Origin of the sequence: Streptomyces sp. NPDC059718 (genome assembly GCF_042733315.1) — a bacterium.
Taxonomy (GTDB): Bacteria; Actinomycetota; Actinomycetes; order Streptomycetales; family Streptomycetaceae; genus Actinacidiphila.
The window spans coordinates 53,787-165,175 of the sequence record NZ_JBHWGA010000006.1; the positions used below are offsets into that span (position 1 = coordinate 53,787).

Sequence of the window (111,389 nt, forward strand, 5' to 3'; positions counted from 1 at the left end):
CAGGCGCAAACAACCCGCACACAACCACAGGCCGCCCGGCGCAGCCGCCCGCAGGCGCAAACAACCCGCACACAACCACAGGCCGCCCGGCGCAGACGCCCGCGGGCGCAAACAACCCGCACACAACCACCAACCCGCACACAACAACCCGCCCCAAGGGGCACCCCCCGCAGAACATCTACGCTGCACGCATGAGCGACCTCCACTTCCGCCCCGTCACCCGCCACGACATCCCCGCCGTCGTGGCGATGTTCGCCGACGACGGCCTCGGCCGCGGCCGCGAGACCCCGGACGACCTGGAGCCCTACTACGCGGCGTACGAACGCGTCGTCGCCGACCCCGGGCAGCACGTGGTCGTCGCGGAGCGGGACGGCACGCTCGTCGGGGTGCTGCAGCTGTCGGTGATACCGGGGCTGTCACGGCGCGGCACGACGCGCTCCGTCATCGAGGCGGTCCGCGTGCACCGCGACGCCCGCGGCGGCGGCCTGGGGACGCTGATGATCGAGTGGGCGGTCGAGGAGTCCCGCCGCCTGGGGTGCACGCTGGTGCAGCTGACCTCGGACCGGGCCCGCGCCGACGCGCACCGCTTCTACGAGCGCCTCGGCTTCACCGCCTCGCACGTCGGCTTCAAGCTGCAGCTCTGACCGCTTCAAGCTGCAGCTGTGACCGCCGCGGCGACCAGCGCCCGCATCACCCGCTCGTCCTCGTCCATCTCGGGGTGCCACTGCACCCCCAGCACGAAGCGGTCGCCCGGCAGCTCCACGGCCTCCGGCGTGCCGTCCTCGGCGTGGGCGCCGACCACCAGCCCCCGGCCCAGGGCGTCCACCGCCTGGTGGTGGTACGTGGGCACCGTCATGGCCTCCGGCACCGCCTCCGCGTAGCGCGTGCCGGGGACGGGCTTGACGGTGTGGCCGCCGAACGCGCCCACCCGGGGGCCGCCGCGGTGACCGTCGATGTGCTGCACGAGCGTGCCGCCGAGGGCGACGTTGAGCAGTTGCATGCCCCGGCAGATGCCCAGCAGGGGCACCCCGGCGGCGAGGGCGGCGTCGAGGAGGGCGAGCTCCCAGGCGTCACGCTCCCGCGCGGGCGGGTCGGTGCGCGGGTCGGGCTCGGCGCCGTACCGCGCGGGCTCGACGTCCGGGCCGCCCGCGATCACCAGCCCGTCCAGCCGGGCCACGGCGTCCGCGGCGTGGGCGGGGTCGTCCGGCGGGAGCAGCGCGGCGAGGCCGCCGGAACGCCGTACGAGCAGCGGGTACCCGGCGGGGAGCAGGGCGGCGGGCAGGTCCCAGCCGCCCCAGCGGGCCGAGTCGACCCAGTAGGTGCTGACACCGATCAGCGGACGGGCCACGGGAGCCTCCCTGCGACGCGCGGATTTCTTCTTGCACCGTACCCAACTGGGCCCCGGGCCCGTACTTTTGGATCACCTGTCGGCCGGTAGGAGAGGTGATCACCCGTGGTGCACCGAACAGCCCCGCTCAGCACCGACGACCTGCGACGACGTGTCGACTCCGGAGAGATCGACACGGTGGTCGTCGCCTTCACCGACATGCAGGGCCGGCTGCAGGGCAAGAGGTTCGCCGCACGGCACTTCCTCGACGACGTCCTGGAGCACGGCACCGAGGGGTGCAACTACCTGCTGGCCGTCGACGCCGACATGAACACCGTGGACGGCTACGCCCTGTCCTCCTGGGAACGGGGCTACGGCGACTTCGCCATGCACCCCGACCTCGGCACCCTGCGGATCACCCCCTGGGACGCCGCCACCGCGCTCGTCATCGCCGACCTGCGGCTGCTGGACCACGGCTCCACGCCGGTGGCCCCCTCGCCCCGGCAGATCCTGCACCGCCAGACCGAGCGGCTCGCCGAGCGCGGCTGGTCCGCGTACGCGGGCACCGAGCTGGAGTTCATCGTCTTCAAGGACACCTACGAGCAGGCCTGGACGAACGGCTACCGCGACCTGACCCCCGCCAACCAGTACAACGTCGACTACTCCCTGCTCGGCACCGGCCGCGTGGAGCCGCTGCTGCGCCGCATCCGCAACGAGATGGGCGCCGCCGGGATGCGCGTGGAGTCCGCCAAGGGCGAGTGCAACCTCGGCCAGCACGAGATCGCCTTCCGCTACGACGAGGCCCTGGTCACCTGCGACCAGCACAGCGTCTACAAGACCGGAGCCAAGTCGATCGCCGCGCAGGAGGGGTACTCCCTCACCTTCATGGCGAAGTACAACGAACGCGAGGGCAACTCCTGCCACATCCACCTCTCGCTGCGCGACGAGGACGGGCGGCCGGTCTTCGCGGGCGACGAGCCGGGCGGCATGTCGGAGACGATGCGGCACTTCCTGGCCGGGCAGCTCGCCGCGCTGCGCGACTTCTCCCTGCTGTACGCGCCCAACATCAACTCCTACAAGCGGTTCCGGCCCGGCTCCTTCGCCCCCACCGCCGTCGCCTGGGGCCCGGACAACCGCACCTGCGCCCTGCGCGTGGTCGGGCACTCCCCGTCCGCGCTGCGCCTGGAGAACCGCGTGCCGGGCGGCGACGTCAACCCCTACCTCGCCGTCGCCGGGATGATCGCCGCCGGCCTGCACGGCGTGGAGCAGAAGCTCACCCTTCCCGAGCCCGTCACGGGCAACGCCTACGCCAGCGACGGCGTGGCGCACGTGCCGGCCACGCTGCGCGAGGCCGCCGAGCTGTGGGAGGCCAGCCCGATCGCCCGGGCGGCCTTCGGCGACGAGGTCGTCGAGCACTACCTGAACATGGCCCGCGTCGAACAGGACGCGTACGACACCGCCGTGACCGACTGGGAGCGCTACCGCTCCTTCGAACGCATGTGAGGCAGCGAGTGCCCGAAGCACCCGAACCGCTCGAAGCGCTGGACGTGCTGAACCCGGCCACCGAGGAGGTGATCGCCACCGTCCCCGCGGGCCGCCGGGAGGACGTCGACGCCGCCGTCACCCGCGCGGCCCGCGCCCAGACCGCCTGGGCGGCCCTGGCCCCGGCCGACCGCGCGCGGCTGCTGCGGCGTTTCGCGGCCGTGGTCGACGCGCACGTGGAGGAACTGGCCGCCCTGGAGGTGCGAGAGGCGGGCCACACGGTGGGCAACGCCCGCTGGGAGGCCGGCAACGTCCGCGACCTGCTCGACTACGCGGCGGGTGGCGTCGAACGGCTCAGCGGCCGGCAGATCCCGGTGCCCGGCGGCATCGACGTCACGTTCCTGGAACCGCTCGGCGTCGTCGGCGTCATCGCGCCCTGGAACTTCCCCCTGCCCATCGCCGCCTGGGGGACCGCCCCGGCGCTCGCGGCGGGCAACGCGGTGATCCTCAAGCCCGCCGAGACCACCCCGCTGACCGCGCTGCGCCTGGCGGACCTGGCACTGGAGGCGGGACTGCCCGAGCACCTCTTCCAGGTGCTGCCCGGCCGGGGCCCGGTCGCGGGGGCGGCCCTGGTCGAGCACCCGGGCGTCGCGAAGATCGTCTTCACCGGGTCGACCCGTGTCGGCAAGCAGATCATGGCCTCGTGCGCCGGCACGCTCAAGCGGGTCACCCTGGAGCTCGGCGGCAAGTCGCCGAACATCGTCTTCGCCGACGCGGACCTCGACAAGGCCGCGGCGACCGCCCCGATGGCCTTCCTCGACAACGCCGGGCAGGACTGCTGCGCCCGCACCCGGATCCTGGTCCAGCGCCAGGTGTACGACCGCTTCATGGAACTGCTGGAGCCCGCCGTCCTGGCCGTCGGCGTCGGCGACCCCGCCGACCCCGCGACCGGCATGGGCCCGCTCATCTCCGCCGTGCAGCGCGACCGGGTCCGCGCCCACGTGGCCCCCGACGCGCCCGTCGCGATCCGCGGCACGGCCCCGGAGGGCAAGGGCTTCTGGTACCCGCCGACCGTGCTGACCCCCGCCGACCCTGCCGAGCGCGTCGCGGTGGAGGAGGTCTTCGGCCCGGTGGCCGTCGTGCTGCCCTTCGAGGACGAGGCCGACGCGCTGCGCCTTGCCAACGGCACCCCGTACGGCCTGTCGGGCTCGATCTGGACCCGGGACGTCGGCCGCGCCCTGCGGCTGGCCCGGGGCACCGCCGCCGGCAACCTGTCGGTGAACTCCCACAGCTCGGTGCGCTACTGGACACCGTTCGGCGGGTTCAAGCAGTCGGGGCTCGGGCGCGAGCTCGGCCCGGACGCGCTGGCCGCCTTCACCGAGACCAAGAACGTCTTCATCAGCACGGAGGAGTGATCCCGGCAATGACGGAAGCAGAAGCAGTGGTGTGCCGCCGCCTGGTGGGCCGGACGGCGGTGGTCACCGGCGCCGGGAGCGGCATCGGGCTCGCCTCGGCGCGCCGGCTGGCCTCCGAGGGCGCGCACGTGGTGTGCGCCGACATCGACGAGGCCGCGGGCAAGGCGGCCGCCGAGGAGGTCGGCGGGCTGTTCGTCGAGGTCGACGTGACCGACGCCGGGCAGGTGGAGGCGCTGTTCAAGGCGGCGTACGACACCTACGGCTCGGTCGACGTCGCCTTCAACAACGCGGGCATCTCGCCCCCCGACGACGACTCGATCCTCACCACCGGCATCGACGCCTGGCGCCGCGTCCAGGAGGTCAACCTCACGTCGGTGTACCTGTGCTGCAAGGCGGCGCTGCCGTACATGCAGCGCCAGGGCAAGGGCTCGATCATCAACACCGCGAGCTTCGTGGCCGTCATGGGTGCGGCGACCTCGCAGATCTCGTACACCGCCTCCAAGGGCGGCGTGCTGGCGATGTCCCGCGAGCTGGGCGTGCAGTTCGCCCGGGAGGGCATCCGGGTCAACGCACTGTGCCCGGGGCCGGTCAACACCCCGCTGCTGCGGGAGCTGTTCGCCAAGGACCCGGAGCGCGCCGCGCGCCGCCTGGTGCACATCCCGGTGGGCCGCTTCGCGGAGGCGGAGGAGATCGCCGCCGCCGTGGCCTTCCTCGCCAGCGACGACGCGTCCTTCATCACCGGAGCGGAGTTCCTGGTGGACGGGGGCATCGCGGGGGCGTACGTGACCCCTCTGTGACCGGGTGACTGACGGGAATCTTAAGGCCCGGGCCTTAGGGTGACGCCGTGACCATGACGACCCCGCCCGGCTGGTACCCAGAGCCCGGGCAGACAGGCAACGGGCCCGCTCTGGAGCGCTGGTGGGACGGGACCGCGTGGACCGAGTACACCCGCACCGCCCCGCCCCCCGCCCCGGCGTTCGGCGCCGGGGCGCCGGGCTACCCGCAGTACCCCGGCGCGTTCCCCGCCGCTCCCCGCAAGCGGCGCGGCGGTCTGATAGCGATCGCCGTCGTCGCCGCGGTCGTGGTGGCCGGCGCGGTGATCGGAGGCGTCGTCGCCCTCGGCAGGGGCGGCGGCGACAGCGCGGACTCCGCCCGGCCGGCCCCCTCCCTCACGGCGCCCGGGCAGGGCCCGGAGGGCGACGACGGCGGCCCGGGCGGTGGGGGTCCGGACGGCGGCGGCCCGCAGGACGTGCCCAAGAGCGAGCCCGGCGTCGCCCTGGACGCCGTCGACGGCGTCAGCCTGCCCGTGCCCGACGGCTGGACCGGCTCCACCAGCCGGTACGGGCTCGCGGAACTCAGCGTGGGCGAGTACGCCTGCCCCGGCGACACCTCGAACACCTGCCTGCGCGGCGGCGTCTTCTCCATGCCCGCCTCGTCGGTGAAGCTGAAGTCCACCACCGCCGAGGCCGCGGCCAAGGAGGACATCGCCGGCAACGCCGAAGGGGCCTACGGCGGCAAGGTCTACGGCGACATCACCTCGCACACGCAGCTGCTGTCCAAGAAGGTCACGGTCGCCGGCGAGCAGGGCTACCTGGTGCGCTGGAAGGTCGTGACCGAAAGGGGCGACGACGGCTACGTCCAGTCGCTGGTGTTCCCCTCGCCGTCGGACCCCGACAGGCTCGTCCTGGTCCGCTACGGCTTCGACATCAACCCCAAGGCGCCCGGCCTCGCCGTGATGGACGAGATCACCAAGGGCATCAAGGCCTCGGGCTCCGGCGGCGGCACCGGCGTCTGACCGCCGCCCCCACGCGCGGGCGCCCCGGTCCGGTCCGTCCGGCCGGGGCGTCCGGGCGTCCGGGCGTCACAGGAACGTCTTGCCCTCGCCGCGGTACGTCGGCACCGCCCGCGCCACCCGGTCGCCCTCGACCAGCTGCAGCGTGTCGAAGCGCTCGCAGAGCTCGCCCGCCTTGGCGTGCCGGAACCACACCTTGTCACCGATGAGCAGGTCGTCGGCGGCCGTCCCGATCAGCGGCGTCTGCACCTCGCCCGGCCCCTCCTGATGGTCGTAGCGCAGCCCCTCCGGCAGGTGCGGCACCGGCAGCCGGTCCCGGCCCGCCGCGCCCGAGGCCGGGTAGCCGCCGCCGAGGACGGTGACGACGCCCACACCCGGGCGGCGCACCACGGGCTGCGCGAACAGCGCCGCCGGACGGCCCCGGAAGGAGGTGTAGTTGTCGAACAGCCGCGGCACGTACAGGCCCGACCCGGCGGCGATCTCCGTCACCGCGTCCTCGGCGGCCGTGCTCTGCACACTGCCCGTCCCGCCGCCGTTGACGAACTCCAGCCCGGGTGCCACCTCCCGCACCACCCGTACGACCTCCGCGCGCCGCGCCGCCAGCTCCCGGCGTGCCGTCGCCTGCATCAGCCGCACGGCGCGCGAGCGCAGCGGCCGGCCGGTGACCGAGTCGCCGACGCCGGCCACATGGCCCTCGTACGCCATGATCCCCACCAGCCTGAACCCGGGCCGCCGGGACACCTCGCGGGCCAGCGCGGCCATCTGCTCGGGCTGGTGGAGCGGGGAGCGCAGCGCCCCGATGCGGAGCCGGCCCCCCAGCATCTTCAGCGAGGTGTCCAGTTCCAGGCAGACCCGGACGATCTCGGAGCCGCCCGCGCGCGAGGAGTCGATGAGGTCGAGCTGCGCCGCGTCGTCGACCATGACGGTCACCGCGGCCGCCAGCTTCGGGTCCGCGGCCAGCTCCGCGTAGCCGGAACGATCCGCCGACGGGTACGCCAGCAGGACGTCGTCGAAGCCCGACCGCGCCAGCCACAGCGACTCGGCGAGGGTGAACGACATGATCCCCTCGAAGCCGTCCCGCTCCAGCACCCGCTCCAGGAGCGCGCGGCAGCGGACCGACTTGGACGCCACCCGGATCGGCTTGCCGCCCGCCCTGCGGACCAGGTCGTCCGCGTTGGCGTCGAACGCCTCCAGGTCCACGATCGCCACCGGTGCGTCGAGGTGGGCGGTGGCCCGGTCGTACCGGGCGCGAGCTGCTCCGCGATCAGACATGCGCGAAGCTTGCCAGAATGCCCCTACCGAGCGGTAGGGGCAAGTGATCCGTACTGACGCGTCGTGACGTCGCCGCGCCCAGTAGAGTGACGCCGCAGTCCATCGTGTGAACGGGCCGACCGCCGTGCGGCCGTGAGGGGGCACCGGGTGAGCGCCGGTTTCGACAGCGGGGGAGCGACCCCCCGGCCGAGCTGGTCCCCTCCGCACCCCATACCGCCGCCCCCGGGCACCGCCCCGCACACCTCCGCCCCGGCCCACTGGGCCGCCACCGCCGCCCCCGGCCGGGCGTCCGCGCCCTGGGCCGCCGCGGGCCCCGCCGCGTCCGGCGAGCCGGAGGGCGGGCTGCCCCAGGAGCTGTACGGCACGACCCCCGCGCCGGCGCCCCCGTACCCGTGGCCCGCAGGCGAGCGGGGCCCCGTCGGCGTCGCCTACCCGGCCGGCCCCGTACCGCCCCCGCCGCCCTCGGCCGTGCCCGGCGTGCCGCCCGTGCCCGGGCATCCCCCGGCCGCGGCCTGGTCCTCGCCCGTCCCGCCCTCCGCGCCGCCGCCGCACCCTCCCCGGCCGTCGCACGCGCCCTCGCACGCCGGCCGGGCACGGCCGCGTACGGCCGCCGCCGCCCTGTGCCTGGTGCTGGGCCTCGGCCTCCTCGGCGGCGCCGGCGCCGGGATGTGGATCAACCACGACCCGGCCGCGCCCACGCCCACGGCGGCGGAGGCGAGCAGGCGCGACTTCGCCCTCGCGCGCGGCCTGTGGCACAGCACGCCCGTCGACAGGCTCTTCCCGCCCACCCTGCACGGCAAGGGCCTCGGCCCGGGCGGCGCCGAACGCACCTGGACGCGGATCGGCGTGGCGCCGGCCGGGGACTGCCAGGAGGCCTTCGACCCGCAGCTGGCCAAGGTGCTGCGCCCCGCGGGCTGCGTGAAGCTGCTGCGCGCCACGTACACCGACGCCACGTCGAGCGCCGTGACCACGGTCGGACTGCTCGTCACGAAGGCGGACGCCCCCGTGATGCGGAAACTGCGCGACCGCTGGTCCGCCGAACGCCTCGGATCCCGGGCGGATCTGATGCCCCGTCCGGTCGCCTTCCCGGGCACCGTCTCGGCCGGCTTCGGCGACCGCCAGCGCGCCAGCTGGACGGTCACGGTCGCCGCCGACCTCCCCGTCGTCGTGTACGCGGTGAGCGGCTTCGCCGACGACCGCGAGATCGCCGCTCCGCAGCCCGCCGCCTCGGCTGTCACCGCGGGTGCCACGGCCGCGCCCGCCCAGGCCGGACTCGGCCACGAGGCCGATGCCCTGGCCGACGCCGTCGACAGCCGGGCCCGCCGTGCCGCGCGCTCGCTGACCGCCACCCCGACGGGAGGTTCCGGATGAGGCGACTGGCCACCGGGATGGCCGCCGCCGCGGCCCTCGCCCTGCTGCCCGTCGTCCCGGCCCACGCCGACGCCGTACGCGACGCGGACTGGGCGCTGGACGCGCTGCACGCACAGGAGGCCTGGCAGCGGACGAAGGGCGCGGGCGTCACCGTCGCCGTCCTCGACACGGGCGTGGACGGCACCCACCCGGACCTGACCGGGCAGGTCCTCAAGGGCAAGGACATGGTCGGCTTCGGGGCGCGCCGCGGCGACAGCGCCTGGGCCCGGCACGGCACCGGCATGGCCGGGATCATCGCCGGCCACGGCCACGGCCCCGGCGGTTCGGACGGCGTGCTGGGCATCGCCCCGGAGGCCAGGATCCTGCCGGTGCGGGTGATCCTGGAGGACAAGGACCCGCAGCGGAAGAAGGCCCGCACCACGCGCGGCAGCGCCCTCGCCGACGGCATCCGGTGGGCCGCCGACCACGGCGCCGACGTCATCAACCTCTCCCTCGGCGACGACAGCCGCACCGCCCATCCCGAGGCGCAGGAGGACGACGCGATCCAGTACGCCCTCCGCAAGGGCGTGGTCGTCGTCGCCTCCTCGGGGAACGGCGGCGAGCAGGGCAACCGGGCCTCCTACCCCGCGGCGTACCCGGGCGTCATCGCGGTGGCCGCCGTCGACCGCTACGGCTCCCGCGCCTCCTTCTCCACCCGCCGCTGGTACGCGACGGTCGCCGCGCCCGGTGTCGACGTCGTGATCGCCGACCCCAACCGCCGCTACTACGAGGGCTGGGGCACCAGCACCGCCTCCGCCTACGTGTCGGGCACCGCCGCACTCGTCCGCTCCGCCTACCCCCGGCTCAGCCCCGCCCAGGTGAAGCGGCTGCTGGAGGACTCGGCGCGCAACACCCCGGCGGAAGGCCGCGACGACGCCGTCGGGTACGGACTGGTCGACCCCGCGGCGGCGCTGAAGGCGGCGGCGAAGCTCAAGCCCGAGGGCGCCGTGCCGAGCGCCGCCCCCTACGCGCGCAAGTACTTCGGCGCCGGTCCCGACGCGGCGAAGGCGGCCGCGGCCGCCGAGGGGGACGCCCTGGGCGACGGCATCGCCGTGGCCTTCGCGGTCGCCGGCACCGGACTGGTCGCGGCGGCCGCCCTGTTGTGGCTGCGGCCCCGGCTCACGACGCCCCGGAACGGCCGGCGGCGCGGCTGAACGCGTCCACCGCCGCCCGTGCGGCCCGTTCCACCAGCGTGATGCCCGCGGCCTGGGTCGTACTGCCGCGGGAGACCACGGCGACCAGGTAGGTCCGGCCGCCCGCCCGGACCCGCCCGATGCTGTTGATGTCCCACAGCCCGGTCGTACTCCGTTGCAGCCAGCCGTTCTTGACCTCGAACGAGCCGTCCGCCGCGGTCGGCACGCCCCAGGTCTGCGCGGCCGAGACGCGGCCCATCAGCCGCCGCACGTACGCGCGGGACGTCGCGTCGAGGGCGCCGTCGGTGCCGAACACCCGCTGCAGCAGGGTGAGCTGGTCGGCCGCCGTGGTCTGGGTCAGTCCCCACAGCAGCCCGCTGCCCGCCGTGGTCGAGGTGAGCCCGAGGCGGCGGTTGGCGGCGTCCAGCCCGGGGCCCTGGCCTATCGCCCGCCACAGCGCGGTGGCCGCGGCGTTGTCGCTGTTCTCGATCATCACCTCGGCCCGGGCCTCCTCCTGGGCCGTCAGGTCCCGTCCCGCGTCCTGCGCCTGGAGCAGCAACGCCGCCAGGATGTCGACCTTGACGATGCTCGCCGTGTCGTACAGCCCGTCCCCGTGCACCGCCCGGGCGCCCGAGGCGGTGTCCAGGACCGCCACGGAGCAGTGCGCCCTCGGGTCCCCCGACACGTCCCGCAGCGCCGTCTCCAGCACCTCGCTCCACACCACCTGGGGCTCCCTGCTCGCCTTCACGATCGCCACGTTCGCCGCCGCCCCGCCGGTCCCGGCCGCGGTGAGCGCCGCCGTGCGCGGCGGCGACGCCGACCCGTACGTCACCGTGCCGAGCACGGCGCACGCCAGGAAGGCGGTCGCGGTCACACCGCGCACGATGCCGCGCGGGGCGCGGGGGACACGGGCAGCTGCGCCCGCACGGCCGGGACGCCGTGCGGCGGGTTTCTCGGAAGCCATGCCCACGGAAGCTAGGGACGGAAACTGCGCGGTCCGTGAGAGGCGGATGAAGGGGGCGTAAGAAATCTCCGCCCGGTACCCCGGATACCCTCGGCAGGTGGCTCTCAAGAACATCCCCGACCCCGGTTTCTCCGACGACGACGGCACCGCCGACCCCCGGCTCGCGGCGGCGCTCGCCGCCTACGACGCCGACCCGTCGGCCGAACCGGAGGTGCTCGCCGCCCTCCCGGGCGCGCGCTTCCTGGTGCCGGTGGTGGCGCTGCTCGGGGAGGTCGAGGAGGGCCCCGGAGGGCTGCGCCGCGAGAAGAGCAGCGACATGGCGGTGCCCACCATCCAGGCGGCCGACGGACGCAGGGCGCTGCCGGCCTTCACCTCCACCGAGGCCCTCGCGCGCTGGCGGCCGGACGCGCGGCCGGTGGCCGTACCGCTGGGCCAGGCGTTGCAGGCGCTGGCGCACGAGAAGGCCGACACCCTGCTGATCGACATGGCCGGGCCCGTGCCGTACGCGCTGACCGGTGCCGCGCTGCGTGCCGTCGCCTCGGGCCGCGCGGGCGCGGACCCGCTGGCCGACCCGGCGGTCCGTGCGGCGCTGCGGGCCGCGGTGGGGGCGGCGCCGGAGGTGGTCCGCGCGCACCTGGTCCCCTCCGCCGGTTCCGACGGCACGCTGGGACTGGTCCTGGACCCGGGCGCCGACGTGCGTCAGGTCGCCCAACGCGTCTCGACGACGCTCGCGGCGGACGAGGTGCTCCGCGGCGCGCTCGTGCGCGGCATCGAACTGGCGCTGCTCCCCGCCGACACCAGGCTGCCCGGCGAACCGCTCTTCACGCGCTGACGGCGCCGCCCCACCAGGGGGCGGCGCCGTCAGGAGCGCGGGGTGCGGGTGCGGGGTGCGGGTGCGGGGACTAGCCGTGGACCGGGCCGGTGAACTTCTCGCCCGGGCCCTCGCCCGGCGCGTCGGGGACGACGGACTCCTCGCGGAAGGCGAGCTGCAGCGACTTCAGGCCGTCCCGCAGCGGAGCGGCGTGGTAGGAGCCGATCTCGGTCGCGCCGGCGGTGACCAGGCCGGCCAGCGCGGTGATCAGCTTGCGTGCCTCGTCGAGGTCCTTGTGCCGCTCGCCGTCCTCCGCGAGGCCGAGGTTCACCGCCGCCGCGCTCATCAGGTGCACCGCGACCGTGGTGATCACCTCGACCGCCGGGACGTCCGCGATGTCGCGGGTCAGCGTGTCGAAGTCGGGGCGGTCCGCGGAGGGGGACTCGTGCTGGGGGCTGGCGTCACTCATGCCTCACACGATAGGGCCACGTCGGCCGATTACGGTCTGCGGTCGGACGCTGGTATGCTTGACGATCGACCGGCTGGACACCCCGTGGACGTCATGGAAACGGAGCGTTCCAGCCCACAAGTGGAGGCTCCGATCTCCCACCTTGCCGACTCTTCAAGGGCGGCGGGTCACCGGTCAGGTGCCGTGTCCCCGAGGACAGGGCGCCCGATGCGCCCCGCGGGGAATTCCGCGGCGGTGCTCCCGGTTGTTGGAGCATCCGCCTGTGACCCGTATGGGGCGTTTTTTGACGTCTCCTCACGGGCCGGACCAAGTTTCAGACGTTACGCGGCTGTCAATCCAGTCAGACGCGTGGTGCTACCGAGGAGGCCCCATCAGCGCCGAGCCCCGCATCAACGACCGGATTCGCGTCCCCGAGGTGCGACTCGTCGGTCCCAGTGGCGAGCAGGTCGGCATCGTGCCGCTTGCCAAGGCACTGGAGCTTGCGCAGGAGTACGACCTCGACCTGGTCGAGGTGGCGGCGACCGCGCGCCCGCCGGTCTGCAAGCTCATGGACTACGGCAAGTTCAAGTACGAGTCGGCCATGAAGGCCCGTGAAGCGCGCAAGAACCAGGCGCACACGGTCATCAAGGAGATGAAGCTCCGGCCGAAGATCGATCCGCACGACTATGACACCAAGAAGGGTCATGTCGTCCGGTTCCTCAAGCAGGGCGACAAGGTCAAGATCACGATCATGTTCCGCGGTCGTGAGCAGTCGCGCCCGGAACTGGGCTTCCGACTGCTGCAGCGGCTCGCCGACGACGTCCAGGACCTGGGCTTCGTGGAGTCCTCGCCGAAGCAGGACGGCCGCAACATGATCATGGTCCTCGGTCCGCACAAGAAGAAGACCGAGGCGATGGCCGAAGCCCGCGAGGCGCAGGCCGCCCGCAAGGCCGGTCGCCTGCCGAGGGACCCCGATGATCAGGAGCAGGAGTCGGAGGAGCAGGAGCACGTGCAGGACGCTCCCGCCGACGCCAGCTGACGCCGTCCGACGGCGTTTGCCAGGACCCGGAGTTCCGCTCCGGGTAACGCAATGAAGGACTGACGCTCTCCGTCCGCTCCAGGGCGGACGGGAGGGCCAGCGACGAGGAGACTACGGCGCATGCCGAAGAACAAGACCCACAGCGGTGCGAGCAAGCGATTCAAGATCACCGGCTCCGGCAAGGTGATCCGCGAGCGCGCCGGCAAGCGCCACCTGCTTGAGCACAAGCCGTCGACGAAGACCCGTGCCCTCACCGGCACTGTCGTCCTGGCCAAGCCCGACGCCAAGAAGATCAAGAAGCTTCTCGGCAAGTGACGGCACGCCCCCTTCGACCAGGGGGCGCGATGCTGGACCGGGACCCATTCGTTTTCGGGCCGTGTGAGCACCCCCACGGTCCCTTAGAAGGAGTTATCTAGTGGCACGCGTCAAGCGGGCAGTCAACGCCCAGAAGAAGCGCCGGGCGATCCTCGAGCAGGCCAGCGGTTACCGCGGCCAGCGTTCCCGCCTGTACCGCAAGGCGAAGGAGCAGGTCACCCACTCCCTCGTCTACAACTACAACGACCGCAAGAAGCGCAAGGGCGACTTCCGTCAGCTGTGGATCCAGCGCATCAACGCCGCTGCCCGCGCCAACGGCATCACCTACAACCGCTTCATCCAGGGTCTGAAGGCCGCCAACGTCGAGGTCGACCGCAAGATCCTCGCCGAGCTGGCCGTGAACGACGCCAACGCGTTCGCCGCGCTGGTCGAGGTGGCCCAGAAGGCCCTGCCGAGTGACGTCAACGCCCCCAAGGCGGCCTGACCCACGCTCTTCCGGACCCGCAGGCCGTGTGCCTGCGGGTCCGTGCTGCGTCCCGGAGCGCCGCGCCGCGCGTCCGGCCGGACCCGACCGAAGTGAGTGCACCCCCATGCCCGGCCCCGAGCTGACCTCTCTGCGATCTCCCCGCGTCGTCGCCGCGCGGCGGCTGGCCAAGCGCAGCTTCCGCGGCAAGGAGCGGCGCTTCCTCGCCGAGGGTCCGCAAGCCGTGCGCGAGGCCATGGCGCACCTGGTCGAGGTCTACGTCACGCCCGAGGCCGCCGCCCGGCACGAGGGGATCGTCGCCGCGGCCCACGCCGCCCGGGTGCCCGTGTTCACCGCGACCGACGAGGTCGTCGCGGAGATGTCGGACACCGTCACCCCGCAGGGGATCATCGGCCTGTGCCGCTTCCTGGACACCCCGTTCGAGGAGGTGCTGCGCGGCCGGCCGAAGCTCGTCGCCGTCCTGGCGCACGTGCGCGACCCCGGCAACGCCGGCACCGTGCTGCGCTGCGCGGACGCCGCCGGGGCGGAGGCGGTCGTCCTCACCGACGCCTCCGTCGACCTGTACAACCCCAAGGCCGTACGGGCCTCCGTCGGCAGCCTCTTCCACCTGCCGGTCGCCGTCGGCGTCCCCATGGAGACGGTGGTCGACGGCCTGCGCGGGGCGGGCGTCCGGCTGCTCGCCGCCGACGGCGCGGGGGAGCGCGACCTGGACGCGGAACTGGACGAGGGCACGATGGGCGGCCCCACGGCCTGGATCTTCGGCAATGAGGCCTGGGGTCTGCCGGAGGATACCCGCGCACTCGCGGACGAAGTGGTGCGCGTGCCCATCCACGGCCGCGCCGAGAGCCTCAACCTCGCCACGGCCGCCGCCGTGTGCCTCTACGCCTCCGCCCGCGCGCAGCGTGCTCCCGGAGGGTGCCGCTCCGTAACGATGAGCTAGTAGTGTGACGCCCTCGGGGACCGCCTTGGAGAGGGGGTTACGGGGATGGACGTCAGGACGACCGGCGGCACGCCGCCGAGCGCGCCGGAGGGCTGGCCGACTGTCCTGACCGAACTCGGCATCACGCCCGACGAGCTCCCGGACGGCCTCGTCGTCGCCGACGAGCACGGACTCGTCCTCTGCTTCAACGCCGCCGCCGCCCGGATCACCGCGCTCGACCCCGCCGACGTCCTCGGCCGCCCCCTCGAGCAGGCGCTGCCCCTGGAGGACCTGGACGGACGCCGCTGGTGGCAGCTCACCGACCCGTACGCGGGCCTGGCCACCCGCACCGGGCAGCCCGAGCGCAACCTGCTGCTCCCCGGCGGACGCGAGGTGCTGGTCTCCGCCAGGTACGTCCGCGACCACCCCACCGGCCCGGTGCGCCGGCTGGTCGTCGCGCTGCGCGGCACCGAGGCGCGGCGGCGCACCGAGCGCAGCCACGCCGAACTGATCGCCACCGTCGCGCACGAGCTGCGCTCCCCGCTCACCTCCGTCAAGGGCTTCACCGCCACCCTGCTGGCGAAGTGGGAACGCTTCACCGAGGACCAGAAGAAGCTCATGCTGGAGACCGTGCACGCCGACGCCAACCGCGTCACCCGGCTGATCGCCGAGCTGCTCGACATCTCCCGCATCGACTCCGGCCGCCTTGAGGTGCGCCGCCAGCCGGTCGACATCGCCGCCGCGGTGCGGCGCCACGTGGACGCCCTCGTCGCCGCCGGACAGCCCCCGGACCGCTTCGCCGTCCGGGTGACCACGTCGCTGCCGTCGCTGTGGGCCGACCCCGACAAGGTCGACCAGATCCTGGGGAACCTGCTGGAAAACGCCGTGCGCCACGGCGAGGGAACTGTCACCATTGACGTAGCACCTTCGTCGTCACCGCGCGAGCGCGGATGGTCCGGAACGGCAGTGACCGTGAGCGACGAGGGCCCCGGCATCCCGGAGGAGTCCATGAACCGCGTCTTCACCCGCTTCTGGCGGGGCAGCAAACGCGGTGGCACGGGCCTGGGCCTCTACATCGTCAAGGGCATCGTCGAGGCCCACGGCGGAACGATCACGGTGGGTCGCGCGCCCGGGAAGGGCGCCCAGTTCCGATTTATTCTGCCCGTCGGGGCGCCGGCCTTCACGGTCTGAGCATCGCGTGGTGATCCACCGGCCCCGACGGGCGTGACCAGCCTTTCCCCGTGGCCCCGATAGACTCGACCCTTGGCATTCAGCGGTCGGGCAGGCAGGTCGGCCACGCCATCACCCACATCGGAACGGGAAGAAATGTCGGCACCGAACAAGTCGTACGACCCTGTCGAGGTCGAGGCACTGAAACCGGAAGAGATCGAGCGCCGGCGCGACGAGGCGCTCGCCGCGATCGCGGAGGCCGCCGACCTTGACGCGCTGCGCGAGGTCAAGGTCGCCCACACCGGGGACCGCTCGCCGCTCGCCCTCGCCAACCGTGAGATCGGCGCACTGCCGCCGCACGCCAAGGCGGACGCGGGCAAGCGCGTCGGCCAGGCCCGCGGCACGGTCAACCAGGCGCTCAAGGCCCGGCAGGAGGTGCTGGAGAGCGAGCGCGACGAGCGTGTGCTGGTCGAGGAGGCGGTGGACGTCACCCTGCCGTACGACCGTGTCCCGCGCGGTGCCCGGCACCCGCTGACCACGCTCTCCGAGCGCATCGAGGACGTCTTCGTGGCCATGGGCTACGAGGTGGCCGAGGGCCCCGAGGTCGAGGCCGAGTGGTTCAACTTCGACGCCCTCAACATCTGGGCGGACCACCCGGCCCGCACCATGCAGGACACCTTCTTCGTCGAGGGCGACAAGCCCGCGGGCTCCGGCCCGGAGGAGAGCGGCGTCGTGCTGCGCACCCACACCTCCCCGGTGCAGATCCGCTCCCTGCTCGACCGCGAGCCGCCGGTCTACGTGATCTGCCCCGGCCGGGTCTACCGCTCCGACGAGCTGGACGCCACCCACACCCCGGTGTTCAACCAGGTCGAGCTGCTCGCCGTCGACGAGGGCCTGACCATGGCCGACCTCAAGGGCACCCTGGACCACATGGTCCAGTCGCTCTTCGGCGAGGACATCACGACCCGGCTCCGCCCGAACTACTTCCCCTTCACCGAGCCGTCCGCCGAGATGGACATGGTCTGCTACGTCTGCCGCGGCGAGTCCGTCGGCAACCCGGACCGTCCCTGCCGCACCTGCGGCAGCGAGGGCTGGATCGAGCTCGGCGGCTGCGGCATGGTCAACCCCCGGGTGCTCACCGCCTGCGGTGTCGACCCGGAGAGGTACAGCGGCTTCGCCTTCGGCTTCGGCATCGAGCGCATGCTGATGTTCCGTCACAACGTCGAGGACATGCGAGACATCGTCGAGGGTGACGTGCGCTTCACCCTTCCGTTCGGGATGGAGATCTGATGCGGGTCCCGCTTTCTTGGCTGCGGGAGTACGTCGACCTGCCCGCCGGCGAGTCCGGCCGCGACGTCCAGGCCAAGCTCATTTCCGCCGGCCTCGAGGTCGAGACCGTCGAGCAGCTCGGCGCCGGGCTCAAGGGCCCGCTGGTCGTCGGCAAGGTGCTCACCATCGAGGAGCTGAGCGGCTTCAAGAAGCCGATCCGCTTCTGCACCGTCGACGTCGGCACCGCGAACGGCACCGGCGAGCCGCAGGAGATCGTCTGCGGCGCGAGCAACTTCGCCGTCGGCGACAAGGTCGTCGTCATCCTCCCCGGTGGCGTGCTGCCCGGTAACTTCGAGATCTCCGCGCGCAAGACCTACGGCCGCAACTCGCACGGCATGATCTGCTCCGCCCGCGAGCTCGGCATGGGCGACGACCACGACGGCATCATCGTGCTCCCGCCGGAGCACGAGGCCGGCACCGACGCCATAGAGCTCCTGGAGCTCGTCGACGAGGTGCTGGACATCGCGGTCACCCCGGATCGCGGCTACTGCCTGTCCCTGCGCGGCGTCGCCCGCGAGGCCGCCATCGCCTACGGCCTGCCGCTGCGCGACCCGGCGCTGCTCGACGTGCCCGGCCCGAACTCCTACGGCTACGAGGTGCGGGTCGCCGACCCGGTCGGCTGCGACCGCTTCACCGCGCGCACCGTCACCGGCCTGGACCCGGAGGCCGGCTCGCCGATCTGGCTGCAGCGCAGGCTGCAGAAGGCCGGCATGCGCCCGATCTCGCTCGCCGTGGACGTCACCAACTACGTGATGCTGGAGCTGGGCCAGCCCCTGCACGCGTACGACCGGCACCGCATCGAGGGCGCCATCGGCGTCCGCAGGGCCCAGCCGGGCGAGAAGCTGACCACGCTCGACGGCCAGGTCCGCGTCCTGGACCCCGAGGACCTGGTGATCACCGACAACCGCGGGCCGATCGGCCTGGCCGGGGTCATGGGCGGCGCCAACACCGAGATCGACGACACCGGCGCCTCGACGACCGACGTCGTCATCGAGGCGGCGCACTTCGACCCGGTCGCCATCGCCCGCACCGCGCGCCGCCACAAGCTGTCCTCCGAGGCGTCCAAGCGCTTCGAGCGCGGCGTGGACCCGCAGGCCGCGGCCGCCGCCGCGCAGCGCACCGTCGACCTGCTGGTGCTCCTCGCGGGCGGCACCGCCGAGGCGGGCGTCACCGAGGTCATCGCGCCCTCGGCGCCGCACACGCTCACCATCCCCGCCGACCACCCGGACAAGGTGGCGGGCATGGCGTACGGCCGCGAGACCGTGGTGCGCCGGCTGCAGCAGGTCGGCTGCGACGTCTACGGCGCCGACGAGCTGATCGTCACCGTGCCGTCGTGGCGGCCCGACCTGCGCGACCCCAACGACCTCGCCGAGGAGGTCATCCGGCTGGAGGGCTACGAGAACCTGCCCTCCACCCTGCCGAACCTGCCCTCCGGCCGCGGTCTGACCGAGTCGCAGAAGCTGCGCCGCCGGGTCGGCCGGGCGCTCGCCGGGGCCGGCTACGTCGAGGTGCAGAACTACCCGTTCCTCGGCGAGGCCGTCTTCGACCAGCTCGGTCTCGACGCGGACGACCCGCGCCGCATCACCGTCAAGCTGGCCAACCCGCTGTCGGACGAGGAGCCCGCTCTCCGCACGTCCATGCTCCCCGGCCTGCTCGGCGCCCTGCGCCGCAACGCCGGGCGCGGCGCGCACGACCTCGCGCTCTTCGAGACCGGACTGGTCTTCCGCCCCAGCGGCGAGGAGCCCGCGCCGCCGCGGCTGCCGGTCGACCGGCGACCGACCGACGCCGAGATCGCCGCGCTGGACGCCGCCCTGCCGCGGCAGCCGCGGCGCGTCGCCGTCGTCCTGGCCGGAGCCCGTGAGCAGGCCGGCTGGTGGGGCGCGGGCCGTCCCACGGGGTCGGCCGACGCGATCGAGGCGGGCCGGATCGTCGCCCGCGAGGCCGGGGTCGAGCTGATCGTCCGCCAGGACCAGCAGGCGCCCTTCCACCCGGGCCGCTGCGCCGCACTCCTCGCGGTCGTCGACGGCGAGGAGGTGCTGGTCGGCAACGCCGGCGAGCTGCACCCCCGGGTGATCAAGGCGCTGCACCTGCCGGAGCGCACCTCCGCCATGGAGCTCGACCTCGACCGCCTGGAGCGCGCCGCCGGCGGACCGGTCGTCGCGCCCCGTGTGTCCACCTTCCCGGTGGCCACCCAGGACGTCGCCCTGGTCGTGGACGCCTCCGTCCCGGCCGCCGAGGTGGAGGGCGCCCTGCGCTCCGGCGCCGGCGAACTGCTCGAATCGCTGCGGCTGTTCGACATCTTCACCGGTGAGCAGATCGGCGCGGGCAAGAAGTCGCTGGCCTACAGCCTGCGCTTCCGCGCCCCGGACCGTACGCTCACCGCGGAGGAGGCCTCCGCGGCCCGTGACGCCGCCGTCGCCGCCGCGGCGGAGAGCACGGGAGCGGCCCTGCGCGGCGCCTGAGGCGCACGCATGCGGGTCCCTGTGGGGCGCCCCCGGTCCGCCGGGTGCGCCCCACCGGCGTTCCCACCGGTCACGTAGCCCGATCGGGTGAAATGGCTCCACTGCGCATCCGGTTCGTCGCGCCGAGTCGCCACAATCGATCGCGAACCAGGGCCCACTCGACGCGGGGGCTGTGTCGTCGCCGACCGCGTCAACGGCTTCAGGGGGAGCCCCGAGGCATGATCCGACCCAGGGCAGTGGGCCGCCCGAGCGGCAACAGGGCACGGGGGTTGGCGCTCCTGTCGCTGCCGGGGCTCTGGGTGGCCGCGGTGCTGGGCCTGGTCTACGCGGTGCCCGGGGGAGTCCAGTGGGTGCCCGCCGTGGTCGCGGCCCCCGTGATCGCCTGCGCCGGGACGGGACGCCGCCGCTGCGTCCTGGCCAGCGGCGGGCTCGCCGTGGCGGCCGTCGCGGTGCCGGACACGGGGCAACGGCTCGGCACCGAGGTCGCCGTCCTCGCCGTCCTGGCCGTCTGCTTCCTGCTCGTCGACCGCAGGGCCCGGCTCGCCGCCGAGCTCGACCGCACCCGGGAGATCGCCCTCGCGGCCCAGCAGGTGCTGCTGCCCCCGCTGCCGCGACGCGTCGACGGCCTCGTGGTGGCCGGCGACTACCTCTCGGCCAGCCGAGGCGCCCGCGTCGGCGGCGACCTGTACGAAGTGCTCGCCACGCCCCATGGGGTGCGCGCGGTCATCGGCGACGTGCGCGGCCACGGTCTCGAGGCCATCGGCACCGTCGCCGCGCTGCTGGGCAGCTTCCGCGAGGCCGCGCACGACGAACCGGAGCTCGGCGGCGTGCTCCGGCGCCTGGACCGGGCGCTCCACCGCCACCTGCGGGGGCGTTCGCACGCCGCCGAGGAGTTCGTGACCCTGATGCTGCTCGAACTGGGCGAGGACCGCGACGTCCAGGTCATCAACTGCGGCCATCCGCAGCCGTACCTGCTCTGCCCCGGCCGCCCCGGGCACCTGCGCGCCCACCCGCTGGAGGCCGGCGAACCGTTCCCGCCGCTCGGTCTGTTCGACCCCGGTCCCGGCACGAAGGCCGTCCCGTGCGGCGAACTCCTGCCCGGCCAGGCGCTGTTCCTGCACACCGACGGCGTGATGGACGCCCGGGACGCCGCCGGGGAGTTCTTCCCCCTGCTGCCGTCCCTGGAGGGGGCCGCCCAGGCGACCACCCGCGGCGGCGCGTTGTGCGCGCGGTCCCTGGTCGACGGGGTGCGGGCATCGTTCCTGCGGCACACGCGGGGGCGGCTCACCGACGACATGGCGCTGCTCGTGCTCCATCGGGACGCCCCCGCGGTGCCCGCCCAGACGGCCGCCGCCCGCACCGCAACCGGGGTTCCCGGAGTGCCGCGCCCTTGATCCGGCCCGATCCTTGGTAAACCTGGGTCGATCCCCCGAGCGAAACGCCCATTGCTCGTATACCGGCCAGAACGAGGAGAGGGGCAGGCATGGCAACCTCCACCGTCACCGGAGCCGAACTGTCCACGCCCACGGGAGAACTGATCGCCGTGGTCGGCCCGCCCGGGCCGCAGCGCTCGGCGCTGCAGCTCGCCCTCAACAGCGCACCCTGGAGCCGGGGTCCCTCCGTCACGACGACCGTCATCAGCCGCGGCGCGTGGAGCGAGCTGCGGCGCGTGGCGGCCGCGGGGATCACGGTCGTCGCGGCGTGCGACAGCACGGTGGCCGCGGATGCGGGGGCGCACCGTGTGGTGCTGCTGCCTCATCCCGATGGGGTTGCCTGACCCGGTGTCGCCGTGTGCGGGCCGTTCGCGCCCCGGGGTGCCCCTTGCGGCCTGTGGTTGTGTGCGGGTTGTTTGCGCCTGCGGGCGGCTGCGCCGGGCTGCCCGTGTGTTTGTGTGCGGGTTGTTTGCGCCTGCGGCGGGCATCCCCCGCCCTCCCGCCCGATTGCCCAGCACGATTGGTGCGGGCTTCGCGCAGTTGGTGGTGGGCCGGGGTCGGGGCCTCCGGGGCTGGGCATTCTGGACCGCATATTTATGTGCATGGCGGGCACCTGCTCTTGCTGCCCCGGATGCCGCACAACAAATACACGTCAGCGTCCAGAACGCCCACCCCTACAACCCCGCCCCCTCCCTATCGTCAGGCGACCAACGGCCGGTGGGGGGTCAGAAAGCGGTCCGGGGTGGGCGCAGGTGCCTTACTCACCCCCCACCGGCGTTCATGCGCTCCAACCGAACAGGAGGGGGTGTGGCGGGGTGCACCCATGGGGGTCCCCCCGGCCGAAGGCTGGGGGAGACGTGCGCCGGCGCGGCCCCGACCCCGCAACGACCGCGCGAGGCGGTCACTGACCGCGCCGGGCAATCGGGAGGGCGAGTGGGGGACGCCCGCCGCAGGCGCACACAACCCGCACACGACAACCGGCCGCAAGGGACGACATGGGGCAACCCGGAGGGCGACGTGACTGCGGCCATTGACAAGGCAGTTGGGCAAACGTTGTCATGAGCATATGCCGTCCCTGATCGGGCGTCGGGAGATCCTCGACCATGCCCGGACACAGCTGACCGCCGGTCCGGGTGTACTGCTCCACGGAGCGGCCGGGATCGGCAAGTCCGCCCTGCTCGCGGCGCTGACCGACGAGGTCCCGCCGGGAGGCTCCGTGCTGCGGGCGGTGCCCGTCGAGGAGGACGCCAAGCTGCCCTTCGTGGCGCTGATGGACCTCTTCGCCCGGGTGCCGGAGGAGTACGTCGACGGGCTGACCGTAGGGCCCCGGGCCGCGCTGCGGGCGGCGCTGCTGCGGGGGCACGAGCCCGTCACGACGCAGAGCCGGCTGGCCGTGCGCGACGCGGCCGTCGAGCTGCTGCGGGCGCTCGCGGCGGCCGGCCCCGTGCTGATCGTCGTCGACGACCTGCAGTGGCTCGACGTGTCCAGCGCGGAGGTCCTGTCGCTTGCGCTGCGGCGGCTCCCGCCGGGCGAGGGCGTGCGCTTCCTGGCCGCCGAGCGGGTCGCTGAGGGCGAGGAGCCGCCCGGGTTGCGGTGCTGCCCGCCGGGCACCACGGCGCTGCTCGTGCCTGGGCTGTCCGACGGCGACGTGGCCGAGCTGCTGCTGGACGACTCCGGGGCGGAGCTGCCCGAGCGCGCCGTGCGGGCCGTCCAGGACACGGCCGCGGGCAATCCGCTGTACGCCCTCGAACTCGGCCGCGCCCTGCTGCGGGAGGGCACGCCCTTCGAGGCCGGGGACGTGCTGTCCGTACCGCCGCGGCTGCGCGACCTGCTGCTGGACCGGGTGCGGCTGCTGCCCGCCTCCGCCCGGCAGACGCTGCTGGTCGCCAGCGCCGCGGCCCGCCCCACGCTGCCGCTGCTCGGCGCCGCGGGGATCCCGGACCCGGAGGGCGACCTGGGCACCGCGGAGAGCCTGGGGGTCGCCGCGGCCGACACCGAAGGAACGATTCGCTTCCAGCACCCGCTGATCCGGGCCGCCGTGTACACCGACGCTCCCGAGCACGGCCGGCGCACCGCGCACAAGCTGCTGTCCCGGGTGGTCCCCGAGCCCGTGGAACAGGCGCGGCACCTGGCCCTGGCCCACCCGAACGCCGACGAGGCCACCGCGGCCACGCTCACCGCCGCCGCCGGGTCCGCGCGCCGCCGCGGCGCCCCCGCCACCGCCGCGGAACTGGCCGCCCTGGCCGTCCGCCGTACCCCCGAGGACCGCCCGGCCGAGCGCGCCGACCGGCTGCTGGCCGCGGCCGAGTACGCCAGCGACGCCGGGCTGCGGGGCGACGCCGACCGGGCCGCGGAGACCGTGCTCGCCGAGGCCGCCTCCGCCCGGCAGCGGGTACTGGCCCGGCTGATCATGCTCGGCAACGCCGGCCAGGCGCTCGGCGCCGCGGGCCGCCTCATCTCGGACGGCCTGGTGGAGGCCGAGGGACATCCCGAGCTGGAGGCCCGGCTGCACCACTGGGCCGCCCTGCGGCACCTCATCGGCGGGCGGCCCGCGCAGGCCTCCGCCCACGCCCGCCGGGCCGCCGACATCGCGGTCCAGGCCGACGCCGTCGACACCCGCGTGGCCGCCCTGGCGCTGCTCGCCCGGCTGCACGCGCTGCACGGCGAGGCCGGGGCCGCCGAGTCGGCGCTGGGCGAGGCGTTCGGCCTCCCGGTGCCGCCCGACGGGCCCGGCGCCCGCGAACTGGTGCGCACCCGCGCGATCCTGGCCGCCGACGCCGACCGCATCACCGAGGCGGAGGGCGAGGTGGCCGGTCTCCTCGGCAGGACCGGCGAGTACGCCTCGGTCGAGGAGACCGCCGCCACGCTGGTGGCGCTGATCCGCATCCAGGTGCGGTCCGGACGCTGCCGCGAGGCCCTGGACAACGTCGCCCGCTGCGCCGTGCTCCCCGTCAGGGCCGGCAGCGACTCACCGCCGGTGCTGTACGCCGCCGCGCTCGCCGAGACCGCCGGGGGGCGCCTGGAGCGCGCGTTGGAGCTCGCCGACCGCACCATCCGGGCCTGCATGACCGACGGGGACCAGCTCTTCCTGCTGCGGGCCCTGGGCGTCCGCGGCCGGGCGCAACTGCTGGCCGGGGGGCGGGAGAACACCGCGGCGGCCGTCGAGACCCTGCGGCAGGTGCGCAGGCTGGGGGAGACGATGGGCATCGCCGACCCGGTGATGCTGCGCTGGTACGGGGACCTGGCCGAGGCGACCGTCATCCTCGGCGACACGGACTCCGCCGCCGAGATCCTGCGCGCGGCGCGCCGCCGCGCCGGGGCCCGGCCCTCCGCCAGCGTGCAGTCCGCCCTGGACCGCGCCGAGGGGCTCCGCGACTGCGTGCTGGGCCGTTCCAAGCGGGGCGTCACCCGCATCCAGGCCGCCGCCGACCGGTTGCGCGGCCGTTCGCTCCCCATCGACCTCGCCCGCACGCTGATCGTGCTGGGCGCCGCCGAGCGCCGTCCGCGGCGGGCATCGGCGGCCCGGGGCGCCCTGGTCGAGGCCGTGGAGATCAGCTCCGCGGTCGGCGCCGCCCCGGTCGAGGCCCGGGCCAGGGCGGAACTGGCCCGGCTCGACGCGCGGCGGGAGCCGACGGCGCGGACGCCGAACTACACGTAGTCGTAGAAGCCGTGGCCGCTCTTGCGGCCGAGCCGGCCCGCGTCGACCATGCGCTGGAGCAGCGGGGGAGCGGCGTAGAGCGGCTCCTTGAACTCCTCGTACATCGAGTCGGCGACCGAGGCCACGGTGTCCAGCCCGATCAGGTCGGAGAGCTTGAGCGGGCCCATCGGGTGGGCGCAGCCCATCTCCATGCCGTTGTCGATGTCCTCGCGGCTGGCGATGCCGGTCTCGAACATCCGGATCGACGACAGCAGGTACGGGATGAGCAGCGCGTTGACCACGAAGCCCGCGCGGTCCTGGGCCCGGATCGGGTGCTTGCCCAGCACGTCGGTGACGAGCTTCTCGGCGCGCACCAGCGTCTGGCCGTCGGTGGTGAGGGCGGGGATCAGCTCGACGAGCTTCTGCACCGGCGCCGGGTTGAAGAAGTGGATGCCGATCACCTGCTCCGGGCGGGAGGTCGCCACGGCGAGCTTCACCAGCGGGATGGAGGAGGTGTTCGAGGCCAGGATCGCGTCGCGGCGGGTCACCACCTGGTCGAGCACCTGGAAGATCTCGGTCTTGACCTGCTCGTTCTCGACGACGGCCTCGATGACGAGGTCGCGGTCGGCGAAGTCGCCCAGGTCGGTGGTGAAGGAGAGGCGCTCGAGCGCGGCGTCGCGCTCCTCCTCGGTGATCTTGCCGCGTTCCGCAGCCTTCTGCAGCGAGCTCGTCAGCCGCGTCCGGCCCAGTTCCAGGGCCTCGCCGGTGGTCTCCGCCACCCGGACGTCCAGTCCGGCCCGGGCGCACACCTCGGCGATACCCGCGCCCATCTGGCCACAGCCCACCACACCGACATAACGGATGTCGTCGTTCAACGCCCAGCCTCTCCCTGATCGCGAGATGGAGACCCGGACCGTCGTGAGGTCCGGACCAGCCCGCTCGACATTACACCCGGCCGGCGTACCGGTCCGGGTCCCGGTGCGGCCCGCTCCGACGGGCCCGGCCGCCCCGTTGACCGGCCCCGACATCGCCGGTGACGCCCGCGCGCCGGGGGCGACGCGGGCGCCGCACGGGGCGGGCGGGGCCCGGGGGCGCCCCGGACACGCCGGGGTCCTGGGAGGTTGCCGGACGGACCGATTCGGCCCAGTATCAGCGAAATATGAATATGACGGGCGATCAGGGGACAGCCATGCGCCGACTCTCACGCAGGAGCTTCGCCGCGGGCGCCGCCGGGGCACTCGGCACCGTCCTCGCCGCGGGCGAGGTCGCGAGGGCGGCGGAGGGGACGGCCGGGGCGGTGACGGGCGGACCCGGCGCGCCGGGGCAGTTCCGCGGCATGTGGCTGGCGACGGTCGCCAACCGCGACTGGCCCTCGGCCCGCGGGCTGTCGGCCCGTCAGCAGCACGACGAACTCCTCGGATACCTGGACCTCGCCGTCGAGCGGCGCCTCAACGCGGTCGTCATGCAGGTCCGGCCGACCGCCGACGCGCTGTGGCCGTCCCCGTACGAGCCCTGGTCGGAGTTCCTGACCGGGGTCCAGGGGCGGGACCCCGGCTGGGACCCGCTCGGCACGGCCGTGGCGGAGGCGCACGCGCGCGGGCTGGAACTGCACGCCTGGTTCAACCCGTTCCGCGTCGCCACCCACGACGACCCGGAACGGCTCGCCCCGGACCACCCGGCCCGGGTCAACCCCGACTGGGTCGTCGCGTACGGCGGCAAGCTCTACTACAACCCGGGGCTTCCCCAGGTGCGGCGCTTCGTGCAGGACGCCATGCTCGACGCCGTCCGCCGCTACCCCGTCGACGGGGTGCACTGGGACGACTACTTCTACCCCTATCCGGTCGTCGGTCGGCACTTCGCCGACGACGACGCCTTCGCCCGGTACGGGGAGGGCTTCGACGACCTCGCCTCCTGGCGGCGCGACAACATCGACCTGCTCGTCAGCGAGACCGCCGCCCGCATCCGGGCGCTGCGCCCCGGCACCCGCTTCGGCGTCAGCCCCTTCGCCGTCTGGCGCAACCGCCGCACGGACCCGCGCGGCTCCGACACCCGCGGCGGGGTCCAGACGTACGACGACCTCTACGCCGACACACGCGGCTGGGTCCGCAAGGGCTGGATCGACTACATCGTGCCGCAGGTGTACTGGCACATCGGCTTCGACGTCGCCGACTACGCCACGCTCGTGCCCTGGTGGGCGCAGGTCGTCGACGGCACCCGCGTCCATCTCTACATCGGCGAGGCCCTGTACCGCGCGGGCGCCGCGGGCGAGGCCAAGGCCTGGCAGGACCCGGCCGAACTCTCCCGCCACCTCGCACTGGACCGGAACCATCCCCAGGTGCTCGGCAACGTCTTCTTCTCCGCCAAGGAGGTCGCTGCCGACCCCATCGGGGCGATGTCCCGGGTCGTCGCCGACCACTACACGACGCGGGTCCGCACGCCCCGTTCCTGACCGGGGCGTGCGGAACCACGTCGAGCGGGACCGCGGCCGCTTGGTGCGACGGCCGCGGTCCGGCACGATCCGGCACGGAACGGTTCAGCGGGTGGGGGTCGCGCCCCGCCCGTGCTCCACCGTCGAGTCCGGTCCGGGGGACAGGATGCACTCGTGCCCGTCGTCGTACCGGACGCGGTACGGCGGCTCGCCCTCCTGCCCCATGACCTCGACGATCTCGGCCACCTTGTCGTGCTGGCCGACTACCCGCCCGTGCTGCCTGACCCGGTCACCCTTGTTCGCGTGCATCGGTAGACCTCCTGAGAACTCGGCGGTCCGCAGCCTTGCCCCTCCAGTCTAGGTTCGGGCGTCCGCTCCGCACCCCCTGGAACCGGGCCCGGGGCTCAGTCCGGCCGCAGGCCGAGTTCCGCCGGCATGCGCGGGTCCGGGCTGCGCCGGTGCCCCGCCCACAGCGGGCCGCCGCAGGCGTGCAGCACCGCGTCGACCGCCGCGGCGAAGGGCTCGCGCGGGCCGCCGCGGACGAGATCCCGGTAACCGCCGAGCAGGAGCCCCGCGAGCTCGGGGTCGGCCTCGCGCAGCCGGCGGGGCAGCCACTTGCCGTCACCGCGCCAGTGGCCGCGCGTACCGAGCAGCAGGGTGGCGGCGCGGTCCAGCAGGGCAGCGGCCACGGCGAGGAGTTCCTCCTCGTCCCGGGCGCCGAGGAGGTCGTCGCGCAGTTCGGTGACGGCGTAGCGCCGGTGGTCGCGCTCGGCGTCCGGGACGGCGGGCGGGCCGGCGGCGAGGATGCGCTCCGCCGTGTCGCGCAGCCGGGCGGCGGTGCCGTCGCGGTCGAGCAGGACGACGCCCCGCGCGCACATGAACGCCATCGTGCCGCTGCCGCGATCGCGGTCCCACCCCATGAAGGCGCGCGCCGACTCGGGGGTGTGCACGAAGAGCTCGACCGGCCAGGAGCCCCAGATGAGTGATTCCGCGTGGCACCCGGCGGGCGGATCGAGGACGACGACCACGTCCAGGTCGGACGTCGCCGTCCCCTCACCGCGGGCCGTGGACCCGCCCAGGAAGCCCCGAGGGCGTCGGGGAAGCGTTCTGCGAGCAGGGCACGGGCCGCGCCGACCGGATCGTCCATGGCCGGACCCTACGCCCCGCTCGCCACGGGGTTCAGAACGGGTAGTGCGCCTGCTGCGTGGCCAGGGTGACCCAGCGGGTGTTGGAGAACGCCTCCAGGCCCCAGCGGCCGCCGAAGCGGCCGTAGCCGGAGGCCTTGAAGCCGCCGAACGGCGCCTGCGGCTCGTCCGCCACGGACTGGTCGTTGACGTGCACGATGCCGGTGCGCAGCCGACGGGCGACGGCGAGGCCGTGGGTGCCGTTCTCGGTGATGACGCCCGCGGTCAGACCGTGGTCGGTGTCGTTGGCCAGGGCCACGGCCTCGTCGTCGTCGGCGAAGGAGGCCACGGTGACGACGGGGCCGAAGGCCTCCCCGTAGTAGACCTCCGCGTCCTTGGGCACGTCCCGCAGCACGGTGGCCGGGTGCACCGCGCCGTCCGGCTCACCGCCGCCGGTCAGCACGGTGGCGCCCTTGGCGACCGCGTCCCGCACCAGCTCCGCGACGCGCCGCGCGGAGGCGGAGCTCACCAGCGGGCCGATCACGGTGTGCGGGTGCGAGGGGTCGCCCGAGGGCAGCGTGCCGACCTTGGCGGCGAACTTGGCCGTGAACTCCTCGGCGAGGCTCTCGTGGACGAGGATCCGGTCGCCGGACATGCAGATCTGCCCGGAGTTGAGGAAGACGCCGAAGACGGCGGCGTCGACGGCGTAGTCCACGTCGGCGTCGTCCAGCACGACGATCGCGTTCTTGCCGCCGAGCTCCAGCACGGCGGGCTTGAGGTGGCGCGCGGCATGGGTGCCGATGATCCGCCCGACCTCGGTCGACCCGGTGAAGTTGACGATGCGGACCCTCGGGTCGGCGATGAGGGCCTCGGCGACCGCCGCCGCGTCCTCACGGGCGTTGGTCACCACGTTCAGCACGCCGTCGGGCAGCCCGGCCTCGCGCAGCACGTCCGCGACGAACAGGCCGCAGGCCACCGGGGCGTCCTCGCTCGGCTTCACCACCACCGTGTTGCCCGCCGCCAGCGGCGCGGCGACCGCGCGGACACCCAGGATGACCGGGGCGTTCCACGGCGCGAAGGCGCCCACGACGCCGACCGGCTCGCGCACCGCCATGCCGAGGACGCCCTCCTCCTGCGCGCTCAGCACCTCACCGCGCGGCGCCGTGATGGCGGCGGCCACCTCGCGCAGGATGTTGGCGGCCAGCCCGACGTTGAAGTACGCCCAGGGGCGCGTGCCGCCGGCCTCGTGCGCCATGATCTCGGCGGCCTGCTCGGTGCGGGCCTCCAGCAGGTCGGCCGCGGTCAGGAAGATCTTGCGCCGCGCGAACGGGCTGAGCGCCGCCCACTCCGGGAACGCGGCCTCGGCCGCGTCCACCGCCCGGGTGATGTCCTCGACACCCCCGGCGGCCACGGTCGCGTACACCTCCCCGGTGAAGGGGCTCACGTCCTCGGCCGTGCGTCCGGAGACGGCCGGGACGTCCTTGCCGCCGATCAGCAGTTCGCGGGTGATGGTCATGGCAGCCCCTGTCTGGCACGCGAACGCCCTCGTTCGCACAGTGAACTATCGTTCATTGAACGTTTGAGCACTGAGTCTGCGACGCGCCCACCGCGCTGTCAACGGACCGGAACGCGCTTTGTGGGGGTGGCGGGAGCCGCCCTGTGCCCACGGTGCAGCGCCGTGGGCGTGGAAACGACGCCGCCCCGCGCGGTGGGCGCGGGGCGGCGTACGGCGGCGAGGGTGGGGGCGTCAGGCGTCGGCGCCGTCGGCGCGCTCCGCGTCGCGCTCCTTGAGGCGGGCGGCCTCCTTGCGGACCTCGGCCTGGGTGGCGCGCTCCTTCTGCAGCCACTCGGGCTCTTCCTGCTTCAGGGCCTCGATCTGCTCCGTGGTGAGCGCCTCGGTGACCCCGCCGCGGGCGAGGCCGGAGTTGGAGATGCCCAGCTTCGCCGCCACCACCGGGCGCGGGTGCGGGCCGTTGCGGCGCAGCTCCCGGAGCCACTCGGGCGGGTCGGCCTGCAGCGCGTTCAGCTCGTCGCGCGACACGACGCCCTCCCGGAACTCGGCGGGGGTGGCCTCGAGGTACACACCCAGCTTCTTCGCCGCCGTGGCGGGCTTCATGGTCTGGGCGGATTGGTGCGACGTCATGCCTCAAGGATATCGATCGCGGGAGCGGTCCCCGACCGGCGCCGGGGTAGCCTGGCCGGATGACCGGCTCGGAAGCTCCCCCCTCGTTCCGCCTCGCCTACGTCCCGGGCGTGACCCCCGCCAAATGGGTGCGGATCTGGCAGGAGCGGCTGCCGGACGTCCCGCTCGAGCTCGTCATGGTCACGGCCGCCGAGGTTCCCGGGATGCTCCGCGGCCTCGACGCGGACGCGGGCTTCGTACGGCTGCCGATCGACCGGACGGACCTCAGCGCCATCCCCCTCTACACGGAGACGACGGTCGTCGTCGTCCCCAAGGACCACCTCGTGGCGGCCGCCGAGGAGGTGTCGCTGGCGGACCTGGCCGACGACGTGGTGTTCCACCCCCTCGACGACACCCTGGACTGGGGGGAGCTCCCCGGGCGGCCCGCGATCGAGCGCCCGGCCACGACCGCGGACGCCGTCGAGCTCGTCGCGGCGGGCGTGGGGGTGCTGGTCGTGCCGCAGTCGCTGGCGCGTCTGCACCACCGGCGCGACCTCACCTACCGCACGGTCGTCGACGCCCCGCAGTCGCGGGTGGCCCTGTCGTGGCGCGAGGACACCACGACCGACCGGGTCGAGGACTTCATCGGCATCGTGCGCGGCCGCACCGTCAACAGCACCCGCGGCCGTACCCAGACCCAGGCCCAGCCGCAGCCGAAGAAGCAGCGCCCCGAGGAGGGGGCGGCGCGGCGCAAGCCCGCCGCGGGCAGGTCGTCCGGCCGTACGTCCGCCAAGACCCCCCGCCCGGCGAAGCGCGGCAAGCCCCGCCGCCGTTCGTAGACGGGGTGAGGACGGGCACGGACGATACGGCCCGGATCCGGCCGGAGCGGGGAGGCGCCGGGCCGGGCTCCGTCGTCCCGCCGGGCTGACCTGCGGAGAGTTCGCCCAGTGTTCGCCGGTCGGCGCGCGGCCGCCACCGGGCGGAAGTCCGGACGCCAACCGGGGCGCCGAGACTCGCCGGACTCCGGGGCGCCCCACCGCGCCCCAGGGCGGCGGGGCCGGAAACGGGCCGGAAAGCTTTGCATAAAAGTTCCGAGCGCCGTATAGTCATGCCATCGAAGAGGAGGGTCCATGGCATTCCGGGCAGCGGTGGCGGGAGCGAGCGGGTACGCGGGCGGGGAGATCCTGCGCTTGTTGCTGAACCACCCCGAGATCGAGATCGGCGCGCTCACCGGGAACACCAACGCCGGGCAGCGCCTCGGCGGCCTGCAGCCGCATCTGCTGCCGCTGGCCGACCGCGTGCTGGAGGCGACCGACGTGGAGGCGCTGGCCGGACACGACGTCGTCTTCCTCGCGCTGCCGCACGGGCAGTCGGCCGCCGTCGCCGAGCAGCTCGGTGACACGGCCCTCGTCGTCGACTGCGGCGCCGACTTCCGGCTCGAGGACGCCGCGGACTGGGAGCGGTTCTACGGCTCCCCGCACGCGGGCACGTGGCCGTACGGCCTTCCGGAGCTGCCGGGGGCGCGCGCCGCGCTGGCGGGCTCCAGGCGCATCGCGGTGCCCGGTTGCTACCCCACCGCGGTCACGCTCGCGCTCTTCCCCGCGTACGCGGCGGGCCTGGTGGAGCCCGAGGCCGTCGTCGTCGCCGCGTCCGGCACCTCCGGTGCGGGCAAGGCCGCCAAGCCGCACCTGCTGGGCAGCGAGGTCATGGGCAACATGACCCCGTACGGCGTCGGCGGTACGCACCGGCACACCCCCGAGATGATCCAGAACCTCTCCGGCGTGGCCGGGGAGCGGGTCTCCGTCTCCTTCACCCCGACGCTGGCGCCGATGCCCCGCGGCATCCTCGCCACCTGCAGCGCCAAGGCCAGGCCCGGCACGACCGCCGACGCCGTACGGGCCGCCTACGAGAAGGCGCTGGCCGACGAACCGTTCGCGCACCTGCTGCCGGAGGGCCAGTGGCCCGCCACCGCCGCCGTGTACGGCTCGAACGCCGCGCTGATCCAGGTCGCGTACGACGAGGCCGCCGGCCGGGTCGTCGTCGTCAGCGCCATCGACAACCTCACCAAGGGGACCGCCGGCGGCGCCGTGCAGAGCATGAACATCGCGCTCGGCCTCCCCGAGGGACTGGGCCTGAGCACCGCGGGGGTCGCACCATGACCCCCCGCCCCGCCGCCCGCGCCCGCCGCGCCGTCGCCGAGCTGCTCACCCGGGCCGCGCCCTGCGGCGCGGGGGCCGACGCGCACGGCACCGCCCCGGTGACCGGGCCGTACACCGACATCACGGCGAAGGCCGCGCCCCTGCGGTGCGTCGGCCCACAAGCGGACAAGGAGACGACACAGTGAGCGTCACGGCAGCACGGGGATTCACGGCGGCGGGCATCGCCGCCGGGATCAAGGAGAACGGCAACCCGGACCTCGCCCTCGTGGTGAACAACGGTCCGCGGCTCGCCGCGGCCGGCGTCTTCACCTCCAACCGCGTCAAGGCCGCCCCCGTCCTGTGGTCGGAGCAGGTCCTCAAGGGAGGCCAGGTCTCCGCCGTCGTCCTCAACTCCGGTGGCGCCAACGCCTGTACGGGCCCCCTGGGCTTCCAGGACACCCACGCCACCGCCGAGGCGGTCGCCGACGCCCTCGGGCAGAGCGCGGGGGAGGTCGCCGTCTGCTCCACCGGGCTGATCGGCGTCCGGCTGCCGATGGACAAGCTCCTGCCGGGCGTCGCCAAGGCGGCGGCCGAGCTCTCCGCCCACGGCGGCGAGAAGGCCGCCATCGCCATCAAGACCACCGACACCGTCCACAAGACCGCCGTGTACGAGGGCGAGGGCTGGACGGTCGGCGGCATGGCCAAGGGCGCGGGCATGCTCGCACCGGGCCTGGCCACCATGCTGGTCGTCCTCACCACCGACGCCGACCTGGACTCCGCCGCCCTCGACGGGGCGCTGCGCGCCGCCACCCGCACCACCTTCGACCGGGCCGACTCCGACGGCTGCATGTCGACCAACGACACGGTGCTGCTGCTCGGCTCCGGCGCCTCCGGCGTCACCCCCGCACCGGAGCCCTTCGCCGCCGCCGTCGAACAGGTCTGCGCCGACCTCGCCCGCCAGCTGATCCGCGACGCCGAAGGCGCCTCCAAGGACATCAAGATCGAGGTCGTCAACGCCGCGACCGAGGACGACGCCGTCGAGGTGGGCCGCTCCATCGCCCGCAACAACCTCCTCAAGTGCGCGATCCACGGCGAGGACCCCAACTGGGGACGGGTGCTCTCGGCGATCGGCACCACCTCCGCCGCCTTCGAGCCGGACCGCCTCAACGTCGCGATCAACGGCGTGTGGGTCTGCAAGTCCGGCTCCGTCGGCGAGGACCGCGAGCTGGTCGACATGCGCTACCGCGAGGTCCACATCACCGCCGACCTCGCCGCCGGCACCGAGACCGCGACCATCTGGACCAACGACCTGACCGCCGAGTACGTCCACGAGAACAGCGCCTACAGCTCATGAGCGCCCGCAAGCACACCGCCCTGCCCAAGGCGCAGATCCTGATCGAGGCGCTGCCCTGGCTGACCCGGCACCACGGCAAGACGGTCGTCATCAAGTTCGGCGGCAACGCCATGGTCGACGAGGCGCTGAAGGCGGCCTTCGCCCAGGACGTCGTCTTCCTGCGGCACGCCGGCCTCAAGCCGGTCGTGGTGCACGGCGGCGGCCCGCAGATCAGCGCGCAGCTCGACAAGCAGGGCCTGGTCAGCGAGTTCAAGGCGGGGCTGCGGGTCACCACCCCGGAGGCCATGGACGTCGTCCGCATGGTGCTCGCCGGGCAGGTGCAGCGCGAGCTGGTCAACCTGCTCAACCAGCACGGCCCGCTCGCCGTCGGCCTGACCGGCGAGGACGCCCACACCATCAGCGCGACCCGGCACCGCCCGATGATCGACGGCGAGGCCGTCGACATCGGCCGGGTCGGGCAGATCACCGAGATCGACACCGGCGCCATCCGGGCCCTGCTGGACGACGGCCGCATCCCGGTCGTCTCCTCCATCGCCCGCAGCGCCGACGACGGCCACATCTACAACGTCAACGCCGACACCGCCGCGGCGGCGCTCGCGGCCGCGCTCGGCGCGGAGACCCTGATGGTCCTCACGGACGTCGAGGGCCTGTACGAGGACTGGCCGAACAGCGACGAGGTGATCAGCCGGCTCACCGCGAGCGAGCTGGAGAAACTGCTGCCCGAGCTGTCCAGCGGCATGGTGCCCAAGATGGAGGGGTGCCTGCACGCGGTGCGCAACGGCGTCCACACCGCCCGGGTCATCGACGGGCGGGTCCAGCACTCGATCCTGCTGGAGATCTTCACCGACGAGGGAATCGGCACGATGGTGGTACCCGACGGCGTCGAAGCGGCGGGCGGCACATCGCGACACGAAGGGGGACGGGCATGACCGGGACCGGCGACCAGGGGAACGAGGCGCTCACACGGCGCTGGCGGGGCTCCCTGATGGACAACTACGGCACCCCGCGGCTGCCCCTGGTCCGCGGCGAGGGCGCCCGGTACTGGGACGCCGACGGCAACGAGTACCTGGACTTCCTCGGCGGCATCGCGGTCAACGCCCTCGGCACCGCCCACCCCGCCGTCGTCCGCGCGGTCTCGGAGCAGATCGCGACCCTCGGCCACGTCTCCAACTTCTTCATCGCCGAGCCCACGGTCGCCCTCGCCGAGCGGCTGCTCCAGCTGTCCGGCCGGCCCGGCCGCGTGCTGTTCTGCAACTCCGGCGCCGAGGCCAACGAAGCCGCCTTCAAGATCGGCCGGCTGACGGGCCGTACGCACATGGTGGCCACCGACGGCGGCTTCCACGGCCGCACCATGGGCGCGCTCGCGCTCACCGGGCAGCCGGGGAAGCAGGAGTCCTTCCGCCCGCTGCCCGGTGACGTCACCCATGTGCCGTACGGCGACGCCGACGCGTTGCGCGCCGCCGTCACCGAGCGGACCGCGCTGGTGATGCTCGAGCCCGTCCAGGGCGAGAACGGTGTCATCGTGCCCCCGGCCGGATACCTGGCCGCCGCACGGGAGATCACCCGCGCCACCGGCACCCTGCTCGTCATGGACGAGGTGCAGACCGGCATCGGCCGCACCGGCCACTGGTTCGAGCACCAGGCGCAGGGCGTCGAGCCGGACGTCGTCACCCTCGCCAAGGCGCTCGGCGGCGGACTGCCCATCGGCGCCACCCTCGCCTTCGGCCCCGCGGCCGATCTGCTGACCCCCGGTCAGCACGGCACCACCTTCGGCGGCAACCCGGTGGCCTGTGCCGCGGCGCTCGCCGTCCTGGACACCATCGCCCAGGAGGGCGTGCTGGACAACGTCAAGCGCCAGGGCGAGAAACTGCGCCAGGGCGTCGAGGCGCTGGACCACCCTCTGGTCGATCACGTGCGCGGTGCGGGCCTCCTGCTGGGTATCGTGCTCACCGAGCCGCTCTCCGCGCAGGTGCAGAAGGCGGCTCAGGACGCCGGACTCCTGGTGAACGCCGCCGTACCCGACACGGTGCGGCTCGCCCCGCCGCTGATCCTCGGTGACGCCGAGGTGGACGCGTTCCTGGGGGCGCTGCCGGGTGTCCTCGACGCCGTACATGCCGCAGAGGGACACCGATCCGGAGAATGACACGACGATGAGCGAGGCGCAGCAGCAGGCCGGCGGGGGAGCCGCCGCCGTACCGCAGACCCGGATGGCACGCCACCGGCGGATCGTCGACATCCTGAACCGGCTGCCGGTGCGGTCCCAGAGCCAGCTCGCCAAGCTGCTCTCCGACGACGGGCTGAGCGTCACCCAGGCGACGCTCTCCCGTGACCTCGACGAACTGGGCGCGGTGAAGATCCGTACCAACAACGGCGAACTCATCTACGCCGTGCCCAGCGAGGGCGGTTTCCGCACCCCCATGGCGCCGCTCGGGGAGTCGGTGAAGGAGGAGCGGATGAGCCGCCTCGCCGGCGAGCTGCTGATCTCCGCGGAGGCCTCGGCCAACCTCGTCGTCGTCCGCACCCCGCCGGGCGCGGCGCAGTTCTTCGCGTCCGCGATCGACCAGGCCGAGGTGTACGACATCCTCGGCACGATCGCGGGCGACGACACGGTCATGCTGATCAGCCGCGACCCGGCCGGCGGGCAGGCGGTCGCCGACCACCTGCTGCGCCTGGCCGCGGGCGGTTAGGACCGGGCCCCGGGCCCGGTCAGACGACGGGGCTCAGGCCCCCGTCGAAGTTGATGCCGGTGCCGGTGACGTAGCCGGCCCGGCCGGACAGCAGGAAGGCCACCAGGTCCGCGAACTCCTCGGCGCGTCCCACCCGGCCCAGCGGGATGCCGGACTCGCGGCCCATCGTGGCGTACAGCTCCTCGACGGTGATCCCGCGCTCCTCGGCCTGCCGGGTCCACTGGCCGCTCTCGACCAGGCCGACGAGCACGGCGTTGACCCGGATGTTGTCGGGCCCGAGCTCCTTGGACAGTGCCTTGGTCAGCGCGAGGCCGGCCGCGCGGGAGACCGAGGTCGGGGTGCTGCCCGCGCCGGGGGCCTTGGCGGAGACGGCGAGGGTGTTGACGACGCTGCCGCCCCCCGCGGCGCGCAGGTGGGAGAGGGCCAGCCGGGTCAGCCGCACCGCGGCGTGCAGCTTCAGCTGCAGGTCCTCCTCCCACACCGAGTCGTCCTGGCGCTCGAAGAAGCCGGCCGCGCTGCGCCCGGCGTTGTTGACCACGGCGTCGATCCGTCCCCAGCGCCCGTCGGCGGCGGCGACGAAGCGCTCGAGGTCCTCGGGGCGGGTGACGTCGGCCGGCACGCCCAGCACGTCGGCGCCGGTGGCGCCCAGTTCCTTCACCACGTGCTCGATGCGCTCGGGGTCACGTCCGCACAGCGCCACCTTGGCGCCCTCGGCGGTCAGCCGCCGGACAAGGGCCGCGCCGAGTCCGTCGGACCCTCCGGTGACCAGCACGACCTTGCCGTTCAGTTGCAGATCCATGTGACGCATTCTTGCCACCTGGAACAGCTGATCGTCAAGCGCTCAACTTGGCGACGAAACGCCCGAATCCCGAGGTGTGCCAGGTCGTGCCGTCGGGGGCGACGGCGAAGGCCTCCACATCGGGGAGTCCTTCCAGCCATTCCCGGGCCCGGCCGCCCATGGCGTAGCCGGCCGTCGCCCAGGTGTCCGCCTCGGTGAGGGAGGCGCACACCACGGTGAGCGACGCGAGTCCCCCGGCGGGCGGCGCACCCGTGTGCGGGTCGAGGATGTGGCAGCCGCGTTCGGCGGGACCGGAGGTGGCGACGGCCAGCTCGCCGTCCGCCTCGACGACGGTGGCCAGCCCTCCGGGCCGCAGCGGATCGGCGATGCCGACCCGCCAGGGGCCGCCGGTCAGCTGGACGTCGCCGCCGCCGTTGAGGCAGACCTTTCCGGCGCCCGCCGCCGCGATCGTCCTGGCGGCCCGCTCGACCGCCCAGCCCTTGACCAGGCCGGTGGGGTCGAGCGCGGTGCCGGGGCCCGCGTAGCGCGGGGTGAACCAGCCGTCGGTGCGGCGCTCGGCGTCCTCGCACAGCCCCAGGACCTCGCGCACCTCGGGTGAGCACTGCGCGAGGGCGAGTTCACCACGGCCCAGCCGGCTGATCTCGCTGTCGGCACGGAAGGTGGAGAACACCGCGTCGACCCGGTGCAGGCCCGCCACCGCCTCGTCCAGGGCCGCCCGGACGCGCGGCTCGCGGGCACCGCGCACGTCGAAGGAGAACACCGTCCCCATGCAGTGCTCCACGTGCCGCAGGCGCGGAGGGTTGTCGGACATCGTCAGGCACCGGCCTTGTCCAGGGCGCTCTGCAGCGACTTCCGGTAGCCCTCGCTGGTGAAGGAGGCACCGGAGACGGTGTCGATCTGCGCGCTCTGGGCGGTGACCGCGGCCTGGTCGAGCTGCGGGACGGCGGTGGCGGTGAGCTGGTCGCTGGTGGGGGTGCCCGAGGGCGCCTGGACGGCCGCGGCCGAGACGATCCGCCCCCCGTCGACCGTGATCTTGACCTGGACGGGGCCGTAGCTGGTCTGCGCGACGTCCCCGATGACGGTCTTCCGCGCGGGCGCGCCGCCCTGCTTCCCCGGGTCCTGCGCCCCGCCGGTGCCGCGTCCGTCCGCGGGGGCCGAGGCCACCGGCACCGACGGGTCCGGGCCGGCGGGCGAGGGGGCCGCGGAGACCGGCGGCACCTGCTGTGCCGGGGCCCCGGCCTGCGAGGTGAAGGGCGCCGTCGTCGGCTTCAGGGCGAGCAGCAGCACGACCCCGGAGACGGTCGTCACGCTGCTCAGGAGGATCCGGCGCAGCGGGTGCTTCTTCTTCACTCGGACCTCACATCTCGAAGGACTCGTGGTGGATACGGCGTTCGGGCACGCCCGCCTCGCGCAGCGCGGAGTACGACTCCTCGGCCAGCCCCGGGGGGCCGCACAGGTACACGTCGTGCCGGTCGATGTCCGGCAGCATCCGCCGCAGTCCCTGCGCGGTGATCTCCGGGCGGGCGCCGCCGGATCCGTTCACCGCGTACACCAGGCGTGCGCCGCGTTCGGCGGCGATCTCCTCCAGCTCCGCCCACAGCGCGAGGTCCTGCCTGCTGCGGGCCCGGTACAGCAGCGTGAGGTCGCCGGGCGCGGCCGGCAGCGTCTCGAACAGCGCCCGCAGCGGGGTGATCCCGGCGCCGCCCGCCAGCAGCAGCACCTTGCCGCCGCGGCGGCGGGAGGCCGTCATGGCGCCGTAGGGGCCCTCGGCCCACACCCGCGTGCCGGGTTCGAGCGAGGCCAGCGCGGAGCTGTGGCCGCCCACCGCCTTGACGGTGATCCGCAGCAGGTCGGGCCGGGGCGGCGCCGACAGCGAGTACGGGTTGGCGCTCCAGCGCAGCCCCGGGGCGAGGAAGCGCCAGCGGAAGAACTGGCCGGGCTCGGCGCCCAGGCGGTGCAGCCGGCGTCCCGTGATCAGCACCGAGACCACGCCCGGCGCCTCCTCGACGGTCTCCGCGACCCGCATGCGGTGCCTCATGTTGAGCCGGACCGGCACCAGCACCCGGTACCAGAGGACCAGCCCCGTCACCGAGCCGTACAGCGCGTACCAGATGCCACGCGCGGTGGCGCTGCCCGCGAACTCGGCGCCGGTGGCCAATTGGTGCCAGAAGGTCAGGTAGACCGCTGCGTAGGTCAGCAGGTGGACGTAGTACCAGGTCTCGTAGCGCAGCCGGCGGCGCAGGGCGCCCGCCGAGACGAAGCCGATGACCAGCAGCAGCACGGTGCCGGCCGTCGCCTCGATCATCCGCGGGTAGTCCAGGACCACGGAGACCGACTGCTGTACGAGCGGCTGCCCGGACTGCTCGGAGTAGCCCCACAGGATCAGCGCGACGTGGACGACGACCAGGCAGACGGCGTACCGGCCGCTCATCGCGTGCCAGCGGGCCACCCGGTCGCTGCCCACGCGCCGCTCCAGCGCGGGGACGCGCGCCATCTGCAGGACGACCAGGGCGATGGCGTAGCCGCCGAGCAGGCCGGTGATCCGGCCCGCCGCGGTGAGCCAGCCGGCCGTGGTCGGCTGGATGTAGGGGGTGTTGCCCCACCACAGCCACACGACCCCGGCGGCGCCCGCCCAGGCCAGGAGGAGCAGCGGGATCGCGGGGGAACGGCGGGGCCGGATCCGGCGCATGGCCTGCCGCCTGCCCGCCCTGCTGTTGTGGATCATCGTGGTCGTGGCCGCCATGCGCATGGGTACGCGCGGCTCCGCGCCCCTGCTCAAAGCCCGGTTTTCCGCCACGCGCCGTGCGCCGATGTGGTAATGACGTGCGCTCCGCGGGGCGGCCGGGCACCGGTCCGATCGTCCGTGGCGCGGCTGTCGCGGGGAGCGGCCGGCACGCCGGTGAGCTGCGGCGACACGGCCGATTGACGAATCATGCGGGGGAGTGCATACTTATACCCATCAGCGTATGCATCACCATCGCCGCCATACGCACCGGACCTCGCGCACCAAAGGAGAGACCCGTGACCGAGCGCGTCGTACTCGCCTACTCGGGCGGACTGGACACCTCCGTCGCCATCGGATGGATCGCCGAGGAGACCGGCGCCGAGGTCATCGCCGTGGCCGTGGACGTCGGCCAGGGCGGCGAGGACCTGGACGTCATCCGCAAGCGGGCGCTCGCCTGCGGCGCGGTGGAGGCCGAGGTCGCCGACGCCAAGGACGAGTTCGCCGACGAGTACTGCCTCCCGGCGATCAAGGCCAACGCCCTCTACATGGACCGCTACCCGCTGGTCTCCGCGCTCTCCCGGCCGACCATCGTCAAGCACCTGGTGGCCGCCGCCAAGAAGCACGGCGCCTCGATCGTCGCCCACGGCTGCACCGGCAAGGGCAACGACCAGGTCCGCTTCGAGGCCGGCATCTCCTCCCTCGCCCCCGAGCTGACCTGCATCGCGCCCGTCCGCGACTACGCGATGACCCGGGACAAGGCGATCGCGTTCTGCGAGGAGAAGAACCTCCCCATCGCCACCACCAAGAAGTCCCCCTACTCGATCGACCAGAACGTCTTCGGGCGGGCCGTGGAGACCGGCTTCCTCGAGGACATCTGGAACGCCCCGATCGAGGACGTCTACGAGTACACCCAGAACCCGGCCGGGCCCCGCGAGGCCGACGAGGTGGTCATCACCTTCAAGCAGGGCGTCCCGGTCGCCATCGACGGCAAGCCGGTCACCGTCCTGCAGGCCATCCAGCAGCTCAACGAGCGCGCGGGCGCCCAGGGCGTCGGCCGGATCGACATGGTCGAGGACCGCCTGGTCGGCATCAAGTCCCGCGAGGTGTACGAGGCTCCTGGCGCGATCGCCCTGATCACCGCCCACCAGGAGCTGGAGAACGTCACCGTCGAGCGCGAACTCGCCCGCTACAAGCGGCAGGTCGAGCAGCGCTGGGGCGAGCTGGTCTACGACGGCCTGTGGTTCTCCCCGCTCAAGCGGGCCCTGGACGGCTTCATCGACGAGGCCAACCAGCACGTCACGGGCGACATCCGGATGACCCTGCACGGCGGCCGCGCCGTCGTCACCGGCCGGAAGTCCGACCAGTCCCTGTACGACTTCAACCTGGCGACCTACGACACCGGCGACACGTTCGACCAGTCGCTCTCGAAGGGCTTCATCGAGATCTTCGGCATGTCGTCGAAGATCGCGGCCAAGCGCGACCTGGCCTAGTCAGTAGCCTCGACCACGGCAGCCCGCCTCCCCGCCCCTGCCGGCGGGGAGGCGGCCGCACATCCACCCCCGAGGGAAGCGAGCAGACCAGTGAGCACCAACAGCGGCGACGTCCGGCTCTGGGGCGGCCGTTTCGCCGACGGTCCCGCGGAGGCGCTGGCCAAACTCTCCGCGTCCGTCCACTTCGACTGGCGGCTCGCGCCGTACGACATCGCCGGCTCCCGCGCCCACGCGCGCGTGCTGCACAAGGCGGGCCTGCTGAGCGACGTCGAGCTGACCCGCATGCTCGCCGGCCTCGACCAGCTGGAGTCCGACGTCGCCGACGGCTCCTTCACCGGGACCATCGCCGACGAGGACGTCCACACCGCCCTGGAGCGCGGCCTGCTGGAGCGGCTCGGCCCCGACCTCGGGGGCAAGCTGCGGGCCGGCCGGTCCCGCAACGACCAGGTCGCCACGCTCTTCCGGATGTACCTGCGCGACCACGCCCGGATCATCGGGGGCCTGATCGCCGAGCTGCAGCACGCCCTGGTCCGGCTCGCCGAGACGCACATCGACGTCGCCATGCCCGGCCGCACCCACCTGCAGCACGCCCAGCCGGTGCTCTTCGCCCACCATGTGCTCGCCCACGTCCAGGCGCTGTCCCGGGACGCCGAGCGGCTGCGTCAGTGGGACGTGCGGACCGCGGTCTCGCCGTACGGCTCCGGCGCGCTGGCCGGTTCCTCGCTCGGGCTCGACCCGGAGGCGGTCGCCAGGGACCTCGGCTTCGAGCACGGCTCGGTGGCCAACTCCATCGACGGCACGGCCTCGCGCGACTTCGTCGCCGAGTTCGCCTTCGTCACCGCCATGATCGGCGTCGACCTCTCGCGGATCGCGGAGGAGGTCATCATCTGGAACACGAAGGAGTTCTCCTTCGTCACCCTCCACGACGCCTTCTCCACCGGTTCGTCGATCATGCCGCAGAAGAAGAACCCGGACATCGCGGAACTCGCCCGCGGCAAGTCCGGGCGGCTCATCGGCAACCTGACCGGCCTGCTCGCCACGCTGAAGGCGCTGCCCCTGGCGTACAACCGCGACCTGCAGGAGGACAAGGAACCGGTCTTCGACTCCTGCGACACCCTCGAGGTCCTGCTGCCCGCCTTCACGGGCATGATGGCCACGCTCACCGTCCACCGGGAGCGCATGGAGGAGCTCGCCCCGGCCGGTTTCTCGCTCGCCACGGACATCGCCGAGTGGCTGGTGAAGCGGGGGGTGCCCTTCCGTGTCGCACACGAGGTCGCGGGGGAGTGCGTCAAGGTCTGCGAGGCCGAGGACATCGAGCTGGAGCAGCTGACCGACGAGCAGTTCGCCAAGATCTCCCCGCACCTCACTCCCGAGGTGCGCACCGTGCTGAACGTGCCCGGCGCGCTGGCCGCCCGCGACGGCCGCGGCGGGACCGCGCCGTCGGCGGTGGTGGTCCAGCTCGCCGAGGTCAAGCGGGACCTCGCCGTCCAGTTGGCGTGGGCACAGGCCAAGGGCTGATCCCGCGAGCAGGGAGCCCGGCCGGGTCCGTCCACCCGGCCGGGCTTCTTCGTCGTCGCGCATGAGACACTCATGTCTCATCTGGATTATCCTTGTCTCATGAGCTTCGATCGTGAGCAGGTCCTGCGGGACGCGGCCGACCTGCTGTCGCGGCGTGCCACCGCCTCCATGGACGAGATCGCCAAGGCCGCCGGCATCAGCCGGGCCACGCTCCACCGGCACTTCCCCGGCCGGGACGCGCTGGTGCGGGCCCTCGGCCTGCTCGGCATCGCGCAGACCGAGGAGCGCCTGGACGCAGCGCGCATCGAGGAGGGCGACCCCGTCGAGGCCGTCCGCCGGCTCATCACCGAGGCCGTGCCCGTCTCCGGTTTCCTGGCCTTCCTCTACGGCGAGAACCAGATCTACGACGTCGCCGAGATCAACGAGGGCTGGGCGCGCATCGACGCCCGGGTCGCCGCCCTCTTCCGGCGCGGCCAGGAAGCCGGCGCGTTCCGCTACGACCTGACCCCCGCCTGGCTCGTCGAGGCGCTGTACGCGCTCATCGCCGCTTCGGCCTGGTCCGTCCAGGACGGCCGCATCGCCCGCCTCGACTCCGCCCGCATGGTCGCCGAACTGCTGCTCGGCGGCATGCTGCGCGACCCCCGGAGCGGGTCGTGACCACCGCCGCACCCGTCACCACCCCGCGCCACGACGACCGCGGCCACCCGGGGCGCTGGCTCGCCCTCGGCGTCCTCACCCTCGCGCTGCTGCTCATCGCCGTCGACGCCACCGTGCTCGGCCTGGCCGTGCCCTTCCTCAGCGCGGACCTGCGGCCCACCTCCACCCAACTGCTGTGGATCGGCGACGTCTACTCCTTCGTCATCGCCGGCCTGCTCGTCTCCATGGGCGGCCTCGGCGACCGCGTCGGCCGCAAGCGGCTGCTGCTCACCGGCACCGCCGCCTTCGGCGCGCTCTCCGTGCTCGCCGCGTACGCCACCACCCCCGGCATGCTCATCACCGCCCGCGCCCTCATGGGCGTCGCGGGCGCCACCCTCATGCCGTCCACACTGGCCCTCATCCGCACCCTCTTCCCCGACCCGCGCGAGCGGAGCTTCGCCATCGGCGTCTGGGGCGCCGTCTCGACCGCGGGCGCCGCCCTCGGCCCGGTCGTCGGCGGGATCCTCCTCGAGCACTTCTGGTGGGGCTCGGTCTTCCTCATCAACCTGCCCGTCATGGCCCTGCTGCTCGTCGTGGGCGCCCGGTTGCTGCCCGAGTCCCGTGACCCGGCGCCCGGCCCCTGGGACCCGGCCAGCGTCCTGCTCTCGCTGCTCGGCATGTTCGGCGTCGTCTACTGCGTCAAGCAGCTCGCCGTGCACGGACCCGGACCCGGCGCGGCCGGTGCCGGCGTCCTCGGCGCGGCCTGCCTGTACACCTTCGTCCGCAGGCAACTCGCCCTGCCCAAGCCGCTGCTGGACATGCGTCTCTTCCGGCACCGGGGCTTCTCCGGCGCGGTGCTGGCGGACCTGCTCACCGTGCTCGGGCTCGCCGGGAGCGTCTTCTTCCTCTCCCAGTTCCTGCAGCTCGTCCAGGGCCGCTCCCCGCTCCAGGCGGGACTGTGCGAACTTCCGGCGACCCTCGGCGCCGCCGCCACCGGGCTCGTCGCGGGTGCCGCCGCGCGCCGCTGGTCGGTCCGGGTCGCCGTCACGGGCGGCCTCGGCGCCACCGGACTCGCCCTGCTCGCCCTCCTGGCCCTGCGCCCCGGCACGGGCTACCTCTTCCTCGGCGCGGCCCTGCTGGTCGTCGGCGCCGGAGCCGGGCTGTCGTTCACCGTCACGGCCGACGTCATCCTCTCCAGCGTCCCGCCGCAGCAGGCCGGTGCCGCCTCCGGCGTCTCCGAGACCGCGTACGAACTCGGCGCCGCCCTCGGCATCGCCCTCCTGGGTTCCGTCGTCACCGGCATCTCCGGCGGCCCGGCCGCGGCCGACCCCGCCGCCTTCACCGACGGCCTGCGGGCCGCCTCCGCCGCCGGCGGCGCCGTCCTGCTGCTGGCCGCCACCGCCGCCTGGCGCCTGCTGCGCGGCCAGCGGCTCGCGGACGGCCGGGTCACCCCGGTGGGCCCCTGACGGCCCGACGGTCCGGGGCCGTGCCGTATCCCCGTACCCGGGGCCGGGTCAGCCGGCCCGGGGGTCGTCGAGGGTGAAGACCGTCAGCCACTGCGAGCCGGCGGGCGTGTAGCCCAGGTCCATCAGCGCCGTGGTCACCGCGCGCATGTGCCCCGCGCCGTACAGGATCCCGGCGGTGAACGGCTCGGTACGGCCGGCGCGGGCGCGGTGCACATGCGTCACCGCGTCGATCAGCAGGCGGTCGCGCCGGTGCACCACCAGGTCGTCCGTCCCCGTCCAGAATTCCGCGGCCGCCTCCTCCTCGTCGCTGGGCAGGTCCTCGAGCTGCAGATGCCGGGCGAGGAACCGGCGCGTGCCGAGCAGCCGCATGCCCGCGACGTAGACGGGGATGAGCGCGGCCAGCGTCGCGCGCTCCCTGAGCGGCACCCGCCGCCACCTGTCGTCGAACTCCTCACCGGTCATGTCCGGGCACACCACGGGCACGCCCAGCGTGTCGAAGTCGATGTCCTGGACGACCAGTCCGAGTCGCTCGTGGCCCGCGAGGCTGCGGTACGACCGCGTGAGCGCCAGCGCCGCCGTACCGCCCCGGACGCCCTCGGCGATCACCAGGTCGCACGAGGCGCGCAGACGGGCCGTCACCTCCGCGTAGAACGCCGGCTCCGCCAGGTGGACCATCGCGTACAGCTCGAAGGTCAGCGCCGTCCCACGACTGCGGAAGCGCATGACCGCCGACCGTACCCCTGCCAGCTCCGTGACCTCGATGTACTGCACGCGTCCCCCCGCCCCCGGTGGATCCGTCAATCGCGAGGACGCGCCACGAGGGCCGCGGGGTTGCACCGGCGCCCGCGCGGACCACCGCCCTCAACTCCTGGCGCACGGGGCCGGTTTGCAGTCCGTATGCTGCCGGTACCCGCCGCGGGGGAGGGAGCGCCATGAGCACGGACGCACAGTCCGGCCAGGACACCGACGTCCTGGCCGTCCTGAGGGAGCACACCCTCGAGTGCCGCTACGAGGAGGCCGAGGCCCTCATCGGCGCCGAACTCGCCCGGGCGGAAGGCGACCCGGCACGAACGGCCCGACTGCACGTCGCGCGAGGCCGGTTGCGGCTGCGGCAGTACGAACACTCGGCGGCGCTGACGGAGTTCGCCACGGCCCTGCGCCATGACCCGGAATGCGGCGCGGCGGCGGGGTGGCGCGTGGCGGCCCTCGACCGCATGGGCCGCCGCGACGAGGCCCTGGCCGAGGGCACGGCGGCCGCGGTTCGGCTCCCGGAGGCCGTGGACGTCCACACCGCGCTGGGCTGGCTGCACCACAACGCCTGCCGCTGGGACGAGGCCCTGGCGGCCTTCGAGCGGGCCACCTCCGTCGGACCGCGCCACGCGGAGGGTTGGATCGGCGCCGCGTGGACGCGTGTCGAGCTCGGCGACGCCGCGGCCGCGCTGCGGGGCCTGGAGGACGCCGAGCGCGGCCTCGCCGACCCCGTCGAGGTCCGCAGCGCGGCCGTTCGGATCGCGGCCAACCGGAGCGGCGGCGAGGTCGCCCACGCCAAGCTGGTCTCCGCCCGCTCCCTGGACAGCGACGACATCGCCGTACTGACGGCGGAGGCCAGGTACGAGAGCGGTCGGGGGACGGGCCGGGCCGCACTGGAGGCTGCCGAGCGCCTCGTGGCCCGGTACGGCCGCCGGCCCGACGCGCACGTCGAACACGCCCGCTGCCTCCTCGAACTCGGTCGTCGGGACGAGGCGGCCCTGGCCTGCGACCGGGCGCTGGCGCTCGAACCGCACTGGGGGCTCGCGTGGGAGTACAAGGCCGCGGTGCAGCGGCTGAGCGGCGACCTGGCCGGAGCGCTGGCCACGAGCCGGCGGGCGGTGCGGGCGTGCCGTTACTCGCCGGGCGTCAGGCTCGAACTGGCCCTCGCCGAGCTGGCCGTCGGAGCACCCGACCGCGCCCTGGCCCTCACCGAGGAGGCGCTGGCACTCGATCCCTGCTCCGGCTGGGGGCTGGGCGTCCGGGCCGAGCTGCTGCTGCGCGGCGGCGACGTGGACGGGGCCGTCGCGGCCGTCGCGCACGCGGCGGCGCTGCGGCCCGCCGACCCGGAGGCACTGGCGAGCCTCGCCTGGGCCCTGGGCGTGGCCGCCCGGTACGACGAGGCGCTCGCCGCCCTGGCACGCGCCAGGGAGCTCGACCCCGGCGACACCTCCCTGATCGAGCGTGCCCTGGCCCTGCTGCGCAGCGCCCACCGCTGGGACGACGCGGCGGACATGATCGCCTCGCTGCGCGCCGCGGACCGCACAGGCCACCTGGAGGGCTTGCTCCTGGAGGAACAGGCCTGCCTGTCCTACGGGCGGGAGCAGTACGCGCGGGCCCTGGAGGAGTGCGAGGCCGCGCTGCGGGCGGAACCGGGACGACGCTTCGCGGCCCGCCTGCGCGTGCGGTCCCTGCGCGGGCTCGGACGTCTCGCCGACGCCGAGGCCGCCGCCCGGGAGTGTGCCGAGGCCGCCGCCGGCGACCCCGAGGCCCACGCCCTCCTGGCGACGGTCCTGTTCGCCGCGGGGCGCACCGGCGAGGCACTGGCCGTCGTCGACCGCGCCCTGCTGCTCGACGGCCACTCGGAGGAGGTGCACGGCGCGCGGCTCGACGGCCTCCGGGAGGCGGAACGGTGGGACGAGGCCGAGACCGCCCTGGAGGAGGCCGCGCGCCGCGGCGTACCCGCCGACGTCGTGGCCGCCCACCGTGCCAGGACGGCCCTGGGGCGGGACGACCACGATGAGGCCTTGGCCGCGGCCGAGGAGTGCCTGCGCCTGCGTCCGGACGACGCCGAGGCGCTGGAACTGCTCACCCTGGTGCACCTCGGCCGCGGAGACGGGCCCGCGGCCGAGTCCGCCGCGCGCCGGGCCGCCGCCGCGTCGCCGCCCCTTTCGGCGGCGGGCCCCTGCGTGCTCGCCCGGCTCTTCGGCCAGCTGGACCGCCCGGCAGAGGAGTGCACGGCGTACGAAGAGGCGCTGCGGCGTGAACCGGACGACCGTGACGCGCTGCTCGGCAGACTCTCCGTGCTGCGGAAGCTCGCGCGCTGGGACGAAGCCGAGCGGGCCGCGGAGGAGGCCGCCGGGCTGCGGCCCGAGGACCCGGACGTCTTGATCGCCGTGGGCCGGCTGTACTCGGCGATGGAACGCCCCGGCGACGCGCTGCCGTTCGCCCGGCGCGCCGGCGAACTCACCGACGACGCCTCCGACGCCGTGGCTCTGCTGGCCTGGGTCCTGCGCCGGTCACGGCGCTGGGACGAGGCGGAGCAGGTGCTGCGGCGCAGCGTCGAACGCCGTCCCACGGCGCCGGACGCCCACATGGATCTGGCCTACTGCCTGTGGGACCAGGACAGGGACGCGGAGTGCCTGGAGAGCGTCGACCGCGCCCTCGCCCTGCGGCCCGACCGCGTCCGCACGCTGACCTTCAAGGTGGAGGTGCTGTGCGCGCTGCGGCGGTGGAACGAGGCGGAGGCCGTGGCGCGCCGGGCGCGCGGCAGCCACCCGGAGATCGCCGCCGCGCACGTCGCGACCGCCCAGGTGCTCGCCGGCACCTACCGCCGTGAGGAGGCACTGCCCCACCTCCGGCGGGCCCTGCAGCTCGAACCGGACCACGAGTGGGCGTGCCGGCTGCTGGTCGGCACCCTGGCCGGGCTGGGCCGTTTCCAGGAGGCGGAGCAGGCCGCGGAGGCGCTGCTCGGCCGGGTCCCGGACGCGGTGTCCGTGCGGTGCCGGCTGGCCGCCGTGCTCCGCGAGCAGCACCGGTACGACGAGGCCCTGGCCCAGTGCGAACGCGCCCTGGCCGACGACCCGTACAGCGTGGCCGCCCACGACCAGCGGGCCACCGCACTGCGCGAATGCGGCAGCCTGGACGAGGCCGAGAGCTGCGTCGAGGAGTTCACCCGAGGCCGCCCGCACCTGACGTCCATCCGGTTCGAGCTGGCGGCGGTGCACGCGGAGCGCGGCGACCACACCACGGCCCGGCGGGTCCTGGACGAGTTGCTGGAGTCCGCGCCCGGTCCCCTCGGCCGGGCCGAGGCCCGTGCCGCGACCGGCTGGGTCGCGCTGATGGACCAGCGTCCGCTGGACGCGGTGGACGCCTTCGCGGAGATCCTGCGGCAGTGGCCGCACGACCACGACTTCCGGGTCGGCCGTGCCTGGTCGCTGGTGCGCCTGGCGGACCTCGCCCCCGGCGGCCCGCGGGCGGACGAGCGCCTCGCCGAGGCGGCCGCCCACTGCCGTGCCGTCAGCCGTGAGGACCCGCGCAACGCCGTCGCCCACACCTGCCTCGGGCTGATCGCGCACCGGCGTGGGGAGCCTGCCGCCGCCGAGCGGCACTTCGCCCGGGCCGTGGAACTGGACCCGTACGGGCGTTCCCACACCGAACTGGGCGCGCTCCACGTGCAGCTCGGCCGGTACACGGAGGCCGAGACCGTGCTGCGGCGGGCCGTGGAACTGGACTGGTACGACGTGCAGGCCCACGTCGAACTGGGCAGCCTGGCACTGCACCGGGCTCGGGAGGGCGGAGGCGACGCCACACTGGCGGAGGCGGCCGGCGAGTTCCGCCGGGCCGTCGCGGTGGATCCGGACAGCGGCAGCGCGGCCCTCGGGCTAGCGGTGGCGCTGGCGGAGGGTGCGGGGGACCTCGGCGCCGCCGAGGAGGAACTGCGGCGTGTACTGGGCCGGCGCGGGGTGCGGGACCAGCCGCAGTGGCAGCTGCGGCTCGCGCTCGCGCGCCTGCTGGTGCAGGCCGGCGACGCCGAGCAGAGCGCCGACCGCTACCACGACGCGGGCGTGGAGGCCCGGGCCGCGATCCGGCTGGCCGAGCGCGAGGCCGAACCGCACTTCGTGGCCGGTGTCGTGGAGCAGCGCCTGGGCACGCAGACCGTGGACGTCCGGCTGAAACTGCTCCACCGGAGCCGGGCCCGGCGCTTCCTGACCCGCTGCCGCCGCCTCGACCCGGCGCACCAGGACGCGGAGCGGGCGCTGCGGCTGCTGGAGGAGGACGCCCGGGCCGCCCGGGGAAGCCGGCTGAGCAGCGCGGTGCTGGTGCTCGTGGCGACCGCCGTCCTCGCCGCGGCCTGGGTGGACTTCCTGTGGAAGCACCACGTCACCGCCGTGATGCTCACGACGCTGACGCCGGTGCTGGCCGGGCTCATCGCGGTCGGGTTCCTGCTGCCGGTGCTGATCCGGCTCAAACTCCCCGGGGGGATGGAGGCCGACCTGTCGGCGAGCATCGGCCAGATCTCCCGCGGCCCGCGCGGCGAGGTCGTGCTCGCCTCGGCACGGACGCCCGCGGGCAACGGGCCGGTCGGCCGGATGCCGCGCCTGTGAGCGGGGGCGGAAAGGGCGCGTGGGCGGGGAAGGGGTACGGGGGTGTTACGCCGCCGTCGCGTGGTCCGCGGCCTTGGACGCCTTCGCCTTCGTGGCGTAGATGTCCACGTACTCCTGGCCGGACAGCCTCATCACGTGGCTCATCACCTCGTCGGTGACGGCGCGCAGCACGTAGCGGTCGCGGTCCATGCCCTCGTAGCGGGAGAACTCCAGCGGCTTGCCGAAGCGGACGGTGAAGCGGTGCACCCGCGGGACGCCGGCGCCGCCCGGCTGGATCCGCTCGGTGCCCACCATCGCGAACGGGACGACCGGCGCCCCCGTCATCAGCGCCAGCCGCGACACGCCCGTGCGGCCGCGGTAGAGACGGCCGTCGGGGGAGCGGGTGCCTTCGGGGTAGATGCCGAAGACCCTGCCCTCGTCCAGGATGCGACGACCGGTCATGAGCGCGGCGACGCCGCCGTGACCGCCGTCGCGGTCCACGGGGATCATGCCGACGGAGGTGAAGAAGGCGGCCATCAGCCGGCCCTTGATCCCGGGGGTGGTGACGTACTCGTCCTTGCCGATGAAGAAGACCTGACGCTTCACGACCAGGGACAGGAACATAGAGTCGATGAACGTGACGTGGTTGCCGGCGAGGATCACGGGACCGTCGCCCGGGATGTGCTCCGCTCCCTCGACCCTGGGGCGGAACAGGACGCGCATCAGTGCTCCGAGCAGTGCCTTGAGGATGATGCGGAACAACGGGTCCTCCGGTCGTGGTCGGCGGGAGTCCGGCCGGACGCCCGCGGGGGTTCGCCCACCAGTGTGCGCCTCCCCCGGTGAGGACGATACTTCCGCCACGTCGCGACACGCACACCGGGTTCACACGACCGGTACGCATTGTTGATCTGCGTTTCCGTCGCGTTCCGTCGCTCGCCGCCCGACGGCAACACCGGCCCGCCTACGATGCGCGCGTCGCTTGGCAGGGTCCGGACAGACGTTCGGCCGACACGAGGGAGCGCACATGACGCACGAGCAGCAGGGCGGCCCGGAGCAGCGCAGGGGGCCCGGGCGCCGGGCACTGATCGGGGCCGCGGCGCTCGGCGCCGGCGTCACCGTGCTCGGCGGCGCGGGCACCGCCGCGGCCGGCGAGCGGGACTCCTCGCACGGCTCCTCTCACGGCTCCGTCCCCGTCCTCCCGCTGCCGGTCCCGACCGTCGTCGGCCACCGCGGTGCGAGCGGCTACCGCCCCGAGCACACCCTGGGCTCGTACCAGCTCGCCCTGGACCTCGGCGCCGACGTCATCGAGCAGGACGTCGTCCCCACCAAGGACGGGCACCTCGTCTGCCGCCACGAGCCGGAGATCGGCGGCACCACGGACGTCGCCGCCCACCCCGAGTTCGCCTCCCGCAGGACCACCAAGACCATCGACGGGGTCGCCACCACCGGCTGGTTCACCGAGGACTTCACCCTCGCCGAGCTCAAGACCCTGCGCGCGGTCGAGCGCCTGCCCGCACAGCGGCAGCGCAACACCCTCTACGACGGCCACTGGGAGGTGCCCACCTTCGAGGAGGTGCTGCGCTGGGCCGACGAGCAGGGCCGCAAGCGCGGCAAGGCGGTCTGGCTGCACGTCGAGACCAAGCACCCCACCTACTTCCGCGGCATCGGCCTGGGCCTGGAGGAGCGGCTCGCCAAGCTGCTGCGCCGCTACGGCCGCGACAAGCGCAACTCCCCGCTGTTCCTGCAGTCCTTCGAGCCCGGCAGCATCCAGCGGCTCGGCGCGCTCGGCCTGCGCAACCCCAAGGTCGTCCTGCTGGACGCGGCGACCACCCGTCCGTACGACTTCGTCGCCGCCGGGGACCCGCGCACGGTCGCCGACCTCGTCACCCCGGCCGGCCTGAAGTGGATCGCCGGCTTCGCCCAGGGCATCGGCCCCACGCTGAACCTGATCATCCCGCGCGACGCGGCCGGCAAGCTCGGCACGCCCACCACGCTGGTGCGCGACGCCCACAAGGCCGGGCTGATCCTGCACCCCTACACGATGCGCAACGAGAACAGCTTCCTGCCGGCCGACTTCCGGGTCGGCACGGACCCCAACGCCTACGGAGACGCCTTCGGCGCCTTCAAGGTCTACTTCGAGCAGGGCATCGACGGCATCTTCTCGGACAACTGCGACACCGCGCTCCTGGCCCGCGCGGATTTCCTCGGCCGGAAGTGATCGTCAACACGAGGTGATCCGCTCCCGCGCACGGGTGGTTCCCCCGCCAGGGGGCAACCACCCGGCGCGGCACGGGTGTCCCGGCGGGCATGACCCCGCGCGTACGACACCAAGAACTGACCGCCATCCGACCGCTGCTCGCCGCCGAGGCCGCGGCCGAGTCGGTCCCCGCCTGCATCGAGGCGGCCGACCTCGAACAGTCCGTGTGGCTGCGGTTGCTGGAGCTCCCCGAGCCGCCCGCCGACCCCGCCCGCTGGCTGCGCCGGGCGGTGCGGGCCGAAGCCCGCCTCGCCGTGCGCCGGGCCCGCCGGGAGACGCCGTACGGCCCCGGCCGCCACCCCGCCGCCGCGGCCCCGCCGAGCACCGAACAGCAGGTGCTCGCCGCCGAGCAGCGGCGCACCCTGCTGGCCGCCGCACGCCGGCTGCCCGGGCGCTGTCCCGAGCTGGTATCCGCCCTGATCTCCCGTTCCGACCCCACTTACCGGGAAATCTCCCGGGAGTTGGGAATCTCACAGGGCAGCCTCGGGCCGATGCGTTCCCGGTGCCTGAGTTGCCTGCGTACGATCCTCGCAACCGGGGTTGCATCACCCGTACGACGGGGTAATGCACCGTAAACAGTCGGCGTATGGACGCTTGTGCACGGCCGCGCCGCCTTCCGGGAAACGATTCAGGGCAACGTCCCGCGCCGCACCCTCACCCCCCGCGGCCCGGGCGGACTCGAAGGAGAGGCCAGCGCACATGGGCATGAGCGTGACCATCTCTGCGGCGACCGGCGACGACGCCGAGAAGATCCTCAAACTGCAGTACCTCTGCTACCAGGACGAAGCCGCACTGTACGGGGACTACGGCATAGAACCGCTGACCCAGACCCTCGACGCGCTGCGCGCCGAACTCGAGGGCGGGGTCGTGGTGGTGGCCCGGCTCGGCGAGGAGGTGGTGGGTTCGGTCCGCGGTTCCGTGGACGAGGACGGCACCGCGCGGATCGCCAAGCTGATCGTCCACCCCCGCATGCAGCGGCACGGACTCGGCGGCCGTCTGCTGCGGGCCATCGAGGAGCGGCTGGCCGCGGAGAGCGAGGCCAAGCGCTACCGGCTCTTCACCGGTCACCGCAGCGACTTCAACCTGCGGCTGTACCGCAAGCTGGGCTACGCGCAGGTGGGCAGCGTCGAACCGGTCACCCGGCAACTGAGCCTGGTGCACATGGAGAAGCCGGCCGACCGGCCCGAGACCTACGCCGCGAGCGCCTGATCCCGCGTCAGGATCATCGGTCCTGCTGTGGCCGTGCCTGCCGGCGCAGCCACAGCAGGCCGGTCACCGGCACGACGACGGGCAGGAACAGGTAGCCCATGCCGTAGTCGGACCACACGGTCTGGTCCGGGAACGCCCCGGAGTCGACCAGCGTCAGCGTGCCCACGGTCAGCACGCCGACCAGTTCGAGGGTGCAGCTGACCAGCGCCACCTTCCGCGCGCCCTCGCCGCCCCGCCACAGGGCCACCGTGATCACCGCGTAGAGGACGCCCGCCAGCAGCGAGAGCAGGTAGGCCAGCGGCGCCTCGTCGAACTGCAGGCTGATCTGCACGACCGCGCGGGAGAGCGCGGCGACGGTGAAGACCCCGTACAGGGAGAGCAGCAGCCTGCCCGGCCCGCGGCCGATCCCGCGCTCGGCGGCGGCCGGCGCAGTGGTGCCCTTCGCGGTCTCAGGCACTGACGCCTCCCCAGATGTCGTGGAGCCGCACCTCGAGCACGGCCAGGATCACCCCGCCCGCGGCCACGATCGCCGAGCCCCAGCGGGTCCGCTCGGACAGCGACATGAAGCCCGCCGCCGGGACGGTGCAGGCCGCGCCGATCAGGTACGCCACGAAGATCGTCGTGCCGTCCACCGGCTTCTCACCGCCGGTGAGCTTGACCACACCTATCACCAGCTGGACCAGCGCCAGCACGGCCACCAGGGCCATGCCGATGAAGTGCCAGTCCTTGGTGGGCTGGTCGCGGAAGGCCGCGTAACCGCACCAGGAGGCCAGGAGCAGCGCCGTGGCCGAGACCACGATCGTGAGCGCGTCGAGCATGGCGCGACTCTATTACGGGCGGGAATCGCCGGGTCCCCGCCCCCTGGGTGTCCACATTCCGGACTGTCGGATCGCATATTGGTACGCCATACGGGCGTCTGCTTTACTGGTGCGCATGACCACGACGAACCGCCGCTGCCGCGCGACCGAGGCGATGACGCCCGGTGTTCGTCGTATGTGTCGAATGTGTGCACGCTGAGGGCCCACGCCATCTGAGTCTCGCGCCCCGAAGCGAGACCCGCCCCTCCTGCCACGGATCGCACCTCCCCATGGACCTGGAACTGCAGCAGACCTTCCGCCGCTGCCGGCTGGCGCACGACCCCCAGCCGCCCGGCACCCACTGCTGACCTCTCCCGCACGCCCCCCGAGGGGCGCAGCCATGCCATGTCCGCGGTCCATACGCCCCGTGTGCGGCTTTCGTCCGCCGCGCACTCGACAGTGACGGAAATCCAGTGATCACCACAACGGGCCTGACCAAGGTCTACCGTTCCCGTGACCGGGAGACGGTGGCCCTCGACGGCGTCGATCTGCACGTCCGCGAGGGTGAGGTGTACGGCGTCGTCGGTCGCAGCGGCGCCGGCAAGAGCACGCTCATCCGCTGCGTCAACCTGCTGGAGCGGCCCACGTCGGGCACCGTCGAGGTGGCCGGCCGGGACCTGACCGCGCTCGCCGGCCGCTCCGACCGGGCGGGTTCCGCGCTGCGGACCGCCCGCACGGGCATCGGCATGGTCTTCCAGCACTTCAACCTGCTGTCCTCGCGCACCGTCCAGGACAACGTCGAGCTGCCGCTGGAGATCCTCGGCGTCTCCGGCCGCGAGCGCCGCCGCAAGGCCGTCGAACTGCTCGACCTGGTCGGCCTCGCCGACAAGGCCCGCGCCTTCCCGGCGCAGCTGTCCGGCGGCCAGAAGCAGCGCGTCGGCATCGCCCGCGCCCTGGCCGGCGACCCCAAGGTGCTGCTCTCCGACGAGGCCACCTCCGCGCTCGACCCCGAGACCACCCGCTCCATCCTGCAGCTGCTGCGCGAACTCAATCAGCAGCTCGGCCTGACCATCCTGCTCATCACCCACGAGATGGACGTGGTCAAGGCCATCTGCGACTCCGCCGCGCTGATGAAGGGAGGCCGCATCGTGGAATCCGGCAAGGTCACCGACCTGCTCGCCACGCCCGGCTCCGAACTGGCCCACGAACTCTTCCCGGTCGGCGGCGAGCCGTCCGGTGCCGACCGCACCGTGGTCGACCTCACCTTCCACGGCGAGGCCGCCACCGAGCCCGTCATCTCCCAGCTCTCCCGCACCTACAACATCGACATCTCCGTGCTCGGCGCCGCCCTGGAGACCATCGGCGGCCGCCAGGTCGGCCGGATGCGGATCGAGCTGCCCGGCGCCTTCGAGGACAACGTGGTGCCGATCGGCTTCCTGCGCGAGAAGGGCCTCCAGGTCGACGTCGCCCCGGTCGGCGGGGACGAGCTGGTCAAGGAGGCCGCGAAGTGAGCTGGTCGCAGATGCAGCCGCTGCTGTCGCAGGCCTGTTGGGAAACCCTGATCATGGTCGGCTGGTCCACCCTGATCGCGGTGGCCGGGGGACTCCCGCTGGGCGTCCTGCTGGTGCTGACCGACCGCGGCGGACTGCTGCGCAACGCCACGGTCAACAAGGTCGTCGGCGTGGTCGTGAACCTCGGCCGCTCGCTGCCCTTCCTCATCCTGATGATCTCGGTGCTGCCCTTCACCCGCTGGGTGATCGGCACCACCATCGGCGCCGAGGCCATGGTCGTCCCGCTCTCCATCGGCGCCATCCCGTTCCTCGCGCGACTGGTGGAGACCGCCGTCCGCGAGGTCGACGACGGACTCGTCGAGGCCGTCCAGGCCATGGGCGGCAGCACCTGGACCGTCGTCCGCAAGGCCCTGCTGCCCGAGTCGCTGCCCTCCCTGATCGCCGGGCTCACCACCACCGTGATCGCGCTCATCGGCTACTCCGCCATGGCCGGCACCATCGGCGGCGGCGGCCTCGGCGACCTCGCCATCCGCTACGGCTACCAGCGTTTCGAGACCTCCCTGATGCTCGTCACGATCGGCGTGCTGATCGTCATCGTGACCGCCGTCCAGCTCGCCGGCGACCTCGCCGCCCGCGGCGCCTCGCACCGCGGCCGCACCTCCACCACGCCCCGGCTGCGCCTGCTGCGCCCGGCCGCGACCCCCGAAGCCTCCTGACACCGCAACGCAACACCGTTCCAGAAAGGCACTTTTCGTGCGTACCAGCATCAAGATCACGACCGCCGTCCTCGCCGCCGCCGGCCTCACCCTCGGCCTGACCGCCTGCGGCGCGGACTCCGGCTCGAAGAAGGACAGCGCGAGCGACCCGCTCGTCGTCGCCGCGAGCCCCGTCCCGCACGCGGAGATCCTCAACTTCGTCAAGGACAACCTGGCGGCCAAGGCCGGGCTCAAGCTCGAGGTGAAGGAGTTCAGCGACTACGTGACGCCGAACACCGCCACCGAGGACGGCTCCGTCGACGCCAACTACTTCCAGAACCAGCCCTACCTGGACGACTTCAACAAGAAGAAGGGCACCCACATCGTGCCCGTCGTCACGGTGCACCTGGAGCCGCTGGGCCTGTACTCCGACAAGCTGAAGTCGGCCGACGCGATCAAGAACGGCGCCACGATAGCCGTCGCCAACGACGCGGTGAACGAGGCCCGCGGCCTCAAGCTGCTCGCCGCCAACGGCCTGATCACCCTCAAGGAGGGCGTCGGCAACGAGGCCACCCCCGCCGACATCACCGCCAACCCCAAGAACCTGAAGTTCAAGGAGCTGGAGGCCGCCCAGCTGCCGCGCTCCCTGCAGGACGTCGACGCCGCCGTCATCAACGGCAACTACGCCATCTCCGCGGGCCTCAAGCCCGCCGAGGACGCCCTGGTGCTGGAGTCCGCCGACAACAACCCCTACGGCAACTTCCTCGCCGTCAAGGAGGGCGACGAGAAGGACCCGCGCGTGCTGAAGCTCAAGAAGCTGCTCACCTCGCCCGAGGTGAAGAAGTTCATCGAGGACAAGTACGCCGGCTCCGTCATCCCCTCCTTCTGACCCGCCGGGCCCGGGCGGGGGGCGGGCAGCGCGTTCACCGCGCCCCGCTCCCCGCCGCCCCCGGCCAGTCCAGCCGCAGCTGCTGCGCGCGCGGGAGCCGTGCCACGACCAGGTCGTACGAGTCCTCGACCAGCTCGCACACCAACGCGTCGGGCAGCGAGCCGTCCAGCGTCACCGTGTTCCAGTGGCGCTTGTTCAGGTGCCAACCGGGCGCGACCGCCGCATGCTCCGCCCGCAGCCGCACCGCGAGGTCGGGCTCGCACTTCAGGCTCACCTTCAGCGGCTCGCCCCCCAGCGCGCTGATCGCGAAGATCCTCCCGCCGACCTTGAAGACGGTCACCTCCGGGTCGCGCGGGAAGGGGTTCTCCTCCACCGCGCCGCTGAAACCGAGGCAGAAGTCCCTCATCCGGTCCGCGTCCATGCGCCCATTCAACACGGCGCCACCGACAGACCCGCGAGATCAGCGCCGCCGCACCCAGTACACGTCCGTCGTGTAGGGCATGTCCACGGCGTCCTTGCCGCGCGTGGCGTCGTGCCCGGCCAGCACCGCCTCCACCTCGGCCAGCACCCGCTCCTGCTCCGCCGGGTCCATCACCGCGATGTGGCTGGAGGACGTCATCCGCTCCACCACGTCCGAGACCGTCGTGGAGTGCAGGTTCGGCCAGTGCCGCTCGTGCACCCGCGACCAGCCCCGGCGGCCGGTGAAGGCCTTGCGCCAGCCGTCGTCCAGAGGGCTCGGCAGGTCACGCGGCGCGAGCCGGAAGACGATGTCCTGGTAGTCCCGCACCCAGGGGACCGAGGTGTCGTAGGTGTTCCACACCAGTGCCAGCGAACCGCCCGGCCGCAGCAGGCGCTCGACCTCCGCCAGGGCCTCCTCCTCCTGGAACCAGTGCCAGGACTGCGCGGCCACCACCGCGTCCGCGCACCCGTCCGGCAGGCCCGTGGCCTCGGCCGTCCCGGCCGACACCCGCACCCCCGGCAGCAGCTCCGCCAGCCGCTCCCGCATCTCCGTCACCGGCTCGACCGCGATCACCTCGGCGCCGGTCAGCGCCAGCAGACGGGTGAACTTGCCGGTGCCGGCGCCCAGGTCGACCACCGTGCGGCCCGCCTCGAGGGGCAGCGCGTCCGCCAACTCGGCCAGGGCCGCCATGGGGTACGAGGGTCGCGACCGCTCGTACACACCCGCGGCCCGCTGATATCCGACTCCTGCTGCGTGGTGCACCGTCACGCGGGCAGACGGTAGCAGGACCGTATGACCACAGGCGTAGCGGACCTGCGGAAAAGCCGGGGAACAGCACACCAACTGCTCCCGTCGTGCGGATGGTTGCACGTACGCTGGGGCGACGGCCGCGCAGGCCCCCGCGGCGACCCGGTCCTGCGGTGACCCGGTGGATGTTGCATGCTGTGCACTTCACACATGCCCTGGCTACGGAGCGTCGAATGACCAGCTTCCCGGAGATCTCGATCAGTACGGAGCGGCTGGTGCTGCGCGCCTACGAGGAGTCCGACATCCCCGCCCTGGCGGAGATGATGAACGACGAGTCCGTGATCGCCTGGACCTCCGTGCCGTATCCCTACACCGAGGCGGAGGCCCGCTCCTTCATCGCCGGGTTCGCCCCCGCGGAGCGCGCGGAAGGCCGCGGCATCGTGCTCGCCGTCACCGAGTTCCTCACCCAGCGGCTGGTCGGCACCGTCCACCTGCAGCGCACCGACTGGCGCATCCGCAGCAGCGAGGCGGGCTACATGATCGCCCCCTGGGCGCGCGGCGAGGGCTACGCGGCGGAGGCCGTCCAGGCCACCGCCCAGTGGCTCTTCGACGACCAGAAGTTCGAGCGCCTGGAGCTGCGCACCGCCGCCGACAACGCCGCCTCGCAGCAGGTCGCGCAGAAGATCGGCTGCATCAGCGAGGGCGTGCTCCGCAACGCCGGCCTGGTCCGCACGCAGACGGAGGGCGGCCGCTGGGAGGAGATCCGCACCGACCTGATCGTCTGGAGCCTGCTCCCGGAGGACCTCGACGGCCTCGCGGAGGAGTCCGCCGACGGCTCCGACTACGCGGCGTACGCCGACTGGCAGTGAGCACCCGCTAGCGCAAGATCCTGGCCGGGGTACTGTGCACACCCCGGGATCACCTCACCCCCGGGCACCACACCGCGACGCGCCCAGGAGGCAGGACGACGATGGCCGACCGCGTCACCGTGATCGGGTGGGACGGCTCACCACCGGGCGAGGCAGCGCGCTCCGCGCTGTCGGCCGCCACCCTGGTGGCCGGGACCCGGCACCACCTGGCACTGCCGTTCGTGCCGGAGGACGCCGAGCGGATCGTACTGGGCAGCATCGACCTGGCCGCCCGCCGCATCGCGCGGCACCGCGGCACCGCGGTCGTCCTCGCCGACGGCGACCCCGGCTTCTTCGGCGTCGTCCGCGCCTTGCGCACCCCCGAGTACGGGCTGGAGGTCGAGGTCGTCCCCGGCGTCTCCTCGGTCGCCCAGGCCTTCGCCCGGGCCGGGATGCCCTGGGACGACGCCCGGGTGGTCGTCGCGCACACCCGTACCCTGCGGCGGGCCGTCAACGTCTGCCGCGCCCACCCCAAGGTCGCCGTGCTGACGACCCCCGGTGCCGGGCCGGCCGAACTCGCCCTGCTGCTCGGCGACGAGCACCGCACCTTCGTGATCTGCGAGGCCCTCGGCACCGAGCACGAGCAGGTCACCGTGCTCACCTCCGACAAGGTGGCCGACCACACCTGGCGGGACCCCAACGTCGTCCTCGTCGTCGGTGCCGCCCCGGCCGCCGCCCCCGCCCATGTTCCGGTTCCGGCCGCCGCCGCGCAGGCCGGCTGGCTCGCCGGCGGGGACCCCGACTCGTCCGACCGCGTACGGGGCTGGGCGCTGCCCGCCGAGCGGTACGTGCCCGGGGACGGCCCGGCGCAGCTGCGCGCCCTGCAACTGGCCCGGCTCGGGCCGCGAGCCGGCGACCTGCTCTGGGACATCGGCGCCGGCGGCGGGGCCGTCGCCGTGGAGGCGGCGCGGTTCGGCGCGGCCGTCATCGCGGTGGAGGCCGACGCCGCGGCGTGCGACCGGATCGAGGACACCGCACGGGACTTCGGGGTGCAGGTCCGGGTCGTCCACGGCCAGGCCCCGCACGTGCTGGAGGACCTTCCGGAACCGGACATCGTGCGCATCGGAGGCGGCGGACCGGAGGTCGTCGCCGCCTGCGCCGCGCGCCGGCCGGAGCGAATCGCCGCGAGCGCCGCGAACCGGGACGAGGCCGAAGCCGTCAGCCGCGCCCTGGACGAGGGCGGATACACCGTGGAACGCACGTTGTTGCAGGCAGTCGAGCTGGACGACGAGTGGTCCGAGCGGGAGCGCACGGTGGTCTTCGCGCTCCTCGGACACCGCAGGTGAGCCAGTGGGTTGCGCCCGCATTGGCACCGGTTTGAGGTGAACCCCCCTGAGCACGCGCGGGCACACGCACGGTAGGCTGACGGACCGCTGTGCCGTTGTCGCGCATTGACGTCGCGTGAGGGCTGATCAGTAATGGTCAGTACCGGTCAATCGCCGTCGTCGTGCCGGTTGCCGCCCACGCTCGTTCTCTCTGTGGGCAGTGTGCTCGGCGCAGCGATGGAAGGAGCGAAACCGATGGGCGAGGGGCACGCATGACTGACACCGGCCAGGTCCCGGGTGAGGGACTGCCGGAGAACGCAGGCGAAGAAGCGGTTCTGCAGCCGCACGCCGACCTTCCCGGCAGTGGCGCGCAGCAGCAGTCCGTCCCCTCGTGGGACGTCGATCCGCTCACCGCGCCGGTTCCTCCCGAGTACCACTACCTCGACCAGCCGTCCGGCCCGGTGCCGGTGGAGGAGGAAGAGGAGATGCTGCTGATGCCCGGTCTGCAGGGGTCCTGGGGCGACCCGCAGCCCGTGCCGCCGCAGCCGACCCCGGTCGCCGTACCCGTCCCGGCGCCCGCTGCCGTGACCCCGGCCGCTCCGGTCCCGGCGCAGGCCCCCACCCCCACCCCCGTGCCGGTCGAGCACACCCCGCACGGCGTCCCGGTGGCGCCCGGGGGCATCGAGCACGACGCCCACGAGAGCGGCGGCCGCGACTCCGTCTCCCTCGACTACTCCGCCGTCCGCACGGAGATGCCGCTCGCACCGGGCATGCCGGCCCCGGAACCGATCCCGGCCGAGCAGGCCGTGCCGCCGCAGCCCGCCCCGTTCGTGATCGAGCACGCGGTGCCGGAGCAGGCCGTACCCGTGGCCGCGGAGCCCGTCGCCCAGCCCGGGCCCGCGGAGGAGGCCGTCCAGATCCGGGCGGCCGAGCCGGCCCCGCAGCCCCATGTGCCCGCGCAGGCGCAACTGCAGGAGGCCGCTCCCGTACCGCCGCGGCGCCCGCTGCACATGGGCCCCCCGATCCCGGACCCGTCCAACGGCGGCGGCATCGTGCGCTCCCTGGCCGACCGCGGCCCGGCCACGCCGCCGCCCGCGCCGCAGCCGGTCCCGGCGCCCATGCCCCAGTCCGGGCCGCCCACCATCGGACCGGAGTACCTGGACATCCCCCGCGACGAGGCCCCCGCCGAGACCCAGGCGCCGGTGCCGGCCCCCGCGTCCGGCGAGACCTGGACGGCCCCGGTGCCGGAGGCCGTCGTGCCCGCGCCCGCTCCCGCCCCGGAACCCGAGCCGGTGGCCGCCCCCGCGTCGCCGCTGGAAACCCCGGACGAGCCGCTGCCGTTCGGCATGGAGCCCGCCGCCGACGTGCCCGTGGCACCGGTCGTACCGGAGGTGCCCGAGCCGGTCGCGGTGCCCGAAGCCGTCGTGGTGCCCGAGCCCGAGCCGGTCGTGGTGCCCGAGCCGGAGCCGGTCGCGGTGCCCGAGCCTGAACCGGTCGCCGTCGTGCCGGAGCCGGAGCCGGTCGTCGAGGCCGTGGTGGAGCCCGAGCCCGTGCCCGTCGTGGAGCCGGAGGCGCCCGTCGCCGTCGAGCCGGTCGCCGAGCCCGCACCCGCCGCGGTCGTGCAGGAGGAGACCCCGGTCACCGTCGCCGAGCCGCAGCACGAGGCGGACCTGGCACCCGAGGCGCCGGAGGCCGACGAGGAGGAGGACCCGGAGCTGCTGCGGCCCGCCGCCGAGGGCTACGACCCCGCCGTACGGGACGCCGTGCACCGCGTCATCCGCGAACGCCGGGACATCCGCAACGGCTTCCGCAAGGACCCGATCCCGCACGAGGTGCTGATCCGCGTGCTGGAGGCGGCGCACACCGCGCCGAGCGTCGGCCACTCCCAGCCGTGGGACTTCGTCGTCATCCGCTCCGCCAAGACCCGGGAGCGCATGCACGAGCTCGCCATGCAGCAGCGCGAGGCGTACGCCAAGTCCCTCCCCAAGGGCCGCGCCAAGCAGTTCCGCGAACTGAAGATCGAGGCGATCCTCGACACCCCGGTCAACATCGTCGTCACCGCAGACCCCACCCGCGGCGGCCGCCACACGCTGGGCCGTTACACCCAGCCGCAGATGGCCCCGTACTCGTCGGCGCTCGCCGTGGAGAACCTCTGGCTCGCCGCGCGCGCCGAGGGCCTCGGCGTCGGATGGGTCAGCTTCTTCGACGAGCGCGAGATGGTCCGCGAACTCGGGCTCCCCGAGCACCTCGAGGTCGTCGCGTACCTCTGCGTCGGCTACGTCGACGAGTTCCCCGAGGACCCCGAACTGGTGCAGTCCGGCTGGTCCAAGCGGCGCCCGCTGGCCTGGGTCGTCCACGAGGAGGAGTACGGCAACCGGGCCCTGCCCGGCGAGGAGCCGCACAACCTCCTGGAGGAGACGCTCCGCGGCATCCGCCCGCTCGACGCGAAGGCGCTCGGCGAGGCCTGGGAGCGGCAGAAGCGGATGACCAAGCCGGCCGGCGCGCTCGGCATGCTGGAGATCATCTCCGCGCAGCTCAGCGGCCTGTCCCGGCAGTGCCCGCCGCCCATCCCGGAGCCCGCGGCCGTCGCGATCTTCGCCGGGGACCACGGGGTGCACGCCCAGGGCGTCACCGCCTGGCCCCAGGAGGTCACCGGCCAGATGGTCGCCAACTTCCTCGGCGGCGGGGCCGTGTGCAACGCCTTCGCCCACCAGGTGGGCGCCGAGGTGTGCGTGGTGGACGTCGGCGTCGCCTCCGACCTGCCCAGCACCCCCGGTCTGCTGCCCCGCAAGGTCCGTCCCGGCACCGCTGACATGACCGCCGGGCCCGCCATGTCGCGCGAGGAGGCACTGCGCGCGATCGAGGTCGGCATCGAGACCGCCCGAGACCTCGTCGCCGCGGGCAACAAGGCGCTGCTCACCGGGGAGATGGGGGTCGCCAACACCACCGTCTCCGCGGCCCTGATCTCCGTCTACACCGGGGTCGACCCGGCGGAGGTCACCGGACGCGGCACCGGCATCAACGACGAGATGCACGCCCGCAAGATCGACGTCGTGCGGCGCGCCCTCGAACTCCACCAGCCCGACCCGTCCGACCCGATCGAGGTCCTCGCGGCGATCGGCGGCCTCGAGCACGCGGCCATGGTGGGCCTGCTGCTCGGCGCCGCGTCCCTGCGGACCCCGGTCATCCTCGACGGCGTCAGCGCGGGCGCGGCCGCCCTGGTGGCCCGCGCCATCGCGCCCGAGGTCCTCGCGGCCTGCATCGCCGGCCACCGCAGCGCGGAGCCCGGCCACCGCGCGGCGCTGACCAAGCTGGGCCTGCGCCCGCTCGTCGAACTCGACCTGCGCCTCGGCGAGGGCACCGGCGCGCTGCTGGCGCTGCCGCTGGTGCAGAGTGCTGCGCGGGCGATGCACGAGGTGGCGACGTTCGACTCTGCGGGGGTCACCGAGAAGTCCTGACCCGGGCGGTCGTGGTGGGCGGGGGTGTTCCTTGCGGCCTGTGGTTGTGTGCGGGTGCGTTGCGCCTGCGGCGGGCGGTTTCCCCGCCGCCCTCCCGATTGCCCGGCGCGGTCGGTGCGGGCCTCGCTGCGTTCGCTGTGGGGTCGGTGCCGCGCCGGGGCACGCCCCCAGCCTTTGGCCGGGGGGACCCCCATGGGCGCACCCCGCCACACCCCCTCATGCCGGTGGGGCGACTGACGGCCGGTGGGGGTTCAGTAAGGCACCTGCGGCAACCCCGGACCGCCTTCTCGCCCCCCACCGGCCGTCATGCGCCCACACATCGGGAGGGGGTGTGGCGGGGTGCGCCCGGAAGCGACGAGCGGCGGACCCGGGCGCCGAATGATGTGGACGTAAACCGCGAGCGCTGTGGGGGTCCCCCCGGCCGAAGGCTGGGGGAGTGCGCCGGCGCGGCCCCGACCCCAGACGAACAGAGCGCAGGCCCGCACTGACCGCGCCGGGCAATCGGGCGGGAGGGCGGGGGATGCCCGCCGCAGGCGCAAACAACCCGCACACGACAACAACGGCAAGCGCACCGCAGGTGTGATCTTGGGCGCTGCGGCGCAGCCACCCCGCACCGTAGGGTTGGGCGGGGCAGGGTCGCCCCGCAACCCCACCCCCCGTCGCGCCGTAAGGCACACCCGAGGAGCCGCACCGCCATGACTGCCGCCGAGGACCGCAACGACGCACCCGCCTACCCCGTCGGACTGCGCCTCACGGGCCGCCGCGTGGTCGTCCTCGGCGGTGGCCAGGTCGCCCAGCGCAGGCTGCCCCCGCTGGTCGCGGCCGGCGCCGAGGTCGTCCTGGTCTCCCCGTCCGCGACGCCGTCCGTGGACGCGATGGCCGCCGCGGGCGAGATCCGCTGGGAGCGCCGCCGTTACCGGCCGGGCGACCTGGCCGACGCCTGGTACGCGCTCATCGCCACCACCGACCCCGAGGCGAACGCCGCGGCCTCCGCGGAGGCGGAGGAGCGCCGCGTGTGGTGCGTCCGCAGCGACGACGCCGAGGCGGCGACCGCGTGGACGCCGGCGACCGGCCGTACGGAGGGCGTGACCGTCGCCGTCCTCACGGGCAGGGACCCGCGGCGTTCCGCGGCCGTGCGGGACGCGATCGTGGAGGGCCTGCGCGACGGCTCGCTCGCCGCACCGCAGCACCGGGGGAGGACCCCGGGCGTGGCGCTGGTCGGCGGCGGCCCGGGTGACCCGGACCTGATCACGGTGCGCGGCCGCCGGCTGCTCGCGGAGGCGGACGTCGTCATCGCCGACCGGCTCGGCCCGCGCGACCTGCTCGACGAACTGCCGCCGCACGTCGAGGTGATCGACGCCGCGAAGATCCCGTACGGCCGGGCGATGGCCCAGGAGGCGATCAACGCGGCGCTCATCGAGCACGCGAAGGCCGGCAAGGCGGTCGTGCGGCTCAAGGGCGGGGACCCGTACGTGTTCGGGCGCGGCATGGAGGAGGCGGAGGCGCTCGCGGAGGCGGGCATCCCGTGCACCGTCGTGCCGGGGATCTCCAGCTCCATCAGCGTCCCGGCCGCCGCCGGCATCCCGGTCACGCACCGGGGCGTGGCGCACGAGTTCACCGTGGTCAGCGGCCATGTGGCCCCGGAGGACCCGCGCTCGCTCGTGGACTGGGCGGCGCTCGCCCGGCTGCGCGGAACACTGGTGCTGCTGATGGCCGTGGAGCGGATCGGCTCGATCGCGGCGGCGCTCGTGGAGCACGGCCGGGGCGCGGACACCCCCGTCGCGGTGATCCAGGAGGGCACGACGGCGGCCCAGCGCCGGGTCGACGCGACGCTCGCGACGGTGGGGGAGCGGGTGGCGCAGGAGGGCATCCGGCCGCCCGCGGTGATCGTCATCGGCGAGGTCGTCGCCGTGGGCGATCGCGTAACCGGCGGTAACCAGTGACGTCGGTGCCGTTGGCACCGCACTTCGGACAAGGCAGTATCACCCTGTGGCTGAGCTCATCACCATCGACGATCCCGACGACCCGCGTCTGCACGACTACACGTCGCTGACCGACGTGGAGCTGCGCCGACGCCGCGAGCCCGCCGAGGGGCTGTTCATCGCGGAGGGCGAGAAGGTCATCCGGCGCGCCCGGCAGGCCGGTTACCGCATGCGCTCCATGCTGCTGTCCGCCAAGTGGGTCGACGTCATGCGGGACGTCATCGACGAGGTCCCGGCGCCGGTCTACGCGGTCAGCCCGGAACTCGCCGAGCAGGTGACCGGCTACCACGTGCACCGCGGCGCCCTCGCCTCGATGCAGCGCAGGCAACTGCCCGACGCGGCGGCCCTGCTGGGTGACGCGCGGCGGATCGTCGTCATGGAGTCGGTCAACGACCACACCAACATCGGCGCCATCTTCCGCAGCGCCGCCGCCCTCGGCATGGACGCCGTCCTGCTCTCCCCGGACTGTGCCGACCCGCTGTACCGCAGGTCGGTCAAGGTCTCGATGGGCGCCGTCTTCTCCGTCCCGTACGCCCGGCTGGAGAGCTGGCCCCGGGACCTGGAGGCGGTCCGGGAGGCGGGCTTCAAGCTGCTCGCGCTGACCCCCGACGAGAAGGCCACCGACATCGACGAGGCCGCCCCGCACCGGCTGGAACGCGCGGCGCTGATGCTCGGCGCCGAGGGCGACGGCCTGTCGACCCGCGCCCTGGTCGCCGCCGACGAGTGGGTGCGCATCCCCATGGCGCACGGGGTGGACTCGCTGAACGTGGGGGCGGCCGCCGCGGTCGCGTTCTACGCGGTGGCGACCGGCCGCCCCCGGGACTGACTCAGCCCGCCGCGGCCGGCAGGTCCACCAGGGCGGCGAGGGCCGCCCGGTGGCGGCCGGGCGTGCCCAGGGCGATCTCGTCGGCCTTGGCGCGCTTCAACCGCAGGTGGGCCGGATGCTCCCAGGTCATGCCGATGCCGCCGTGCAGTTGGACGCACTCCTCGGCGGCCCGCACGGCGACCGGCGCGCAGAACGCCTGCGCCACGGCGACCGCGACCGGGGCGTCCGCGCCGTCGCCCGCGAGCGCGTCGGCGGCGTTGCGCGCGGCGGCGCGGGACTGGACGACCTCGAGCCACAGGTCCGCGAGCCGGTGCTTGAGGGACTGGAAGGAGCCCACGACCCGGCCGAACTGGTGACGCTCCTTCAGGTACGCCACCGTCTCGTCCAGGCACCACTGGGCCAGGCCCAGTTGCTCCGAGGCCAGCAGCCCCGCCCCCGTCAGCAGGGCCCGTTCCACGGCCGCCGCGGCGGTCCCGGGCCCGGCGAGCCTGCGGGCCGCCGCCCCGCCGAAGGAGACGTCCGCGATCGGCCGGGTCAGGTCGAGCGGCACCGGTACGGACAGGGCGACCCCGGGCGCGTCGGTGCGCACCTCGTAGAGCCCGGGCCCTTCCGGACCGTTCGCGGGCACGATCAGCACGTCCGCGGCGGGCGCGTCGGCGACGCTGGTCACGCGCCCGGCGAGGACGCCGTCCGCGTCGGCCCGTACCCCCTGGGAGACGTCCGCGCCCGGCGCCGTGGGCAGCGGCACGGCCAGGGCGGCCGTCTGCTCGCCCTCCGCGAGGCGCGTCACGACGGCGTCGGCCTCCGCGGTGCCGGCCGCCAGCAGGGCCGCGGTGGCCAGCACGGCGCTGCCCAGGAAGGGCACGGGCGCCACGAAGGCCCCCAGCTCCTCCAGCACGACCGCGGCCTCCCGCGCGGAGGCGCCCTGGCCGCCGAGCTTCTCCGGCACCAGCAGCCCCGCGACCCCCACCTCCCGGGCCAGGGTCCGCCACAGCGCGGCGTCGTACGGCTCGTCGCCCTCGCAGCGCGCCAGGACGTCCGCCGGTGCGCACCGGTCGGTGAGCAGACCGCGCACCGCGGCGCGCAGGTCGTTCTCGACGTCGGAGTAGAGCAGGTCGGAGCTCATCGCGGCAGGTCCTTCCAGGGGACGTCCTTGTCCGAACGGGGCTCGGAGGGCAGGCCGAGGACGCGCTCGGAGATGATGTTGCGGAGGATCTCGGACGTACCGCCCTCGATCGAGTTGCCCTTGGCCCGCAGATAGCGGTATCCGGCGTCGCGGCCGTAGAAGTCGACGATCTCCGGGCGGCTCATCGTCCAGTCGCCGTACCGCAGCCCGTCCTCGCCCAGCAGTTCCACCTCCAGACCGCTGATGCGCTGGTTGAGCGAGGCGAACGCCAGCTTCATGCCCGAGCCCTCGGGGCCCGGGGCGCCCACCGCGAGCTGCTGGCGCAGCCGTTCGCCCGTGAGGCGGGTGACCTCGGCGTCCACCCACAGCCGCAGCAGCCGGTCGTGCAGGTCCGGCGTGCGCAGCTCGGGCCGCTCCCGCCACGTGGCGGTGACGGTGCCGATCATCCCGCCCTCGCGGGGGAGCGCGGTGCCGCCGATGGCGACCCGCTCGTTCATCAGCGTCGTCTGCGCCACGCGCCAGCCGTCGCCGACCTCGCCGAGGCGGTGGGCGTCGGGGATCCGCACGTCCGTGAGGAAGACTTCGTTGAACTCGGCCTCACCCGTGATCTGCCGCAACGGCCGCACCTCGACGCCCGGGTCCGTCATGTCGCACACGAAGTACGTGATGCCCTGGTGCTTGGGGACGTCCGGGTCGGTGCGGGCGATCAGGATCGCCCAGCGCGCGTTGTGGGCGTTGGACGTCCACACCTTCTGGCCGGTGACGATCCAGCCGTCGCCGTCCCGCACCGCGCGGGTGCGCAGGCCCGCCAGGTCCGAGCCGGCGCCGGGCTCGCTGAACAGCTGGCACCAGACCTCCTCCCCGGTCCACAGCGGGCGCAGGAAGCGCGCCTTCTGCTCCTCGGTGCCGTACCGGAGGACGGTGGGGGCCGCCATCCCGAGGCCGATGCCGATCCGGCGCGGTTCGTTGTCCGGCGCCCCGGCGGCCGTCAGTTCGGCGTCCACGACCCCCTGCAGGGCGCGCGGCGCGCCCAGCCCGCCGAGGCCCTCCGGGTAGTGCACCCACGCCAGGCCGGCGTCGAACCTGGCCCGCAGGAAGTCCAGGCGGTCCGTCGCCGCCGGATCGTGAGAGGCCAGCAGCGCGCGCACCCGCTCGCGCAGCTCCTCCGGTGTGACCGTCATGCGAATGCGTCCCTCCGCGTGTGCGTAGCACTAAGCAAGCGCTTAGAAACTAGCTCACGGGGTGCCCTCCCGTCACCCCCTGGTGCGGCGCGTCTCGTGTGCGAGTGCGTTGTGGTTGCTGTTGGGGTTTCTCCCCCGCCCGCCCTCCCGATTGCCCGGCGCGGTCAGTGCGGGCCTGCGCTCTGTTCGGGTGGGGTCGGTGCCGCGCCGGCGCACGTCCTCAGCGCTCGCGGTTTGGCCCTACATCGTTCGGCACCCGGGTCCGCCGCTCGTCGCTTCCGGGCGCACCCCGCCACACCCCCTCCCGCTGTGTGGGCGCATGACGGCCGGTGGGGGTTCAGTGGGGCGCTTGCGGCGACCCCGGACCGCCTTTGCCCCCCCCACCGGCCGTTGGTCGCCCGCGATAGGGAGGGGGCGGGGGAGTTGGGGGCACCCCCGGCCGAAGGCTGGGGGAGGGCGGGCGGGCGGGTGGACGCCCGCCGCAGGCGCAAACAACCCGCACACAAACACCGAGCCGCACACAACCACCGGCAGGGCGCCTCGCAGGGCCGACGCGGTGCCAGGCTTACGGCGCGTGCGGCGCCGTCGCGCCGGCCCCGGGCAGCAGGCCGATGCCGCGGCTGGGGCCCTGGCAGCCCTGGGCGGCGGCGATGCCGAGCGCGACGAGGAGGGTTACGGTGACGAAGACGATGAGCCGCTGCCGCAGCAGCCTGCGGTCGGCACCCACGGGCCGGCGGCCCGCCGGCGTGCGGGGAGCCGGGGTGCGGCCGGAGGGCGTCCGGGCCGGGGTGCGCGGCGTGGCGGGCGTACGGGGGGAGGCCGGGGTACGCGGCGCGGCGGGCGTGCCCGCCGCCGTCCGCCGCTCGGTCTGCTGGTCCGCGTACGCCTGCGCCCGCGGGCCGGTGGGCCGCTCGGCGCGCGGACCGGACGCCCTCGGCACGATGTCGCGCCGGCCCGGCGCCGCGCCGAGGCCACGGGCCTCACGGGCGGCGATCTCGGCCAGCCGCTCGGAGAGTTGGACCGTGCTGGGCCGCTGCTCCGGGTCCTTGGCGAGGCAGGCGTACACCAGGGGGGCCAGCGAGTCCGGGACACCGGTGAGGTCCGGCTCCTCGTGGACGACCCGGTAGAGCATGACCTCCGAACTGCCCTGCCCGAACGGCGAGTCGCCCATCGCCGCGTACGCCAGCGTCGCACCGAAGGCGAAGACGTCGGTGGCCGGGGTGACCGCCGCCCCGCGGACCTGCTCCGGCGCGAGGAACCCGGGGGACCCGACGGCGGTGCCCACGTGGGTGAGGGTGCTGGCGCCGGTGGACCAGGCGATGCCGAAGTCGATGATCCGGGGGCCCTTGGGCGACAGCAGGATGTTGGAGGGCTTCAGGTCGCGGTGGACGACCCCGGCCTCGTGGACGGCGACCAGTCCCTCCGCCAGTGCGGCGCCGATGGACGCGGTCTCGGCGGCCGGGAGCATGCCGTCCCGCGCGACCTTGTCGTGCAGGGAGGGCCCGGGAACGTACTGCGTGGCGAACCACGGGCGGTCCGCCTCCAGATCGGCGGCGACCAGCCGGGCCGTGCAGCCGCCGCGGATGCGTCTCGCCGCGGAGACCTCGCGCGCGAAGCGCGAGCGGAACTCCTGGTCCTCGGCCAGCTCGGGGCGGATCACCTTCAGCGCGACCCGCTGGCCGCGCTTGTCGGCGCCCAGGTAGACGACGCCCATGCCGCCCGCGCCCAGCCTCCGGTGCAGGCGGAACGAGCCGACGACACGCGGGTCCTCGCGCCGGAGCCGCATCATCGCCATGTCGTCCATCCCCGCTGCCTGCCTGGCCAGTCTGACGCCGACAGCTTACGGACTGACCGCCCGTCGCGCCGCGAGGCCGCGCCCGCGCGGGGCGGCGGATTGTCAGTGCCGGATGGGATCCTTGAAGAGTGGGGAAAATTCCGGCCGCTGACGGGCCCGGAATTTCGTCATGCCGTCAACAGTCCGTCGGGCAAGGGGGATTGACGCCATGAAGGGTGACCGCGTGGAGATAGTCGTCGACGCGGGCGACACGACGAGGACGTACGAAGTGGTCGCCACCAGGGCGGGCCGCAGGGTCGAGACGGCGGTCCGCCGAGGGGTGGTGGAAGTGAGCGAAGTCACCCGGTCCGGCTCCGTGGTGCGCACCGCGCGCTTCATGGCCACCCGGGTCCTCGCCCTGGTCGAGCAGCCCATGCCGACCGGCGACGCGGAGGACGAGGAACGGGGCTGACGGGCCCCGTCCGCGCCCGCCCGGGAGATCCCCTCGGGGATGTCCCGGGGGTGCGGCCGGGTCCCTCCACCCAGGGGAGTACGCGACCGGACCCGGAGTCATCCTCGGGGAGGCCAGGGAAGCGGTACGAGGGCATGACGACCGGCGCCGGCGCCGCGCCTACTGTTGAGGTCAAGCGGCGGGCGGAGCACTCGTCCCCCGAGGTCAAACGCCCGCCGCCCCGACAACTGTGCATGATCACGGACCACGACCCGGGAGAGGGCCATGGCGAACACGGTGAGCCGTACGGTGCGGCCGGCGCGCGGCAGCAGGATCGCCGCCTTCGGCATACGCCCGTCGGGCACCCGGCATCCGCTGGTGGCGGTGGCGATGGTGCTGCCGCTCGCGGTGCTGCTCGCGGTGGCCTTCGGGGGCTGGGACGCGGTGGTCACACAGGCGTCGTCCGTAGCCGGTCTGATGGGGCGCTGACAGACGCCCCGCGGCCCCGGAAGAGCGGTCCGGGTCCGCGAGGACCGGTGAACCAACCCCGTGGGGACGGGGGTACGGCGGACGGCATGAATGCCCGGGTACCGTGGCGGTACCCGGGCATCACACCCGGCATTGCCATGGTGCGGCGCGCTGCCGCACAGTGGGCCGGTGACACGGGCGGTGGGGGAAGAAGTGACCAGCAGCGGAGCACCGCTGACGCACGCCCTGGGGGCGGTCGCGGCAGCGGCCTCGCGGGTACCCGGCCAGGCACGGCCGGCCGTGCTCGCCGAACGGCCCGACGCCACCGTCGTCCGTGGCGGCCGCCTCGTCGCCAAGGCCCACGCCCCGGGCACCGATCCGCAAGAGCTCGCCCTGCGCCTGCGCGTGGCCGCCCATCCTCTGCTGGACGGCGTCCTGCTGCCCCCGGCGCCGCTGCCCGACCACGGCGGCGCGTTGAGCGCCGTGCTCCTCGGTCGCACCGTGAGCCTGTGGCCCCTCGGCGAGCCGGTCGACCGCGAGGACCCGGACTCCGCACCCTGGGCGGAGGCCGGCGCGCTCCTGGCCCGTCTGCACACCGTGCCGGTGTCCGCGCTGCCCGGTCCGCCGCCGCAGATGCGCGGGCCGGTCAGCGCGGCCGGCGCGGTCGCGAGGATGCTCGCCGGCGGCGCCGGCGACCCGGCGGTGCTCGCCGCCTGGCACGGCCTGCCGCCCTGGGCGCGCGGCGAGGCCCCGCAGCCGCGGCAGGTGCTGTGCCACGGCGACCTGCACATGGGCCAACTGGTGCGCCACCCGGCGCCCGACGGGCCGTGGTGCCTCATCGACGTGGACGACCTCGGGCTCGGCGAGCCCGCCTGGGACCTGGCCCGGCCGGCGATGTGGTTCGCCGCCGGGCTGCTCGACCCCGCCGACTGGGGCCGCTTCCTCGGCGCGTACCGCGCCGGCGGCGGCCCCGCCGTTCCCGCTGACGGCGACCCGTGGCCGCATCTCGACGTGGCGGCACGGGCGTTGGCGGTCCAGACCGCGGCGACAGCCGTCGCCAAGGCCGCGCAGGAGGGCCGCGCACTCGACGGGACGGAACGGACCGTCCTCGATACGTGCCGCCGAATCGCGGAAGTAAGGTGCAGTTCTACGCCGGGGGAGGACCCCCGGCCGGCGCGAACGAGGAGATGAGCCGACGATGCTCTGTCCCAAGTGTCATGGCCCGATGCAGACGTTCACCCGCAGCGGCGTCCAGATCGAGCAGTGCGGCAACTGCCGGGGGATCTTCCTGGACTACGGGGAGCTCGAGGCGCTGACCCGCATGGAGTCGCAGTACGCCCAGCCCGCCCCGCCGCCGCCCGGTTACCCGCAGGCGTACCCGCAGCAGCAGCACGCCGCCCCGGCCTGGGGTGCCCCGCACGGCGGGCACCACGGGGGCCACCACGGCCACCACAAGCAGCAGAGCTGGGCGCACATGCTCTTCTCGTCATGACACGACCGAGGGCCGGAGCGAACGCTCCGGCCCTCGGCTGCTGGTGGACGATACTGGGATTGAACCAGTGACCTCTTCCGTGTCAGGGAAGCGCTCTCCCGCTGAGCTAATCGTCCTCGGTACTGCGGGTGGTTCTGGTGCAGCGTGCGCGATACTGGGATTGAACCAGTGACCTCTTCCGTGTCAGGGAAGCGCTCTCCCGCTGAGCTAATCGCGCTCGGGTCCCCCGTGCCGAAGCCCTGGGGAAGGCCCTCCCGGGCCCAGTGGACGATACTGGGATTGAACCAGTGACCTCTTCCGTGTCAGGGAAGCGCTCTCCCGCTGAGCTAATCGTCCTCAGAGGTGGAGACGGGATTTGAACCCGTGTAGACGGCTTTGCAGGCCGTTGCCTCGCCTCTCGGCCACTCCACCAGCGCGGGGGCGGTGACCCCCACTTCGAGCGGACGACGAGATTCGAACTCGCGACCCTCACCTTGGCAAGGTGATGCTCTACCAACTGAGCCACGTCCGCAGTGTCTCCCCCGGAGCTCGCACCCGGGCGGGACCTCCGCCGGTACGCTTCCGCGTCCCGGCGACGAGTTGAACTCTAGCGGATTACGGCTCCGCCACCAAAACGCGTTTCCGCAGCGTGCCGGGTCGGTGACCAGCGCATCTCGCTCGTCGCCGCCGACTTAGACTCGCACTCGCCCCACCGGACCGACCTGGGAAGCCCCGTGCCCGACCTCGAGCCCCTCGCCAGATTCGGCGGCCTCGTCGCCTCCGACCTGCGGGATGTCACCACCGACCCGGCCGCGCTGGACTCCTCCGGCTTCTGGGCGGTGGTCGCCGGCTTCGAGGGCGACATGGTCTGCGCGCGCTTCGGGAACGTACGGCCGGAACCCGCCGTGGCCGCCCCCCGCCGGCTCTGGAAGGGCCCCGCCCGCGGCGACTGGACGTCCTCGCTGGACCGCGCCGGGTACACCGCCGGAGTGCGCCGCGTCCGCGAGTACATCGCGGCCGGCGAGGTCTACCAGGCCAACCTCTGCCGGGTGCTCACCGCGCCGCTGCCCGATCCGGACGCCGACGTCGACGCCCTCGCGGCCGTCCTCGCCCGCGGCAACCCCGCCCCGCACGCGGGAACGGTCCGGCTGCCCGCGCACGGCATAGAGGTGGCCAGCGCCTCCCCCGAACTCTTCCTGCGCCGCCGCGGCGAGGTGGTCGAGTCCGGACCCATCAAGGGCACCGGCCGCACCGAGGCCGACCTGCTGCCCAAGGACCACGCCGAGAACGTCATGATCGTCGACCTGGTCCGCAACGACCTCGGGCAGGTCTGCGCCACCGGCACGGTCAGCGTCCCCGACCTCTGCGTCGTGGAGAAGCACCCCGGCCTGGTCCACCTCGTCTCCACCGTGCGCGGCGAACTGCGCGAGGGCGCCGGCTGGGCCGCACTGCTGGACGCCGCGTTCCCGCCGGGCTCCGTCACCGGCGCGCCCAAGTCCAGCGCCCTGCGCATCATCGCCGAACTGGAGACCGCCCCCCGCGGCCCCTACTGCGGCGGCATCGGCTGGGTCGACGCCGACCGAGGCACCGGCGAGCTCGCCGTGGGCATCCGCACCTTCTGGATCGACCGCGCCGCCCCCGGCGGCCCCGTGCTGCGCTTCGGCACCGGTGCCGGGATCACCTGGGGCTCCGATCCCGAGCGGGAGTGGGACGAGACGGAACTGAAGGCCTCCCGGCTGCTGGCAGTAGCGTCGGGTACGTACGACTCGAACGAAGGCGAACGGAACCATGGGGCAGAGTGACACCGTGAGCACGACCACCGCCGGCGCGATCTGGGTCAACGGCGCGCTGCGCGAGACCGACGAGGCGTCCGTGTCCGTCATGGACCACGGCCTGACCGTCGGGGACGGCGTCTTCGAGACGCTCAAGGCCACCGGCGGCACCGCCTTCGCGATGGACCGCCACCTGCGCCGGCTGGCCCGCTCCGCGCGCGGCCTCGGCCTGCCCGAGCCCGACCTGGACGCGGTGCGCCACGCCTGCGAGGCCGTCCTCGCCGCCAACCCGGCGCCCCACGGCCGGCTCCGCGTCACGTACACCGGCGGCACCTCGCCGCTCGGCTCCGAGCGCGGCACCACCGGCCCCACCCTGGTCGTCGCCCTCGGCGCCGCGACCGTCCGCCCCGACACGACGGCCGTCGTCACCGTCCCCTGGACCCGCAACGAGAAGGGCGCCCTCGCGGGGCTCAAGACCACGTCGTACGGGGAGAACGTCGTGGCCCTGGCCCGCGCCCACCAGCACGGCGCCTCCGAGGCGCTCTTCGCCAACACGCAGGGACGCCTCTGCGAGGGCACGGGCTCCAACGTCTTCGTCGTCCTCGGGGGCAAGCTGCTCACGCCGCCGCTCGCCTCCGGGTGCCTCGCCGGGATCACCCGGGAGCTCGTCATCGAGTGGGCCGGCGCCGAGGAGGCCGACCTGCCCTTCGAGGCCCTCGCCGAGGCGGAGGAGATCTTCGTGACCTCCTCGCTCCGCGACGTCCAGGGCGTCCACCGGGTCGACGACCGCGAGCTGGCCACCGGGGCCCGTCCCGGCCCGGTCACGGCCAAGGCGATGCGGGTCTTCGCGGAGCGGTCCGTGGAGCACCCGAACCCCTGAACCGGGGCGGTCCCGGGTGGTTGAACCCGTGACGTAACCGCGGCGACCCGGTAGAACTCCACACCATGACCACCACCCTGCGCCCGGCCGAGCCCGAACAGCGCTGGCGCGGCGGAGTACGCGCCCGCCGCTTCCACGTCTGTGTCAACGGGCGCCCGGTGGGGGAGACCACCCTGTGCACCGACGCCCGGTTCGGGCCCGAGGTCGGGCGCATCGCCGCACTGCGGATCGACCACGACCAGCAGCGCCGCGGCCGCGGTACGGTCGCGGCCCTCGCCGCGGAGGAGGTCCTGCGGGGTTGGGGCTGCCGCCGCATCGAGGTCTCGGTGCGGACGGAAGACGCGGCCGCGCTCCGGCTCGCGGGCGTGCTGGGGTACGTCGTCCGCAACCGGAACATGCTCAAGGCGCTGCCCGACGCGCCGCCCGCGCTGCCCGGCGGCAGCGTCGTGCGGCCCATGACGGAGGCGGAGTACCCGGGGTGGGCGGCCCGCAAGCAGGACGAGTACGTCCGGTCCTGGACGCGGCGCGGCGTGCCCGAGGCGCAGGCCCGCGCCAAGGCCCGGGCCGACGACCTGGCCGCCCTCCCCGAGGGGCTCGCGACGCCCGGCGCGGTGCTGAGGGCGCTGGAGGTCGGCGGGCCCGGGGAGGCCCGGGAGGCCGGGCGGGTGGTGGGGGAGTTGTGGGTGGGGCGCAGGGACGAGGCCACGGGGTTCGTGTTCGACGTCCACGTCGCCGAGGGGCACCGGGGCCGGGGCCACGGGCGCACGCTCATGCTCGCCGCGGAGCGGGAGTGCCTGGCGGCGGGGCTGCGGTGGATCGGGCTCAACGTCTTCGCCGGGAACGAGGCGGCGGAGGGGCTGTACGGGGCGCTGAGGTACGGGGTGACGGAGGTGCATTTGGCGAAGCCGCTTCTCTGAGTGCCCGGGGGTGGGGGTTGCGGCCGGTGGTTGTCGTGCGGGTTGTATGCGCCTGCGGCGGGCGTCCACCCGCCCGCCCTCCCGATTGCCCGGCGCGGTCAGTGCGGGCCTGCGCCATGTTCGTGTGGGTCGGTGCCGCGCCGGCGCACTCCCCCAGCCTTCGGCCGGGGGGACCCCCACAGCGCTCGCGGTTTACGTCCACGTCGTTCGGCACCCGGGTCCGCCGCTCGTCTCCCCCAGCCTTCGGCCGGGGGGACCCCCATGGGCGCACCCCGTCACACCCCCTCCGGTCGTGTGGGCGACTGACGGCCGGACGAGGTGGGGGTTGCGGGAAGTCGTTCCGCAAGGCACGGGGGTCCCCCCGGCCGCAGGCTGGGGGAGGGTTGGCACACCCCCACCACCGGCGTGCACACGCCGAGATGTCGGTTACCGGCCCAGGGCGGCGTCCGCGAGGGACTCGATGCGGGTGCGGAGGCCGTCTTGGGACGTGCCGCCGTCGAGGCGTTCGCCGGAGATGACGTAGGTGGGGGTGCCGGTGACGCCGATGGCCTTGCCCTCGGCCTGGTCGGCGTCGACGACGAGGAGGTGCCGCCCGTCGACGAGCGCGGTGTCGACCTCCTCCGCGTCGAGGCCCAGGTCCGCCGCGATCTCGACCAGCAGTGCCTCGCCCCGCTCGCCCAGCTCGTCCGTGCGGGCGAGGACCGCCTCCGCGTACTCCCAGCCGCGGCCCTGGGCGAAGGCCTCCTCCGCGGCCTGGGCGGCGGCGTAGGCGTGCTTGTGCTTCTCCAGGGGGAAGTGCCGCAGCTGGATCTCCAGGGCGTCGCCGTACCGGTCGCGCAGGGCGTGCAGGTCGGTGAGGGCGGTGGCGCAGTCGGGGCACTGGAGTTCGCACCAGTACTCGAGGACGACGGTGCGGGGAGTCGCTTCGTTCATGGGGCCAGTCTCCCACCGGGGGAGGAGCCGTCCCGGAGATCACCCTGAGGTTGCCGCCGGGCCGTGGCCCGCAGGTGGGGGGCGGGTGCACGATGGAGCGAGCAGACCCTTTCGGAGGAGCTCCGCATGCTGACCTCGACCGTGTGTGTCGCGCTGTCCGCGGCGGGCCTGGCGATCGCCCTGCTCACCGCCTACCGGCGCAGGTTCCGCAGGGCGACGATGATCGCGGCGGCGGCGCTGCTGCCCGTCGGCCTGTACATGACGGGCCTGGTCTCGCTGGCCGGGACCGTCGTCCGGGCCCTCGCCGACTGGGCGGCGGACCTGGTGTTCAAGCCGTCGGTGTGGGCGGGCTTCGCCGTGCTCGCCCTGTCGGTCGTGCTGTACTTCCTCGCGCGGGTGTCGGGGCGCCGCAAGGGCGTCGCGGAGGCGAGCCCGGGCCGGGCGGTCGCGTCGGGCGCGGGGGCGCCGGCTCTGGCGCAGGGGAAGAAACCGGTCCCGAAGGCGGCGAAGACCGATCCCGACCTGGCCGAATTCGGTGAGATCGAGGAGATCCTCAAGCGCAGGGGGATCTGAGCGGCGTGTTGGTGGCAGGGGGTGGCGGGGTTACGTCATCATCGCCCTGGCGGACCTCAACTACCGCCCCCTGAGCGGGATTTGGTGTGTCCGGGGGCGTACGGTTGTGCGAGTTCGCTTCCCTCCGAGCACACCGTAAGGCCATGGAAGCCCAAGCAGACGACGACGAGCCCCGCGGCTGCCTGTTCGCGCTTTCCCAGCCGCCGCTCATGCTGTTCCTGACCGTGATCGGCAGTCTGCTCGCCTTCGGCGGGCTCTACGACCTCTGGCCGTTCTGAGCCGGCACGGCGACGGCCTCGCGGCGGCGCGCCCGGTACGCGGCGACGTGGAGCCGGTTGCCGCAGGTGCGGCTGTCGCAGTACCGGCGCGAGCGGTTGCGTGACAGGTCGACGAAGGCGCGCCGGCAGTCCGGGGCGTCGCAGCGGCGCAGCCGCTCCCGCTCCCCGGCGACGAGGAGGAAGGCCAGGGCCATCCCGCAGTCGGCGGCCAGGTGCTCGGCGAGGGAGGCGCCCGGGGCGAAGTAGTGGACGTGCCAGTCGTAGCCGTCGTGGTCGGTGAGCCGGGGCGTGGTGCCGGCCTCGGCGACGAGCGAGTTGACCAGCGCCGCGGCCTCGGGCGTGGCGGGCGCGGAGAAGACCTGGGAGAAGAGCTGCCGTACGGCGCGCACCGCGACGAGGTCGTCCTCGTCGAGCGATCCGACGTCGCTGACCTCGTTGCGCTCCACGAAGGCGCGCAGCGCCGCGAGGTCGGCCAGACCCTCGCGGCCGTCACTCTCCGGGGTGGTGTTGATGAGATCCACCACGCAGTCGAGTGCGCACCTGGTGTCATGGTTGATCAGCACGGAATCGCTCTCTCCCTGGCCTGGTGGGTCGGGCGTTCCGGTGACTTTAGCGCGAGAGCCGTCGCCGTGGAGCGTGCTGCTCCCCGACGACGGCTCCGGCAGGTCGGGTCCGCGCCGTACCCCCGAGATGCGTACGGCGACGGACGGTCGGTGGACTCAGCTCTCGGCGAGGATGTGCGAGAGCTCGGTGTCCAGGTCGAAATGACGGTGTTCGGTGCCGGGGGGCACCGCGGCGTCGGTCCGCTTGAGGAACGACTCCAGGGCCCGCGCAGGGGCCTCGAGCAGCGCCTCCCCCTCCGGAGAGCTGAGGGCGATGCACACGACGCCCTGGCCGTGACTGCGGGACGGCCAGACCCGGACGTCGCCGGTGCCGGTGGGCCGGTGCAGACCTTCGGCGAGCAGGTCGCGGGCGAAGACCCATTCGACTGTCTCCTCGGCACCGGTGTGGAAGGTGGCGTGCACGGCGTAGGGATCGGCCGTGTCGTACCGCAAGCCCGCGGGTACGGGCAGTGACGATTCGCTCGACACAACGAGGCGCAGGTGCAGCTCGCAGCTGACCGTGGTGTTCATAAGCGCCAGGGCCTTTCGCTCAGTGTGCGCTCGGGGATTCGCACGTCGGCGAAATCGACATGCCACCTGCGGGGACGTTGTAAACCCCTCTGACGGGTTTGTGAGGGTTCCGGTACCTCGTCCGGCCGAGTTCTTTTCCTCCCCGGCGAGCCATTCCGGTGACGAAGTGGCTTCGGGTAAGTTTGGGAGCATGACTGCGGAGAGTGACGAGCGGGAGGTGGCCGTGGCCATGGATCCCGCGACCGTCGACAACGGGGACGGCGAGGACGTGGAGCCGGAGGGTTCCGAGCGCCCGCTGGGGTCGAGGGCGCCACGTTTCATCCGGCGCTCCCGCGCGCTGCACGTGAGCTGGCAGGTCGGGGTCTTCCTGGTGGGTCTGGCGATCGTCGGGACGGGCGTGGTCCTGCTCCCGCTGCCGGGGCCCGGCTGGGTGGTGATCTTCGCCGGCATGGCCGTCTGGGCGACCGAGTTCGTCTGGGCCCAGCTAGTGCTGCGCTGGACGAAGCGGAAGGTGACCGAGGCGGCACAGAAGGCGCTCGACCCGAAGGTGCGGCGGCGGAACCTGACGCTGACCGCCATCGGGCTGGTGATCATCGGCGTCCTGCTGGGGTACTACCTCTGGCGGTTCGGCTTCGTGATGCCGTGGAAGGCCGACCTGCACTGAGGGCGCACCGTCCGCGATGGTCGGGGCACCCGCTGACATGCGGTAATGTTGTTCCCGCACCGGGGCGATTAGCTCAGCGGGAGAGCACTTCGTTCACACCGAAGGGGTCACTGGTTCGATCCCAGTATCGCCCACCCGGACCGAGGGCCCGGAAGCCGAGAGCGGCTTCCGGGCCTCGTCGTCATGTCCGGCGGTTGTGCTGTTCCGATGAGCATGGGAAGCGCTTTCCCAACGAGGCGGGCGACCTGGTCCCGGCCAAGGAGAGCGAGCAGATCAAGCCCAAGTCCTCGGTCAGCGGCGACCTTTCCGCCGCCGAGTTCACCAGGGACAACTTCATCGTCCGCTACGCCGCCGAGACCGGCACCGAACTCGCCCTCGCCCCGGTCCCGACCACCGACGGCACCAGGACCGGTCAGTACATCTCCTCGCTCATGCTCAGCGGCTCGGCCCGCACCGCGCACCCCGAGGAGGTCGCGGAGTTCATCGACTTCATGGTCCACGACCCCGAGGTCGGGAAGGTCATGGGCTACAACCGCGGCATCCTGCCCACGAACGCCCAGTTCGACGCGTACCGGCCGACCGGCGTCGACGCGCAGATCGCCGCGTACGAGAAGTCCGTGAGCGGCGTCATCGAGCCGATCACCCCGCACCCGGCGGGCGCCGACGTCGCGGAGGCGGCCTTCCTGCGGATCTACGGCGACGCTGCCCTGGGCAAGACCTCGGTCGACGACGCCGTCACACAGTTCTTCAGCGAGGCGAAGACCGCGCTCGGCTCCTGAGGGGACATCCCGTGACGCGCACCCGGACCGCCGGACCGCATGTCGCCGAGCGGCGCCGCACCCCGCAGGACCGGCCCCCGGAAGGCCGGCGGCGGGGACGCCGGGAGACCCAGGCCGGCTACCTGTTCCTGACCCCGTGGTGCGTCGGCGTCCTGCTGCTGACGCTGGGCCCGATGCTCGTCTCGCTCTACCTGGCCTTCACCGACTACAACCTCTTCGACTCCCCGAGGTGGATCGGGCTGAGGAACTTCCGCGACATGCTCGCCGACGACCGCTGGTGGCACTCGGTGCGCGTGACGCTGGAGTACGTGCTGGTCGGCACCCCCCTCAAGCTCGCCGCGGCACTGCTGCTGATCAGGCCCCGTCGCGGCCAGGGCTTCTACCGCTCCGCCTTCTACGCCCCGTCGCTCATCGGGGCGAGCGTCAGCATCGGCATCGTGTGGCGCTCGGTCTTCCAGGACGACGCCGTCGTGGACCGCGCGCTGCACCTCGCCGGCTGGGACGTCGGCGGCTGGGTCGGCGACCCGGACTGGTCGCTGCCCACCCTCGTCACCCTGACCGTCTGGCAGTTCGGCGCCCCGATGGTGATCTTCCTGGCGGGGCTGAAGCAGGTGCCGCGGGAACTGTACGAGGCGGCGGAGGTCGACGGGGCCGGGCCCTGGCGGCGGTTCCGCTCCATCACCTGGCCGCTGATCTCGCCGGTGCTCTTCTTCAACCTGCTGCTCGAACTCATCCACTCCTTCTAGGTCTTCGGCCGACTCCCTGCTCGTCTACACCTGGTACCTGTACGAACAGGGCTTCCGCAACCTCCGCATGGGCTACGCGTCCGCCACGGCCTGGATGCTGATGCTGGGCATCGGCCTGCTGACCGCGCTGCTGTTCCGCACCCAGCGCAACTGGGTCCACTACGAGGAAGGGACGGACGCCCGATGACCCCCGTCGCCACGGCCCGCCGCCGCACGGCGCGCACCCTCGCCTGGCACGCGGGCGCCCTGGCCCTGCTGGTGGTGATCCTCTACCCGGTGGTGTGGCTGGTGGGCGCCTCGCTCAAGCCCGGCGACGAGATCGTCGGCAGCCTGGAACCGCTGCCCGGCCGCCCCATCGTCGACAACTACCGGCGGCTGACCCCTGGCATCGCCGACATCCCCGTCTCCACCTTCTTCACCAACTCGCTCGTCCTGGCCGTCGGTTCGGTGGTGGGCGTGCTCATCTCCTGCTCGCTGGCGGCCTACGCCTTCGCCAGGATCCGCTTCGCCGGGCGCAACCTGCTCTTCGCGGTCATGATCTCGATGCTGCTGCTGCCCTTCCAGGTGCTCATCATCCCGCAGTACGTGCTCTTCCAGAAACTCGGCCTGATCAACACTTACGTTCCGTTGCTGCTCGGGAAATACCTCGCCGCGGACGCGTTCTTCGTCTTTCTCATGGTGCAATTCATGCGCAATCTCCCGCGGGAATTGGACGAGGCGGCGCGCATCGACGGCTGCGGACATCTGCGCATCTATTGGAGCGTCGTGCTCCCTTTGTGCCGGCCCGCCCTCATCACGAGCGCCATCTTCACGTTCATCTGGTCCTGGAACGATTTCATCGGGCCCCTGCTGTACCTGAACGAGCCCGACAAGTACACGATCTCGCTCGGGCTGAAGATGTTCATCGACCAGGACAGCGTGGCCGACTACGGCGGCATGGTCGCCCTGTCGCTGGTCGCCCTCCTGCCCGTGCTCCTCTTCTTCCTGGCCTTCCAGCGCCACCTGGTCGAGGGAGCGGCCACCTCCGGACTGAAGGGCTGAGGCCCATGGCGTTCGGAGGTGCCGACGGTGCGCGTCCCCGTGCGGACCGGTTCGCGCTGTTCGCCGAGTGCCTGCTGACCGGGGTGTGGCTGGTGGCCGCCGCGCTGCCGCTGGTCACCGCGCTGCCCGCGTTCGCCGCCGCCTGCGGGCACCTGCGGCGGCACCTGGACGGGGAGCGGTCCACATGGCGCGACTTCGCGGCGGAGACCGCGGTCGCGACCCGCGCCGGGTGGCGCTGGACGCTGCTGTGGTGGGGCGGACTCACGCTGCTCGGGCTCGACCTGGCGGTGGCCCGCTCCGGGATGCCCGGTGGGGGAGCGTTCACGTGCGTTGGCGTCCTGGCCGCGGTCGCCCTCGTGGTGACGGGGCTTCGCGCGGCTGCGCTCTGGCGGCCCGGGGAGGGCGGCCGGGGTGCGGCCGGCCGGGCGGTGCGCCGCTGTGTGGGTGACCCCGGGGGGACGCTGCTGCTCGCGGGCGGGGTGGCGGTGGTCGGGGTGGCCGCGTGGATGCTTCTGCCGCTGGCGGCGGTGGCGTTGGGGTGCGTGGCGGGGGCGGCGGTGGCGGTGGAACGCCGTTCCTCTGCCGGTGCGTAGCCCTGCGGCGCCGTTGTGGTTGCGGTTCGTTGTCGTGTGCGGGTCGTTTGCGCCTGCGGCGGGCGTCCCCCCGCCCTCCCGCCCGATTGCCCGGCGCGGTCAGTGACCGCCTCGCTGCGTGCGTTGTGGGGTCGGTGCCGCGCCGGGGCACGCCCCCAGCCTTCGGCCGGGGGGACCCCCACCTCGGCGCTCGCGGCGCTGCCCCACGTCATTCGGCACCGCGGCCTCCGTTCGTCTCCCCCAGCCTTCGGCCGGGGGGACCCCCATGGGGGCACCCCGCCACACCCCCTCCTGCCGGTGGGGGCGACTAACGGCCGGTAGGGGTGAGGAGGCGGTACTGGGTTGCCGCAGGTGCCTTACTGACCCCACACCGGCCGTCAGCCGCCCCTACCCGTGGGAGGGGGTGTGGCGGGGTGCGCCCGGAAGCGACGAGCGGCGGACCCGGGTGCCGAACGATGTGGGGGTAAACCGCGAGCGCTGAGGACGTGCGCCGGCGCGGCACCGACCCAGGCACACGGTGCGAGACCCGCACTGACCGCGCCGGGCAATCGGGAGGGCGGCGGGGAAACCGCCCGCCGCAGGCGCAACGCGCCCGCACACAAACATCGGGGCAGCCCGGCGCAGCCGCCCGCAGGGGGCGCAAACAACCCGCACACAGCAACCGGCCAGCCCGGCGCAGCCGCAACGCACCCGCACACAACCACAGGCCGCAACCACAACCCACCGGCACATTCCTAGCGGAGGCGCCCCAGTGCGTCCCGCACGCGCTGCACGTCGCGCAGACGGCGCTCGTACGTCGCCCCTACCCCGAGCAGGAGGACGCCCGCCAGGGCGAGCGGCACCCAGCGGGGGACCGCGCCGAGGGCCTGGGCGATGTAGGGGGCGAGTTCGTGCAGCGCGTCGAGCGCCAGCACGCCCGCCCCCAGCAGGAGCGGCGCCGCCAACCGGTGGCGGGCACCGAGGAGCATCACGGCGAGCGAGGCCGCGCCCAGGGTCAGGGGGCGGACCCAGCCGGGGTCGCCCCAGGCGGCGGCGAGGCTGGGCAGGAGGGTCGCGCAGAGCCCGGGGGCGTAGGCGGCCCAGGACGAGAACGCGGGGTCGCGGCGCCGCCGCAGGGCGCCGACGGCCAGGGCGGCGACCGTGACGGGGAGGGTGTACGCCTCCGGGACGTGGACGTCGGACGCCGCGAGGCGTACCCAACTCGCGGCGATCATCAGGCAGGTCGCGACGTAGCCGAGCCACCGCCGGTCGGCCCGCAGCGCCGCGACGGCCGCGGCGAGGACGCCCGCGAGGGCGAGGGCCAGGGCGAGGAGTGCGGGGTCGTCGGCGACGAGGCCGATCGCGAGCAGGGCCGCGGCGTGGCCGGGGTGCTCGAAGGGGCGTCCGGGGGCGCGGAGGGCGGTGGCCTGGGCGGCCGCGGCGATCGCGAGGAGGGTGAACGCGGTCGCGTGGGCGGGCAGTCCGGTCCAGGCGAGGCCCGCCGCGCAGGCGACCACGGCGGCGGCGCTCACCACGCGGGTGCGCGGGGCCACGGCGTACAGCGCGCCGAAGCAGGCCAGCAGCACGGCGAGGACGGTGAGCGTCGTCGTGCGCTCCGGGTGTGCCCACGCGACGGCCGTCACGGCGAGCCCGCACGCGCTCACCAGGGCGGTCCAGGTGAGCGCCCTGGGCGACAGCGCGAGCAGGGCGGCCACGACGACGAGCCGTACGGGCAGCGGGCCGGGCACGCACACGGCGACCGCGGCCGCCACCAGGGCGCCGGAGGCGGCGAGGGGGGCGTACGGGGTGGCGCGGTGCAGCCGCGCGGCCGTGGCCAGTTCCGCGGCGAGCAGGCCGGTGACAGCGACCGCGCTGTACGGGCCCTCCCACGCGTCGGGCGTGACCACGCCCACGATCAGCGAGGGCAGCGCCCACAGCAGTGCCAGGGCGTGCACCGCGGCGGCGCCGGCCGCGAGACCGGCGGCCACCGGGCGGTGGCGGGCCGGGACGGCGAGGGCTGCCGCGGCGAGCACGACCGCCGCGCACGCCAGGTATCCCGGCACGATCCAGTCGCCGGGCACGCCCGACCGCACGATCCCGCCGGCCGCGCCCACGACCGCGAGCGCCGCGACCCCGGACAGGATCCCCGACACGGAGGCGGGCACCGCGGGTCGCAGCGCGACGGTGAGCGCCACCGCGGCGGCGCCCAGCAGCAGCGCGCCCGCGCGCAGTGCCGCTCCGCCGTCGTCGGCCGAGACGGAGAGCCCGCCCGCGGTGAGCAGCGCGCCCAGACCGACGGCCGTCCCGGCGACGGCGGCGGTGATCCGCGTCCCGCGCCCGCCGGTGAGGAGGGCGGCCGCCGCGTCCAGCGCGGCCGTGACGAGCAGGGCGGCCGCGAGCCCGTACGCCGACTCCGCGGCCGACGCCCACAGCGCCAGGGGGAGTTGACCGATCACCACGGCGAGGGGCACCGGCAGCACGAGCCGTTCGAGCGCCTTCCCGTACGCGGCCCAGAGCGCGGCGACGACGGCCAGGGACACCGCCGCGAAGCGCAGCCCGTCGGCGCCGGGGAACGCCACGCGGTGCAGCGCGTACGCGTCGAGCAGCAGCAGGACGAGGCCGAGGCAGGCGACCACCTCGGCCGTCGCGGTCAGCGTGCGGCGCAGCAGCAGGACGGGGACGCCTGTCGCCGCGAGGGTGAGCGCGCCCAGGACGGCGGCACGTCCGCCGATGCCGAGGTGGCCCCAGCTGATGACGGTGAACGCGATCGCGGCGACCGCCAGCAGCACACCGCCCAGGGCGAGCAGCAGGTTCTGCACCGCGCGGGGCGACGTCTCGCGGGGCGGCGGGGCACCCCATGGCGTGCCCCACGGCGCCGGCGGGTACGGCGGCCGCAGTTGTGCCAGCAACTGCCCGCGGCGCGCGATGAGGCGGCCGCGTTCGGCGTCCAATCGCAGGAGGGCGCGGTCGGTCTCCCGCAGTTCCTCGGCGACCGGCCCGACCAGGGGCAGCGCGCAGCGCGGGCACGCGGGCGGCGCCGTCGCGGGCAGATAGGTGCCGCACGCAGGGCAGCGGTCGTGCGGCGGGGGCATCGTCTCCATGGCTCGGAGTGTGGCGCGGCCCACGTGCGCGGGCATGCGCGCTGGTACTCAGATCCGTGCTGAGTACGCACACTGGCTCCATGGACTGGAGCCGTTACCGTTTCCGCAGTCTGTGGCGGATCGCCGCCCCGCCCGAGGCCGTGTACGGCCTCCTGGAGCGCCCGCACGAGTACCCGGCCTGGTGGCCCCAGGTCCGCGAGGTGCGGCGGACCGGCGAGACCGCCGGCACCCTGCGCTTCCGCTCGGTCCTGCCGTACGACCTGTTCGTCACCGCGCACCAGACCCGACGCGACCCGCGTGCGGGGGTCCTGGAGGTGGCGATGTACGGGGACCTGGAGGGGTGGGTGCGGTGGACGGTCGGCGCGGACGGGCCGGGCGGCGGCACCCGGCTGCTCTTCGAGGAGGACGTGATCGTCAACAAGCCGCTGATGCGACGGCTGGCCGTCCCGTGCCGGCCGCTGTTCCGGGCGAACCACGCCCTGATGATGCGGCAGGGGCGGAGGGGCCTGTCCGCCCGGCTGCGCGCGGCGGGGGCACCGGGCCGGGAAGCCGTTTGAACGCAGCCGCCCGCGCCCTGTATTGTTCTGGTCGTCCCGGGCGATTAGCTCAGCGGGAGAGCACTTCGTTCACACCGAAGGGGTCACTGGTTCGATCCCAGTATCGCCCACCCTCACGAAGGGCCGGTCCATCACGGACCGGCCCTTCGTCGTGTGCCTAGGCCGCCGGTTCCTCGGGGGTCCGTGCGGGCGTCGGCCGCAGCGGCCAGGCCGGGTCGACCCGGTCGTCCGTGCCGCTGCGGGCGAACCACGCCTGCAGCCCGCGGGCCTGGCCGGCGTGCCAGAGGGCCTGGCGGGCGTGGAGTTCGGCGGGCGGCACCCCGCCGATCCGTGTGGCGAAGCGGTGTCCCAGCACCCGTACGAGCGCGAGCGCGGCGAGGGCGTCCGCCGCGGCGTCATGGGCGTCGGTCAGCACCACGCCGTAGTGCGCGCACAGGTCGGTGAGGGTGCGGCGGCCCTTGCGGTAGCGGTCGAGGTGCTTGTCCAGGACCCGGGGGTCGAGGACGCGCAGCGGGCCGCGGACCAGGTAGGCGTCGAGCGCCATGCCGCGGTGGCGCTTCAACTCCCGGTCGAGCAGCGTCAGGTCGAAGGGTGCGTTCATCACCACGAGCGGCACGCCGGCCGCGGCCTGGTCGGCCAGCGCGCGTGCCAGTTCCTCCATCACCGGGCCGGGACGGCGTCCGTTCGCCCGGAGGTAGTCGTCGTCCAGCCCGTGCACCGCGCGGGCCCCTTCGGGCACCGGGACCCCCGGGTCCACCAGCCAGCGGGTCGTCCTGGCCGGTATGCCGGGGGCGTCCTCGACCACCAACGCGGCCGAGACGACCCGGTCGTGTTCCACGTCGACCCCCGTGGTCTCCGTGTCGAAGGCGGCCAGCGGGCCGTCGTACCAGTGCGGCATGGCGCACCTCCCGTGCGGATCGCAGGATGTGGGCGACCGGCGGCCGCCCTTACGGTACGTACCCGTGACCGCACGTCACCGAACCGCAACGGTTTGCGACTTGTCGCTGGTGGGGATGAAGAGGGCAACGGGGATCACTAGGATTCCCGCGCCCGGAAAGGCACGGAGAGCGATGGCGCTCGAGCAGCCCGGCCCGGGTGGGCTGCTGTCCGAACCGAACGCACCGCTGCGCGGCGGACTCGCCACCACCAGCTGCATGGAAACCCTCCAAGTGGGATATCTGCACGCGGTGGCGGCGGCCGCCGGTTGTTCGCTCGCCCAGCCCTTCCCGGACAATGGCATCGACTGGCACATAAGCCACAGTTCGCACGGCCACGGTGTGGACGACGAGGTCACGATCAAGGTGCAGCTCAAGTGCACCTACCAGGTCGCCCCGCGGCCGCCCGGTCCGACCTTCGGTTTCACCCTGGAGAACGAGCACCTGGTGAAGCTGGCCCGGACCCCGGTCTCGGTGCACAAGATCCTCGTGGTGATGCTCGTGCCGCGCACCCAGGAGGAGTGGCTTCGCGCCGGCCACGACCGGCTGGAGCTGCGGCACTGCTGCTACTGGACGAACCTCGCCGGTCACGCCGCGACCGGCAAGCGCAAGACGACCGTGCGGATACCCACCGCGCGGATCTTCGACGACCGGGCCCTGTGCGAGATCATGACGCGGGTCGGGGCGGGAGGGAGGCCCTGATGAGCCGGACGGCAGACGACGCACTCGTCCCGCCCGACCCCGAGCGGGTCGACCCCGGCGTCCTCGTCGCGCTGCTCGCCCGCCACGGCTGGCGGCGGCGCGGCGGCGCCCCGGGCCGCTACACACGCTGGACGCCCCCGGGCGAGCCGGAGTCCGCCGCCCGGACCAGCCTCCTGGTGCCGGAGCGGCGTACCGCGGGCGCCCGCTACGCCGACCACGCCGAGCTGCTGGGCGAGGCCCTCGACGCCCTCGCCCGCTGCGGCGAGCCGTCGGCGCGTGAGGTGCTGACCGCGCTCGCCGTCCCCGGCGACGAGATCCACTGGCACCGCGAGCTGCCGCCGGCCGCCGGCGCGGCCGTGCCGTGGACGGCGGGGGAGCAGTTGCGCGCGGCCGCCCGCGCCATGCTCATGTCCGCCGCCCGCGCCGAGCGGGACCGCTACGGCTACTTCGGCGCGCGCCACACCGGGCACGCCAACGCCTTCCTGGAGCAGGTGCTGGTCGGTGCCGCGCCGGGGCACCAGCTCACCGCGTACGCGCCGGTCCCCGAGGGCCGCCGCACCGTGACCACACTGCTGCGCGCGCTGCAGGCGGCCCGGGACGCGGTGGACTACCAGCGGACCACCGGCGGCATGGAGGCCTTCGACGCGGCGGTGGGCCTCGGCGTCTGCCACGAACTGGCCGACTCCCTGATCCGGATGGTGCGCGGCACCGAGGGCGTGGTGGTCACCCTCGCCTGGGCCCCGGCGGCCGGGCCGCCCGTGGGGTTCGCCAGGGTGCCGGAGCCGGTCGAGTTCTCCCCTGGCGACCTCCCCGCGCTGGAGGCCGCCAGTGAGCGTTACGTGCGCGAGGAACCCTCGGTCGACGTGCGCGTCACCGGCACCGTCACCCGGCTGCGCCGGCCGCGCCCCTCCGGGGGCGGCACCATCCGGCTGCGCGTCCTGGCCGGCGCGGACGTCCGCCACGTACGCATCCGCCTGCCCGAGGAGGGGTACCGCATCGCGGCCCAGGCGCACCTGGTCGGGCTGCCCGTCCGGCTCTCCGGGCGGCTGGAGCGGCGTACCGGCTTCCGTCACCTCACCCACCCGTCGGCGCTGACCCCCGTCCACGTCGACGAGGCCGACCGCGACCGGCTGATGAAGGCCCTGCACGGCGGCGTCGACACCTTCGAGGACTCCTTCGGCGGCTGACCGGGGGGCGCACCGGGCGATGGCCCCCGACGCCGGGGACCATCGCTTCGCGGGGCACCCGCCCGGCTCGGTAGGATTCAGCGGTGCAGCTTTCCGCTGCCGGACCCAGTGGGACATACGTCAGGAGAGACCGGTGTCAGACGTCCGTGTGATCATCAAGCGCGATTCCGATGAGCAGGAAGAGCGGCTGGTCACGACGGGCACGACGGCCGCCGAGCTCTTCGACGGCGACCGCACCGTCGTCGCCGCGCGGGTGGGGGGCCAGCTGAAGGACCTCGCCCACGAGGTCGCCGACGGCGACGAGGTCGAGCCCGTCGGGATCGCCAGCGAGGACGGCCTCAACATCCTGCGCCACTCCACCGCGCACGTGATGGCCCAGGCCGTGCAGGAGCTCTTCCCGGAGGCCAAGCTCGGCATCGGCCCGCCGATCAAGGACGGTTTCTACTACGACTTCGACGTCGAGAAGCCCTTCCACCCCGACGACCTCAAGCGCATCGAGAAGAAGATGCAGGAGATCGTCAAGCGCGGCCAGCGCTTCTCCCGCCGTGCCGTCGGCGACGACGCGGCCCGCGAGGAACTCGCCGACGAGCCGTACAAGCTGGAGCTGATCGGCCTCAAGGGCTCCGCAGCCGAGGCCGCCGAGGGCGCCTCCGCGGAGGTCGGCGCCGGCGAGCTGACCATCTACGACAACCTGGACGCCAAGACCGGCGAGCTGTGCTGGAAGGACCTCTGCCGCGGTCCGCACCTGCCCAGCACCAGGTTCGTCCCGGCGTTCAAGCTGATGCGCTCGGCCGCCGCCTACTGGCGCGGCAGCGAGAAGAACAAGCAGCTGCAGCGCATCTACGGCACCGCCTGGCCGTCCAAGGACGAGCTCAAGGAGTACCTGGACTTCCTCGTCGAGGCCGAGAAGCGCGACCACCGCAAGCTCGGCTCCGAGCTCGACCTGTTCTCCATCCCGGAGCAGATCGGCTCGGGCCTGGCGGTCTTCCACCCCAAGGGCGGCATCGTCCGCCGGGTCATGGAGGACTACTCGCGCCGCCGGCACGAGGAGGAGGGGTACGAGTTCGTCTACACCCCGCACGCCACCAAGGGGAAGCTCTTCGAGACCTCGGGCCACCTGGACTGGTACGCCGACGGCATGTACCCGCCCATGCAGCTCGACGAGGGCGTGGACTACTACCTCAAGCCCATGAACTGCCCGATGCACAACCTGATCTTCGACGCGCGCGGCCGCTCGTACCGTGAACTGCCGCTGCGCCTGTTCGAGTTCGGCACCGTGTACCGGTACGAGAAGTCGGGTGTCGTGCACGGCCTCACCCGTGCCCGCGGCTTCACCCAGGACGACGCGCACATCTACTGCACCAAGGAGCAGATGGCGGACGAGCTCGACAAGACGCTCACCTTCGTCCTCAACCTGCTGCGCGACTACGGCCTGACCGACTTCTACCTGGAGCTGTCGACCAAGGACCCGGAGAAGTTCGTCGGCTCCGACGAGATCTGGGAGGAGGCCACCGAGACGCTGCGGCAGGTGGCCGAGAAGCAGGGCCTCCCGCTCGTCCCCGACCCGGGCGGCGCCGCGTTCTACGGGCCGAAGATCTCCGTCCAGGCCAAGGACGCCATCGGCCGCACCTGGCAGATGTCGACCGTGCAGCTCGACTTCAACCTGCCCGAGCGCTTCGACCTGGAGTACACGGCGGCCGACGGCACCAAGCAGCGCCCGGTCATGATCCACCGCGCGCTCTTCGGTTCCATCGAGCGGTTCTTCGCGGTGCTGCTCGAGCACTACGCGGGCGCCTTCCCGGCGTGGCTGGCCCCCGTCCAGGCGATCGGCATCCCGATCGGCGACGCGCACGTGTCCTACCTGCAGGAGTTCGCCGCCGAGGCGAAGAGGAAGGGCCTGCGCGTCGAGGTGGACGCCTCCGCCGACCGGATGCAGAAGAAGATCCGCAACGCGCAGCGCAGCAAGGTGCCGTTCATGGTCATCGTCGGCGACGAGGACATGGCGGCGGGCTCGGTCTCCTTCCGCTACCGGGACGGCTCGCAGAAGAACGGCATCCCGCGCGACGAGGCGATCGCCGAGATCGCCAAGGCCGTCGAGGACCGCGTCCAGGTCTGAGCCGCCGGCACGACGCACGGCGACGGGCCCCCGGAGGTCAGCCCTCCGGGGGCCCGCCCGCGTCCGGCCGCTCGTCGGCCCGGCGGAAGCTCTGGGTGAGCCAGGCCGAGAACGACCCGACGACCGCGCCGATCAGGACGACACCCAGGAACATCACCCCCACCGCGATCACCCGTCCGCGCGCCGTCACCGGCACGAGGTCGCCGTAGCCGGTCGTGGTGATCGTGGAGCACAGCCACCACACCGACTGGCCGTAGGTGCGGATCTGCGCGCCGGGCGCGTCGTGCTCGTCCGCGTACACCTGCAGGCTCGCCGCGAAGCCGAGGAGCAGCGCGCTGAGCCCCGCGTACCCCATCACCCGGGCCTCCAGGGAGAACCGCGTCTGCTTGTGGAGGTCCTGGACCCTCCCGTAGATCTGCAGCAGACGCAGCGGGCGCAGCAGCGGCAGGACGACCACGACCAGGTCGAGCCAGCGGCGGCGGACGTAACTCCAGCGGTGCGGTGCGACGGCCACCCGGACCAGGTAGTCCAGCACGAAGAGTCCCCAGGTCACGACGGTGATCGTCAGCAGCAGGTCGGACCATTCGGGCGGCAGGTCCGGGACGAGCACACGCACCGCGTACGTGACGAGGAACACCAGCGACGCGATGGACAGCGGCACACTGCCCCGACGCTCCCACTCCCGCAGCCGCCGCTCGTCATCCATGGGCATGGGGCCAGCATCGTGCCCCGCGGGCGGGAGCGCCCCCGGCGACACGCAGGGCCAGGACGACGCCATATGCTGCAAGGCATGACGAGTGAGCCGGAACTGCAGAACGGAGTCGGGACGCAGGACGCGTTCCAGCGCCTGTGGACGCCGCACCGCATGGCGTACATCCAGGGCGAGAACAAGCCGACCGGCCCCGGGGCCGGCGACGGCTGCCCCTTCTGCGCGATTCCGGAGATGAGCGACGAGGACGGGCTGGTCATCGCGCGCGGCGACGCCGTCTACGCGGTCCTCAACCTCTACCCGTACAACGGCGGCCACCTGATGGTGGTGCCCTACCGTCACGTCGCGGACTACACCGACCTCGACGGGCCGGAGACCATCGAGCTCGCCGAGTTCACCAAGCGCGCCATGGTCGCGCTGCGCTCGGCCTCGGGCGCGCACGGCTTCAACATCGGCATGAACCAGGGCACCGTGGCGGGCGCCGGGATCGCCGCGCACCTGCACCAGCACGTGGTGCCGCGCTGGGGCGGCGACACCAACTTCATGCCGGTGGTCGGCCACACCAAGGTGCTGCCGCAGCTCCTCGCCGACACCCGCAAGATGCTCGCCGACGCCTGGCCGGCCGGCTGACCCGGTCCGTCCCGCCGACCGGGCCGGGGCGGCGTGCGAGCCGTCCGGCCCGGGGCCCCGTCAGAAGACGTCGGCCTCGCTGGGCGAGGCGTCCTGCACCATGTTGCTCAATATGCCCGAGCGGTTGTTGAACTTCGAGACGTCCACCCCGTTCTCCTCCATGACGGTGATGGCCGCGGAGTGCACCGCCCGCAGCACGGGGGTGGCGGCGCGCAGGGCGTCGTCGGCCATGAAACGGTGCGTCCAGGGCTGTGAGGCCCAGCTGTGCCGCAGACCGAAGGGCTCGGGCAGGACGATCTTGCCGCCGAGATGGTCGAGCACCTGGGGGAAACGGGTCAGGGGGGCGCGGGCGGCCAGCCGCACCACCTCGTCGCTCGTCACGAGCGGCAGCTGCACCTTCTTCGTCTCCCAGAACTTGACCGGGTGGGCTATCTCCTTCTCCTTGGCCTCCGGTGCCGTGGTGAACAGGGAGTGCACCGGTCCGAGCGCGTGCCCGGTCACCTCGATCCGCAGGGTGCTCGCCAGCACGGTCACGGTGACCATCATGGTGATCACCAGCTGACCGTCCCAGACCACGAACTGCAGACCCAGGTAGTGCCGGTTGCCCTTGTCGAACTGCTGCTCGTTGCAGATCCGCTGGATCTCGAAGTCGCGGACGGTGTAGCCGTCGACGTCGGAGCCGGTGGGGCGGGTGATCTTCTTGGCGCCCTCGCCGACGTGGGAGACGACCCAGTGCTGTATCAGGGGCTTGGGGAAGCCACCGGTGTGCAGGGGGCCGCGCTGCAGGCCGCGCAACTTGCCGTGGATCACCTTGATCACGTCCCAGCTGCGGAAGGGGTGGATCTCGCTCAGGCCTTCGCGGGGCGTCAGTTCCTCGGCCATGTGCCAGGCGCCCCACCGGGCGCCCATGCCGAGCACGCCCTTGGGGCCGGCGTAGAAGACCACGTTGCTCTGCTGCTCGGCGGAGAGCTTGGCCAGGCTCTGGCGCAGCTTCTCGGCCCGGGTCTGGTTGGGGTTGCGCGGCACGGCCTCGGGGATCTTCGCGCCGACGCCGCTGCCCGATACCAGCCCCGCCCAGCGTTCGCGCAGGTCCTTGGCGGTCTGCTCGCAGAGCCGCTTCGCCCAGAACCAGCCGAGGACCGGGGCGACCATCATCACCCTCAGGTACTGCGACCAGAAGCCGGTGAGCGGCGGGTTGACGACGAAGAGGACGGCGAAGAAGCCGACCACGAGCAGCACCACCGAGCCGAGCAGCCCTGCCCGGGAGCCCTCGGACTTCCGTACGAGGGCACGCAGTTGGAAGGCGCCCAGCCAGACCAGCATCCCGGGCAGGAAGAGCAGGCCGAACACGACCATCACGGCCGTCAGCTTGTTGTCGCGCTCCTGGCGGATCCGGTTGGCGGCCAGGCAGTGCTCGACGACGGTCTGCGGCTCCGCGCCGAAGGACTGCACCAGCTCGTTGCGGGAGGCGCCCAGCATCCGGTTCTGCACGGCGCGGGCGAAGGCCTCACCCAGGTTCGCCTGCAGCAGCTTGACCTTCGCCTCCTTGACCGACGACTTGCCCGCGTCGGCCGTGGAGAGGGCATCCATGGGACTGTCACGGTACGCGGCCGACGCGAGGGCCTGGGTGGCCCCCGTCTGCCCGTCGACACCGCTCAGCGGTATCTGCGCGCCCGGGCTCAGGAAGTCGAAACCGTCGGTCACTGCCGCCCCCTTCTGGTCCCCGCCCGTGCGGACGTGAACCCGCCCGGCCCTTTCCCCGGTCGCGGCACCGGCACACCTGCGACGCCGCCCACCCAGCGTATACGGGGGGTGTGACGTGCGTCATCGACCCGGCGGAAGAAGATCGTTCCGCCGGGCCGCCAACGTCCCCCGTGCGGGGGTTACTTGCCGGACTCCTGGGCGTGCTGCTCCCTCAGCTTCTGCGCCAGTTGGGGCGGCATCGGCTCGTGCCGGGCGTAGCTGCGGCCGTACCGTCCGGTGCCGTGCGACAGCGACCGCAGGTCGACCGCGTAGCGCCCGATCTCGATCTCCGGTACCTCGGCCCGCACCAAGGTGCGCCCCAGGCCGACCGGTTCGGTGCCCAGCACCCGTCCGCGGCGCCCGGACAGGTCGCTCATGACCGGACCGACGTACTCGTCCGGCACCATGACCCGGATCTCGCTGACCGGTTCCAGCAGGTGGATGCGGCACTGCGTGGCCGCCTCGCGCAGGGCGAGCGCACCCGCGGTCTGGAAGGCGGCGTCGGAGGAGTCCACCGAGTGCGCCTTGCCGTCGACCAGGGTGATGCGGATGTCCTCGACCGGGAAGCCGAGGGCCACGCCCTTGGCGGCCTGGGCGCGGACGCCCTTCTCCACCGAGGGGATGAACTGCCGCGGTACCGCGCCTCCGACGACCTTGTCGACGAACTGGATGCCGGAGCCGACCGGCAGCGGTTCGACCTCGATGTCGCAGATGGCGTACTGGCCGTGCCCGCCGGACTGCTTGACGTGCCGTCCGCGCGCCGTCGACTTCTCGCCGAAGGTCTCGCGGAGCGCCACCTTGTGCGGCACGGCGTCGACCTGCACGCCGTAGCGCGTGCGCAGCCGCTCCAGCGCCACGTCCATGTGGGCCTCGCCCAGGCACCACAGCACGACCTGCCGGGTGTCGGGGTTCTGCTCCAGCCGCATCGTGGGGTCCTCGGCGACGAGCCGGGACAGGCCTACGGAGAGCTTGTCCTCGTCGGCCTTGCTGTGCGCCTGGATCGCGACCGGCAGCAGGGGGTCCGGCATCAGCCAGGGCTCCATGAGCAGCGGGTCGTCCTTGGCGGAGAGCGTGTCGCCGGTCTCCGCGCGGGTCAGCTTGGCGACGCAGGCCAGGTCGCCGGCCACGCAGTGCGGCACCGTCCGCTGCTGTTTGCCGAAGGGCGAGGACAGGGCGCCGACGCGCTCGTCGACGTCGTGGTCCTCGTGGCCGCGGTCCTCCAGGCCGTGGCCGGAGACGTGGACGGTCTCGTCGGGGCGCAGGGTGCCGGAGAACACCCGCACGAGGCTGATCCGCCCCACGTACGGGTCGGAGGAGGTCTTCACGACCTCGGCGGCCAGCGGTCCGTCCGGATCGCAGGTGAGCTGTGCGTGCGACGTCCCCTGGGGCGTGCTGACCTGGGGGACCTCACGTTCCAGCGGCGTCGGGAAGCCGCCGGTGACCAGTTCCAGCAGCTCCACGGTGCCGATGCCCTGCTTGCAGCCCTCCGCGGCCGGCGCCGCGGCCAGCACGGGGTGGAAGGAGCCGCGTGCCACGGCCCGCTCCAGGTCCTGGACCAGCGTCTTGAGGTCGAGCTCCTCGCCGCCCAGGTAGCGGTCCATGAGGGTCTCGTCCTCGCTCTCGGCGATGATCCCCTCGATGAGCCGGGCGCGCGCGTCCTCCATCGCGGGCAGCTGCGCCTCGTCCGGCGGGCGCTCCTCGCGCTTGCCGGAGGAGTAGTCGTAGACCCGCTGCGACAGCAGGCCGATGAGCCCGGTCACGGGCGTGTGGCCGTCCGCGGTCTCCTCCCCGTGGAGCGGGAGGTACAGCGGCAGCACCGCGTCGGGGGAGTCGCCCCCGAAGGCCTCACGGCACGTCTCGGTCATCTCCTCGAAGTCGGCCCGTGCCGCCTCCAGGTGCGTGACGACGACCGCACGCGGCATGCCGACCGCCGCGCACTCCTCCCAGACCATCCGGGTGGCGCCGTCGACGCCGTCGGCCGCCGAGACGACGAAGAGGGCCGCGTCCGCTGCCCGCAGACCGGCCCTGAGTTCCCCCACGAAGTCGGCGTACCCGGGGGTGTCCAGTAGATTGATCTTGATTCCGTCCCACTCCACCGGTACCAGCGAGAGCTGTACCGAGCGTTGCTGACGGTGCTCGATCTCGTCGTGGTCGGAGACGGTCCCGCCGTCGGCCACGTGCCCGGCGCGGTTCACCGCCCCTGTCGCCAGGGCGAGCGCCTCGACGAGCGTCGTCTTCCCGGAGCCACTGTGGCCGACCAGCACCACGTTGCGTACATCCTCGGGCCGGCCGGCCGCCAATGCCCTTCCGGCGGCTCCCGGACCTGCGTCTCTCCTGTCGCCCATGTGCCTCGCCTCCCGGTCCGTCACGGCATGGGGACTGGCGCCACGGGAGACCACCCGCCCAGGGCGGTCAGCAGTGACGCCCGCGGTAATTCGACCTTCCCACGCCCGTCACGGTGCGTCCATACGTCGTACGTGCCGCGGTAGGACGGGAGCCACGGACCTGCCGCGGAACGCGCCTGGCTACGATGGGCCAGCCGGACGGCCGACGGGGTCGTGCCGGTGCACCCCACGAACCTCCGGGAAGGCCATGCTGAACAAGTACGCGCGTGCTTTCTTCACGCGTGTCCTCACACCGTTCGCCGCGTTTCTGCTCCGCCGGGGCGTCAGCCCGGACACGGTCACGCTGATCGGCACGGGAGGCGTGGTCGCGGGAGCGCTGGTCTTCTACCCCAGGGGCGAGTTCTTCTGGGGCACGGTCGTCATCACCCTGTTCGTCTTCTCGGACCTGGTGGACGGCAACATGGCCCGCCAGGCGGGCGTCTCCAGCCGCTGGGGCGCCTTCCTGGACTCCACCCTGGACCGGGTGGCCGACGCGGCGATCTTCGGCGGGCTGGCGCTCTGGTACGCCGGGGGCGGGGACGACCTCGTGCTGTGCGCGGTGACGATCTTCTGCCTCGCCAGCGGTCAGGTGGTCTCGTACACCAAGGCGCGCGGTGAGAGCATCGGACTGCCGGTCGCGGTCAACGGCCTGGTCGAACGGGCCGAGCGACTGGTGATCTCACTGGTGGCCTGCGGTTTCGCGGGGCTCCACAAGTTCGGCGTCCCCGGCATCCAGTGGCTGCTGCCGATCGCCCTGTGGATCGTGGCCGTCGGCAGCCTGGTGACGCTGGTGCAGCGGGTGATCACCGTGCGCCGCGAGGCCTTCGAGGCCGACGCGGCGGCGCACGAAGGGAGCGGGCGGGCGTGAAGGACGGGCTGACCGACGCGCTGTACGGACTGGGCTGGGGCGCGGTCAAACGGCTGCCGGAACCCGCCGCGGCACGGCTCGGCCGGTCCATCGCCGACCTGGCCTGGAACCGCCGCGGCAAGGGCGTGCAGCGCCTGGAGTCCAACCTGGCCAGGGTCGTGCCCGACGCCGACGAGGCGCGGCTGCGCGAGCTGTCGAAGGCCGGCATGCGCTCGTACCTGCGCTACTGGATGGAGTCCTTCCGGCTGCCGGCCTGGAGCAAGGAACGCATCCGCTCCTCGTTCGACTGCAAGGACCTGCACCACCTCGAGGACGGCCTGGCCAGCGGCCGCGGCGTCGTCCTCGCCCTGCCGCACATGGCCAACTGGGACCTCGCGGGCGCCTGGGTCACCACCCGGCTCGGGGTGCCCTTCGCCACCGTCGCCGAGCGGCTCAAGCCCGAGACCCTTTACGACCGCTTCGTCGCCTACCGCGAGGGCCTGGGCATGGAGGTGCTGCCGCACACCGGCGGCGCCGCCTTCGGCGCGCTGGCGCGGCGGCTGCGCGGCGGCGGCCTGGTGTGCCTGGTCGCCGACCGCGACCTGTCCTCCTCCGGCGTCGAGGTGGACTTCTTCGGCGAGGCCACCCGCATGCCCGCGGGCCCCGCCCTCCTCGCCCAGCAGACCGGGGCGATGCTGCTGCCGGTCACCTTGTGGTACGACGACTCGCCCACCCTCCAGGGCCAGGTCCACGCACCGGTCGAGGTGCCGGAGGACGGCACGCGGGCGGAGCGCACCGCCGTCATGACGCAGCGCCTGGCGGACGTCTTCGCCGCCGGCATCGCCGAGCACCCCGAGGACTGGCACATGCTGCAGCGGTTGTGGCTCGCCGACCTCGAACCGCGGGCGGACGCGCCGGCCGGGCAACCCGCAGGGCGCGACGCGGCGTCCTCCCCGGTGTCCGGCGACCCCACCGACCGCTCCGGAACGGAGAAGCCTTGAGGATCGGGATCGTCAGCCCGTACTCGTGGGACGTCCCCGGCGGCGTCCAGTTCCACATCCGCGACCTCGCCGAGCACCTCATCGCGCTCGGCCACGAGGTCTCCGTCCTGGCGCCGGCCGACGACGACACCCCGCTGCCGCCCTACGTCACCTCCTCCGGCCGTGCCGTGCCCGTGCCGTACAACGGCTCGGTCGCGAGGCTCAACTTCGGCTTCCTGTCGGCCGCGCGGGTGCGCCGCTGGCTCCACGAGGGCGCCTTCGACGTCATCCACGTCCACGAGCCCTCCTCGCCCTCCCTCGGCCTGCTGACCTGCTGGGCCGCGCAGGGGCCGATCGTGGCCACCTTCCACACCTCCAACCCGCGCTCCCGGGCGATGATCGCCGCCTACCCGATCCTGCAGGCGGCGCTGGAGAAGATCAGCGCCCGCATCGCGGTCAGCGAGTACGCCCGGCGCACCCTGGTCGAGCACCTGGGCGGGGACGCCGTGGTCATCCCGAACGGCGTCGACGTGGGCTTCTTCGCCGACGCCGAGCCCAAGACGGAGTGGCAGGGCGGAGGTCTCCCCGGCGATGACAGGGGGAGGACCATCGGCTTCATCGGGCGGATCGACGAGCCCCGCAAGGGCCTGCCCGTGCTGATGAAGGCCCTGCCGAAGATCCTCGCCGAGCGGCCGGGCACCCGCCTGCTGGTCGCCGGGCGCGGCGACGAGGCCGAGGCCGTGGAGGGCCTGCCCAAGGAGATGCGCGACCGGGTCGAGTTCCTCGGCATGGTCAGCGACGAGGACAAGGCGCGGCTGCTGCGCAGCGTCGACCTGTACGTGGCGCCCAACACCGGCGGTGAGAGCTTCGGCATCATCCTGGTCGAGGCCATGTCGGCCGGGGCTCCGGTGCTCGCCAGCGACCTGGACGCCTTCCGCCAGGTGCTCGACGGGGGCGCGGCCGGAGAGCTCTTCCCCAACGAGGACCCGGACGCGCTGGCAGCCTCCGCCGTACGGCTCCTGGGCGACGACGAGCGGCGTGCGCAGCTGCGCGAGCTGGGCTCCCGGCACGTCCGTCGCTTCGACTGGTCGGTCGTGGCCGCCGACATCCTCGCGGTGTACGAGACCGTCACCGCCGGCGCCGTGGCGGTGGCCGCCGACGAGCGGGTGGGCCTGCGGGCACGCTTGGGCTTCGCCCGCGACTGACACCGGAGCCGCCACCCGCGGCCGAAGCCCGCCGCCGGCGCCCCGGCGGTCCGCCGCCCGGTGGGCCGCACCGGGCGCACCGGTAGCCTTGCGGCCCGTGACCACCTTCATCTGGGTCGCCGTGGCGCTGGTCGCCGTCGGCCTCTACCTGAGCTGGACCGCGGGCCGGCTGGACCGCCTGCACGCCCGTATCGACGCCGCCCGCGCCGCGCTGGACGCGCAACTGCTGCGCAGGGCCTCCGTGGCCCAGGAGCTGGCCACCGCGGGGGTGCTGGACCCGGCGGCGAGCATCGTGCTCTACGAGGCCGCGCACTCCGCCCGGCAGGCCCTGGACGAACAGCGCGAGGTGGCCGAGAGCGAACTGAGCCAGGCACTGCGCGCGGTCTTCGCCGAGTCCGACGCGGTCGACGCCGTCCGGGCCGCCCCCGGCGGCGACGAGGCCGCCCGCGAGCTCACCCAGGCGGTGCGCCGGGTGCCGATGGCGCGGCGCTTCCACAACGACGCCGTGCGCGCCGCCAGGGCGCTGCGTGAGCACCGCAAGGTGCGCTGGTTCCGGCTCGCCGGGCACGCGGCGCAGCCGGTGACGTTCGAGATGGACGACGAGCCCCCGGTCGTCCTGACCGCGGAGGGCGTGGCAGGCCACTGAGGAGCAATTGGCCCTTTTGCGGTCCACTTCATGCGGTCCACCATGAAACACAGAGCAACCATCGGTGTTCCGCCGGCCGCCCGTGAGGAGGCCCGCAGACGCCGCGGGCTGCCGTGACCCTGCAGTTGCGTCTTTGAGTGAGGTCCCCGTGTCCACCACGCTTCCCAGCACCCCCGAGTCCCCCGAGACCGGCACCGCCCGCGTCAAGCGCGGTATGGCCGAGCAGCTCAAGGGCGGCGTGATCATGGACGTCGTCACCCCCGAGCAGGCCAAGATCGCCGAGGACGCGGGCGCCGTCGCGGTCATGGCGCTGGAGCGGGTCCCCGCCGACATCCGCAAGGACGGCGGCGTGGCCCGCATGTCCGACCCGGAGATGATCGAGGGCATCATCGACGCCGTCTCGATCCCGGTCATGGCCAAGTCCCGCATCGGCCACTTCGTCGAGGCCCAGGTCCTGCAGTCGCTCGGCGTCGACTACATCGACGAGTCCGAGGTGCTCACCCCGGCCGACGAGGTCAACCACTCCGACAAGTGGGCCTTCACCACGCCCTTCGTCTGCGGCGCCACCAACCTGGGCGAGGCCCTGCGCCGCATCGCCGAGGGCGCGGCCATGATCCGCTCCAAGGGCGAGGCCGGCACCGGCAACGTGGTCGAGGCCGTCCGTCACCTGCGCCAGATCAAGAACGAGATCGCCCGCCTGCGCGGCTACGACAACCACGAGCTGTACGCCGCCGCCAAGGAGCTGCGCGCCCCGTACGAGCTCGTCAAGGAGGTCGCCGAGCTCGGCAAGCTGCCGGTCGTGCTGTTCTCCGCGGGTGGTGTCGCCACCCCGGCCGACGCCGCGCTGATGCGCCAGCTCGGCGCCGAGGGCGTCTTCGTCGGCTCCGGCATCTTCAAGTCCGGCGACCCCGCCAAGCGGGCCGCCGCCATCGTGAAGGCCACCACCTTCTACGACGACCCCAAGATCATCGCGGACGCCTCCCGCAACCTGGGCGAGGCCATGGTCGGCATCAACTGCGACACCCTCCCCGAGGCCGAGCGCTACGCCAACCGCGGCTGGTAGGCGCCCCACGCCCCGCGATGGGCAGGCCGGCGACGGCCTGCCCATCGTCCGTTGCCCCACCCGACGTTCCGGAAGGTCCCACCCCGTGTCCAGCAGCCCCCCGACCATCGGAGTCCTCGCCCTGCAGGGCGACGTCCGCGAGCACCTGGTCGCGCTCGCCGAGGCCGACGCCCTGGCCCGCCCCGTGCGGCGGCCCGAGGAACTGGCCGAGGTGGACGGTCTGGTGGTCCCGGGCGGCGAGTCGACCACGATGTCCAAGCTCGCCACGCTCTTCGGCATGATGGAACCGCTGCGCGACCGCATCCGGGACGGGCTTCCGGTCTACGGCACCTGCGCCGGGATGATCATGCTCGCCGACAAGATCCTGGACGGCAGGGACGACCAGGAGACCTTCGGCGGGATCGACATGATCGTGCGCCGCAACGCCTTCGGCCGGCAGAACGAGTCCTTCGAGACCGCGGTCGAGGTCGAGGGCGTGGAAGGCGGCCCGGTCGAGGGCGTCTTCATCCGCGCGCCCTGGGTCGAGTCCACCGGCAGCGGGGTCGCCACGCTGGCCCGGCTCGACGACGGAACGATCGTCGCCGTGCGCCAGGGCAACCTCCTGGCCACCTCGTTCCACCCCGAACTGACCGGGGACCACCGGGTGCACCGGTACTTCGTCGACATGGTGCGCGCCGCCCGGTGAGGTGATCCCGGTAGGATCGCAGTGTTCGTGAAGCAATCGGTGACGTGAAGGAGACAGGCTGATGTCCGGCCACTCTAAATGGGCTACGACGAAGCACAAGAAGGCCGTGATCGACGCCAAGCGCGGCAAGCTCTTCGCGAAGCTGATCAAGAACATCGAGGTCGCCGCCCGCGCGGGCGGCGCCGACATCTCCGGTAACCCGACCCTCTTCGACGCCATCCAGAAGGCGAAGAAGAGCTCGGTGCCCAACAAGAACATCGACAGCGCGGTCAAGCGCGGTGCCGGTCTCGAGGCGGGCGGCGCCGACTACGAGACGATCATGTACGAGGGCTACGGCCCCAACGGTGTCGCGGTGCTCATCGAGTGCCTCACCGACAACCGCAACCGCGCCGCCTCCGACGTGCGCGTCGCCATGACCCGCAACGGCGGCTCCATGGCCGACCCCGGCTCGGTGTCCTACCTGTTCAACCGCAAGGGCGTCGTGATCGTCCCCAAGGGCGAGCTCAACGAGGACGACGTGCTCGGCGCGGTCCTGGACGCGGGCGCCGAAGAGGTCAACGACCTCGGTGAGTCCTTCGAGGTGCTCAGCGAGGCGACCGACCTCGTCGCGGTGCGCTCGGCGCTCCAGGAGGCCGGCATCGACTACGACTCCGCCGAGGCCAACTTCGTCCCCACCATGCAGGTGGAGTTGGACGAGGAGGGCGCGCGCAGGATCTTCAAGCTCATCGACGCACTCGAGGACAGCGACGACGTGCAGAACGTGTTCGCCAACTTCGACGTCTCCGACGAGATCATGGAGAAGGTCGAGGCCTGATCCGGTCCGGCAGGACGCACGGTAGGACGGCGGCCCGTGGGGAGGACACACCCCCACCGGGCCGCCGTCGTTGTCGGTGGCACCCGATAACCTCCAGGGACCGTTTGAACGGCTGTCCGAGGGAGGGAGGGGCGCGGTGCGTGTGCTGGGTGTGGACCCGGGGCTGACCCGCTGCGGCGTCGGCGTGGTGGACGGTGCGCCCGGCAAGCCGCTGCGCATGGCCGGCGTCGGGGTCGTCCGCACCCCGGCGGAGGCCGACATCGGCCATCGCCTCGTGCTGATCGAGCGCGGCATAGAGGCCTGGCTGGACGAGTACGCGCCCCAAGCCGTCGCCGTGGAGCGGGTGTTCAGCCAGCACAACGTGCGCACCGTGATGGGCACGGCCCAGGCCAGCGCCGTCGCCATGCTCTGCGCCTCCCGCCGCGGTCTGCCCGTCCACCTGCACACCCCCAGCGAGGTCAAGGCCGCCGTCACCGGCAGCGGCCGGGCCGACAAGGCGCAGGTCGGTGCCATGGTCACCCGGCTGCTACGGCTCGACGCCCCGCCGAAGCCCGCTGACGCCGCCGACGCACTGGCGCTCGCCATCTGTCACATCTGGCGCGGCACCGCGACCAACCGCCTCCAGCAGGCCGTCGCCCGAGCACGAACCCAGGAGCCCAGCACATGATCGCCTTCGTCAGCGGGCCCGTCGCCGCCCTCGCCCCGGACATCGCGGTGATCGAGGTCGGTGGCATCGGCATGGCCGTCCAGTGCTCCCCGGGCACCCTGGCATCGCTCCGCCTGGGGGAGCAGGCCCGGCTCGCCACCTCCCTCGTCGTCCGCGAGGACTCGCTCACCCTCTACGGCTTCGCCGACGACGACGAGCGCCAGGTCTTCGAACTGCTGCAGACCGCCAGCGGCGTCGGTCCCCGGCTCGCCCAGGCCATGCTCGCGGTGCACAGCCCCGACGCGCTGCGCACGGCCGTCGCCACCGGCGACGAGAAGGCCCTGACCGCCGTCCCGGGCATCGGCAAGAAGGGCGCCCAGCGGCTGCTGCTGGAGCTGAGGGACCGCCTCGGCGCCCCCGTGGGCGCGGCGGGCGTCGCACGCCCCGCGGTGGCCGCAGGGCCCGCCTCATGGCGCGAGCAGCTGCACGCCGCGCTGATCGGCCTGGGCTACCAGCCGCGCGAGGCGGAGGAGGCCGTGGCCGCGGTGACGCCGCAGGCGGAGGCGAGCGCCGAGCCGCAGGTCGGGGCCCTCCTGCGGGCCGCCCTGCAGACCCTGAACCGAGCCCGCTGACCGTAGCCCGCCGAGCGTAAGGCGCACCGAAGTGAACTGGGACGACGAGTCCGTACCGACCACCGCCGACCGTCTCGTCGGCGCCGCCGCAGACGGCGAGGACCAGGCAGTCGAGGCGGCGCTGCGGCCCAAGGCGCTGGAGGAGTTCGTCGGCCAGGAGCGGGTCCGCGAGCAGCTCGACCTGGTGCTGAAGGCGGCGCGCCAGCGTGGCGGCACCGCGGACCACGTGCTGCTCTCCGGCGCCCCCGGGCTCGGCAAGACGACCCTGTCGATGATCATCGCGGCCGAGATGGGCGCCCCGATCCGCATCACCTCCGGCCCCGCCATCCAGCACGCCGGGGACCTCGCGGCGATCCTCTCCTCCCTCGCCGAGGGCGAGGTGCTCTTCCTCGACGAGATCCACCGGATGTCCCGGCCCGCCGAGGAGATGCTCTACATGGCGATGGAGGACTTCCGGGTCGACGTCATCGTCGGCAAGGGACCCGGCGCCACCGCCATCCCCCTCGAGCTGCCGCCCTTCACCCTGGTCGGCGCCACGACCCGGGCCGGCCTGCTGCCGCCGCCGTTGCGCGACCGCTTCGGCTTCACCGGCCACATGGAGTTCTACGCCCCGGCCGAGCTGGAGCGGGTCATCCACCGCTCCGCGCGCCTGCTGGACGTCGAGATCGAGCCCGAGGGCGCCGCGGAGATCGCCGGCCGTTCCCGCGGCACCCCGCGCATCGCCAACCGACTCCTGCGCCGCGTACGGGACTTCGCGCAGGTGAAGGTCGACGGCGTGATCACGCGCGAGGTCGCCGCCCGGGCACTGGACGTGTACGAGGTCGACGGCCGCGGCCTGGACCGGCTGGACCGCGCCGTGCTGCGGGCCCTGCTGGGGCTCTTCGGCGGTGGCCCGGTGGGGCTGTCGACACTGGCGGTGGCCGTGGGGGAGGAGCGGGAGACGGTGGAGGAGGTGGCCGAACCATTCCTGGTGCGCGAGGGGCTCCTGGCGCGCACACCCCGCGGCCGCGTCGCCACTCCCGCCGCCTGGGCACACCTTGGACTCGTACCGCCACAGGGCGGCGGACCCGGGCAAGACGGGCTGTTCGGCCCTTGACGGCGGGGAGACTCGCCGCCGCAGGAACCTCGGTGTAATGCTTGGCGTTGTTCCACCGGCGAACGAACGCTTAGACTCCGCCGACGTCGTGCCTCCGGGACCGACACCCACAATCCCGTAGACCAGGCCCCAGCGGCCGTGCGAAGGATCGTCAAGACACCATGAATCTGGTTCAAATCCTGCCTTTCGTCCTGATCATCGGTGTCATGCTGCTGATGACCCGCTCCGCGAAGAACCGTCAGCGCCAGGCCACGCAGATGCGTGACCAGATGTCCCCCGGCTCGGGCGTCCGGACGATCGGCGGCATGTACGCCGTCGTCAAGGAGGTCAACGAGGACACGGTCCTGCTGGAGCTGGCCGACGGCGTCCACGCGCACTTCGCGAAGAACGCCATCGCCGCCGTCCTCGACCAGGCCGAGTACGACCGCGTCGTCCACGGCATCGACCCGGAGCCCGAGCTCGAGGCGCACGACGCCGAGGACGTCGAGGAGGTCGAGGACGTCGAGAAGGCCGACGAGCACGTCGACCTGAGCAAGACCGCCGACGAGGGCGTGACCGAGGACGCCTCCAAGACGGACGGCACCGACAAGAAGTAACGGCCCGGCCGGTACGTTTCAGGTTCGGCAAGTCCGTACTACTCATCGTGCCGCCCTGCTGCGCGCGCAGGTCCGCAGGGCGGTTGGACAGGGAGAATCGAGAAGGTGGCAGCACCGAAGAGGGGCCGTAAGCCCTCGGGGAGCCAGGGATACCCCGGGCGGGCGCTGGCAGTGATCCTGCTGGCCATCGTGGCGCTTACCGGAGGGATGTTCCTCTCCGGCCACACCACCCCCCGGCTGGGCATCGACCTCGCCGGCGGTACGAGCATCACGCTGACGGCCAAGAGCGACCAGGCCGGCGCGATCAACAAGACCAACATGGACACCGCCAAGGCGATCATCGACCGGCGTGTCAACGGTCTTGGTGTCTCGGAAGCCGAAAGCCAGATCCAGGGCGACCGGAACATCATCGTCAACATCCCCAAGGGCACCAACGCCGCGCAGGCCGAGCAGCAGGTCGGCACCACGGCCCAGCTCTACTTCCGCCCGGTGCTCGCCGAGGTGGCCAACGCCCCGGCGGCGTCGGAATCGCCCGGCGCCAGCCCCTCGGGCTCGCCCTCGGCCCCGGCCTCACCGTCCGCGAGCGCCTCCACCGGCGCCAAGGTCTCCGGCTCCCCGTCCGCGAGCGCCTCGACGCAGGGCCGCGCCGTCACCGACGCGCTGAAGGCCTCGTCGACGCCGTCCGCCTCCGCTTCGGGCTCGCCCTCGCCGACCCCGACGCCTTCGGTGAGCGCCGCGGCCCCCGGCAGCACGCTGGACACCTCCATCCCGGAGGACCTGCAGGCGAAGCTCGCCGCGCTGGACTGCTCCGACGCGAAGACGCGCGCCAACCTGAACCTCAAGGCCAAGCCGACCGACAAGATCGTCGCGTGCAGCCAGGACGGCGGCGCCAAGTACGCCCTCGGCCCCGCCGCGGTCGACGGCAAGAACGTCAGCAAGGCCGCCGCGCAGTTCGACACCCAAGGCGGCAACGGCTGGGTCGTCACCCTGAACTTCGACGGCACCGGCTCCAAGGCCTTCTCGAAGATCACCTCGCAGCTGTCCCAGCAGCAGCCGCCGAACAACCAGTTCGCGATCGTGCTGGACAACGAGGTCGTCTCCGCCCCCTCGGTGAACCAGACCCTGAGCGGAAGCGCCGAGATCTACGGCAGCTTCACCCAGGAGAGCTCCCAGGACCTGGCGAACGTCCTGTCCTACGGCTCCCTGCCGCTCACCTTCGACAAGTCGGACGTCACCAAGGTCTCCGCGGCGGTCGGCGGCGAGCAGCTGCACGGCGGCCTCATCGCCGGCGGCGTCGGCCTCGCCCTGGTCGTGCTCTACCTGGTCGCCTACTACCGCGGCCTGAGCTTCGTGGCGATCCTGAGCCTCATCGTCTCGGCGATCCTCACCTACGAGATCATGACGCTGCTCGGCCCGGCCATCGGCTTCGCACTGAACCTGCCGGCGGTCTGCGGCGCCATCGTGGCCATCGGCATCACCGCGGACTCGTTCATCGTCTTCTTCGAACGCATCCGTGACGAGCTGCGCGAGGGCCGCTCCCTGCAGCCGGCCGTGGCCCGTGGCTGGCCGCGCGCCCGCCGCACGATCCTCGTCTCGGACTTCGTGTCGTTCCTGTCGGCCGCCGTGCTCTTCGTCGTCTCGGTCGGCAAGGTGCAGGGCTTCGCCTTCACCCTGGGCCTGACGACGCTGCTCGACGTGGCCGTGGTGTTCCTCTTCACCAAGCCGCTGATGACGATCCTGGCCCGCAAGAAGTTCTACGCCAGCGGACACCCCTGGTCCGGGCTCGACCCGCGTGCCCTGGGCGTCAACCCCCCGCTGCGCCGCACTCGCCGCCCCGCGGCCCGTACCGACGTCAAGGAGGCCTGATGTCCCGGCTCGGCAACCTCGGGCACCGCCTGCACCGAGGCGAGATCGCCTACGACTTCGTCGGCAAGCGCAAGCTCTGGTACGGCGTCTCGATCCTGATCACCATCGCGGCGATCGTCGGTCTCGCCGTCAACGGCCTCAAGCTCGGCATCGAGTTCTCCGGCGGCGCGGTCTTCACGACCCCGAAGACCGAGATGTCGGTCAGCCAGGTCCAGGACAAGATCGCCGACAACACCGGCGGCCACCAGGCCATCGTGCAGAAGCTCGGCACGGGCGCCGTCCGCGTCCAGATCAGCGACATCTCGCTCACCGAGGCGAAGAAGATCCAGGGCGAGATCGCCGAGGACCTGAACGTCAAGTCGGCCGACATCGACCCGCAGATCATCGGTCCGAGCTGGGGCGACGAGATCTCCAAGAAGGCCTTCCAGGGCCTGGTGATCTTCATGGTCCTGGTGACGATCTACCTGGCGATCGCCTTCGAGTGGCGCAAGGCCGTGGCCGCGCTGATCGCGCTGATCCACGACCTCACGATCACCATCGGCGTCTACGCCATCGTGGGCTTCGAGGTCACCCCGGGCACCGTGATCGGTCTGCTGACCGTCCTCGGTTACTCCCTCTACGACACCGTCGTCGTCTTCGACGGTCTGAAGGAGTCCACCAAGGACATCACCAAGCAGAACCGCTACACGTACAGCGAGCTGGCCAACCGCAGCCTCAACCAGACCCTGGTGCGTTCGATCAACACCACGGTCGTGGCGCTGCTCCCGGTGGCGGGCCTGCTGTTCGTCGGCGGCGGTCTGCTCGGCGCGGGCATGCTCAACGACATCGCCCTGTCGCTCTTCGTCGGCCTCACCGCCGGTGCGTACTCCTCGATCTTCATCGCGACCCCGCTGGTCGCGGACCTCAAGGAGCGCGCCCCGGAGATGAAGGCGCTGCGCAAGCGCGTGCTCGCCAAGCGCGCCGCCGACGCCCGCCGCGGCGAGGACGGCGTGGACGAGCCGCAGGACGGGGTCCCCGCGGACGGGAACGGCGGACCGGCGGACGACGACACCCACGCGGGTGCCGCAGTCGTCGGCGGCCAGCGCAACCAGCCGGCCCGCAACCGCAGCCGCAACCGTCCCTCCGGCAAGCGCCGCTGAGGACGCAGCGGACGTTCGACGAGTCGCAGCGACGAAGGACCGAGGAACACCACCGATGACCATCGCGGACGCCACCCCGGAAGGGCTGCGCAGCCTGCTGCTCAGCCGCATCCGGGACGTGCCCGACTACCCGAAGCCGGGCGTGATGTTCAAGGACATCACCCCGCTGCTGGCCGACCCCGGGGCGTTCAACGCGCTGATCGACGCCCTGGCCGGGCTCTGCGCCCGGCACGGCGCCGACAAGGTCGTCGGCCTCGAGGCGCGCGGGTTCATCCTCGCCGCCCCGGCAGCCGCCCGCGCCGGGCTCGGGTTCGTGCCCGTGCGCAAGGCGGGCAAGCTGCCCGGGGCGACGCTGGGCCAGGCGTACGACCTGGAGTACGGCACCGCCGAGATCGAGGTCCACCAGGACGCCTTCTCGGCCGGTGACCGGGTCCTGGTCATCGACGACGTGCTCGCCACCGGCGGCACGGCGGAGGCGTCCCTGGAGCTGATCCGCCGCACCGGCGCCGACGTCGCCGGTGTCGCGGTCCTCCTGGAACTGGGCTTCCTCGGCGGGCGTGCCCGCCTCGCCCGGTCCCTGGGCGGTGCCCCCCTGGAGGCACTGATCGCGGTCTGAGCATCCTTTCCGACGTGTGGCGCCAGAGTTCCGGCTCCGGCGCCACACGCATGTCCGGGATGCGGGGAT

At 73.3% G+C, this 111,389-nt stretch carries 104 protein-coding genes, 7 tRNA genes and 3 pseudogenes; 78 read left to right on the forward strand and 36 right to left on the reverse strand.

Annotated elements, in window-relative coordinates; genetic code table 11:
• Nucleotides 1-191: 191 nt before the first annotated feature.
• A complete protein-coding gene (locus ACFV3E_RS09365) occupies nt 192-644 on the forward strand; it encodes a GNAT family N-acetyltransferase (RefSeq protein WP_500370470.1) in 453 nt (150 codons plus the stop codon).
• A 5-nt stretch (nt 645-649) separates the two neighbouring features.
• On the opposite strand, the gene ACFV3E_RS09370 is transcribed toward ACFV3E_RS09365, so the two are convergent.
• Nucleotides 650-1,348: a gamma-glutamyl-gamma-aminobutyrate hydrolase family protein gene (locus ACFV3E_RS09370; RefSeq protein ID WP_500534148.1), complete on the reverse strand. Its 699-nt coding sequence runs from the start codon at nt 1,346-1,348 to the stop codon at nt 650-652.
• A gap of 105 nt (nt 1,349-1,453) precedes the next feature.
• On the opposite strand from ACFV3E_RS09370, the gene ACFV3E_RS09375 reads away from it, so the two are divergent.
• The 4 genes from ACFV3E_RS09375 to ACFV3E_RS09390 are packed head-to-tail and all read left to right on the forward strand — an operon-like array spanning nt 1,454 to nt 6,019.
• Nucleotides 1,454-2,830, forward strand: a complete 1,377-nt coding sequence (locus tag ACFV3E_RS09375) for a glutamine synthetase family protein (protein WP_500534149.1) — start codon at nt 1,454-1,456, stop codon at nt 2,828-2,830.
• Between the two features lie 8 nt (nt 2,831-2,838).
• Nucleotides 2,839-4,224 (forward strand): aldehyde dehydrogenase family protein, encoded by a 1,386-nt coding sequence (locus ACFV3E_RS09380; protein WP_500534150.1) that lies wholly within the window; start codon nt 2,839-2,841, stop codon nt 4,222-4,224.
• 8 nt (nt 4,225-4,232) lie between these two features.
• Nucleotides 4,233-5,021 (forward strand): SDR family oxidoreductase, encoded by a 789-nt coding sequence (locus tag ACFV3E_RS09385; protein WP_499510896.1) that lies wholly within the window; start codon nt 4,233-4,235, stop codon nt 5,019-5,021.
• Nucleotides 5,022-5,074: 53 nt separating this feature from the next.
• On the forward strand, nt 5,075-6,019 hold the full coding sequence (locus tag ACFV3E_RS09390) for a DUF2510 domain-containing protein (protein ID WP_500534266.1): 945 nt from the start codon (nt 5,075-5,077) through the stop codon (nt 6,017-6,019).
• Nucleotides 6,020-6,085: 66 nt separating this feature from the next.
• Here the strand turns inward: ACFV3E_RS09390 and ACFV3E_RS09395 are convergent, their stop codons facing one another.
• Complete coding sequence (locus ACFV3E_RS09395) at nt 6,086-7,288, reverse strand: amino acid deaminase/aldolase (RefSeq protein WP_500534151.1); 1,203 nt, start codon at nt 7,286-7,288, stop codon at nt 6,086-6,088.
• Between the two features lie 147 nt (nt 7,289-7,435).
• Between ACFV3E_RS09395 and ACFV3E_RS09400 the strand changes: the two genes are divergently transcribed.
• Nucleotides 7,436-8,659 carry a hypothetical protein gene (locus ACFV3E_RS09400; protein ID WP_500534152.1) on the forward strand — a complete coding sequence of 408 codons (1,224 nt, stop codon included), beginning with the start codon at nt 7,436-7,438 and terminating at the stop codon, nt 8,657-8,659.
• Nucleotides 8,656-9,852 (forward strand): type VII secretion-associated serine protease mycosin, encoded by a 1,197-nt coding sequence (mycP, locus tag ACFV3E_RS09405; RefSeq protein WP_500534153.1) that lies wholly within the window; start codon nt 8,656-8,658, stop codon nt 9,850-9,852. The genes ACFV3E_RS09400 and mycP overlap by 4 nt, the downstream gene beginning before the upstream one ends.
• Here the strand turns inward: mycP and ACFV3E_RS09410 are convergent.
• Nucleotides 9,818-10,705 (reverse strand): serine hydrolase, encoded by an 888-nt coding sequence (locus ACFV3E_RS09410; RefSeq protein WP_500534154.1) that lies wholly within the window; start codon nt 10,703-10,705, stop codon nt 9,818-9,820. The two genes, mycP and ACFV3E_RS09410, sit on opposite strands and share 35 nt — an antisense overlap.
• A gap of 187 nt (nt 10,706-10,892) precedes the next feature.
• Here ACFV3E_RS09410 and ACFV3E_RS09415 point away from each other — a divergent pair, with 187 nt between their 5' ends.
• Complete coding sequence (locus ACFV3E_RS09415) at nt 10,893-11,627, forward strand: SseB family protein (protein ID WP_500534155.1); 735 nt, start codon at nt 10,893-10,895, stop codon at nt 11,625-11,627.
• 70 nt (nt 11,628-11,697) lie between these two features.
• On the opposite strand, the gene ACFV3E_RS09420 is transcribed toward ACFV3E_RS09415, so the two are convergent.
• Nucleotides 11,698-12,075 carry a DUF1844 domain-containing protein gene (locus ACFV3E_RS09420; RefSeq protein WP_431960495.1) on the reverse strand — a complete coding sequence of 126 codons (378 nt, stop codon included), beginning with the start codon at nt 12,073-12,075 and terminating at the stop codon, nt 11,698-11,700.
• 334 nt (nt 12,076-12,409) lie between these two features.
• Between ACFV3E_RS09420 and infC the strand changes: the two genes are divergently transcribed.
• From infC to ACFV3E_RS09470, 10 genes are all read left to right on the forward strand, one after another.
• Complete coding sequence (infC, locus tag ACFV3E_RS09425; RefSeq protein WP_500534267.1) at nt 12,410-13,093, forward strand: translation initiation factor IF-3; 684 nt, start codon at nt 12,410-12,412, stop codon at nt 13,091-13,093.
• Nucleotides 13,094-13,213: 120 nt separating this feature from the next.
• A complete protein-coding gene (gene rpmI / locus ACFV3E_RS09430) occupies nt 13,214-13,408 on the forward strand; it encodes a 50S ribosomal protein L35 (protein ID WP_018564306.1) in 195 nt (64 codons plus the stop codon).
• Nucleotides 13,409-13,508: 100 nt separating this feature from the next.
• A complete protein-coding gene (gene rplT / locus ACFV3E_RS09435; protein WP_018564305.1) occupies nt 13,509-13,892 on the forward strand; it encodes a 50S ribosomal protein L20 in 384 nt (127 codons plus the stop codon).
• A 106-nt stretch (nt 13,893-13,998) separates the two neighbouring features.
• On the forward strand, nt 13,999-14,832 hold the full coding sequence (locus tag ACFV3E_RS09440; protein WP_500534156.1) for a TrmH family RNA methyltransferase: 834 nt from the start codon (nt 13,999-14,001) through the stop codon (nt 14,830-14,832).
• Nucleotides 14,833-14,877: 45 nt separating this feature from the next.
• Nucleotides 14,878-16,002 (forward strand): sensor histidine kinase, encoded by a 1,125-nt coding sequence (locus tag ACFV3E_RS09445; protein WP_500534157.1) that lies wholly within the window; start codon nt 14,878-14,880, stop codon nt 16,000-16,002.
• A 135-nt stretch (nt 16,003-16,137) separates the two neighbouring features.
• Entirely contained in the window at nt 16,138-17,271 is a 1,134-nt protein-coding gene (gene pheS / locus ACFV3E_RS09450) for a phenylalanine--tRNA ligase subunit alpha (RefSeq protein WP_500534158.1), read from the forward strand.
• A complete protein-coding gene (pheT, locus tag ACFV3E_RS09455; RefSeq protein WP_500370482.1) occupies nt 17,271-19,772 on the forward strand; it encodes a phenylalanine--tRNA ligase subunit beta in 2,502 nt (833 codons plus the stop codon). Before pheS ends, pheT begins: the two co-directional genes overlap by 1 nt.
• A 218-nt stretch (nt 19,773-19,990) precedes the next feature.
• Nucleotides 19,991-21,166, forward strand: coding sequence for a PP2C family protein-serine/threonine phosphatase (locus tag ACFV3E_RS09460; RefSeq protein ID WP_500534159.1), 1,176 nt, complete (start codon nt 19,991-19,993; stop codon nt 21,164-21,166).
• An 89-nt stretch (nt 21,167-21,255) separates the two neighbouring features.
• The gene (locus ACFV3E_RS09465; RefSeq protein WP_500534160.1) at nt 21,256-21,549 is read left to right on the forward strand and encodes a hypothetical protein; all 294 of its coding nucleotides are present in this window, start codon (nt 21,256-21,258) and stop codon (nt 21,547-21,549) included.
• A gap of 722 nt (nt 21,550-22,271) precedes the next feature.
• Nucleotides 22,272-24,863: an AAA family ATPase gene (locus ACFV3E_RS09470; protein WP_500534161.1), complete on the forward strand. Its 2,592-nt coding sequence runs from the start codon at nt 22,272-22,274 to the stop codon at nt 24,861-24,863.
• On the opposite strand, the gene ACFV3E_RS09475 is transcribed toward ACFV3E_RS09470, so the two are convergent.
• A complete protein-coding gene (locus ACFV3E_RS09475; protein ID WP_500370485.1) occupies nt 24,854-25,717 on the reverse strand; it encodes a 3-hydroxybutyryl-CoA dehydrogenase in 864 nt (287 codons plus the stop codon). The genes ACFV3E_RS09470 and ACFV3E_RS09475 overlap by 10 nt on opposite strands.
• Nucleotides 25,718-26,031: 314 nt before the next feature.
• Here ACFV3E_RS09475 and ACFV3E_RS09480 point away from each other — a divergent pair, with 314 nt between their 5' ends.
• On the forward strand, nt 26,032-27,291 hold the full coding sequence (locus ACFV3E_RS09480) for a glycoside hydrolase family 10-like protein (protein WP_500534162.1): 1,260 nt from the start codon (nt 26,032-26,034) through the stop codon (nt 27,289-27,291).
• A gap of 84 nt (nt 27,292-27,375) precedes the next feature.
• On the opposite strand, the gene ACFV3E_RS09485 is transcribed toward ACFV3E_RS09480, so the two are convergent.
• Nucleotides 27,376-27,579: a DUF1918 domain-containing protein gene (locus tag ACFV3E_RS09485; protein WP_499510881.1), complete on the reverse strand. Its 204-nt coding sequence runs from the start codon at nt 27,577-27,579 to the stop codon at nt 27,376-27,378.
• 95 nt (nt 27,580-27,674) lie between these two features.
• Nucleotides 27,675-27,959, reverse strand: coding sequence for a hypothetical protein (locus tag ACFV3E_RS09490; RefSeq protein ID WP_500534163.1), 285 nt, complete (start codon nt 27,957-27,959; stop codon nt 27,675-27,677).
• Here ACFV3E_RS09490 and ACFV3E_RS09495 point away from each other — a divergent pair.
• A complete protein-coding gene (locus tag ACFV3E_RS09495) occupies nt 27,903-28,256 on the forward strand; it encodes a DUF8054 family protein (RefSeq protein ID WP_500534164.1) in 354 nt (117 codons plus the stop codon). The genes ACFV3E_RS09490 and ACFV3E_RS09495 overlap by 57 nt on opposite strands.
• A gap of 30 nt (nt 28,257-28,286) precedes the next feature.
• On the opposite strand, the pseudogene ACFV3E_RS09500 reads toward ACFV3E_RS09495, so the two are convergent.
• The 3 genes and pseudogenes from ACFV3E_RS09500 to ACFV3E_RS09510 form a co-directional block, all read right to left on the reverse strand.
• Nucleotides 28,287-28,349: pseudogene (locus ACFV3E_RS09500) on the reverse strand (nucleotidyltransferase domain-containing protein); the annotation flags it as partial.
• Between the two features lie 100 nt (nt 28,350-28,449).
• Nucleotides 28,450-29,910 (reverse strand): aldehyde dehydrogenase family protein, encoded by a 1,461-nt coding sequence (locus ACFV3E_RS09505; protein WP_500534165.1) that lies wholly within the window; start codon nt 29,908-29,910, stop codon nt 28,450-28,452.
• A 231-nt stretch (nt 29,911-30,141) separates the two neighbouring features.
• Nucleotides 30,142-30,537 carry a DUF5997 family protein gene (locus ACFV3E_RS09510; RefSeq protein ID WP_499510878.1) on the reverse strand — a complete coding sequence of 132 codons (396 nt, stop codon included), beginning with the start codon at nt 30,535-30,537 and terminating at the stop codon, nt 30,142-30,144.
• 59 nt (nt 30,538-30,596) lie between these two features.
• Between ACFV3E_RS09510 and ACFV3E_RS09515 the strand changes: the two genes are divergently transcribed.
• The 7 genes from ACFV3E_RS09515 (at nt 30,597) to ACFV3E_RS09545 (ending at nt 36,695) form a co-directional block, all read left to right on the forward strand.
• Entirely contained in the window at nt 30,597-31,355 is a 759-nt protein-coding gene (locus ACFV3E_RS09515; RefSeq protein ID WP_500534166.1) for a LysR substrate-binding domain-containing protein, read from the forward strand.
• A gap of 291 nt (nt 31,356-31,646) precedes the next feature.
• Nucleotides 31,647-32,675 (forward strand): N-acetyl-gamma-glutamyl-phosphate reductase, encoded by a 1,029-nt coding sequence (gene argC / locus ACFV3E_RS09520; protein ID WP_500534167.1) that lies wholly within the window; start codon nt 31,647-31,649, stop codon nt 32,673-32,675.
• Nucleotides 32,672-32,860, forward strand: coding sequence for a hypothetical protein (locus tag ACFV3E_RS09525; protein ID WP_500534168.1), 189 nt, complete (start codon nt 32,672-32,674; stop codon nt 32,858-32,860). Before argC ends, ACFV3E_RS09525 begins: the two co-directional genes overlap by 4 nt.
• Nucleotides 32,857-34,008, forward strand: a complete 1,152-nt coding sequence (gene argJ / locus ACFV3E_RS09530; RefSeq protein ID WP_500370492.1) for a bifunctional glutamate N-acetyltransferase/amino-acid acetyltransferase ArgJ — start codon at nt 32,857-32,859, stop codon at nt 34,006-34,008. The genes ACFV3E_RS09525 and argJ overlap by 4 nt, the downstream gene beginning before the upstream one ends.
• Nucleotides 34,005-34,937: an acetylglutamate kinase gene (gene argB / locus ACFV3E_RS09535; RefSeq protein WP_500370493.1), complete on the forward strand. Its 933-nt coding sequence runs from the start codon at nt 34,005-34,007 to the stop codon at nt 34,935-34,937. The genes argJ and argB overlap by 4 nt, the downstream gene beginning before the upstream one ends.
• Entirely contained in the window at nt 34,934-36,151 is a 1,218-nt protein-coding gene (locus ACFV3E_RS09540) for an acetylornithine transaminase (protein WP_500534169.1), read from the forward strand. Before argB ends, ACFV3E_RS09540 begins: the two co-directional genes overlap by 4 nt.
• A gap of 7 nt (nt 36,152-36,158) precedes the next feature.
• Nucleotides 36,159-36,695, forward strand: a complete 537-nt coding sequence (locus ACFV3E_RS09545; protein ID WP_499510863.1) for an arginine repressor — start codon at nt 36,159-36,161, stop codon at nt 36,693-36,695.
• Nucleotides 36,696-36,714: 19 nt separating this feature from the next.
• Here the strand turns inward: ACFV3E_RS09545 and ACFV3E_RS09550 are convergent, their stop codons facing one another.
• Genes ACFV3E_RS09550 through ACFV3E_RS09565 form a run of 4 tightly spaced genes read right to left on the reverse strand, consistent with a single transcriptional unit; the run spans nt 36,715 to nt 40,237 of the window.
• The gene (locus ACFV3E_RS09550) at nt 36,715-37,494 is read right to left on the reverse strand and encodes an SDR family oxidoreductase (protein WP_500534170.1); all 780 of its coding nucleotides are present in this window, start codon (nt 37,492-37,494) and stop codon (nt 36,715-36,717) included.
• 34 nt (nt 37,495-37,528) lie between these two features.
• Nucleotides 37,529-38,305 carry an FAD:protein FMN transferase gene (locus ACFV3E_RS09555; protein ID WP_500534171.1) on the reverse strand — a complete coding sequence of 259 codons (777 nt, stop codon included), beginning with the start codon at nt 38,303-38,305 and terminating at the stop codon, nt 37,529-37,531.
• A 2-nt stretch (nt 38,306-38,307) separates the two neighbouring features.
• Entirely contained in the window at nt 38,308-38,844 is a 537-nt protein-coding gene (locus ACFV3E_RS09560) for an FMN-binding protein (RefSeq protein ID WP_500534172.1), read from the reverse strand.
• 7 nt (nt 38,845-38,851) lie between these two features.
• The gene (locus tag ACFV3E_RS09565; RefSeq protein WP_500534173.1) at nt 38,852-40,237 is read right to left on the reverse strand and encodes a ferredoxin reductase family protein; all 1,386 of its coding nucleotides are present in this window, start codon (nt 40,235-40,237) and stop codon (nt 38,852-38,854) included.
• A 278-nt stretch (nt 40,238-40,515) separates the two neighbouring features.
• Here ACFV3E_RS09565 and ACFV3E_RS09570 point away from each other — a divergent pair, with 278 nt between their 5' ends.
• The 4 genes from ACFV3E_RS09570 (at nt 40,516) to ACFV3E_RS09585 (ending at nt 45,329) form a co-directional block, all read left to right on the forward strand.
• Entirely contained in the window at nt 40,516-41,709 is a 1,194-nt protein-coding gene (locus ACFV3E_RS09570; RefSeq protein ID WP_499510858.1) for an argininosuccinate synthase, read from the forward strand.
• 90 nt (nt 41,710-41,799) lie between these two features.
• The gene (gene argH / locus ACFV3E_RS09575; protein ID WP_500534174.1) at nt 41,800-43,227 is read left to right on the forward strand and encodes an argininosuccinate lyase; all 1,428 of its coding nucleotides are present in this window, start codon (nt 41,800-41,802) and stop codon (nt 43,225-43,227) included.
• A 99-nt stretch (nt 43,228-43,326) separates the two neighbouring features.
• A complete protein-coding gene (locus ACFV3E_RS09580; RefSeq protein ID WP_500534175.1) occupies nt 43,327-43,884 on the forward strand; it encodes a TetR/AcrR family transcriptional regulator in 558 nt (185 codons plus the stop codon).
• Nucleotides 43,881-45,329, forward strand: coding sequence for an MFS transporter (locus ACFV3E_RS09585; protein WP_500534176.1), 1,449 nt, complete (start codon nt 43,881-43,883; stop codon nt 45,327-45,329). Before ACFV3E_RS09580 ends, ACFV3E_RS09585 begins: the two co-directional genes overlap by 4 nt.
• A 48-nt stretch (nt 45,330-45,377) precedes the next feature.
• On the opposite strand, the gene ACFV3E_RS09590 is transcribed toward ACFV3E_RS09585, so the two are convergent.
• Entirely contained in the window at nt 45,378-46,100 is a 723-nt protein-coding gene (locus ACFV3E_RS09590; protein ID WP_500534177.1) for a hypothetical protein, read from the reverse strand.
• 161 nt (nt 46,101-46,261) lie between these two features.
• Between ACFV3E_RS09590 and ACFV3E_RS09595 the strand changes: the two genes are divergently transcribed.
• Nucleotides 46,262-50,683 (forward strand): tetratricopeptide repeat protein, encoded by a 4,422-nt coding sequence (locus ACFV3E_RS09595; protein ID WP_500534178.1) that lies wholly within the window; start codon nt 46,262-46,264, stop codon nt 50,681-50,683.
• A gap of 45 nt (nt 50,684-50,728) precedes the next feature.
• Here the strand turns inward: ACFV3E_RS09595 and ACFV3E_RS09600 are convergent, their stop codons facing one another.
• Entirely contained in the window at nt 50,729-51,385 is a 657-nt protein-coding gene (locus ACFV3E_RS09600; RefSeq protein WP_500534268.1) for a lysophospholipid acyltransferase family protein, read from the reverse strand.
• Nucleotides 51,386-51,686: 301 nt separating this feature from the next.
• Between ACFV3E_RS09600 and ACFV3E_RS09605 the strand changes: the two genes are divergently transcribed.
• The 3 genes from ACFV3E_RS09605 (at nt 51,687) to ACFV3E_RS09615 (ending at nt 54,128) form a co-directional block, all read left to right on the forward strand.
• Nucleotides 51,687-52,880 (forward strand): glycerophosphodiester phosphodiesterase, encoded by a 1,194-nt coding sequence (locus tag ACFV3E_RS09605; protein WP_500534179.1) that lies wholly within the window; start codon nt 51,687-51,689, stop codon nt 52,878-52,880.
• Between the two features lie 89 nt (nt 52,881-52,969).
• Nucleotides 52,970-53,494 (forward strand): sigma-70 family RNA polymerase sigma factor, encoded by a 525-nt coding sequence (locus ACFV3E_RS09610; RefSeq protein WP_500534180.1) that lies wholly within the window; start codon nt 52,970-52,972, stop codon nt 53,492-53,494.
• A gap of 124 nt (nt 53,495-53,618) precedes the next feature.
• Entirely contained in the window at nt 53,619-54,128 is a 510-nt protein-coding gene (locus ACFV3E_RS09615) for a GNAT family N-acetyltransferase (RefSeq protein ID WP_500370507.1), read from the forward strand.
• A 13-nt stretch (nt 54,129-54,141) separates the two neighbouring features.
• Here the strand turns inward: ACFV3E_RS09615 and ACFV3E_RS09620 are convergent, their stop codons facing one another.
• Entirely contained in the window at nt 54,142-54,585 is a 444-nt protein-coding gene (locus ACFV3E_RS09620; RefSeq protein WP_500534181.1) for a hypothetical protein, read from the reverse strand.
• A complete protein-coding gene (locus ACFV3E_RS09625; RefSeq protein WP_500534182.1) occupies nt 54,578-54,946 on the reverse strand; it encodes a hypothetical protein in 369 nt (122 codons plus the stop codon). Before ACFV3E_RS09625 ends, ACFV3E_RS09620 begins: the two co-directional genes overlap by 8 nt.
• Nucleotides 54,947-55,398: 452 nt before the next feature.
• On the opposite strand from ACFV3E_RS09625, the gene ACFV3E_RS09630 reads away from it, so the two are divergent.
• Genes ACFV3E_RS09630 through ACFV3E_RS09640 form a run of 3 tightly spaced genes read left to right on the forward strand, consistent with a single transcriptional unit; the run spans nt 55,399 to nt 58,020 of the window.
• Entirely contained in the window at nt 55,399-56,436 is a 1,038-nt protein-coding gene (locus ACFV3E_RS09630; RefSeq protein WP_500534183.1) for a methionine ABC transporter ATP-binding protein, read from the forward strand.
• Nucleotides 56,433-57,152 (forward strand): methionine ABC transporter permease, encoded by a 720-nt coding sequence (locus tag ACFV3E_RS09635; RefSeq protein ID WP_500370513.1) that lies wholly within the window; start codon nt 56,433-56,435, stop codon nt 57,150-57,152. Before ACFV3E_RS09630 ends, ACFV3E_RS09635 begins: the two co-directional genes overlap by 4 nt.
• A 37-nt stretch (nt 57,153-57,189) precedes the next feature.
• Nucleotides 57,190-58,020 carry a MetQ/NlpA family ABC transporter substrate-binding protein gene (locus tag ACFV3E_RS09640; RefSeq protein ID WP_500370514.1) on the forward strand — a complete coding sequence of 277 codons (831 nt, stop codon included), beginning with the start codon at nt 57,190-57,192 and terminating at the stop codon, nt 58,018-58,020.
• A gap of 34 nt (nt 58,021-58,054) precedes the next feature.
• Here the strand turns inward: ACFV3E_RS09640 and ACFV3E_RS09645 are convergent, their stop codons facing one another.
• Nucleotides 58,055-58,441 (reverse strand): MmcQ/YjbR family DNA-binding protein, encoded by a 387-nt coding sequence (locus ACFV3E_RS09645; RefSeq protein WP_500534184.1) that lies wholly within the window; start codon nt 58,439-58,441, stop codon nt 58,055-58,057.
• Nucleotides 58,442-58,480: 39 nt separating this feature from the next.
• On the reverse strand, nt 58,481-59,248 hold the full coding sequence (locus ACFV3E_RS09650) for a class I SAM-dependent methyltransferase (RefSeq protein ID WP_500322380.1): 768 nt from the start codon (nt 59,246-59,248) through the stop codon (nt 58,481-58,483).
• Between the two features lie 212 nt (nt 59,249-59,460).
• Here ACFV3E_RS09650 and ACFV3E_RS09655 point away from each other — a divergent pair, with 212 nt between their 5' ends.
• From ACFV3E_RS09655 to ACFV3E_RS09675, 5 genes are all read left to right on the forward strand, one after another.
• Nucleotides 59,461-60,096 carry a GNAT family N-acetyltransferase gene (locus ACFV3E_RS09655; RefSeq protein ID WP_500370517.1) on the forward strand — a complete coding sequence of 212 codons (636 nt, stop codon included), beginning with the start codon at nt 59,461-59,463 and terminating at the stop codon, nt 60,094-60,096.
• A gap of 101 nt (nt 60,097-60,197) precedes the next feature.
• On the forward strand, nt 60,198-61,421 hold the full coding sequence (cbiE, locus tag ACFV3E_RS09660) for a precorrin-6y C5,15-methyltransferase (decarboxylating) subunit CbiE (RefSeq protein ID WP_500370518.1): 1,224 nt from the start codon (nt 60,198-60,200) through the stop codon (nt 61,419-61,421).
• A 251-nt stretch (nt 61,422-61,672) separates the two neighbouring features.
• A complete protein-coding gene (gene cobT / locus ACFV3E_RS09665) occupies nt 61,673-64,858 on the forward strand; it encodes a nicotinate-nucleotide--dimethylbenzimidazole phosphoribosyltransferase (RefSeq protein WP_500534185.1) in 3,186 nt (1,061 codons plus the stop codon).
• A gap of 695 nt (nt 64,859-65,553) precedes the next feature.
• Nucleotides 65,554-66,801: a uroporphyrinogen-III C-methyltransferase gene (cobA, locus tag ACFV3E_RS09670; protein ID WP_500370520.1), complete on the forward strand. Its 1,248-nt coding sequence runs from the start codon at nt 65,554-65,556 to the stop codon at nt 66,799-66,801.
• A gap of 46 nt (nt 66,802-66,847) precedes the next feature.
• Nucleotides 66,848-67,666, forward strand: coding sequence for a TrmH family RNA methyltransferase (locus tag ACFV3E_RS09675; protein ID WP_499510839.1), 819 nt, complete (start codon nt 66,848-66,850; stop codon nt 67,664-67,666).
• 1 nt (nt 67,667) lies between these two features.
• Here ACFV3E_RS09675 and ACFV3E_RS09680 read toward each other — a convergent pair whose 3' ends face one another.
• The 3 genes from ACFV3E_RS09680 to ACFV3E_RS09690 form a co-directional block, all read right to left on the reverse strand.
• Nucleotides 67,668-68,792, reverse strand: a complete 1,125-nt coding sequence (locus ACFV3E_RS09680) for an acyl-CoA dehydrogenase family protein (RefSeq protein WP_500534186.1) — start codon at nt 68,790-68,792, stop codon at nt 67,668-67,670.
• Nucleotides 68,789-69,973, reverse strand: coding sequence for an acyl-CoA dehydrogenase family protein (locus ACFV3E_RS09685; RefSeq protein WP_500534187.1), 1,185 nt, complete (start codon nt 69,971-69,973; stop codon nt 68,789-68,791). The genes ACFV3E_RS09680 and ACFV3E_RS09685 overlap by 4 nt, the downstream gene beginning before the upstream one ends.
• Nucleotides 69,974-70,538: 565 nt before the next feature.
• Complete coding sequence (locus tag ACFV3E_RS09690; protein WP_500534269.1) at nt 70,539-71,768, reverse strand: serine/threonine-protein kinase; 1,230 nt, start codon at nt 71,766-71,768, stop codon at nt 70,539-70,541.
• Between the two features lie 208 nt (nt 71,769-71,976).
• Between ACFV3E_RS09690 and ACFV3E_RS09695 the strand changes: the two genes are divergently transcribed.
• The 4 genes from ACFV3E_RS09695 to ACFV3E_RS09710 all read left to right on the forward strand — a co-directional run bounded on the left by ACFV3E_RS09695 (nt 71,977) and on the right by ACFV3E_RS09710 (nt 74,158).
• Nucleotides 71,977-72,219, forward strand: a complete 243-nt coding sequence (locus ACFV3E_RS09695; protein ID WP_499510833.1) for a DUF8836 family protein — start codon at nt 71,977-71,979, stop codon at nt 72,217-72,219.
• 264 nt (nt 72,220-72,483) lie between these two features.
• Nucleotides 72,484-72,687: a hypothetical protein gene (locus ACFV3E_RS09700; RefSeq protein WP_018564248.1), complete on the forward strand. Its 204-nt coding sequence runs from the start codon at nt 72,484-72,486 to the stop codon at nt 72,685-72,687.
• Between the two features lie 192 nt (nt 72,688-72,879).
• Nucleotides 72,880-73,857, forward strand: a complete 978-nt coding sequence (locus ACFV3E_RS09705) for a phosphotransferase enzyme family protein (RefSeq protein WP_500534188.1) — start codon at nt 72,880-72,882, stop codon at nt 73,855-73,857.
• Nucleotides 73,858-73,864: 7 nt separating this feature from the next.
• Nucleotides 73,865-74,158: a TFIIB-type zinc ribbon-containing protein gene (locus tag ACFV3E_RS09710; protein ID WP_500534189.1), complete on the forward strand. Its 294-nt coding sequence runs from the start codon at nt 73,865-73,867 to the stop codon at nt 74,156-74,158.
• Nucleotides 74,159-74,199: 41 nt separating this feature from the next.
• Here ACFV3E_RS09710 and ACFV3E_RS09715 read toward each other — a convergent pair.
• The 5 genes from ACFV3E_RS09715 to ACFV3E_RS09735 all read right to left on the reverse strand — a co-directional run bounded on the left by ACFV3E_RS09715 (nt 74,200) and on the right by ACFV3E_RS09735 (nt 74,669).
• Nucleotides 74,200-74,274, reverse strand: a tRNA-Val gene (locus tag ACFV3E_RS09715).
• A 29-nt stretch (nt 74,275-74,303) separates the two neighbouring features.
• Nucleotides 74,304-74,375, reverse strand: a tRNA-Val gene (locus tag ACFV3E_RS09720).
• A 47-nt stretch (nt 74,376-74,422) separates the two neighbouring features.
• Nucleotides 74,423-74,494 (reverse strand) — tRNA-Val (locus ACFV3E_RS09725).
• A 4-nt stretch (nt 74,495-74,498) separates the two neighbouring features.
• Nucleotides 74,499-74,569: transfer RNA gene (locus tag ACFV3E_RS09730), tRNA-Cys, on the reverse strand.
• A gap of 27 nt (nt 74,570-74,596) precedes the next feature.
• Nucleotides 74,597-74,669 (reverse strand) — tRNA-Gly (locus ACFV3E_RS09735).
• Between the two features lie 202 nt (nt 74,670-74,871).
• Here ACFV3E_RS09735 and ACFV3E_RS09740 point away from each other — a divergent pair.
• From ACFV3E_RS09740 to ACFV3E_RS09750, 3 genes are all read left to right on the forward strand, one after another.
• Nucleotides 74,872-75,939 carry a chorismate-binding protein gene (locus ACFV3E_RS09740; protein ID WP_500534190.1) on the forward strand — a complete coding sequence of 356 codons (1,068 nt, stop codon included), beginning with the start codon at nt 74,872-74,874 and terminating at the stop codon, nt 75,937-75,939.
• Complete coding sequence (locus tag ACFV3E_RS09745) at nt 75,926-76,789, forward strand: aminotransferase class IV (protein WP_500534191.1); 864 nt, start codon at nt 75,926-75,928, stop codon at nt 76,787-76,789. The genes ACFV3E_RS09740 and ACFV3E_RS09745 overlap by 14 nt, the downstream gene beginning before the upstream one ends.
• 65 nt (nt 76,790-76,854) lie before the next feature.
• Nucleotides 76,855-77,706: a GNAT family N-acetyltransferase gene (locus ACFV3E_RS09750; RefSeq protein WP_500534192.1), complete on the forward strand. Its 852-nt coding sequence runs from the start codon at nt 76,855-76,857 to the stop codon at nt 77,704-77,706.
• Nucleotides 77,707-78,132: 426 nt separating this feature from the next.
• Here ACFV3E_RS09750 and ACFV3E_RS09755 read toward each other — a convergent pair whose 3' ends face one another.
• Nucleotides 78,133-78,639, reverse strand: coding sequence for a DsbA family protein (locus ACFV3E_RS09755; protein ID WP_500534193.1), 507 nt, complete (start codon nt 78,637-78,639; stop codon nt 78,133-78,135).
• A gap of 126 nt (nt 78,640-78,765) precedes the next feature.
• Between ACFV3E_RS09755 and ACFV3E_RS09760 the strand changes: the two genes are divergently transcribed.
• Both ACFV3E_RS09760 and ACFV3E_RS09765 read left to right on the forward strand, forming a co-directional pair.
• Nucleotides 78,766-79,212, forward strand: coding sequence for a hypothetical protein (locus tag ACFV3E_RS09760; RefSeq protein ID WP_500534194.1), 447 nt, complete (start codon nt 78,766-78,768; stop codon nt 79,210-79,212).
• Between the two features lie 143 nt (nt 79,213-79,355).
• A complete protein-coding gene (locus tag ACFV3E_RS09765) occupies nt 79,356-79,490 on the forward strand; it encodes a hypothetical protein (RefSeq protein ID WP_499510825.1) in 135 nt (44 codons plus the stop codon).
• On the opposite strand, the gene ACFV3E_RS09770 is transcribed toward ACFV3E_RS09765, so the two are convergent.
• Together ACFV3E_RS09770 and ACFV3E_RS09775 are read right to left on the reverse strand one after the other, a co-directional pair.
• The gene (locus tag ACFV3E_RS09770) at nt 79,469-80,053 is read right to left on the reverse strand and encodes a CGNR zinc finger domain-containing protein (protein WP_500370529.1); all 585 of its coding nucleotides are present in this window, start codon (nt 80,051-80,053) and stop codon (nt 79,469-79,471) included. The genes ACFV3E_RS09765 and ACFV3E_RS09770 overlap by 22 nt on opposite strands.
• A 156-nt stretch (nt 80,054-80,209) precedes the next feature.
• Nucleotides 80,210-80,623 (reverse strand): SsgA family sporulation/cell division regulator, encoded by a 414-nt coding sequence (locus ACFV3E_RS09775; protein WP_003959770.1) that lies wholly within the window; start codon nt 80,621-80,623, stop codon nt 80,210-80,212.
• A gap of 190 nt (nt 80,624-80,813) precedes the next feature.
• Here ACFV3E_RS09775 and ACFV3E_RS09780 point away from each other — a divergent pair, with 190 nt between their 5' ends.
• The 6 genes and pseudogenes from ACFV3E_RS09780 to ACFV3E_RS09805 all read left to right on the forward strand — a co-directional run bounded on the left by ACFV3E_RS09780 (nt 80,814) and on the right by ACFV3E_RS09805 (nt 84,446).
• Nucleotides 80,814-81,287 (forward strand): TIGR02611 family protein, encoded by a 474-nt coding sequence (locus tag ACFV3E_RS09780; RefSeq protein ID WP_500534195.1) that lies wholly within the window; start codon nt 80,814-80,816, stop codon nt 81,285-81,287.
• A 62-nt stretch (nt 81,288-81,349) separates the two neighbouring features.
• Nucleotides 81,350-81,421: transfer RNA gene (locus tag ACFV3E_RS09785), tRNA-Val, on the forward strand.
• Between the two features lie 99 nt (nt 81,422-81,520).
• A pseudogene (locus ACFV3E_RS09790) lies at nt 81,521-82,066 on the forward strand (sugar ABC transporter substrate-binding protein); the annotation flags it as partial.
• A gap of 11 nt (nt 82,067-82,077) precedes the next feature.
• A pseudogene (locus ACFV3E_RS09795) lies at nt 82,078-82,999 on the forward strand (carbohydrate ABC transporter permease).
• Nucleotides 82,996-83,853, forward strand: coding sequence for a carbohydrate ABC transporter permease (locus ACFV3E_RS09800; protein ID WP_500534196.1), 858 nt, complete (start codon nt 82,996-82,998; stop codon nt 83,851-83,853). The pseudogene ACFV3E_RS09795 and the gene ACFV3E_RS09800 overlap by 4 nt, the downstream one beginning before the upstream one ends.
• Before the next feature lie 5 nt (nt 83,854-83,858).
• Nucleotides 83,859-84,446: a DUF624 domain-containing protein gene (locus ACFV3E_RS09805; protein ID WP_500534197.1), complete on the forward strand. Its 588-nt coding sequence runs from the start codon at nt 83,859-83,861 to the stop codon at nt 84,444-84,446.
• 734 nt (nt 84,447-85,180) lie between these two features.
• Here ACFV3E_RS09805 and ACFV3E_RS09810 read toward each other — a convergent pair.
• A complete protein-coding gene (locus tag ACFV3E_RS09810) occupies nt 85,181-87,526 on the reverse strand; it encodes an SCO7613 C-terminal domain-containing membrane protein (protein ID WP_500534198.1) in 2,346 nt (781 codons plus the stop codon).
• Between the two features lie 80 nt (nt 87,527-87,606).
• On the opposite strand from ACFV3E_RS09810, the gene ACFV3E_RS09815 reads away from it, so the two are divergent.
• Nucleotides 87,607-88,083 (forward strand): SRPBCC family protein, encoded by a 477-nt coding sequence (locus tag ACFV3E_RS09815; RefSeq protein WP_500370533.1) that lies wholly within the window; start codon nt 87,607-87,609, stop codon nt 88,081-88,083.
• A gap of 38 nt (nt 88,084-88,121) precedes the next feature.
• Nucleotides 88,122-88,193: transfer RNA gene (locus tag ACFV3E_RS09820), tRNA-Val, on the forward strand.
• 47 nt (nt 88,194-88,240) lie between these two features.
• Here ACFV3E_RS09820 and ACFV3E_RS09825 read toward each other — a convergent pair.
• The gene (locus ACFV3E_RS09825) at nt 88,241-88,981 is read right to left on the reverse strand and encodes an exonuclease domain-containing protein (RefSeq protein ID WP_500370534.1); all 741 of its coding nucleotides are present in this window, start codon (nt 88,979-88,981) and stop codon (nt 88,241-88,243) included.
• Between the two features lie 172 nt (nt 88,982-89,153).
• On the opposite strand from ACFV3E_RS09825, the gene ACFV3E_RS09830 reads away from it, so the two are divergent.
• The 3 genes from ACFV3E_RS09830 (at nt 89,154) to thrS (ending at nt 93,023) form a co-directional block, all read left to right on the forward strand.
• The gene (locus ACFV3E_RS09830) at nt 89,154-89,720 is read left to right on the forward strand and encodes a DUF4365 domain-containing protein (protein WP_499510816.1); all 567 of its coding nucleotides are present in this window, start codon (nt 89,154-89,156) and stop codon (nt 89,718-89,720) included.
• Nucleotides 89,720-90,907: a hypothetical protein gene (locus ACFV3E_RS09835; RefSeq protein WP_500534199.1), complete on the forward strand. Its 1,188-nt coding sequence runs from the start codon at nt 89,720-89,722 to the stop codon at nt 90,905-90,907. Before ACFV3E_RS09830 ends, ACFV3E_RS09835 begins: the two co-directional genes overlap by 1 nt.
• A 133-nt stretch (nt 90,908-91,040) precedes the next feature.
• Nucleotides 91,041-93,023, forward strand: coding sequence for a threonine--tRNA ligase (gene thrS, locus ACFV3E_RS09840; protein ID WP_500534200.1), 1,983 nt, complete (start codon nt 91,041-91,043; stop codon nt 93,021-93,023).
• A gap of 37 nt (nt 93,024-93,060) precedes the next feature.
• On the opposite strand, the gene ACFV3E_RS09845 is transcribed toward thrS, so the two are convergent.
• Nucleotides 93,061-93,735 (reverse strand): potassium channel family protein, encoded by a 675-nt coding sequence (locus tag ACFV3E_RS09845; protein WP_500534201.1) that lies wholly within the window; start codon nt 93,733-93,735, stop codon nt 93,061-93,063.
• Between the two features lie 66 nt (nt 93,736-93,801).
• Between ACFV3E_RS09845 and ACFV3E_RS09850 the strand changes: the two genes are divergently transcribed.
• Nucleotides 93,802-94,362, forward strand: a complete 561-nt coding sequence (locus tag ACFV3E_RS09850) for an HIT family protein (RefSeq protein WP_499510812.1) — start codon at nt 93,802-93,804, stop codon at nt 94,360-94,362.
• 60 nt (nt 94,363-94,422) lie between these two features.
• Here the strand turns inward: ACFV3E_RS09850 and ACFV3E_RS09855 are convergent, their stop codons facing one another.
• Together ACFV3E_RS09855 and ACFV3E_RS09860 are read right to left on the reverse strand one after the other, a co-directional pair.
• Nucleotides 94,423-96,066, reverse strand: a complete 1,644-nt coding sequence (locus ACFV3E_RS09855; protein WP_500534202.1) for an AbeC-like domain-containing protein — start codon at nt 96,064-96,066, stop codon at nt 94,423-94,425.
• A gap of 179 nt (nt 96,067-96,245) precedes the next feature.
• Nucleotides 96,246-98,450, reverse strand: coding sequence for an elongation factor G-like protein EF-G2 (locus ACFV3E_RS09860; RefSeq protein ID WP_500534203.1), 2,205 nt, complete (start codon nt 98,448-98,450; stop codon nt 96,246-96,248).
• Nucleotides 98,451-98,697: 247 nt separating this feature from the next.
• On the opposite strand from ACFV3E_RS09860, the gene pgsA reads away from it, so the two are divergent.
• The 14 genes from pgsA to ACFV3E_RS09930 all read left to right on the forward strand — a co-directional run bounded on the left by pgsA (nt 98,698) and on the right by ACFV3E_RS09930 (nt 111,320).
• The gene (gene pgsA, locus ACFV3E_RS09865; RefSeq protein WP_499510809.1) at nt 98,698-99,357 is read left to right on the forward strand and encodes a phosphatidylinositol phosphate synthase; all 660 of its coding nucleotides are present in this window, start codon (nt 98,698-98,700) and stop codon (nt 99,355-99,357) included.
• Entirely contained in the window at nt 99,354-100,337 is a 984-nt protein-coding gene (locus ACFV3E_RS09870; protein WP_500534204.1) for a phosphatidylinositol mannoside acyltransferase, read from the forward strand. Before pgsA ends, ACFV3E_RS09870 begins: the two co-directional genes overlap by 4 nt.
• On the forward strand, nt 100,334-101,521 hold the full coding sequence (locus ACFV3E_RS09875; protein WP_500534205.1) for a glycosyltransferase family 4 protein: 1,188 nt from the start codon (nt 100,334-100,336) through the stop codon (nt 101,519-101,521). The genes ACFV3E_RS09870 and ACFV3E_RS09875 overlap by 4 nt, the downstream gene beginning before the upstream one ends.
• Before the next feature lie 88 nt (nt 101,522-101,609).
• Nucleotides 101,610-102,167 carry a LemA family protein gene (locus tag ACFV3E_RS09880; RefSeq protein ID WP_500324448.1) on the forward strand — a complete coding sequence of 186 codons (558 nt, stop codon included), beginning with the start codon at nt 101,610-101,612 and terminating at the stop codon, nt 102,165-102,167.
• A 148-nt stretch (nt 102,168-102,315) separates the two neighbouring features.
• Nucleotides 102,316-103,230, forward strand: coding sequence for a pyridoxal 5'-phosphate synthase lyase subunit PdxS (gene pdxS / locus ACFV3E_RS09885; RefSeq protein WP_500534206.1), 915 nt, complete (start codon nt 102,316-102,318; stop codon nt 103,228-103,230).
• 85 nt (nt 103,231-103,315) lie between these two features.
• On the forward strand, nt 103,316-103,915 hold the full coding sequence (pdxT, locus tag ACFV3E_RS09890) for a pyridoxal 5'-phosphate synthase glutaminase subunit PdxT (protein ID WP_500370544.1): 600 nt from the start codon (nt 103,316-103,318) through the stop codon (nt 103,913-103,915).
• A 61-nt stretch (nt 103,916-103,976) separates the two neighbouring features.
• Complete coding sequence (locus tag ACFV3E_RS09895) at nt 103,977-104,729, forward strand: YebC/PmpR family DNA-binding transcriptional regulator (protein ID WP_500370545.1); 753 nt, start codon at nt 103,977-103,979, stop codon at nt 104,727-104,729.
• A gap of 136 nt (nt 104,730-104,865) precedes the next feature.
• A complete protein-coding gene (ruvC, locus tag ACFV3E_RS09900) occupies nt 104,866-105,396 on the forward strand; it encodes a crossover junction endodeoxyribonuclease RuvC (RefSeq protein ID WP_499510802.1) in 531 nt (176 codons plus the stop codon).
• On the forward strand, nt 105,393-106,007 hold the full coding sequence (gene ruvA / locus ACFV3E_RS09905) for a Holliday junction branch migration protein RuvA (RefSeq protein WP_500324442.1): 615 nt from the start codon (nt 105,393-105,395) through the stop codon (nt 106,005-106,007). Before ruvC ends, ruvA begins: the two co-directional genes overlap by 4 nt.
• A 31-nt stretch (nt 106,008-106,038) precedes the next feature.
• Complete coding sequence (ruvB, locus tag ACFV3E_RS09910) at nt 106,039-107,103, forward strand: Holliday junction branch migration DNA helicase RuvB (protein ID WP_500370546.1); 1,065 nt, start codon at nt 106,039-106,041, stop codon at nt 107,101-107,103.
• Between the two features lie 161 nt (nt 107,104-107,264).
• Complete coding sequence (gene yajC, locus ACFV3E_RS09915; protein WP_500534207.1) at nt 107,265-107,699, forward strand: preprotein translocase subunit YajC; 435 nt, start codon at nt 107,265-107,267, stop codon at nt 107,697-107,699.
• 105 nt (nt 107,700-107,804) lie between these two features.
• The gene (gene secD, locus ACFV3E_RS09920; protein ID WP_500534208.1) at nt 107,805-109,565 is read left to right on the forward strand and encodes a protein translocase subunit SecD; all 1,761 of its coding nucleotides are present in this window, start codon (nt 107,805-107,807) and stop codon (nt 109,563-109,565) included.
• On the forward strand, nt 109,565-110,704 hold the full coding sequence (gene secF, locus ACFV3E_RS09925; RefSeq protein WP_500534209.1) for a protein translocase subunit SecF: 1,140 nt from the start codon (nt 109,565-109,567) through the stop codon (nt 110,702-110,704). Before secD ends, secF begins: the two co-directional genes overlap by 1 nt.
• Before the next feature lie 55 nt (nt 110,705-110,759).
• A complete protein-coding gene (locus ACFV3E_RS09930; protein WP_500370549.1) occupies nt 110,760-111,320 on the forward strand; it encodes an adenine phosphoribosyltransferase in 561 nt (186 codons plus the stop codon).
• Nucleotides 111,321-111,389: the final 69 nt, after the last annotated feature.

Excerpts from the sequence above, each read along its gene's own strand:
- ACFV3E_RS09655 (WP_500370517.1), top strand. The coding sequence starts at position 59,461 with ATGACCAGCTTCCCGGAGATCTCGATCAGTACGGAGCGGCTGGTGCTG.
- ruvA (WP_500324442.1), top strand. The coding sequence starts at position 105,393 with ATGATCGCCTTCGTCAGCGGGCCCGTCGCCGCCCTCGCCCCGGACATC.
- argC (WP_500534167.1), top strand. The coding sequence starts at position 31,647 with ATGGCATTCCGGGCAGCGGTGGCGGGAGCGAGCGGGTACGCGGGCGGG.
- ACFV3E_RS09760 (WP_500534194.1), top strand. The coding sequence starts at position 78,766 with ATGCTGACCTCGACCGTGTGTGTCGCGCTGTCCGCGGCGGGCCTGGCG.
- pheT (WP_500370482.1), top strand. The coding sequence starts at position 17,271 with ATGCGGGTCCCGCTTTCTTGGCTGCGGGAGTACGTCGACCTGCCCGCC.
- ACFV3E_RS09645 (WP_500534184.1), bottom strand. The coding sequence starts at position 58,441 with ATGGACGCGGACCGGATGAGGGACTTCTGCCTCGGTTTCAGCGGCGCG.
- ACFV3E_RS09550 (WP_500534170.1), bottom strand. The coding sequence starts at position 37,494 with ATGGATCTGCAACTGAACGGCAAGGTCGTGCTGGTCACCGGAGGGTCC.
- ACFV3E_RS09780 (WP_500534195.1), top strand. The coding sequence starts at position 80,814 with ATGACTGCGGAGAGTGACGAGCGGGAGGTGGCCGTGGCCATGGATCCC.
- ACFV3E_RS09465 (WP_500534160.1), top strand. The coding sequence starts at position 21,256 with ATGGCAACCTCCACCGTCACCGGAGCCGAACTGTCCACGCCCACGGGA.
- ACFV3E_RS09545 (WP_499510863.1), top strand. The coding sequence starts at position 36,159 with ATGAGCGAGGCGCAGCAGCAGGCCGGCGGGGGAGCCGCCGCCGTACCG.
- ACFV3E_RS09765 (WP_499510825.1), top strand. The coding sequence starts at position 79,356 with ATGGAAGCCCAAGCAGACGACGACGAGCCCCGCGGCTGCCTGTTCGCG.
- ACFV3E_RS09815 (WP_500370533.1), top strand. The coding sequence starts at position 87,607 with ATGGACTGGAGCCGTTACCGTTTCCGCAGTCTGTGGCGGATCGCCGCC.
- cobA (WP_500370520.1), top strand. The coding sequence starts at position 65,554 with ATGACTGCCGCCGAGGACCGCAACGACGCACCCGCCTACCCCGTCGGA.
- cobT (WP_500534185.1), top strand. The coding sequence starts at position 61,673 with ATGACTGACACCGGCCAGGTCCCGGGTGAGGGACTGCCGGAGAACGCA.
- ACFV3E_RS09600 (WP_500534268.1), bottom strand. The coding sequence starts at position 51,385 with ATGCGCGTCCTGTTCCGCCCCAGGGTCGAGGGAGCGGAGCACATCCCG.
- ACFV3E_RS09580 (WP_500534175.1), top strand. The coding sequence starts at position 43,327 with ATGAGCTTCGATCGTGAGCAGGTCCTGCGGGACGCGGCCGACCTGCTG.
- ACFV3E_RS09830 (WP_499510816.1), top strand. The coding sequence starts at position 89,154 with ATGGCGCTCGAGCAGCCCGGCCCGGGTGGGCTGCTGTCCGAACCGAAC.
- mycP (WP_500534153.1), top strand. The coding sequence starts at position 8,656 with ATGAGGCGACTGGCCACCGGGATGGCCGCCGCCGCGGCCCTCGCCCTG.
- ACFV3E_RS09800 (WP_500534196.1), top strand. The coding sequence starts at position 82,996 with ATGACCCCCGTCGCCACGGCCCGCCGCCGCACGGCGCGCACCCTCGCC.
- ACFV3E_RS09470 (WP_500534161.1), top strand. The coding sequence starts at position 22,272 with ATGCCGTCCCTGATCGGGCGTCGGGAGATCCTCGACCATGCCCGGACA.
- ACFV3E_RS09895 (WP_500370545.1), top strand. The coding sequence starts at position 103,977 with ATGTCCGGCCACTCTAAATGGGCTACGACGAAGCACAAGAAGGCCGTG.
- ACFV3E_RS09395 (WP_500534151.1), bottom strand. The coding sequence starts at position 7,288 with ATGTCTGATCGCGGAGCAGCTCGCGCCCGGTACGACCGGGCCACCGCC.
- ACFV3E_RS09565 (WP_500534173.1), bottom strand. The coding sequence starts at position 40,237 with ATGGCGGCCACGACCACGATGATCCACAACAGCAGGGCGGGCAGGCGG.
- ACFV3E_RS09825 (WP_500370534.1), bottom strand. The coding sequence starts at position 88,981 with ATGCCGCACTGGTACGACGGCCCGCTGGCCGCCTTCGACACGGAGACC.
- yajC (WP_500534207.1), top strand. The coding sequence starts at position 107,265 with ATGAATCTGGTTCAAATCCTGCCTTTCGTCCTGATCATCGGTGTCATG.
- ACFV3E_RS09810 (WP_500534198.1), bottom strand. The coding sequence starts at position 87,526 with ATGGAGACGATGCCCCCGCCGCACGACCGCTGCCCTGCGTGCGGCACC.
- secF (WP_500534209.1), top strand. The coding sequence starts at position 109,565 with ATGTCCCGGCTCGGCAACCTCGGGCACCGCCTGCACCGAGGCGAGATC.
- ACFV3E_RS09605 (WP_500534179.1), top strand. The coding sequence starts at position 51,687 with ATGACGCACGAGCAGCAGGGCGGCCCGGAGCAGCGCAGGGGGCCCGGG.
- ACFV3E_RS09690 (WP_500534269.1), bottom strand. The coding sequence starts at position 71,768 with ATGGCGATGATGCGGCTCCGGCGCGAGGACCCGCGTGTCGTCGGCTCG.
- ACFV3E_RS09445 (WP_500534157.1), top strand. The coding sequence starts at position 14,878 with ATGGACGTCAGGACGACCGGCGGCACGCCGCCGAGCGCGCCGGAGGGC.
- ACFV3E_RS09365 (WP_500370470.1), top strand. The coding sequence starts at position 192 with ATGAGCGACCTCCACTTCCGCCCCGTCACCCGCCACGACATCCCCGCC.
- cbiE (WP_500370518.1), top strand. The coding sequence starts at position 60,198 with ATGGCCGACCGCGTCACCGTGATCGGGTGGGACGGCTCACCACCGGGC.
- ACFV3E_RS09745 (WP_500534191.1), top strand. The coding sequence starts at position 75,926 with ATGGGGCAGAGTGACACCGTGAGCACGACCACCGCCGGCGCGATCTGG.
- ACFV3E_RS09540 (WP_500534169.1), top strand. The coding sequence starts at position 34,934 with ATGACCGGGACCGGCGACCAGGGGAACGAGGCGCTCACACGGCGCTGG.
- ACFV3E_RS09515 (WP_500534166.1), top strand. The coding sequence starts at position 30,597 with ATGACCGGCTCGGAAGCTCCCCCCTCGTTCCGCCTCGCCTACGTCCCG.
- ACFV3E_RS09505 (WP_500534165.1), bottom strand. The coding sequence starts at position 29,910 with ATGACCATCACCCGCGAACTGCTGATCGGCGGCAAGGACGTCCCGGCC.
- ACFV3E_RS09695 (WP_499510833.1), top strand. The coding sequence starts at position 71,977 with ATGAAGGGTGACCGCGTGGAGATAGTCGTCGACGCGGGCGACACGACG.
- ACFV3E_RS09860 (WP_500534203.1), bottom strand. The coding sequence starts at position 98,450 with ATGGGCGACAGGAGAGACGCAGGTCCGGGAGCCGCCGGAAGGGCATTG.
- ACFV3E_RS09845 (WP_500534201.1), bottom strand. The coding sequence starts at position 93,735 with ATGCCCATGGATGACGAGCGGCGGCTGCGGGAGTGGGAGCGTCGGGGC.
- ACFV3E_RS09480 (WP_500534162.1), top strand. The coding sequence starts at position 26,032 with ATGCGCCGACTCTCACGCAGGAGCTTCGCCGCGGGCGCCGCCGGGGCA.
- ACFV3E_RS09755 (WP_500534193.1), bottom strand. The coding sequence starts at position 78,639 with ATGAACGAAGCGACTCCCCGCACCGTCGTCCTCGAGTACTGGTGCGAA.
- ACFV3E_RS09805 (WP_500534197.1), top strand. The coding sequence starts at position 83,859 with ATGGCGTTCGGAGGTGCCGACGGTGCGCGTCCCCGTGCGGACCGGTTC.
- ACFV3E_RS09835 (WP_500534199.1), top strand. The coding sequence starts at position 89,720 with ATGAGCCGGACGGCAGACGACGCACTCGTCCCGCCCGACCCCGAGCGG.
- ACFV3E_RS09700 (WP_018564248.1), top strand. The coding sequence starts at position 72,484 with ATGGCGAACACGGTGAGCCGTACGGTGCGGCCGGCGCGCGGCAGCAGG.
- ACFV3E_RS09390 (WP_500534266.1), top strand. The coding sequence starts at position 5,075 with ATGACGACCCCGCCCGGCTGGTACCCAGAGCCCGGGCAGACAGGCAAC.
- ACFV3E_RS09685 (WP_500534187.1), bottom strand. The coding sequence starts at position 69,973 with ATGACGGTCACACCGGAGGAGCTGCGCGAGCGGGTGCGCGCGCTGCTG.
- ACFV3E_RS09460 (WP_500534159.1), top strand. The coding sequence starts at position 19,991 with ATGATCCGACCCAGGGCAGTGGGCCGCCCGAGCGGCAACAGGGCACGG.
- ACFV3E_RS09555 (WP_500534171.1), bottom strand. The coding sequence starts at position 38,305 with ATGTCCGACAACCCTCCGCGCCTGCGGCACGTGGAGCACTGCATGGGG.
- ACFV3E_RS09595 (WP_500534178.1), top strand. The coding sequence starts at position 46,262 with ATGAGCACGGACGCACAGTCCGGCCAGGACACCGACGTCCTGGCCGTC.
- rpmI (WP_018564306.1), top strand. The coding sequence starts at position 13,214 with ATGCCGAAGAACAAGACCCACAGCGGTGCGAGCAAGCGATTCAAGATC.
- ACFV3E_RS09850 (WP_499510812.1), top strand. The coding sequence starts at position 93,802 with ATGCTGCAAGGCATGACGAGTGAGCCGGAACTGCAGAACGGAGTCGGG.
- ACFV3E_RS09610 (WP_500534180.1), top strand. The coding sequence starts at position 52,970 with ATGACCCCGCGCGTACGACACCAAGAACTGACCGCCATCCGACCGCTG.
- ACFV3E_RS09440 (WP_500534156.1), top strand. The coding sequence starts at position 13,999 with ATGCCCGGCCCCGAGCTGACCTCTCTGCGATCTCCCCGCGTCGTCGCC.
- argB (WP_500370493.1), top strand. The coding sequence starts at position 34,005 with ATGAGCGCCCGCAAGCACACCGCCCTGCCCAAGGCGCAGATCCTGATC.
- ACFV3E_RS09525 (WP_500534168.1), top strand. The coding sequence starts at position 32,672 with ATGACCCCCCGCCCCGCCGCCCGCGCCCGCCGCGCCGTCGCCGAGCTG.
- pheS (WP_500534158.1), top strand. The coding sequence starts at position 16,138 with ATGTCGGCACCGAACAAGTCGTACGACCCTGTCGAGGTCGAGGCACTG.
- ACFV3E_RS09615 (WP_500370507.1), top strand. The coding sequence starts at position 53,619 with ATGGGCATGAGCGTGACCATCTCTGCGGCGACCGGCGACGACGCCGAG.
- ACFV3E_RS09930 (WP_500370549.1), top strand. The coding sequence starts at position 110,760 with ATGACCATCGCGGACGCCACCCCGGAAGGGCTGCGCAGCCTGCTGCTC.
- ACFV3E_RS09625 (WP_500534182.1), bottom strand. The coding sequence starts at position 54,946 with ATGCTCGACGCGCTCACGATCGTGGTCTCGGCCACGGCGCTGCTCCTG.
- ACFV3E_RS09420 (WP_431960495.1), bottom strand. The coding sequence starts at position 12,075 with ATGAGTGACGCCAGCCCCCAGCACGAGTCCCCCTCCGCGGACCGCCCC.
- ACFV3E_RS09485 (WP_499510881.1), bottom strand. The coding sequence starts at position 27,579 with ATGCACGCGAACAAGGGTGACCGGGTCAGGCAGCACGGGCGGGTAGTC.
- ACFV3E_RS09385 (WP_499510896.1), top strand. The coding sequence starts at position 4,233 with ATGACGGAAGCAGAAGCAGTGGTGTGCCGCCGCCTGGTGGGCCGGACG.
- pgsA (WP_499510809.1), top strand. The coding sequence starts at position 98,698 with ATGCTGAACAAGTACGCGCGTGCTTTCTTCACGCGTGTCCTCACACCG.
- ACFV3E_RS09750 (WP_500534192.1), top strand. The coding sequence starts at position 76,855 with ATGACCACCACCCTGCGCCCGGCCGAGCCCGAACAGCGCTGGCGCGGC.
- ACFV3E_RS09775 (WP_003959770.1), bottom strand. The coding sequence starts at position 80,623 with ATGAACACCACGGTCAGCTGCGAGCTGCACCTGCGCCTCGTTGTGTCG.
- ACFV3E_RS09680 (WP_500534186.1), bottom strand. The coding sequence starts at position 68,792 with ATGAGCTCCGACCTGCTCTACTCCGACGTCGAGAACGACCTGCGCGCC.
- ACFV3E_RS09710 (WP_500534189.1), top strand. The coding sequence starts at position 73,865 with ATGCTCTGTCCCAAGTGTCATGGCCCGATGCAGACGTTCACCCGCAGC.
- ACFV3E_RS09510 (WP_499510878.1), bottom strand. The coding sequence starts at position 30,537 with ATGACGTCGCACCAATCCGCCCAGACCATGAAGCCCGCCACGGCGGCG.